Annotated in this window: 51 protein-coding genes; 22 read left to right on the forward strand and 29 right to left on the reverse strand. The window is 41.0% G+C overall.

Annotated elements, in window-relative coordinates; all coding sequences use genetic code 11:
- The first annotated feature begins 239 nt into the window (after positions 1-239).
- Together BV375_RS22805 and BV375_RS22810 are read left to right on the forward strand one after the other, a co-directional pair.
- The gene (locus tag BV375_RS22805) at positions 240-1,328 is read left to right on the forward strand and encodes an aldose epimerase family protein (RefSeq protein WP_086764578.1); all 1,089 of its coding nucleotides are present in this window, start codon (positions 240-242) and stop codon (positions 1,326-1,328) included.
- Between the two features lie 12 nt (positions 1,329-1,340).
- A complete protein-coding gene (locus BV375_RS22810) occupies positions 1,341-2,387 on the forward strand; it encodes a Gfo/Idh/MocA family oxidoreductase (RefSeq protein WP_086764581.1) in 1,047 nt (348 codons plus the stop codon).
- Between the two features lie 133 nt (positions 2,388-2,520).
- On the opposite strand, the gene BV375_RS38805 is transcribed toward BV375_RS22810, so the two are convergent.
- Entirely contained in the window at positions 2,521-4,317 is a 1,797-nt protein-coding gene (locus BV375_RS38805) for a hypothetical protein (protein WP_166507507.1), read from the reverse strand.
- Positions 4,318-6,194: 1,877 nt separating this feature from the next.
- Positions 6,195-7,217, reverse strand: coding sequence for an aromatic ring-hydroxylating dioxygenase subunit alpha (locus tag BV375_RS22825; protein ID WP_086764589.1), 1,023 nt, complete (start codon positions 7,215-7,217; stop codon positions 6,195-6,197).
- 626 nt (positions 7,218-7,843) lie between these two features.
- Between BV375_RS22825 and surE the strand changes: the two genes are divergently transcribed.
- From surE to BV375_RS38280, 3 genes are all read left to right on the forward strand, one after another.
- Entirely contained in the window at positions 7,844-16,696 is an 8,853-nt protein-coding gene (surE, locus tag BV375_RS37740) for a 5'/3'-nucleotidase SurE (protein ID WP_208099170.1), read from the forward strand.
- 723 nt (positions 16,697-17,419) lie between these two features.
- A complete protein-coding gene (locus BV375_RS38275) occupies positions 17,420-22,180 on the forward strand; it encodes an esterase-like activity of phytase family protein (protein WP_086764592.1) in 4,761 nt (1,586 codons plus the stop codon).
- Positions 22,181-22,827: 647 nt separating this feature from the next.
- Positions 22,828-27,165 carry an alkaline phosphatase D family protein gene (locus tag BV375_RS38280; protein WP_243714017.1) on the forward strand — a complete coding sequence of 1,446 codons (4,338 nt, stop codon included), beginning with the start codon at positions 22,828-22,830 and terminating at the stop codon, positions 27,163-27,165.
- A gap of 975 nt (positions 27,166-28,140) precedes the next feature.
- Here the strand turns inward: BV375_RS38280 and BV375_RS22860 are convergent.
- The 7 genes from BV375_RS22860 to BV375_RS22890 form a co-directional block, all read right to left on the reverse strand.
- Positions 28,141-29,406, reverse strand: a complete 1,266-nt coding sequence (locus tag BV375_RS22860) for a glycosyltransferase family 4 protein (protein ID WP_086764596.1) — start codon at positions 29,404-29,406, stop codon at positions 28,141-28,143.
- Between the two features lie 169 nt (positions 29,407-29,575).
- Complete coding sequence (locus tag BV375_RS22865; RefSeq protein WP_086764599.1) at positions 29,576-30,835, reverse strand: glycosyltransferase family 2 protein; 1,260 nt, start codon at positions 30,833-30,835, stop codon at positions 29,576-29,578.
- Between the two features lie 155 nt (positions 30,836-30,990).
- Positions 30,991-32,220 (reverse strand): glycosyltransferase family 2 protein, encoded by a 1,230-nt coding sequence (locus tag BV375_RS22870; protein WP_086764601.1) that lies wholly within the window; start codon positions 32,218-32,220, stop codon positions 30,991-30,993.
- Positions 32,221-32,284: 64 nt separating this feature from the next.
- Positions 32,285-32,758 carry a DUF2141 domain-containing protein gene (locus BV375_RS22875; protein ID WP_086764603.1) on the reverse strand — a complete coding sequence of 158 codons (474 nt, stop codon included), beginning with the start codon at positions 32,756-32,758 and terminating at the stop codon, positions 32,285-32,287.
- Positions 32,759-33,151: 393 nt separating this feature from the next.
- Positions 33,152-34,156: an NAD(P)-dependent oxidoreductase gene (locus BV375_RS22880; RefSeq protein WP_086764605.1), complete on the reverse strand. Its 1,005-nt coding sequence runs from the start codon at positions 34,154-34,156 to the stop codon at positions 33,152-33,154.
- A 113-nt stretch (positions 34,157-34,269) separates the two neighbouring features.
- Positions 34,270-35,448: an ABC transporter permease DevC gene (gene devC / locus BV375_RS22885; protein WP_086764608.1), complete on the reverse strand. Its 1,179-nt coding sequence runs from the start codon at positions 35,446-35,448 to the stop codon at positions 34,270-34,272.
- Positions 35,449-35,650: 202 nt separating this feature from the next.
- Positions 35,651-36,850 carry an ABC exporter membrane fusion protein gene (locus BV375_RS22890; protein WP_086764610.1) on the reverse strand — a complete coding sequence of 400 codons (1,200 nt, stop codon included), beginning with the start codon at positions 36,848-36,850 and terminating at the stop codon, positions 35,651-35,653.
- Positions 36,851-37,781: 931 nt separating this feature from the next.
- Here BV375_RS22890 and BV375_RS22895 point away from each other — a divergent pair.
- The gene (locus BV375_RS22895) at positions 37,782-39,089 is read left to right on the forward strand and encodes a ParB N-terminal domain-containing protein (protein WP_086764613.1); all 1,308 of its coding nucleotides are present in this window, start codon (positions 37,782-37,784) and stop codon (positions 39,087-39,089) included.
- Positions 39,090-39,145: 56 nt separating this feature from the next.
- Here the strand turns inward: BV375_RS22895 and BV375_RS22900 are convergent, their stop codons facing one another.
- Together BV375_RS22900 and BV375_RS22905 are read right to left on the reverse strand one after the other, a co-directional pair.
- Positions 39,146-39,658, reverse strand: coding sequence for a DUF559 domain-containing protein (locus BV375_RS22900; protein WP_243714018.1), 513 nt, complete (start codon positions 39,656-39,658; stop codon positions 39,146-39,148).
- Positions 39,659-39,736: 78 nt separating this feature from the next.
- Entirely contained in the window at positions 39,737-40,144 is a 408-nt protein-coding gene (locus tag BV375_RS22905; RefSeq protein WP_086764616.1) for a hypothetical protein, read from the reverse strand.
- An 811-nt stretch (positions 40,145-40,955) separates the two neighbouring features.
- Between BV375_RS22905 and BV375_RS22915 the strand changes: the two genes are divergently transcribed.
- On the forward strand, positions 40,956-44,705 hold the full coding sequence (locus tag BV375_RS22915; RefSeq protein ID WP_086764621.1) for a CHAT domain-containing protein: 3,750 nt from the start codon (positions 40,956-40,958) through the stop codon (positions 44,703-44,705).
- 194 nt (positions 44,706-44,899) lie between these two features.
- Here the strand turns inward: BV375_RS22915 and BV375_RS22920 are convergent, their stop codons facing one another.
- Positions 44,900-45,322, reverse strand: a complete 423-nt coding sequence (locus BV375_RS22920) for a hypothetical protein (RefSeq protein WP_086764624.1) — start codon at positions 45,320-45,322, stop codon at positions 44,900-44,902.
- 95 nt (positions 45,323-45,417) lie between these two features.
- On the opposite strand from BV375_RS22920, the gene BV375_RS37105 reads away from it, so the two are divergent.
- The 8 genes from BV375_RS37105 (at position 45,418) to BV375_RS22955 (ending at position 62,818) form a co-directional block, all read left to right on the forward strand.
- Positions 45,418-45,561, forward strand: coding sequence for a hypothetical protein (locus tag BV375_RS37105; RefSeq protein ID WP_166507508.1), 144 nt, complete (start codon positions 45,418-45,420; stop codon positions 45,559-45,561).
- A gap of 564 nt (positions 45,562-46,125) precedes the next feature.
- Entirely contained in the window at positions 46,126-46,404 is a 279-nt protein-coding gene (locus BV375_RS22925) for a hypothetical protein (RefSeq protein ID WP_086690647.1), read from the forward strand.
- 238 nt (positions 46,405-46,642) lie between these two features.
- Positions 46,643-52,108: a type I polyketide synthase gene (locus tag BV375_RS22930; RefSeq protein WP_086764626.1), complete on the forward strand. Its 5,466-nt coding sequence runs from the start codon at positions 46,643-46,645 to the stop codon at positions 52,106-52,108.
- A 278-nt stretch (positions 52,109-52,386) separates the two neighbouring features.
- Positions 52,387-54,120, forward strand: coding sequence for an SDR family NAD(P)-dependent oxidoreductase (locus BV375_RS22935; protein ID WP_086764628.1), 1,734 nt, complete (start codon positions 52,387-52,389; stop codon positions 54,118-54,120).
- Between the two features lie 253 nt (positions 54,121-54,373).
- Positions 54,374-55,735, forward strand: coding sequence for a polyketide synthase (locus BV375_RS22940; RefSeq protein ID WP_086764630.1), 1,362 nt, complete (start codon positions 54,374-54,376; stop codon positions 55,733-55,735).
- Positions 55,736-56,031: 296 nt separating this feature from the next.
- Positions 56,032-59,400 (forward strand): type I polyketide synthase, encoded by a 3,369-nt coding sequence (locus tag BV375_RS22945; protein WP_086764633.1) that lies wholly within the window; start codon positions 56,032-56,034, stop codon positions 59,398-59,400.
- A gap of 236 nt (positions 59,401-59,636) precedes the next feature.
- Positions 59,637-61,307: a PfaD family polyunsaturated fatty acid/polyketide biosynthesis protein gene (locus BV375_RS22950; RefSeq protein ID WP_086764636.1), complete on the forward strand. Its 1,671-nt coding sequence runs from the start codon at positions 59,637-59,639 to the stop codon at positions 61,305-61,307.
- A 2-nt stretch (positions 61,308-61,309) separates the two neighbouring features.
- A complete protein-coding gene (locus BV375_RS22955) occupies positions 61,310-62,818 on the forward strand; it encodes a thioester reductase domain-containing protein (protein WP_086764638.1) in 1,509 nt (502 codons plus the stop codon).
- A gap of 102 nt (positions 62,819-62,920) precedes the next feature.
- On the opposite strand, the gene BV375_RS22960 is transcribed toward BV375_RS22955, so the two are convergent.
- Positions 62,921-63,613, reverse strand: a complete 693-nt coding sequence (locus tag BV375_RS22960) for a CatA-like O-acetyltransferase (RefSeq protein ID WP_086764641.1) — start codon at positions 63,611-63,613, stop codon at positions 62,921-62,923.
- A 73-nt stretch (positions 63,614-63,686) separates the two neighbouring features.
- On the opposite strand from BV375_RS22960, the gene BV375_RS22965 reads away from it, so the two are divergent.
- Together BV375_RS22965 and BV375_RS22970 are read left to right on the forward strand one after the other, a co-directional pair.
- Positions 63,687-63,929: a hypothetical protein gene (locus tag BV375_RS22965; RefSeq protein WP_086764643.1), complete on the forward strand. Its 243-nt coding sequence runs from the start codon at positions 63,687-63,689 to the stop codon at positions 63,927-63,929.
- A 242-nt stretch (positions 63,930-64,171) separates the two neighbouring features.
- Positions 64,172-64,963 (forward strand): hypothetical protein, encoded by a 792-nt coding sequence (locus BV375_RS22970; protein ID WP_086764646.1) that lies wholly within the window; start codon positions 64,172-64,174, stop codon positions 64,961-64,963.
- A 41-nt stretch (positions 64,964-65,004) separates the two neighbouring features.
- On the opposite strand, the gene hetI is transcribed toward BV375_RS22970, so the two are convergent.
- Both hetI and BV375_RS22980 read right to left on the reverse strand, forming a co-directional pair.
- Positions 65,005-65,724 carry a 4'-phosphopantetheinyl transferase HetI gene (gene hetI / locus BV375_RS22975; RefSeq protein WP_086764648.1) on the reverse strand — a complete coding sequence of 240 codons (720 nt, stop codon included), beginning with the start codon at positions 65,722-65,724 and terminating at the stop codon, positions 65,005-65,007.
- Positions 65,725-65,769: 45 nt separating this feature from the next.
- The gene (locus BV375_RS22980; RefSeq protein WP_086764651.1) at positions 65,770-66,834 is read right to left on the reverse strand and encodes an alpha/beta fold hydrolase; all 1,065 of its coding nucleotides are present in this window, start codon (positions 66,832-66,834) and stop codon (positions 65,770-65,772) included.
- Between the two features lie 154 nt (positions 66,835-66,988).
- Here BV375_RS22980 and BV375_RS22985 point away from each other — a divergent pair, with 154 nt between their 5' ends.
- Entirely contained in the window at positions 66,989-67,732 is a 744-nt protein-coding gene (locus BV375_RS22985) for a response regulator transcription factor (protein ID WP_086686302.1), read from the forward strand.
- A gap of 368 nt (positions 67,733-68,100) precedes the next feature.
- Here the strand turns inward: BV375_RS22985 and BV375_RS22990 are convergent, their stop codons facing one another.
- The gene (locus BV375_RS22990) at positions 68,101-69,348 is read right to left on the reverse strand and encodes a bifunctional sterol desaturase/short chain dehydrogenase (RefSeq protein ID WP_086764654.1); all 1,248 of its coding nucleotides are present in this window, start codon (positions 69,346-69,348) and stop codon (positions 68,101-68,103) included.
- Between the two features lie 257 nt (positions 69,349-69,605).
- Positions 69,606-71,612 (reverse strand): pentapeptide repeat-containing protein, encoded by a 2,007-nt coding sequence (locus tag BV375_RS22995; RefSeq protein WP_086764656.1) that lies wholly within the window; start codon positions 71,610-71,612, stop codon positions 69,606-69,608.
- A 78-nt stretch (positions 71,613-71,690) separates the two neighbouring features.
- Between BV375_RS22995 and BV375_RS23000 the strand changes: the two genes are divergently transcribed.
- Positions 71,691-74,993: a LamG-like jellyroll fold domain-containing protein gene (locus BV375_RS23000; protein ID WP_086764659.1), complete on the forward strand. Its 3,303-nt coding sequence runs from the start codon at positions 71,691-71,693 to the stop codon at positions 74,991-74,993.
- 59 nt (positions 74,994-75,052) lie between these two features.
- On the opposite strand, the gene BV375_RS23005 is transcribed toward BV375_RS23000, so the two are convergent.
- Entirely contained in the window at positions 75,053-75,262 is a 210-nt protein-coding gene (locus BV375_RS23005) for a hypothetical protein (protein ID WP_086764662.1), read from the reverse strand.
- A 194-nt stretch (positions 75,263-75,456) separates the two neighbouring features.
- Here BV375_RS23005 and BV375_RS23010 point away from each other — a divergent pair, with 194 nt between their 5' ends.
- Positions 75,457-76,350, forward strand: coding sequence for a hypothetical protein (locus tag BV375_RS23010; protein WP_086764664.1), 894 nt, complete (start codon positions 75,457-75,459; stop codon positions 76,348-76,350).
- Positions 76,351-76,432: 82 nt separating this feature from the next.
- Here the strand turns inward: BV375_RS23010 and BV375_RS23015 are convergent, their stop codons facing one another.
- Positions 76,433-76,741 carry an antibiotic biosynthesis monooxygenase family protein gene (locus BV375_RS23015; protein WP_086764667.1) on the reverse strand — a complete coding sequence of 103 codons (309 nt, stop codon included), beginning with the start codon at positions 76,739-76,741 and terminating at the stop codon, positions 76,433-76,435.
- Between the two features lie 59 nt (positions 76,742-76,800).
- The gene (locus tag BV375_RS23020; RefSeq protein WP_086764669.1) at positions 76,801-77,814 is read right to left on the reverse strand and encodes an NAD(P)-dependent alcohol dehydrogenase; all 1,014 of its coding nucleotides are present in this window, start codon (positions 77,812-77,814) and stop codon (positions 76,801-76,803) included.
- A 93-nt stretch (positions 77,815-77,907) separates the two neighbouring features.
- Between BV375_RS23020 and BV375_RS23025 the strand changes: the two genes are divergently transcribed.
- The gene (locus BV375_RS23025; protein ID WP_086764672.1) at positions 77,908-78,111 is read left to right on the forward strand and encodes a hypothetical protein; all 204 of its coding nucleotides are present in this window, start codon (positions 77,908-77,910) and stop codon (positions 78,109-78,111) included.
- Positions 78,112-78,220: 109 nt separating this feature from the next.
- Here BV375_RS23025 and BV375_RS23030 read toward each other — a convergent pair whose 3' ends face one another.
- From BV375_RS23030 to BV375_RS23050, 5 genes are all read right to left on the reverse strand, one after another.
- A complete protein-coding gene (locus tag BV375_RS23030) occupies positions 78,221-79,162 on the reverse strand; it encodes a GNAT family N-acetyltransferase (RefSeq protein ID WP_086764675.1) in 942 nt (313 codons plus the stop codon).
- Positions 79,159-81,804, reverse strand: coding sequence for an MASE1 domain-containing protein (locus BV375_RS23035; protein WP_086764678.1), 2,646 nt, complete (start codon positions 81,802-81,804; stop codon positions 79,159-79,161). The genes BV375_RS23030 and BV375_RS23035 overlap by 4 nt, the downstream gene beginning before the upstream one ends.
- 447 nt (positions 81,805-82,251) lie before the next feature.
- Positions 82,252-83,184: a GUN4 domain-containing protein gene (locus tag BV375_RS23040; RefSeq protein WP_086764681.1), complete on the reverse strand. Its 933-nt coding sequence runs from the start codon at positions 83,182-83,184 to the stop codon at positions 82,252-82,254.
- Between the two features lie 63 nt (positions 83,185-83,247).
- Positions 83,248-83,886 (reverse strand): hypothetical protein, encoded by a 639-nt coding sequence (locus tag BV375_RS23045; protein WP_086764684.1) that lies wholly within the window; start codon positions 83,884-83,886, stop codon positions 83,248-83,250.
- Between the two features lie 18 nt (positions 83,887-83,904).
- Positions 83,905-84,792: a hypothetical protein gene (locus BV375_RS23050; RefSeq protein ID WP_086764687.1), complete on the reverse strand. Its 888-nt coding sequence runs from the start codon at positions 84,790-84,792 to the stop codon at positions 83,905-83,907.
- A 244-nt stretch (positions 84,793-85,036) separates the two neighbouring features.
- Here BV375_RS23050 and BV375_RS23055 point away from each other — a divergent pair, with 244 nt between their 5' ends.
- Positions 85,037-85,945 (forward strand): hypothetical protein, encoded by a 909-nt coding sequence (locus tag BV375_RS23055; protein ID WP_086764689.1) that lies wholly within the window; start codon positions 85,037-85,039, stop codon positions 85,943-85,945.
- Positions 85,946-86,029: 84 nt separating this feature from the next.
- On the opposite strand, the gene ychF is transcribed toward BV375_RS23055, so the two are convergent.
- From ychF to BV375_RS23075, 4 genes are all read right to left on the reverse strand, one after another.
- A complete protein-coding gene (ychF, locus tag BV375_RS23060; protein WP_086764692.1) occupies positions 86,030-87,121 on the reverse strand; it encodes a redox-regulated ATPase YchF in 1,092 nt (363 codons plus the stop codon).
- 43 nt (positions 87,122-87,164) lie between these two features.
- On the reverse strand, positions 87,165-87,386 hold the full coding sequence (locus BV375_RS23065; protein ID WP_086764695.1) for a hypothetical protein: 222 nt from the start codon (positions 87,384-87,386) through the stop codon (positions 87,165-87,167).
- 454 nt (positions 87,387-87,840) lie between these two features.
- On the reverse strand, positions 87,841-89,079 hold the full coding sequence (gene glp / locus BV375_RS23070; protein ID WP_086764698.1) for a gephyrin-like molybdotransferase Glp: 1,239 nt from the start codon (positions 89,077-89,079) through the stop codon (positions 87,841-87,843).
- Positions 89,080-89,107: 28 nt separating this feature from the next.
- Positions 89,108-89,353 carry a hypothetical protein gene (locus BV375_RS23075; protein WP_086764701.1) on the reverse strand — a complete coding sequence of 82 codons (246 nt, stop codon included), beginning with the start codon at positions 89,351-89,353 and terminating at the stop codon, positions 89,108-89,110.
- Positions 89,354-90,244 lie beyond the last annotated feature (891 nt).

Here is a 90,244-nt window from a genome sequence, read left to right on the forward strand (position 1 = left end):
TTCGTTTGGTTCTTTATTAGAGAAACCAAAGGTATGGAGTTAGAAGATATGTAATTGACATCTATCTAGAGCCAGATTGCAAAAATTTTAGGGCAGATGCAGATTTAAATTCCAGGCTTTATATTAGGTAGGGAAAATTAGCTGCATCCGCTTTCCCCGGGCACAACTTTTCGACCTTTGATAATCAATAAAATTTTTAGATTAAATTTTCTCAGTTAAGCAAAACCAGGGATAAAACAATGTCTACAGCAGAAAATATTTCATATCAGAACCAACCAGAAAACACTAATCAAAAAATCAGCGCGATCAAAGAAAATTTTGGTGAAGTAGATAATTTACCTATCTATCTGTTTACATTTACCAATAGAAAAGGCGAGCAGGTAAAAATTACAAATTATGGAGGTATCGTTACCGCATGGAATGCGGCTGATAAAAATGGTAACCAATCAAGTATAGTAATAGGCTATAAAAATTTAGATACTTACTTAGCACAACCACCATATTTCGGTGCTTTAATTGGTCGCTTTGCTAATCGTATTGCCAAAGGAAAATTTCAGATTGAAGGTCAAACCTATTCGTTAGCTGTCAACAATGGCGAAAATCATCTGCACGGGGGTAACAAAGGCTTTGACAAAGTAGTTTGGGATGCAGAAATCATCAATAATGATCTACCGACATTATTATTAAGTTATCTCAGCAAAGATGGGGAAGAGGGTTATCCTGGCAATCTTAAAGTAACAGTTCGTTATACATTTACAGACGATAATGAACTAAAAATTGAATATAATGCCGAAACAGACAAACCTACTCCGATTAACTTAACAAATCATTCTTATTTTAACTTAACAGGTGATGTTAGTAATTCGATTTTAAATCATACTCTGATGATTGATGCGGATAATTACACGCCTATTGATAGTAATATGATTCCAACTGGGGAAATAAAATCAGTCACAGGTACTGCTTTTGATTTTAAAAAAGCTGAAAAAATTGGTGCAAGAATCAATGAGGTTGGTGGGTTCGACCATAATTATGTGTTGAATAAAAAAGATAGTTTTGAAACACCAATAGCAATATTAAATGACGAGCTAAGTGGCAGAAAATTGGAAGTATTTACAGATCAGCCAGGAATGCAGTTTTATTCAGGTAATATGCTGAATGGCACATTTAAAACAGATGCAGGTAAAGCAATTGAACAACATACAGCGCTATGTTTAGAAACACAGCATTTTCCGAATTCACCCAATGAGCCTGGATTCCCATCTGTGATACTACATCCTGGAGAGAAATATCACACAATAACCAAATACAAACTTTCGCTTCGGTAAATTAGTAATAAGATGGAAATTATTAATACGGCTCTTTGTGCTTATGGATTATCCGGGATGATATTTCATGCGCCGTTCATTGATTTGCATACCGGATTTCATTTAGCAGGGTCTTGGGAAAGAAGCAAAAAGTTGATACAGGAACATTATCCTGGGGTAAAAAGTTATCCTTCTTTAGAAGCATTGCTAGCAGATGATGCAGTAGACTTGGTAGTAGTAAACACACCAACTTCTACCCATTACGATTACACTAAACAGGCTTTACTTGCTCTTAAGCATGTAGTAGTCGAAAAAGCATTCACCACAACAGTAAAAGAAGCTGAAGAACTCAAAAAACTAGCGCAAAAAACACAAAAGAAATTATCTGTATATCAAAACCGTAGATGGGATAGTGATTTTCAAACAGTAAAACAAGTTATAAACGAAGGGTTGCTAGGAGACATTGTGGAAGCAGAATTTCATTTTGAAAGATACAAACCCACAATCAGCCCTAAACAACACTTAGAAGTTCCGAATGCGGGGTCAGGGATAATTAAAGATTTAGGACCGCATTTAATAGACCAAGCTTTGCACTTATTTGGGATGCCTGATGCTGTGTTTGCAGATATGCGAATAATCAGGGCAGCATCGCAGATAGATGATTATTTTGAATCGATATTATATTACGACAAACTGCGCGTAAAATTAAAAACGAGTTTCCTGGTACGTGAGCCTGTACCGTCTTTCATCATACATGGCACCAAGGGTTCTTTTATTAAAAGCAGGGCTGATGCACAAGAAGAAAAATTACGAGCAGGTATGAAGCCTAACACATCTGACTGGTACACAGAACCCGAAAATCAGTATGGCTTGCTTCATACAGAAAAAGATGGAAAAGTTATTCGAGAAAAAGTAAAAAGCTTACAGGGTAGTTATTTAGGCTACTACGATGCTTTATACAAATCAATTGTTGATAATCAACCAATTGCTGTTACTGCCGAAGACGGAATTAATGTGATGCGTATTATAGAAGCGGCTATTAAAAGCAGCAATGAGCAAAAAGTAATAACACTAAAATAAGTGGTTAGGTAAAATTAAAGTTACGGCTGAAGATAAGGAAACAGGGAACAGCAGAGAGCATGTGTAAGAGTAGCTGTAATGCTAATGGAGCATAGCTTAGAGTCTTTATCATTGCCATTCCCTGATAACATCCCTACTTATTATTAATCCTAGCCCAGTGGATCTGAGGAGATTCAACTGAAGCACCAGATTCAATGTTAGAAAGCGGAATGATCACCTCGTTTTTCTTAGGTACTTGAACTCTCGTCCCAGGTGGCAACAAGTTACCATTGACGATGCTTTCTTTGCCGAGAGTTGTTCCTTTTGTGGCGTAACCTGTTGCCAGGGATGGCAAAATACTATTCTCTTGTCTGACGACTTCCTTAACAAGCATTAACTCGGCAGGAGAAACCTCTCGTGGTTTTCCAACAAAAGGCTGGGATAAGTCGCTATCCACCACACCAAGAAGGTGGTTCTGGTAATTGAAGGCATACCCAACCTTCTGTACTGAAGAAAGAGCCATTCCTTTTTCCTTTGCAATTCTTTTCGCTTCCTCCTCAAGGTTAAAAGTCTTGTCTTGTTCCTCAGCCTGAAGAAGCTTACGAATCTCTTCAAACGCTTTTTTGGGTTCTCGGTCGGCTGCAAGCTGTTGGGCTTTTTCAAAAGCTTTAGGAGATATAGACTTTCGTACAAAGAGGATCTTGTCAGGCATACTCTCTACCTCAACAGCATCAACAACTAACTGTTCTACAACCTGCCTTTTCTCGCCTATCCAACGTTCAGATTGGAGGCGAAATGTTTCAGGGTTTGCATTAGGGGGAGTTAGTCCAGTCTTTCTAATCTCGTCAGCATATGGATTAGCCCCAATGAGAGTCACAACGTATTTAGTGACTTTTACGACGTTAGAGGAGGCGCTAGTCCGTCTCATTCCACAAGAAGTTCCAAAAAAGTCAAAATTAAAGATCCCTCTTAAACCCCATTCCGAGTCTTGGTTAGATCCAACTGTATAATCTCCTGCAAAGCTAACACCAGATGCACAAGATAGAGCTAGAGACATTCCCCCCGAAATTCTTGCTGCTTGACCCTGCGCCGACTTTGCGAAAGAGTACAAGCGCTGAGCCGCCTCTGCCTGAGCAAACACAGAGACTTTTTCTCCAACGGGACGCTGAAGCCCTCCAATGATTCCTAAGTTTCCAAAGGCAGTCTGAGAAATATCGTCTCCTCCGGTATTTCCAATACCGAAGATGTTGCTATAAACCCCGATATAGCTGTTGTTACGAATAGACTCACCAGGTGCGTTTAATACAACTCCAGTGGTCACACCTCCCACTCCAATTGCACTAGATGGAGCAGCAGGGTTGTATGTAGCCTGTCCAAAGAGGAAGGTATTTTTAGACAAACGATGGCTGACAGTACCTTCTACTCCGGCACTGGGGAAAGTACCACCTCCGGCAAAAACAGAACCAGAAACGTTCGTATGACCTACTTCTACCCTTCTCGCTCCACTAAGCGGTATGGAAATAGGAATGAGATTTCCAACGTTTTTCTCCTTCTTTTCCGGTTGTGTTTGAGGATTGGGATTGGATTGAGGGTTTGGTTGGGGTTGTGGATTAAGTTGTGGATTAGGTTGCGGATTGGGTTGTAGATTATGTTCTGGATTGGGCTGCGGATTGGGTTGTAGATTATGTTCTGGATTGGGTCGGGGATTATGTTCTGGATTGGGCTGCGGATTAGGTCGGGGATTATGTTCTGGATTGGGTTTATGTTCTAGATTGGGTTGCGGATTGGCTTTTGGATTGGGTTGTGGATTATGTTCTGGATTGGGCTGCGGATTAGGTCGGGGATTATGTTCTGGATTGGATTTGGGTAAACACGGTTCTTGTGCCAGTGCAGATTGCGTCAGCAAGAGTAACAACAGATGAGATACTGCAAAAGAAACCTTATAAATCATTTGATTTCCTCCTCACTTGTATAGGTTTCAAACTCTCTTTTCTCTTGGAATAGAGAGCAACTAAGCATCGGAAACAATCGCACAACCTAATGCCGATCGCTCATCACGACAAAAATATAGTTAGATATCTCAAGAGAGCAAATTAGGGGCAAGTTTCCTCTTGCAAGTGGCAATATATGCATTAATGATGTATCCCAAAATTACAAAATTTGAAAAATCTTTGTTTTTGTCTCTTAACTGCTATTAAATATGCCAAGTTATGATTAGCAATTTAATTGAAGACATAGAAGAAGTCTTGAAAGCTGTTGTAAAGGCTGTACTATAAATTTTTGGCCAAGCCTATTTATCAGTTAACGAGAGATGTGAACTATTTTGACTAGAGGTTTTTTCAGATTCCATCTCAAAGTTGAGACCCTTACTCAAAACAACCATCTTTATCAAACAACAAAGTAAGATTTGTGATTAGCTTTAGGAATCCGATAAGATTTTGAGCAAATTAAGCACCATCTTTACCAAAAGAGGTGTTTTAAGATATTTATTGGTGATAAAAAGGCAAAATAAAGCATTGATTGCAGATCATTACTAATCTTTGCAATTTCAATGATTTTATACTGTAAAAATCAACGCTCCAATTTTTAATTTCACAATTCCACCCATTGTCATAATTACCTCACAATATGTAGATGCATTTACCCTAATTCTCTTCTGGAGACTCGAAATCATCAGATAACTTCTGTACCTGATGGCATATTTCTATAGCCTGTGTTACAAGCTTCTATAAAAGCTTATACTTCAGACTGCATTAGCATTTTTATTAATTAAAGGCAAAATCAGCTATAACCTTTGCAAAATAAGAGTTTTAGCAAACAAATCTTGATTTCGACTATTTTGTTAGCAAATAAATGCTCAAAACCTTTCTCTGTCTTCGTTTAAAAAAATAAATTTTACTTTTATTCGCTCACAGTGACCAAAGCTGTTTAAATACTGCGAATGTTGTGTATTTTGTAGGATGCACTCAAAAACAAAATTCATATTTGTTAGTAGAAATGCTGTATAGATATCCTTGTACCATATATTATCTAGCTTTTGGATAAATTAAACACATATTCATCTGGCATACACGGAATTGACAGAATAATAAATATATGCATTGTAATTATAACTGAGAAAGATAAAGTTAGTTTAGGAGACGTTAATCCAGGACAAAAATATATTACAACTGCTAATATTTCTTACTTGACAACCGAAGCCAGGGTCTTGAATAAGTAATTATGTAAAATTAATTACATTGCCATTTGTAGATTGTTAAATAAATTTTTTTAGAATTCCTAGATTATTCCAGCTTTGATAAACCTCTATTTAAATCCATTGATACTTCATAAAGTGCCAGAATACTTCAAAGAAATTTAGTTGAGAAATGCAAATTTAATAACCTGTAATTCTGGTTGGATGGGGAATGATATGGAATGAGTTTTAAAAAATAATTTGCGTCAATTGGTTATAAAACTTACCTCAAGGTTTTACGCAAAAGGTAATCAGTCACGTCTTATGTGAGATCGCTCCCGCAATAAGTTAGGTCAAATCACTTCTTTTCCATAACTGAAGTAACATTTGCTAATGATTTGAAAACCCAAGGATTTATACAGTGCGATCGCTCCAATATTCTCATCATCTACCCAGAGTCTTACCCTTGGGTATGTGTGCAATAATTACCCAGGACAAATGCATCTAAATATTGACGAACCATAAAAGTGAAATTAACCAAATTAAAAATTTGGTGGGGGTCTTAAACCCTTGTTCCCTACGGTCATGGGCAGAGATCAAGAATCAGAAGGAAATTCTGCCTTATGCCTCCTACCTTCTGCCTTTCTTGATAATTAAACCCAAAATGATACCTTGACTGACTGGTTTGGTAGCGATCGCGGATCTTCTCCACGAGCAATAGCGCCTCGAATTGACTCGACAAATACATGAATGGTGTCAGCAGGAGTATTAGAAAATTCTGTGCCGTATTTAGCGATCGCCTCACCCTGAATGCCCAAAATTTTAATGTCCTGGCGAATAATATGTTGAGCCGTCCACCGCACAAACGGACGTGCTAGCTTGTTCCAAATACCGTAGTTGTAGGTGACATCGGTGTAGACTAAAGTTGAATTATCGGTTTCGGGGATAGATTGACTGGTAATGAACAAATGGCGATTGCGTCCCATTTGATATTCCACAGAGGTAATATTGGGCAGATAAAAGCGATCGCTATGTTTAATCTCTGCACCCTCTCGATTAAGGAAACGGCTGTACCATCCTAAATTGCTGGTTTCGTTGCGATACTCTACTAAAACTGAACCATTCCAACGTTCTACAGTCATCTCTAACTTTTGATGGCGAGAGTTACGGAATATGCCAGGATGCACAAAAGCGGTGTGGGGAATATCAATAAAGTTCTCCGCACAATTGGTAACATTGTTAGCAAAACGGTTAATTACCCGCACCGTCTCCCACCCTGGTTGTCCATAATGGGGCATAGAAAATGGTTCAAACTCTTCGCTGGGTGTGTCTGCTAACCGCACATATATATAACCATCCTGTTCTTTGGTGGCGTAACCCTTGGCTCGACGCTGCTGAGTAGGCTTGAAATCATCTCCTTCAGCAGGAACAGCAATAACGTTACCACCCCGATCGTATACCCAACCATGATAAGGACATTGCAAAGCACCGCCACAGACTTTACCTGCGGACAAACGGCTACTGCGGTGCAAACAGCGATCGCGCAACGCTACAGGTTGTCCATTCTCGCTACGAAATATTGCCAACCACTCGCCTAAAACAGTTCGCGCCAGTACTGTGTTAGGTCGTAATTGCTCGCTGGGTGCGACAATATACCAAAAATCAGTAAATTGCATTGTCGATAGTAGGGATTTTGAAGGGCGATCGCTTTGAAAGAGCGATCGCCATTGTTTGTCAGTACTCAATTAAATTATTACTTCACTATTAGTAGTATCAAACCATACCTATATAAAACTATTCATCCCTTCATTCAGCAATACCCGAATTTGTAATACTTTGTACCTAGACTAGAGATGTTGTAAAAGTCAGATTATACTCACCATGCAGGATGGCTGCAATGAACGAGTTAGCACCGCAAGGTCTGGATAGCGGCAAAGTAATTACTTCTCTCTTCAGCAGCTCCAACAATTTTATTGTTTTTTTTAACCGTTTGCTATCTATTTCTTAACGTTATCAAGATAACTTGGTTAACTGAATGAATATCAATTAATAATCATAATTCTGTAGGGTGGGCAATACCTACCCTCCGAAGTCTTAATAAATAATTGAGGATTAATAAATATATATAAATAACATAGAAATTCAATTACTTATTTAACAAAAATAATTATTTTAATAATCCTTAAACATGAGATTTATTCCTAAATTAAAATTTAATTTTATAAATGCTTATTATTGAAAATTTATCTTTTTAAAGAATCGCGCTTATTCTCTAAAGCACAATTTACCTCAAAGCTAATTTATGCCAACTACCAACACAATCCGCTTTTCCCAATTCAATGCTTCCCTGAATCGCAATGCTGATGGTCAGTTAATTACTGATTTATCCACACCTAATAATGCTCAGGTGAAAGCTGTTGCAGAAATCATCCAGCGCAACAATCCTGATATATTATTAGTCAATGAGTTCGACTACGTGCAGGAAAATCCTTTACAAGCAGTTCAATTACTTCAGCAAAATTATCTTGCGGTTAGCCAAAATGGTGCAACTCCTGTTAACTATCCCTACTTTTATATTGCTCCAAGTAATACAGGAATCGCTTCTGGGTTTGACTTAAATAATGACGGTAAAGTTGTAACGACCCCAGGCGCACCAACATACGGCGATGATGCTTTTGGATTTGGCAATTTCCCTGGTCAATATGGGATGTTGCTGCTTTCCAAGTATCCTATTGATACTGCCAATATCCGCACCTTCCAAAATTTCCTATGGAAGGATATGCCCGATTCTTTACTTTCTACTATCTCAACACCAAATTCTAATACTCCTTGGTATTCCCCAGAAGAACAAAACACTTTACGCCTTTCTTCTAAGAGTCATTGGGATGTACCGATTAAAGTTAACGGCGAGACAATTCACGTCCTTGTGAGTCATCCCACACCACCAACTTTTGATGGAACCGAAGATCGCAACGGTAAGCGCAATCATGATGAGATTCGCTTTTGGGCAGATTACATCACCCCTGGTAAAGGCGATTACATCTATGATGATGCGGGAAAAAAGGGCGGGATTGCTTCTGGTTCAAGCTTTGTGATCATGGGTGACCAAAATGCTGACCCTGTAGATGGTGATAGCTTTGACAATGCAATTCGCCAACTATTACAGAACCCTGGCATCAATACTAATGTCATCCCCACCAGTCCTGGCGCACCGCAACAATCAGCTCTACAGGGTGGTGCAAACGTTAACCAAAAAGGGAATGCTAATTTTGATACCGCAGATTTTGCTGATAGTGCTCCTGGTAATCTGCGGACTGACTATGTACTACCCTCAGCAGATTTGAGTATTAGCAATTCCGCAGTGTTCTGGCCTGCAAACTCTGACCCAAACTTTCCATTAGTAGGTACTTATAACGCCAGCCTTCCTGGTGGTTTCCCCAGTTCCGACCATCGTTTAGTATATGCAGATGTGGTAGTGGGGCCAACAACAGCAGGGAAAACGATTCCCGATGTAGAATTTTTGGGGCAAACTATATTACCTACAGGCTTTATTCCCTCAGGTGCGGCGGGAACGGTAAATGGCGTACAAACCGCTTTGGGTGGGTTGTCTGGTGTCGCCTATGATGCAGCTAAAAACCAGTTCTACACTATTTCTGACGATCGCTCTCAATTTGCTCCCGCCCGCTTTTATACTTTTACTACTGACCCTGCGAAAATTGCCACAACTGGGGCGACTTTTACCAATGTTACGCCGCTAAAAGATGCTAACGGCAATTTCTTCGCTATCAACAGTCTCGATCCAGAAGGCATTGCTTTAACTAACAATGGCACAGTTTTCATCTCCTCAGAGGGTGAGGTGAATCCAGGTGTAGGTAGGGTGACCAATCCGTTCATTAAAGAATTTTCCCTCACTACGGGGCAGGAAGTTCGCACTTTATCTGTCCCTAAAAAGTTTTTACCAGTTGTTCAGGACACTAACGCTAACAGTGTTGTAGATACAGGCGATACTCAAACCGCAGGCGTTTACAATAATTTGGCGTTTGAAAGCCTCACCATCACACCTGACCAAAAAACCCTATTCACTGCCACAGAAAACGCTTTATTTCAAGATGGCCCGAAGGTTTCGACTACAATCGGTAGCCGTTCCCGGATTTTGCAATACAACTTGGAAACTGGACAACCAGAAAAAGAATATCTTTACATTACAGATGCATCTGTCACCCCAAATCCAGCTACAGGCGCTACTGATAACGGCTTGGTGGATTTATTAGCAATAGATAATCGCGGTACATTACTGGCGTTGGAACGTTCTTTTGCACAGGGTGTAGGGAACACGATTAAAATCTACGAAATTTCTCTACAAGGTGCAACCGATATTAGCAGTATCGACTCACTCAGCAGTTTAAATGCACTTCAACTAGCTGCGATCGCACCAGTCCAAAAGCGTCTACTGTTGAATTTAAATGACCTAAATCTGCCAACAGACCCCAATCATCCGATTACTGGTACAGATAACATTGAAGGTATAGCCTACGGGCCAAAATTAGCTGATGGTCGTCAATCGATTGTTTTGGTGAGTGACAACAACTTTGGTGCAACTCAATATACGCAAATTTTAACTTTGGATGCAGATTTAGTCACTACCGCAGCGCCAAGAGTTGAAACCCGTCCTGATTTGTTTGACGATAAGACATTACCGACAGACCAGCGTGCTGATGCTGATGACCCAGCTATCTATATTAACGCCAACAACGCTGCTGATAGCTTAGTTCTGACCTCAGTGAAAAATGCCGGACTGCGGGTGTATGACTTGTCTGGTAAACTGTTGCAGGAAGTCAATCCTGGCGGTATTCGCTATAACAACATTGACCTGCAATATGGTTTTAAATTAGGCGGTCAAACAATAGATATTGCTGTAGCGAGCGATCGCGGTAACGATAAACTAGCAATATTCAAAATTAACCCCAATCCCAGTACTCCCGGTAAATATCTCGAAAATATTACCGATAGCAGTCTTGGTACTATTTTCCAAGCTGCACCCTTTCTTGCTCCCTATTCCTCATCTTCTCGCAGTTCCTACGGACTAGCTTTATATCGTAGTCCCATCACCAATGACTACTACGTCTTTACCAGTCGCCGGGAAACTGGAGATATCGCACAGTTCAAGCTGATTGACAAAGGTAATGGCAAAATAGGTGCTGAACGGGTACGAGAATTTACCATTCCTTCCCCTACAGATCCTGAACGTTCAGCTCAAACAGAGGGAATGGTTGTAGACCAGGAAACTGGATTTCTCTACATTGGCCAAGAAGATGTCGGTATTTGGAAATTTCCAGCAGAACCCGACGGCGGTACAACTGGCAAGTTAATTGATAAAGTTAAAGGCTTGGGTGGTAGTCACCTCATTGATGATGTCGAAGGATTGACTATCTACTACGGTAAAAACGGCACAGGCTATCTGTTAGCATCCAGCCAAGGTGATAATACTTTTGTTGCTTACACCCGTGAAGGAAACAATGATTATTTAGGTAACTTTGCGGTTGGTAGTAATGGGGGAATTGATAGCGTACAAGAATCAGATGGTGCGGATGTTGTTAACGTACCTCTAGGCCCTAACTTCCCCAACGGTTTATTTGTCACCCAAGATGGTTCTAATGAACCAGCCAAAATAGTTAGCGATGGCGATGAAGCAGAGAATATCAACTCTAACTTTAAGTTAGTACCTTGGGAAAATATTGCTAACGCCTTTCCCACTCCTTTAAATATTGACACCACTAGTTACAATCCGCGTAATCCTGTTGCGCAACCCAAACTGACTATATATGATTTTGAAGACCTACCAAAGTTAGGCACAACTTCCAAAGGCGAAGATATTTTCTTGGGTGGATTTTCTGGGTTATATTTCCAAGGAATTGCACCTAATGGTAATCTCAGATTTGTCACCCACACAGACAGAGGCCCCAATGGCGAACCTGTTGGTGCAAATAGACCATTTTATTTACCCGACTTCCAACCAGAAATCGTTAATTTTGAACTCAACCGCACTACAGGCAAAATTACAATTACCAAGAGAACAGGTTTATTCCGCCAAGATGGTAAAACTCCATTAACCGGACTACCAAATTTACAAGCTGGGGCGAATGGTACAGCATATACAGATGAAATTGGCGTTGATTTAGACAATAAACCTCTAGCTAACGATCCTTTAGGTGCAGATTTAGAGGGAATTGTAGTTGCTGAAAATGGTGATTACTGGATGGTGGATGAGTACCGTCCTGCAATTTACCATTTTGATACTAAGGGTAAATTAATTGATCGGTTTATCCCCAAAGGAACTGCAACTGCACCTAATCCAGATCAAAGCGCGGGTACTTTTGGTATTGAATTATTACCAGAAGTTTACGCCCAACGCCGCAACAACCGAGGTTTTGAGGCTGTGGCTTTAGAAGGTTCTAAACTCTACGCCTTTATTCAAAGCCCAATTGATAACCCTGATGTCGCTAATGATGGAACTTCTAAAGCGTCTCGTAATCTCAGAATTTTAGAGTTTGATATCAACAGTAAACAGGTAATAGGCGAGTACTTATATCTTCTCGAAGGTCTACCTGGAACTGACAAAATTGGTGATGCAGTTTCCCTAGGTAATGGCAAATTTACAGTTGTAGAACGAGATGATAATGGTACATCTGCTGGTAACAAATTAATCTACCAAATTAATTTAGCAGGGGCTACAAACATCCATAATTCTGCTAACTTTAGCTTGCCAGATGGTAAAACCATTGAACAACTTACTCCGGCTGAGTTAGCATCTGCCAAAATTACCCCTGTCAGCAAAAGCCTAATAGCTAATGCTGCACAGTTGGGTTACACCGGGGTAGAAAAATTGGAGGGTTTAGCATTAGTTGCGCCCAACACTCTGGCTTTAATTAATGACAACGATTTCAATGTTACTGGTAAGACCCCTGCTGAAAGATTGGGAATTTTGGAATTACCAAATAACATAGCAGTTACTAAAGCGAAAACATCCCTGAATATTCTCTTAGTCAATGATGATGGCTATCAGGCGAAAGGGATAAATGTTCTCTACAACAAATTAGTTGCGGCGGGTCATAAAGTAACATTAATTGCACCAAAGCAACAACAAAGTGGTCAAGGTACAGCCCTGGATACCGATAAATTTGGCAAATCCTTGGAGGTTGTCAACTATGAACCAAATAAATGGTATGTCGATGGCAAACCAGTTGTTACCACTTGGGCGGGAATCGATTACATCTTAAAAGATAACCCCCCAGATTTAGTCATCTCTGGGATTAACGAAGGTGAAAATCTCGGTTTAGAAGGAATCATTTCCGGGACTCTCAGTGCAGCAGTTTCGGCATTAAATCGCGGTGTGCCTACGATCGCAGTTAGTGCGGGTATTAACTCAGCCGAACGTAGTACAGGTTACCCTAGTACTGATAAAGCCTATGATGTTGGTGCTAATTACGTTGTTGATTTAATTTCCCAATTACAAGCAAAACAAGGTAATAATTCAACCTTATTACCAAAAGGTATTGGTTTAAACGTCAATATCCCCGCAACTGACAAAATTCAAGGTATAGCCTTTACAGAGTTTGATAGTGTAGGTAGTTTTGATTTCAAATTTGGGGAATTACCGCCTAACTTTGGCACAGGTCAAGGTATACTTTATACTCAAAATTCTTTACCTGCTGGGACAACACCCAAACCATTCTCAGAAGGCGAACAATTCTTAGCAGGGAGGGTGACGGTAACTCCATTTGATGGCGATTGGGGTACAATTCCAGACCAACGCCAAGCACTGAGTTCTCGCCTTAACTTAGAAGTCCCAGCTTTAACTGATGCCATCAAGCCTGCTAGCAAGCCGTTAAATATTTTGCTGGTAAATGATGATGGTTATCAAGCAAAAGGTATTGATGTTATCTACAAGGCTTTAACTGCTGCTGGTCATAACGTCATCTTAGTCGCACCCAAAGACCAGCAAAGTGGGAAAGGTACTTCCATCAACACCAACAAAATTTTTCAGAATACCGAAGTTGCAGAATTTGATACCAACAAAAATAAATGGTATGTCGATGGCACTCCAGTTGTCACTACCTGGGCTGGACTTGATTACATCTTCCCCAACAAAGAGAAGATTGCTAAACCTGATTTGGTGATCTCCGGCATTAACGAAGGTGAAAATATCGGTTTAGATGCCATTTCTTCTGGTACACTCAGCGCGGCGGTAACAGCATTACAAAATGGGATTCCCGCGATCGCAGTTAGTGCAGGGCTAGACTTAGCTGGGTTACAAACAGGCGACAAATCCAGCACAGAAAAAGCCTATGAAATCGGTGCTAGGTTGGTTGTTGATGCGATTAACCAACTCCAAGCCACTCAAGGTAGTAATGCAGATTTACTGCCGAAAGGGGTTGGTTTAAATATAAATATCCCTGCTTATAATCCCGATATTGCCAAATTCAGCACAATTACGGGGGTTGCATTTACCAAATTTGACCAAGCTAGCAGCCTGGGTTTAAAGGTTTCTGAGATTCAGCCTGGCGTTCCTGGTTTAACTTTAGGTGCATCAACCAATACAGGCACAGGGGATTTAGAATCGGAAGGTGGTAGATTCTTAGCACGCAATATTACAATTACACCAATTGATGGCAATTGGAGTGCAACCGCAACCAGCCGTCAACAGGTCGCCAACGCCGCCGGAGAAATTCCCGTGAATGCGATCGCAAGTGGTGACACTACCCAAAACTCTACAGTTCTCTGGGCGCGGAGTATCTTTCCTGGGGAAGTTAAATTTGAATATTCCACCGATGCTAACTTTAATGCGATCGCTGGGACAAAAACCATCAGCGTTACGAATATCAACCAGCCTGTGAAAGTTGAAGTTGCTGGTTTGCAAGCGGGAACGCAGTATTACTACAAAGTCACAGATGCAGCTGGTGCAACCGCAATAGGTAAGTTTAGTACTGCTGCAACAATTGGGACAAAAGCAGGTTTAACATTCGGTATCTCTGGTGACTGGCGGGGAGAATTAGCCCCTTATCCAGCTATTAGCAATGCAGATGATGCCAACCTGAAATTCTTCTTTGAATTTGGCGATACCATCTATGCAGACTACCCCTCACCCGGACTGAGAAACCCAGATGGCACAGAAAAAGCCCAAGCTAAAACCCTAGAAGATTACCGCGCTAAACAAGCAGAAGTCTACAGCGATCGCTATGGCAAAAATACCTGGCAAGATTTACGGGCTTCAACTTCTATCTTGGCAACAATTGATGACCATGAGGTAGTCAACGACTTCCAAGGCGGTGAGAATTTAGCAACCGCCTCCGCCGCAGATAAAGCTTTATACGGTGCGACTTCCGGCTTAGTCAACGACTCGCCTCTATACGAAAATGGTCTGCAAGCCTTCCAAGAATACAACCCCATCCGCGACCAATTCTACGGTCAAACAGCTGATGCTCGCACCGAAGGAGAACGCAAACTTTACCGCTATAATACTTACGGCAGTGATGCTGCCACCTTCGTTCTTGATGCGCGTTCCTTCCGAGATCCAGAATTACCAGCTATTACCAACCCCAACGCTCCGGCGCAAGTTGCTGACTATCTTGGAAAATCTTTTAAAAGCGACCGTACTTTATTAGGAAAACAACAACTAGAGGATCTCAAACATGACCTCTTGCAAGCTAAGAACGATGGCATCACCTGGAAGTTTATCATGGTGCCAGAGCCTATTCAGAATTTAGGGGTGCTGGCAGCGAGCGATCGCTTTGAGGGTTACGCCGCCGAACGCACTGAAATTCTCAAGTTTATCAATAATAACAACATCAGCAATGTTGTCTTTGTAACTGCCGATATTCACGGTACAGTAGTCAACAACCTCACCTACCAATTAGCGCCAGGCCAACCACAAATTGCTACCAGTGCCTTTGAAATCAGTACAGGTTCCGTTGCTTTTGATGCACCGTTTGGCCCTACAGTAGCGGACTTTCTCACCCCTGCACAAAAGACATTCTACAATTCCCTACCTGTAGTTAATGATGCCGATAGCCTACCCAACGACAAAGACGATTTCATCAAGCAGGCTATAGACGCTGGTTTAACTCCTCTCGGTTATGACCCTGTGGGTTTGAATAACAATCTCCCCCAAGCCCACGGCTTAATCAACGCCAAGCTATTACAAGGAGATTACGTCGCCACCCAAACCTACGGCTGGACTGAGTTTAATATAGACGCCCAAACTCAGAAGCTAACTGTCACCACATACGGGATTGAACCATATACCCGTGAGGAATTAGAAGCTAATTCCAGTGCAGTTACTAGCCGTCAACCAAAAATTGTCAGCCAATTTGAAGTAGATCCTGCTAAAAAACCAGATATCCAATTTGGTTCTGGAAACAGCGATACCATCAATCTCCAGCCCAGTCAAACTATATTCACAGGTAACGGTGCAGATATTATCGAGGCTACTACAGGAAATACCATCGTGACGGGTAACGGTGATGACACGGTGTTTGCAGGTAGTGACTCTTCTGTATCAACAGGCGACGGTAACGATCAAGTCTTTGTTGGTGCTAATGGCCCTGCTAAAAATACTAATGTGGATGGTGGCGCAGATAACGATGAACTCACCATAGTAGAAGCTAGTGGTAGCAATAATCTATTTGGGGGTGCTGGTTCCGACAATCTTCAGGTAGTTGAAGGTTCTGGTCAATTCCTCTTTGGTGGTTCAGGTAACGACACTCTCACCAGTAACGGAAAGAATAACCGACTTTATGGTGGTTCCGGAGATGACAAACTCTTTGCTAATACCAATGACACCCTAGTTGGTGGTGATGGCGATGATGTGTTATTTGCTGGTCAAGAAGGTGCTAACCGCTTGACTGGTGGTGCTGGTGCTGACCAATTTTGGATTGCTAATGGTGGTCTCCCCACGACTAAGAACATTGTCACTGACTTTACCTCAGGAATTGATGTAATTGGACTTGGCGGTATTGGAGTAACTAAGTTCAGTGACTTAAGTTTATTGCAACAGGGCGATGATACTTTAGTGAAAACTGGAAATGTAGAGTTAGCTTCATTACTGAGAATTACCGCAAATATATTGACGGCTAATAACTTCACCTTCATAGGCTAAAGTTAGTTACACCTGACAGCGATTTTCCGCTGTTATTTCAACAATGAAATGTTTAGTTAAGGTGTACTGATTATTTTAAGGCGAGGGAGGGAGTATCTCTCGCCTTAAATAGTGTTTCTCTTTCTAAAAAATCTACCTTGAGAAATATTTTTAAATTACTAAAAATAGCTATGCATTTTTAGTAATTTATTGCTTCTTCCTAAATACTTATTTGGTAGAGTCAAACTTTGTTTTTGCAGTCATGGCAATTCAGGGCGGTTTTTCTGACTGGTTCTTCAAAGGTTTAATCTTTTGTTCTATTCACGTTATTTTTTTCTTAACCTTGGTATGAAATTATAGAAAATATTATTTAAAGTTAGTTATTTAGTAGATTTTAACTATTTGTTTTATCTAACTTATTTCTTTCTTAACCTTGGAATGAAAAGCTGATTGATGCTAGTTTAGTCCTCTCATATTGCTACAGCAATCCTAAATTATTAGTGAAAATTAATAATTCTGTAGAGCGGGCATTGCCCACCCTACTAAAAAACTTTCACTGAAATGATCTTCTAGTGAAATCACAATTATGGTGATGCTTGATAGTTAACGGTTCAGCATAAATAAGTTTATAACTAAATTCCATCCTTGAACCTAAAACTATTAGTTTTGCCCTCACTATATTAGTTTTTGATTCCACTAGAGCTAAGACTAGCTAAACAGTTAAACACACGGAGATTCTCTTTCATGGCTAAGAACGTCATCATTATGATTGGGGATGGTATGGGCTGGGAAATGGCTCGTGCTGCATCCATATATAAAGAGATTCAAAATGGTAAGACAGGCGCTAATCTAAGTGATTTCTATACACAGGGTAAGGGTCAAGGACTGAACTTTCAAACGCTCCAAGGCTACGGTTTAGTAACCACTTATGGCACAACGATCGCCGATAGCAAAGGAGTGTTTAATACTGGTAACTCAGCTCTTGACGCTACTAATCCCATCACCGGAGAAAGCCCAGTTCGTCCTGGTTTCAAATTTGATCCAACTTTTAACCCAGGTAATACCCCAACAGGTGGTGCAAAAGTTAGTGATGGTGCTGTTGGTAATTTAGTAGGTTATGACCCTGCTAGAGGTGGTGTTAATCCTTGGACTCCCGGTAGTGACCCAGAATATATTAAATACAGCTATCCTGACTCTGCAAACACTGCTACAACTCTCTACACTGGGGTCAAGAGCTACAACAACGCTATTGGCGTTGATATTTTTGAAGATCCTCTCGAATCGATTTTAAAAACTGCGAACAGTGTTGGTAAATCAACCGGTTTAGTGACTTCAGTTCCCATTGATCATGCTACACCTGGGGCTGCTGCTGCTAATGTTAACCGTCGCAGCAAGTATGATGGCGACTATCCTGCATTAGATAACATCCTGCAACAGGAACTCCGGGTCTATCAACCAACAGTATTACTTGGTGGTGGTCATCCACTTTCTGCGCCTGGAGACATACTGCCAACAGGGGTTGAGCCAAATACGAGCAATGAATATATTGGTAAGGATACTTACAAAGAACTTAGCACTAAACCAACTGATAACCGCTACGATTACACCTTTTTAGAACGAGGTCAGGATGCGGCTAAGAAACTAGCTGAAACTGCGGCGAAACTCGATCCAGAAAAAGGCGATCGCCTCTTCGGTCTCTACGGTGCTCGTGGTCAAAATGGTAACTTGCCTGTAAGTTCTGCTAACGGCGACTACAGCACCACCGGTTTAGATATGTTCAGCGTTTTCGCTAACCAAGGTGTTGACGCAAAAGTGGATACCAAGCGTCCGCTACTTCCAGGGGAGACGGATGCATCTTTTATTGCCAAAGAGGTTAACGAAAACCCCACCCTTAACGATCTAACAAACGCTGCATTAAGTGTGTTAGGTAAAGACCCCGACGGTTTCTGGTTAATGGTTGAGGGTGGCGATATTGATTGGTCAGCCCATGATGACAACATGGACAACCTCATCGGCACCACATTAGACTTCGACAAAGCAGTCGGCTCAACAATTGACTGGATTGACAAAAATGGTGGTTGGGAAAACAATCTCCTCATCGTTACTGCCGACCACGATCACTACTTAACTCTCAACGGTGACTTTCCCACTTTAGTCCAAAATAAAGGTGCTGAAGCGTTAACCAACCTGGATACTCCAGGCGAAGTTGGACATTACTGGGGGTCTGATCCTAATGTCAAGTATGGTTGGGGAAGCCACGCCAACCGTCCAGTACCCGTTTACTACCAAGGTGCTGGTTCAGAAGTGCTAAATAGCTTGACAGGTAAAGGCTATGAAGCCTACGGTTATCAGATACCTGGAATTGCGGGTTTAAACGATCAAACCCACATTTACCAGACCATGTTTGCTTCAATAGTGCCCAAAGTTGAGTTAGTCGGTTTTGCTTCTCTCCCAGCGGATACCTATAGTGATGGGCCGGCTTCTGGTAGCAAAATTTCTGCAAATGGTAGAACAGGGCCTTTTCCTGGACAGCCAGTACAAGGCTTTAGCGGCGTACAATTCGCTAACAGTAACTCTTTCTACTTTCTGTCAGACAATGGCTATGGTGCTAAAGACAACAGTGCAGATTTTCTGCTGCGTATCCAACGTTTAGACCCGAATTTTAAGGGAGCAGAAAATGGTGATGGTAGTGTTAAGTTTTTAGACTACATCCAACTATCTGATCCAGATAAAAAGGTTCCTTTCAAAATTGTGAATGAAGGAACTACAGAAAGAGCGCTGACTGGTGCAGACTTTGATGTTGAGTCATTTGTCCTTGATAAAGACGGTAGTATCTGGGTTGGCGATGAATTTGGCCCCTATCTATTACATTTTGATAGCAGTGGTAAGTTATTAGAAGCTCCCATTGCAACACCCGACGAATTCAAGACTTTAGATGGCAAAGCACCGAAAGTAATTGGTCATAGAGGTGCAAGTGGCTATCGCCCAGAACATACGCTTGAGTCTTATAAGCAAGCTATCGAGAAAGGTGCAGACTTTATTGAGCCTGACTTAGTAGTTACTAAAGATGGTGTGTTGATTGCTCGCCACGAACCTGCTTTGGCGATTTTGAACGCTGATGGTACTGTCAATTTCAGCAATACAACCACAGATGTTTACAAACATCCAGAGTTTGCCGATCGCAAGAAAACTGTAAGTTTGGATGGAACTCAAATTACAGGTTGGTTTGCTGAAGACTTCACCTTAGCTGAAATCAAGACTCTAAGAGCAGAAGAGCGTTTGCCTTTCCGCGACCACTCCTTTGACGATCAATTACAGATTCCTACCCTGAAGGAAATCATTGATCTAGTCAAGGATGTGGAAGCGAAGACAGGTAAAAAGATTGGTATCTACCCTGAAACTAAGCATCCAACTTACTTTCAGCAAGAAGCTACTTATGTAGGAACCACCGAGAAAATTAACAGAAATATCAGTCAGCTGTTAATCGATACGCTAAAAGCAAATAACTTCACTGACCCCAGCCGCATCTTCATCCAGTCCTTTGAAGTAGGTAACCTTAAACAGTTGCATGATGACATCATGCCTAAGGCAGGAGTAGATATTCCCCTTGTGCAACTTCTAGATGCAAGTGATACCGATATCAACGGTAAGATTATTGAGAGTCAGCCTTACGACTTGAAGGTTAGCGGTGATAAACGCACCTATGGCGATTTGCGAACTCCAGAAGGCTTGGCGGAAATTGCCAAATATGCTGATGGTATTGGCCCCTGGAAACGAATGATTGTCAGCGTCAAGGGTACTGATGCGAATGGCGATGGCAAGGCAGATGATGTCAATGGTGATGGAGCAGTTAATGATGCTGACAAGACATTATTGCCTCCCAGTACCTTAGTTCAAGATGCTCACAAAGCAGGTTTGCAGGTTCACCCCTACACCTTCCGTAAGGAAGATCAGTATTTAGCAGCAGATTACAAAGGTAGTTTAAATGCTGAGATTCAGCAATTCTATCAATTAGGCGTAGATGCACTATTCACAGACTTCCCAGATATCGGGGATAAAGTGCGGGATCAACTCAGCGATCCTCAGTACAATATAGTGCGATCGCCACAAAATCCTGATGTGCTGCCTGGAAATGCCTTTGCTAATTTGGGTAGTTCCAAAGGTTTTGAAGGTGGCGCAATCAACGCCAGCAAAACTAAGCTCTATATGCTGTTAGAGGGAACAGTTCAGGGCGATCCGGCTGGTGCTTTGCGGATTAACGAATTTGATATTGCTAGCCGCAAATACACAGGTAAAGAGCTTTATTACAGATTGGATAATCCGACCAATTCAATTGGTGACTTAACAGTCATTAATGATAATGAGTACCTAGTTATTGAACGGGATAATGGTCAGGGAGCTTCTGCTAAATTCAAGCGGATTTATAAAGTAGACCTGTCTAAAACCGATGCCAATGGTTATGTAGAAAAACAAGAAGTTGCCGACTTGTTAAATATCCAAGACCCCAACGATCTAAATGGGGATGGTAAGAAAACCTTTGACTTCCCATTCCAAACTATTGAAGATGTGTTGGTTGTTGACAAAAATACCATTTTGGTAGCTAACGACAACAACTATCCTTTCTCCACAGGTCGTCCAGGGAGCGATCCTCAAAATCCCAAAATCGACAACAACGAAATTCTGTTGCTGAAGTTGGAGAAGCCTCTTAACCTTGCTCCTGGTGTAGGTCAGCCCTCAGCGCTAGATATCAATTTTGGTTCTGCCAATAGCGATGATGTTACTCCCAAGCCTGGACAATTTTCAATCACAGGTGATGGAGCAGATAATATCGAAGCTACCAATGGTATTTTAATTAACGCTGGGGGTGGTAATGACACGGTACAGGTAGGAAGTAACTCTTCTGTGCTTGGTGGTGATGGTGATGATAATATCGTCGTTGGTCAAAACGGCCCTGCCAGCGGTACTGGTGTTGACGGTGGTAATGGTAAAGATACCCTCGTTGTGGCTGAAGCCAGCGGTCGCAATAATCTGTTTGGCGGGGCTGGTGCTGACACTCTGGTAGTTATCGAGGGTTCAGGACAATTACAATTCGGCGGTTCCGGTAACGATACCATCACTAGTGGCGGTAGCAATAACCGTCTTTATGGCGGTTCTGGAGATGACATACTCAACTCCAACACTAAAGATTCCCTATTTGGTGGTGATGGCGATGATGTGCTGTTTGCTGGTCAAGGAGGTAGTAACCGCCTGACTGGTGGCGCTGGTGCTGACTCTTTCTGGATTGCCAATGCTAGTCTGCCAACTAGCAAGAACATTATCACCGACTTTACCCCAGGAATTGACGCGATCGGTATTGGCGGTATTAGTGGAGTGACTAAGTTCAGTGACCTGACGCTTTTGCAACAGGGCAATGATACTTTGGTAAAAGCTGCAAATACAGAGTTAGCTTCATTGTTGGGAATTACATCAACTACCATCACGGCAAATAATTTCGTTTTTGCATAGTGCGGTAATTTTCACTAAAGCTATTTGCAGCTTAAATTCAACAATCAAAGTTAGATAGAATCTGTTTAAGTTGTACTAATTTTTCTCATTGAGGGAGTTCTACTCCCTCTCTTTTTTTATCTATATATTAACTGCATCTTAATGTTTAAGATACAGGGGCTAATAGCAAATTCACGCCTCTATCTTAGAGCGGATTTCCTCTATTTTAATTTGTCTTCTTCAGAGTCTGAGACTCTTGCCTCACAGGAAGATTCAGATTTATAACCTTAACTTGCTTATAACCTTTCTTAAACTTTGAAAGATTATCCTTTTATGTGTTTACTAAAATTACAGCATTTTAATTATCTACAGCAATTAGTTGTGGATGTATAGCATTTTGTCGCCTAATACTACTTTTCTGTACCAAAAAAACAATTTGAAATGGAGATAGGCAATTAATAACAAAGTCCTATGAAGGTGTTTTTCTAAAACTCAAAAAAGCAAACAGATATCTGAATGTACAAAATAGTCATTTATATCTTGCTTTTTTTTCTATGTGAATGAAGTTACATAAACAGTAAATTTGCTACGACACCTCAATAAGACTATATGTTAGCGACCTTATCTCCCTATTAATTGCCAAACTAAATACTTAAGGAGTAGCAGGCATGGCTGATACAAACAGCAACGGTAGAAATGTCATTATTTTTGTTGCGGATGGATTGCGAAACGGTTCTGTAAATCCAATTGATACTCCAACTTTATATAGCATCCGTCAGCAAGGGGTTAATTTTACCAATAGTCATTCACTGTTTCCTACTTTTACAACCCCGAATGCTTCTGCGATCGCAACTGGACATTATCTTGGTGATACAGGTGATTTCAGTAACACCGTTTACACTGGCTTTCCTACTCCTAACGCTAATGGCAGTGTCACTCCATTTATTGAAAATGATGCGGTTCTAGGCGATATTGACGAAAAGTTTCCTGGTAACAACTTCCTTGATGAAGAGTCGCTGCTTGCTTATGCACGGGCACAGGGCTTTAATACAGCCGCAATTGGGAAGTTAGGGCCAGTTGCAATCCAAGATGTCACCCAAGTTAACCGCGAAGGTGGAACTGCGGGAACTATTCCCACGCCAGAGACCGTTATTATTGACGATCGCACTGGCGCAGCAGCTAGCACAACCACAGGTTCACCTCAAGCTGTCCCACTCGATCCTGATATCGTTGCGCGTTTGACTGCGGCTGGCTTACCAACAACGACTCCTGGTAGAGGGGCAAATGGCAGTTCTGGTAATAACACAACTCCTGGAACTACAGTTGCGAATGTCGATCAGCAAAAGTTTTTTATAGATGCTACTACCAAAGCAGTTCTACCCAAGTTTCAGGAAGATGGTAAACCATTTGCCTTGGTTTATTGGTCTAGAGATCCTGATGGTAGCCAACACAATCAAGGTGATAGCTTAAATAGCTTAACGCCAGGTATCAATGGCCCAACTTCCAAAGCTGGAGTCAAGAATGCTGATGATAACTTAAAGCAACTACTTGATTACCTCAAGAGTACAGGCTTAGACAAAACTACAGATATCTTTATCACCTCCGATCACGGTTTTTCTACCATCAGCAGACAACTTATTGATAACCAAGGCACAAAGACCAATAGTTATGCTGCTACTCAAACCTACTCTGATGTCAACTCAGGATTTCTACCAGTTGGCTTTGTGGCGATTGATTTAGCTCATGATTTAGGTCTACCTTTATACGATCCTGATAACAATACAATCACTCCTCTAAACATCAAGGACATTGAGTATGGGGCTGTTGATGCTACAAAAGGTCAACATCCCAAGTCTGGAAATGGCGTGATTGGTGGTACAGGTAAGGTCATAAATGGCCAGCTTGACCCAAGCACGAAGGTAATTGTAGCTGCTAATGGTGGCTCGGACTTGATCTATCTACCTAATGGTGATGCAGCGACAGCAAAGCAAGTAGTTGATTTACTCTCTCAGAAAGACTATATCAGCGGAATTTTTGTAGACGATGCTTATGGAAAGATTCCAGGTGCATTACCACTGAGCACTATTGGTCTGAAAGGTGATGCTCAAACACCGACTCCAGCTATAGTAATTAATTTCAAAACCTTCAGTACAGACCCCAATAATCCCAACAATCCGCAAGCAGAAGTAGAGATTGCAGATACAGCTTTGCAGGAAGGACAGGGGATGCATGGGAGCTTTGGTCGCGGTGATACCTTTAATAACATGGAGGCTATTGGCCCTGACTTCAAAGCGGGTTATGTGGACTCTGCGCCTGTGAGTAATGCTGATGTCGCACCCACACTTGCCAAAATTCTAGGGTTGAATATTCCTAGTAATGGTGATTTGAAAGGTCGAGCAGCTACCGAGGCATTAGTAGGCGGGCCTGATACAGTTGCCTATACTAAAGGAACTTTAACTTCTGAAGCTGCGGCCAACGGTCAAGCAACAATTCTCAATTATCAAACTGTAGGCGATACTAAATACTTTACAGCCGCAGGATTTGGCGATCGCACTGTCGGACTAAATGCAAAACCAGCTTTTTCTGGTGTCGCCGCAGGTGATGCGACTGCAAATAGTGCCATTCTTTGGACTCGTACCTTTGATGCCACAACTAATCAAGGTATCAGTACTAACCTGAAACTCGAAGTTTCAACCGATCCCAACTTTACTACTTTCCTTTCCTATGCTGGAACCACCAACCCTAACCGCGATTACACGCTGAAGGTTGATGCTACTGGTTTAAAGAGTGGAACTCGCTACTACTATCGCTTTGAAGCAACACCAGGTGATTTTAGTGCAGTTGGGACTTTCAAAACAGCGCCAGATCCAACTGCTCAGGTTCCTGTGCGATTTGGTTTTAGTGGAGATGCTGATGGTCTGATGCGACCTTATATATCTACCCAAAACTTCCCGCAATTGAATTTAGACTACTTTGTGTTCTTGGGAGACACAATTTATGAGACTGCAAGTAATGGATCTCCCGCCGCTGCCGATGCTGTTGCTAACCCGACCCAGGCTTTAGCCGATTACCATCGCAAATATCTGGAGAACATTCAACCAGTTTCCAAAGGTGGCTTTGCTAGTTTGGAAACAATGTTTACTTCTCAAGGCAACTATACAGTCATAGATAACCACGAACTAGGAAATAAACAGCTGATCAATGGTGGCGCGCCCAGTGTTTTAGCTAGTACTTCCGGTAATGGTTCCAACAATTCAGCTTACGACGCGAATACAACTGGTACGTTTATTAATGACACTACCGGATTTAAAATCCTAGAACAAGCTTATTCTGATTACGAGCCAATTCGGGAAAAAATTATCTCTGCTCCCAACGATCCGCGTACAGATGGTACTCAGCAGCTTTACCTTGCTCAACAGTGGGGTAAGAATGTTATTTATGTGAACACAGACACTCGCTCTTACCGCGATGTTCGTCTGAAACAAGCCGATGGTACGACAGATGATACTGGTTCTCGTGCGGATAATCCCAACCGCACCTTACTAGGAGCCACTCAACTGACTTGGCTGAAGCAAACTCTTCTGGACGCTCAGAAAAATGGCACAACCTGGAAGTTTGTGAGCGTATCTGACCCCATCGATCAAATTGGTGCGATCGGGTCTGGTGCGGATGGTGGTAAGTCATGGATTGGCGGCTATCGTGCGGAACGCAATGACTTGCTCAAGTTTATTGCTGATAATGGCATTAAGAATGTGGTCTTTCTGGCCACTGATGACCATCAAAATCGGATCAACGAGTTAACCTACTTGGATAATATCAACGATCCTACTAGTGTTAAGGTTCTGCCCAATGCTTTATCAATCGTTGATGGGCCTTTAGGTGCGACTGGCCCCGATGTCATTACCGACCACAGTTTCAGCAATATTAAATCTCTGGCTGATACCTTGGCGGCAACTCAAATAGCAGCTAAAGTAAACCCCATCGGCTTAGATCCTAATTTCCCTGGACTCAAAAATGTTGTGCGTGAAGGCGATCCAAATGCCGATACTTTACGACAACCAATTGATTTCTATTCACCTGATACCTTTAACTACACCACTTTTGATATTTCTGCTGATGGCAAAACATTGAATGTGAATGTGCAAGGAATTAATTCTTATGCAAAAAATACATTCCCAGAGCCATCAGCAGCAAATCCTGTGCGATCGCTTCTCAGCTTTAGTCTTGATGCTGCACTACCACCAGATATTCAATTTGGTTCTAGCAACAGCGATAATGTTACCCCTAAGACAGGACAAATTCTGTTTACAGGTGATGGCGCAGATACGGTAGATTCAACCAACAGCAACACCATTATTACCGGAAACGGCGATGATACCGTATTTGCAGGCAGTAACTCTACTGTATACAGTGGTGACGGTAATGACCAAGTGTTTGTTGGCGTCAATGGACCTGCTAACAATACCACTGTTGATGGTGGTACAGGTAATGATCAAATCACCGTAGTGGAAGCCAAGGGTAGTAATAGCCTGTTTGGGTCTGCTGGTTCTGATAGCCTGCAAGTAGTTGAAGGTTCAGGTCAATTACTCTTCGGCGGTTCTGGCAACGATACCATCACCAGTAACGGCAACAATAACCGTCTCTATGGTGGTTCTGGGGATGACAAACTCTTCTCCAATGTCAATGACTCCCTATTTGGTGGTGACGGTGATGATGTGCTGTTCGCTGGTAACAAGGGTGGTAACCGCCTAACTGGTGGCGCTGGTGCTGACTCTTTCTGGATTGCCAATGCTAGCCTCCCAGCTAGCAAGAATATTGTCACCGACTTTACCCCAGGAATTGACGCGATCGGCATTGGCGGTATTACTGGAGTTACTAAGTTCAGCGACTTAACGCTGTTACAACAGGGCAATGATACTTTGGTGAAAGCTGCAAATACAGAGTTAGCTTCATTGCTAGGAATTACATCAACTACGCTCACAGCAAATAACTTTGCTTTTGCATAGTGCGGTGATTTTCACTAAAGCTATTTACAGCTTAAATTCAACAATCAAAGTTAGATAGAATCTGTTTAGGCTGTACTAGTTTTTCTCATTGAGGGAGTATGACTCCCTCTCTTTTTTATCTATTATTAACCGAATCTTAAGGTTAAAAAAAGCTAGTAGATTTATGACTCTTTCCTATACGGATTTTTTTGTATTTACAACCTTTATTAAATTTTGAAAAATTATCCTTTTATGTGTAGAAATCCGTTTTGATTCCTGAAATTATTTGTGTAGGGAGAGAACAGGGAACAGTGAAGAAGAAATAAAAGTGTACTGAGTTTTTTCAAAAATCAAATATGAGTTCTATATTTACTAAAATTACAATGATTTTAAGGTTCTTCAGTACCTAGTATGCTAAATTTCCGTGAAAACATATCAAAAAGCTTGGTATATATGGGAAATCATGCTTATTTGTCAGATTATTTCTTAATATTGCCTCTTTCCCCTGTTCCCCGTTCCCTGTTCCCTGTTCTCTCTTAAAGACTATGAATTTAGCATAACAAGTACGGTAGAGCCGATTTTATTTGCCCACATTAACGCTCTTCCGTCACTTTGGGCAGAGAAAATAAATGTAGGTTGGGGAGCTACTCACGTGGGCGGGTTTCCCGACTTGAGTGAAGTGGCGTTTGAACGCAGTGAAACCCAACTAGATCAAGGTTTAAGGATGTTGGGTTTCGTTCCTCAACCCAACCTACGCCTAAATTTATAAAAGTCCGGCATAATAAGGGTTGTAGATTTTTATCTCACGAGAGTGATTAAAGAGCGTTAATAAGTAAGTTGTGGATGTAAAGTATTTTGTCGCCAAATACCACTTTTCTTTAGCAAAAAAATTTAAATCTGAAATACAGATAAGTAGTGCTTATTCTGTTTTATTATGAGAAAACACGCAGGGTAGGGATTGCCCACTATAACCCGGATACAGTGGGCAGTGCTACCCTACTTAAGTTTCACCTTTTGCTTTTTTGGTAAAGCAACTAGTTGATAGAGTTTTTCTTCAAACTTTTCCATACAGGCTGACCAATCAAATTCTAATATTGAGGGGCGAGCTTGCTGGGTCATCTCGGCTTTGAGTTCGGGATTTTTCAAAATAGCAATGACTTTTTGCGCTAAATCTGCTGGGTTATTGGGTTCAGCGAGGAAGCCGTTGATTCCAGAAACAACCTGTTCTGGATTTCCGCCAGCGTTGGCTGCGACGACGGGGGTTCCAGATGCTAGAGCTTCCATATTGGTAGTACAGAAGTTTTCAGTTACAGAAGGATTCACAAATATGTCTGCTCGAGCAAACCAACCCAAAAGTTCTGTTCCGTGAGACTCGCCCCACACAGTAATACCAGATCCATACTTTTGGGCACACTGACGGATTTCTTGATCCACGGGACCGCTACCAACAATCACCAGATGGACATGAGGAATTTTGGCAGCAATGATCGGAAATGCATCAATTAGTTGAGTGACATTTTTTTCTGCGGTGATGCGTCCGACAAACAGAAGCGTTGGCCGATGGTCGTTAGGAATGGGATTATAGATAATGTTTTGAGGATGAAATTTTTCGCAATCGATGCCTTGATAAGGAACGTATTCACTGCGTTGACATTTCAGAATATTGTACTTAGCAAGCAGTTCCTGCGACGGAAATAAATTGAAGTTATAAGCATCACTAACCTGCTTAACTATCAAGGGAAGAATTGGACGCAGCAAGCTAAAGAGGAAATTTCCTAGATAATATTTGATATAGGCGATGATATCTGTATGGAACACTGAGATGATTGGAGTACCTGTTTGCTTGGCATATTTAACTCCTACAGGGCGGCCGTAACCTTGCAAGAAAGCTGAGTAAGCTCCTCTCATTTGGGCTGATTCTTCGACAACAATTATGTCGGGTTGGAAGTTTGAGAGTAACTTAGTATCGCTCCAATGTCTGTAATTTAATGGTTGAGGCAGAGATTTGTAGAAAATCAGCGGCTGTGTGGGAAATGCATAGGAAGAAAAGTTGGGAAAAGTTTGTAACTCTTCTAATCCTGGCATGGGACGATTGCCGACTTGTTTAGGATATTTATCGTTAATTTCTGGATGAATGAGAAAAACCTCATGTCCTTGTTCTAATAACCAACGAACTCGCTGGTGGACTGCGACTGAAACCCCTGTTAGGAAAGGAGCGTACAATCCGGTTAACAGAGCTATCCGCAGAGGTTGGTTTTTCATGGTTAAAGGAAATATTTCATGAAAGGGCTGGTTTTAGGATTTACGCAGCGAGATTTCATGACTTTTCCTGAAGAGGTGTCTCACGCAGAGACGCAGAGAGAAATTGCGGTGCGGGGGTTCCCCCCATTGAGCAAACTTCGGTGGGCGCAGAGAGAAGAGATTAGAGAGATTAAAGCGAGAGTTTGCGATCGCTTGGTTGATCTAAGATTTGGTAAGGGCGGTAGTCCATGAGTTGCAGGTTCCAAGGCCCTTTAACTTCATAGGTGACTCCACGCCACTTAACTGTTGGCATCCACAGAGATCGTAGCATTGCTAAACCATAAACCCACTGTGTAAAGGGAAGCCCCATGAACAGTTTGATGATTGTGGCAGATGATAATTTAGTTTCTGGTTCACCATGACGGCGAAGTAGTTGCTGTATTTCTTTTTCTAAGATCAGTAAAAGCAAGAGCAGTGCTAGCATATAGCCGCTATAGCAACTAAAGCAGAAGACAGCGGTATGCCATTGTTTGGTGAATAAAGCTGCTAAAAATAACAGCGCGATCGCAGTCGGGATGAATATGGTTAAAATTGTGTCACCAACTACAGCCAGCCACCAAGGATGATACAGTCGAGAAGCTAGTAATTGCCGTTGGAGCCAGTATCTTAAGCTAGGTAAATCTGATTCTTCCCGATTCAGCACAATTAAGGAAGGTACAAATTTAACCCGGAACTTATTTTTACCCATGACGCTACGGATCATGGTATCTTCGCCAAAAGCTTTACTCCACTTATCCAAAAGTCCTGTTTGATGCAGCACTTGGGTTTTCACAGCTAGAGTTCCACCCCAAGGAATCCCATAAAAATACATCTGCACAACTGCGGATGCGTTCCAAATGTACCGTACTAAAGAACCGCAATATTTGCCTGTAGGTAAGTACCAACGGTTACCTGTTGTCGCGCCAATTTGGGGATTGGCTAGTGGACTGACTAATTCACGCAGCCAATTAGAATGAACAACTGTATCAGCATCTACTAGAGCAACGACTTGATAGGAATCGTCTAACTCTGACACTGCTTGCACCAGGGAACTGCATTTCAGGCTACAATTTTTGCGGATGAACCTCAAAGGGCTAATTTCAACGTTAGTGGCTCCTAGCTCTTGGATGGTATCATGAGCAATTTTCCATGCCGGATCTTCCTGGCGATCGACAATCAGCTTTAAATCATACTGAGGATAGTTCTGATTTAATAAAGCACGCAAACAGTTAGGCAGAAAGGGATCGGCACCCCTCAAGCAAAGAACGATCGCAGTTTTGGGTAACTTGTCATCTGGTAGTAATCTGCCCTGGTGAAAATGCAGATTCCATACAAAGATAAGAATTAACAAGACTTGAATGGCCAGCCAGCCCAGCAAAACCTGAGAAAGCAACACCGCCCAATCGTTCATGCTTCATCACCTATAAAATTCCATGAAAGTGCCGGTTTTGATTTAGGATTTACGCAGCAAAGATTTCATGAAAATCTTTAGGAGTCACTTGTCATTGGGTATGTAGAAGAAATGGAGGAGAAAACTCCCATACTCCCCACACCCCCCACACCCCCTCATCCCCCTTGATAAGGTTTATACTCTTCTAACCTGATCTTCCAAGGGCCGGAAATTCGATAGCTGATACCACGCCACTTAAGCGTAGACATTCCCAGAGATGACAACAGCCCTAACCCATATAGCCATTGAGTTAGGGGAATTCCAATCAGCAGTTTGATGATTGTGGTAAATGAAATTCGGGACACTGGTTGATTGCGATCGCAAGTTATTTGCTGTACTCCATGCTCTAAAATCAGCATCAGCCAAAGTAATCCCACGGTATAGCTGCTATAACACCCCAATAAGAGCGCGAAATTATCCCATTGCGAAGTGAACAATGCCCATAGCAAACACATTAAAACTAAAGTCGGCTGCAATATGCTGGAGAGAGTATCGCCAATAATAGCTGATGGTTGGGGATGATAAAATCGAGAACAGGTTAATTGACGCTCAATCTGGTCTCTTAAGCTTGGTAAATCGCATTCTTCACGATTCACCATTAATAAGGAAGGTATAAACTTCACCCGCAACTTATATTTGCGCAAAACGCTACGGATCATGATGTCTTCGCAAAGGGCTTGACTCCACTTATAAAGGAGTCCGGTTTGGTGAATGACTTCGGTTTTGATAGCCAAACTCCCACCCCAAGGTATCCCGAACAGATACATCTGTATAGCTAAGGATACATTACTGATATAAGGTACTAAAGACCACCAATGTTTACCTCTAGGTAAATACCAACGGCTACCAGTTGCTGCTCCCACTTTGGGATGGGCTAGGGGCTTAACTAGTTCTCGCAGCCAATTACGATGAACTACAGTATGGCTATCTACCAGAGCAACTATTTTGTAGGAATCATCTAATTCTGAGACAGCTTGCACTAAGGAACTGCACTTGAGACTACAATTCTTGCGTATATTTCGCAGATAGCTAATCTCAACATTGGTTGCGCCTAGGTCTTGGATTGTGTCAATGGCAATGTTCCAAGCTGGATCTTCTTGATGATCTACAACAACCTTTAATTCATATTGGGAGTAATTTTGTTGCAACAGCGCCTGTAAGCATTGCCTCAGATAGGGATCAGCTCCGCGCAGACAAAGTATAATCGCAGTTTTAGGCAACTGGTCATCTGGTAACAAGTTTTTCTGGCTTGAATGCAGAGACAATAAAAACACCAGGGTTAAACATACCTGAATTGCCAGCCAACTTAGCAACGAGTTACACAAAAATTTTACCAAATCTGGCATTAATTTTAGAGTCTCCAAAAGAAGCATTACCCTGTAACCAGTGACCAGTTAAGAGTTAACTGATTTAGGGATCGAGGGAATATTTTACGGTGATGTTGATAGTGGTATTTTTATTCACTGCAAAACTAGCATCACGAAATTTGGGTGTACCAGTTTGTATAGATACAGTGGGATTTTGGGAGATACCAAAACCCTCTGTGGGAATTCCGAAAAAGTCGCGATTAAGTTTGCGATCGCCATTTTGATCGTCCACTATGGCAACAGCATAATTGCCAGGTTTTAAACCAACAAACTGGTGTTTTAAACTCCTACCTGTAATTTTCTTGCAAGTACTTTGCAATACATTAGAAGTATTTAAAGGAAATCCTTTCTCTTTATCTTGAGAGTAAACTCCTATACAAATTTCACCCTTCTGACTACGGATACCATTCACTACAACAGTTAGAGTTTCAGCAGGTGCAGCATTTACAATTTGAATGGAGCTTATGCTTGTTAAGGTAGCAATAACCAAAGCAGAGATTTTAGATAGCTTCAACATTATTTAGTAGTCTCCTACAAATACTAACTGGATGAATAATTAATCGCCGATAACAGTAGGGTGGGCATTGCCTAGGGTGTTGACTCTGTAACTTTTTAGGAGTGGAAAAATCATGCAAAATATGTGTTGTCATTGCGTAAAGCCTACGGCATAGCTTCGCTTAGCGCGTAGCGTCTCGCAGAGAGGAGGAACGACGAAGCAATCCCAGTATCTTTGCGATTGCTACTCTTCGAGAACGCTTTCAGCGAACGCTTCGCTCGCAATGACTAAAGGAAGACTTTGCAGTAGACAGAAAAGTTGCATGAACCAAAAATGGGAAAATTCTATCAAAGTGAACAGCCCAGGCAATGCCCACCATATCCGGATTTTGCTGGGCATTGCCCTACCTTTAGACTATTTCATCAAGTTTTGAATATCCGTTTTTTCCAGCCATTTCTGTATAAGCTGAAATCCTTTCTCTAGCCCAATTTTAGGTTGATAATTTAATAAACTTTGAGCTTTGCTAATAGAACAAGCGTAGGGACGAGTCATAAAATCTATAGACTCTGGCAGAATATCAGCTTTTTTGCGAAATAGCTTTTGTCCTTGAACACGGAGTTTGAGAAATAGTTTGATTTCATCTTTTCCGAGAGACATAGGTGCAGGTGAACCGGATATCTCTGCTAAACGCGTAAAATACTCTTTCCAAGAAGTTTGTTCACCATCAGTAATATTAAATATTTCTCCATAGCTTTCTTTTTCGATAGCTAGAAAAATACCATCAATCAAGTTATCTACATATACATGATTGATTACGCCGTGTTCATCACTAGCATAAGCAAATAATTTTTGGCGCATAAAATGAACCGGACGGACTATCCAAGGGATACATCCGGGGCCGTAGACATCGCCTGCTCGAATGACAATAATGCCAAAATCTGGAGGATTATTTAGTGGTAGTAATGCAACTTCGGCTTCAATTTTGCTTTGGCAGTAGGGGTTCTTTTCTTCAGCAAGTGGCTCAGATTCTGTGACGCGATCGCTATAATCAAAACCATAAACCAATACACTAGAAAGATGCACAAAGGTTTTGACACCAGCATTTTTGGCAGCTTTTGCTATATTGATGGTTCCGTCAACATTAATCTCACGAAAATCTTTGAGTGCGCCAGCTTCTTGCGCAAGTTGAGCAGTATGTATAACGATGTCTACTCCCTCACAAGCTTTTTGAGCGGTCTTAGCATCGTTAATATTGCCAACAATTACCTCAACGCCTAGACTTTGCGCTTTTTTATCCTGAACAGTAGAACTTTGCAGCCCTCGGACTTTCATTCCCTTTGCTATGGCTAACTCAGCCGCACGCCAGCCGATAAATTCGTCAATTCCGGTGATCAGGAGAGTTTTGTTTTCCAGGTTCATAAAGCAGAGATAATTGATTAAAGGGAAAAAACTTAATTCTTTACTTTGTGTCTTTGTGGTAAATAAATTATTTTTAAAACACAGAGGCACTAAGACACAGAGAAGAATAAGGGTTAGAAAATATCAGCCGGGTCTGCGGAACGCAGTTTATTGATAGCGAGTGACCCAGAAGTTAAACACATTAAAATTGCTGAAACTAAGACCAGTAAGGCATTATTAAGGGTCATCATAATTGGCAGCTTAGTGGCTTTCATGGCAAAATCGTATAGCAGCACGGATAAAATAAATCCGGGTATAAAACTTAAAATTGCCAATAATAAAGCTTGTTGAAAAACCACATTTAATAAGTATTTATTTGCATAACCCATTGCTTTTAATGTTGCATAAGCAACAAATTGAGTAGCAATGTTACTGTAGAGAATTTGATAAACAATTACTACACCTACAACAGCAGCCATTGTCAACATCAGGTTAAGAATAAAACCAATTGGTGTTCTGACAGCCCAATATTGTTTTTCAAAATCAATAAAACCCTGATATGTAAAAATTTGGACATCATTAGGTAATGTGGCTTGTAAATTTTTTAAAACCTTGTTTGCATCTGTGCCAGGTTTTAAGGTAACTACGCCCACATCTATCATTTCTGCTGGACGAGTATTGGGATTTATCCGCAGAAAAGTTGAGTCACTAACAATTAAATTACCATCTACACCAAAGGAAGGCCCCAAGCTGAATAAGCCTCCTACTCTGACGCGATAACCAATTAAAGAATTAAAGGGAAATATTTCAACTGTCTGTTCAGTGTTACCTTGATCGTATCTTTCCGCAATCGGCCCAAATTCTGGACGTGAATCCCGGTCAAAAAGCATCATATCCGGAATTTTGAGTTTGTCTAAATTCTCCTCAACTTCTGGGATATTTAAAACAGATCTTCCGGGATCAAACCCAATAACATAGATTGAGTATTTCTCACTATTTACCGGGTTTTTCAACTTGGCAAATTGCAAATACATGGGGCTAACTGACTCGACACCATCAAACCCCAAAGCTTGATATAAACGAGTTCGCGAAAAACTTTGATTTGAGGTCAAAGACTTGTATTGAGAACTGACTAAAAACAAATCTCCTCGCAGACTTTGATGGACTGCGGTAGCACTAGAATAGAGTGCGTCTTGAAAGCCTAGCTGAATAAACATCAGCAGCACAATAAAAGCAATCCCCGCTACAGCTACCAGAAAACGAACTTTTTGCTGGACTAGCTGTAGCCATGCTAAAGGAATTTTAAAATTCATGAATTTAGTTAACAGGTGTTATTTGTTTTTTTGTCATTTGTTCTTTGTCATTTGTCCTTTGTTCTTTATCATTTGTCCTTTGTCCAATGACCAATGACTCATGACTCATGACCAATGACTCATGACCAATGACTAATGACTAATGACCAATGACCAGTGACCAATGACTAATGACCAGTGACCAATGACCAATGACTCATGACTAAATATGAATAGCAACATCCACTTGTAAATTGGTGAGTCGCGACACCCGCGCACTATCAGTGGGATTGTCTATGCAGATTTTTACCTCGACAATTTTGCGATCGGTATCCGATCCAGGATTGAGGCTGAAGATACTTTGCTTGCCAACTTGCCAACCAACTTCTTCTACGGTTCCTTGCAATTTTCCGACAATTGCTGGGCTGGTAATGGTCACTTTTTGACCTTTACGCACTTTTTGAATATCGGTTTGGTAGACTTCTGCAACTACATACATTTGAGATATTTTACCTATCTCAGCAAACCCAGAAGTAGCAATTACTTCGCCGGTTTTAGCGTGAATTTTCAAAATTGTGCCATCAATAGGAGATTTAATGTATGTTAAATCTTGGTCGGCTTTTGCTTGTTTAATAGCCGTTGTAGCACTTCTGACTTGAGTTTGTGCTAACTCAACATCTAAAGGACGCACTTCGCTAACACTGTTGAGTTGCGATTTTGCTTGTTTAATCTGGCTTTGAAGGGTATCTTGAGTACGCTTGAGGGTAGCTTGGGCTTCTAGTAACTGCTGTTGTGCAGTTTTGAGTTGCAGCGCCTTGCTATCTCCAACAGAAGCTGCGATCGCACCTTGTTTGTATAATTGCTGATAGCGATCGTTCTCGGTTTTAGCATTTTCTACCTGAGCCTGGAGACGAACGATTGTTGCTTCTTGGGCTGCAACGTCTCCTTTTAATTGCGACTGTAAACTCGCGATCGTTGCTTTTTGAGCATCGATATCTCCGGTTTTAGCCCCAGATTTTACCTGGGCTAGCTGGGCTTTAGCAACTTGCAATTTATCTAAAGCTTGTTGCAGGGCTGTTGTAGAGCGATTGTAATCTTCTAGGTAAGCTAAAACCTGCCCAGCTTGTACCTTGTCTCCTTCCTTAATCAAGAGTTTTTCAACTCGTACACCATTAATTGAATGAGGTGCAGACAAGTAAGTAATCTCACCTTCAGGCTGTAAACGTCCTAAAGCGGTGATCGCAACTTTAACAGGAGCAGCCTTTGGCGGATTAGTTGGGCGACTCTGAATATTAGAGCGAAACAATGTAGATAAAGCGTAAAAAGATGCTAACCCAGTAGCGAAGATGACAGAAACTCCTAAAACTATTTGCCACCGCTGTACGGGCTTTGAGAATAACTGGCTTTCCTTGTTTACTGCCATATTTCCATTCCAATTGTGCTATGCCAAGAGATAATCTAAACGGTTATATCAGTTGATTAAAGTGAACTTATCCCAACTTTTTTGATTTGCAGAAATGAGATGAGTTTCAATACGGTTCGGTTAACGTTTTAGTATTTTGAGATCCTCCTAACACCCCTTAAAAAGGGAGGCTTATAATTCTCTTTTACCCCTTTTTAAGGGGGTCGCCGCAGGCGGGGGGATCTTAACCAAACCGTATTGGGATGAGTTTAATTAGTTGTTTAGGAATCCTAAATCATTTATGAAAAACCTGATGTAGTGTAGGATGGGCGGTGCCCACTCTACATATATTTCAAAAATCAACCAGGATTCCTGTATGTGAATTTTTTTACGCTTTTGTAGCCAAGACAAATTACTAGTTAGGTAGCTAAGTTTAGCTTAGCTCTATTCTTAAACATCCTGAGTTTTATCCACTACAACTATCAAATTATGTAGCTTAATACTGGGTTAGCGCTGGCAATATAATCAAGATTTCAAATAACCTAGCGCTGATAAAATAATGTGGAAAAACTAGGATAAAGCTTTGTTCAAGTATTGCAAAAACCTTTTAGCTTGTCAACCATCTACGCTGGATAAGTTTTCCTTGAATGACCATAATATCTCTGATAAAATGATGAGGAAATAGTTAAAACAGACTAAGTAAATTTCCTCATTCACTTTTCAAATATTATGTTTAATCAACTGACTTTGCTATTATCAGCGAATTATTGTTAGTTCAGTTGTGTACCATAAGACATTCTCATTAAATTGAGTCTTGGGAACTAGGAAGATGAGCAGGGTAAGGGGACAAGGTAGGTAAATAAGAAATGCTCAATGCCCCATAACGAAGAAATTAGCTGTATCTTAATGCTATTGTTAGTGTTTTAACTGGCTGCACTGAAGAACAGTAGTTATGCCTATTGTGCCCATAGACCAAATTTTGATTGGTTGTAACCGCCGTCCTCTTAAAGGTGAGAAAGTTGATGAACTGAAGGAATCAATCAAGGCTAATGGTCTATTGAACCCGATTACAGTAGATCAAAAGCTGAATTTGATTGCCGGACTGCATCGTTTGACAGCTTGTAAGCTCTTAGGGTTAGATGCTATTGAGTGCAATATTGTTACCTACCAATATGCCGAGCAAGCGCGTTTGGCAGAAATTGATGAGAATTTGATCCGCAATGAGCTTGAACCCTTAGAGCGCTCAGAACTGTGGTTAGAGCGAGATCAAATTCTAGAACACATGGGATTGCGGGCGAAAGCAGGAGATAACCAACATACTTATAAAGGTGGTGAAATGATTTCACCACCTAAAAGAACTTTGGAGTTAGCCAAAGAAGCTGGCTATTCTGAACGGACTTTTCAGCATGGTAAGCAGATTGCCAAAGGCATTCACCCTGATGTAAAACAAATGATTAAGGGGACTGCGATCGCCCAAAGTCCTACAGCATTAATTAAGATAGCTAGAGCTGGTAATGAAGAACGCGCTGTAGCAGAAGCAGCACAACAGGCTTGGGAATTAGCTCAGGCGCAAGGAGATGTACAAGAAGCCGAACGGCAAGCTAAACTTTTGGCTGAGGTGAGGAATAAGCAAAAAGAGTTACAGACTTTAGCATATAACAGTGCTGTAGCTGAGAAAGAAGCAAAGTTACTGCCCAAGAAAAGCCAGTGTCAGCCATCCCACCCAGCGACAAAGGTAAAAGTAGGTGAGGAATGGATGCTGGGACGGCATTTAGTGTATTGTGGCGATACAGCACAGCCAGAATTTATGAACTTGCTACCTTCGGATGCAGCTTTAGCGATCGCGACTGTTTCCGCAACGTGGAATCATAATTATTTGGTTGGGGAAGCGCGGGTTGTGGCAGTATTGCGATCGCAAGGGCAGATTTACGAATTTTATCAGCGTAGTCAAATGCCTTTTCAATATGAATTAGTGTTAGGGAATATCTATGTAGGGATTTTTTCTCATCATTCTCTATCCCAGCCACAGACCGCAATTAATGTTGAAGGTGTGGAAGGAATTGTCAATTACTTAATTAATTTATATACCAGTCCCAATAATTTTGTGATTGCACCGTTTATGGGGAATGGAGAAGTGTTGATTGCTTGCGAAAGGCTGGGGCGGATCTGTTTTATTGGCGACGATCGGCCGGAGTTAGTTAGCCGGGGAATTGGGCGATGGGAGAAGTGGACAGGAAAGCGATGTCAGAAGATAGGATGATAAAAGACGCAGAGTCTGGCATTGCTCAGTTCCCCTTCTCCCTGAGGGAGAAGGGGCTAGGGGATGAGGGCTTGAGCAATTTTCTGTAAAACTGACTCGATATCATTAAATATTTGCTCATTACTAAAGCGAATAACAGTAAATTGATGAGATAGCAACCAGTTTTCTCTAATATAATCTTCAGTTTGTTGACTTGCATGAATACTACCATCTACCTCGATAATTAGTAACTTTTCGTGACAATAAAAATCAACAATATATCTATCAATATTATGTTGTCTGCGAAATTTTTTATTTAATAAACGTCGATTTCTTAAACATTCCCACAATATTGTTTCTGCTGGTGTTTGTTGTTTTCTTAATTCGCGAGCGCGTTCTAATAATACATCGGGAATTTGTCGGTTGCTACCTGCTAATTCCGCAATTTCTGCCCTCACCCCTAGCCCCTCTCCCAGAGGGAGAGGGGGATAAGAGTTATTTTTATATTTTTGTTGATTCTCTTGTTCTTTTTCTTTTTCTTTACTCCCTCTCCCAGAGGGAGAGGGTAGGGGTGAGGGTTCATATTCCATAATAAAATAAACTCATCTCATCCTTAGCTTTTAGGAATAGAGGGTTTAACCCTTCGTGAATTGACAAACAGTCTCACTCTATTCGCTAAAAGTCCCAATTTTACTATTATTATCTGATGCTTGTTGTGCCACATTTTTCATGCGGCTCGACCTCATTTTGCGGACGCGATCGCTATCTCGAACACCACCTGCTGTTTCATATTGAGGGCTATCTGTGCCGTACTTAATAGCAATTAGCATTAGCATTTTTTGAGAAAGTTTATTCAAATTTTTCTCCATCTCTTCAACTTCAGCCAAAGAAGAATCAGCTAAAGATAAAGCGTTATTATGAATCTCAATTTTATTCCGTAACTGTTCCATTGACTCCATCAGTTTTTCCAGACTATAATCATCATCCAGTTTCAGATTTGGATCGACCAATTTTATCCCGGCTGCTCTTGACTCAACTTTTTCTAAAACGCTTGATTTACGTTTTTTGCGACTCATAAATTTGCCCTGTTAAAATACTTCTAAACATAGCTTGCCTTAATTAAATCGAAATCTGGTTCAGCATAAATAGCAATTTTTGAACGTACAATTTTCAGCTAATATTCAGTAATATTTCGGTATCTAATACCAATTCAAATAATGTTTGCGACACATCAATATATTCTAGAGGGCAAGAGGCAAAAACAAGAGGTAGGAAACATCAGGAAAGCCCCTAGTGAGTTGAGGATAGCCGCTATTGAGTTAAGGAAAGCCGCTAGTGAGTTGAGGATGGCCCCTAGTGAGTTGAGGATAGCCGCTATTGAGTTAAGGATAAGCCGCTATTGAGTTAAGAATAGCCGCTACTGAGTTGACAATAGCCACTATTGACTTAACGATAGTGGCTTCTGTTGTTGGCGAGTTTGCGATGCCTACGGCGGGCTTCGCCTACGCAAATGAATAAGTAGTTAAACATAATTAATTACACAATGTCATAAAGATTGTAGGGGCAAGGCAATGCCCATAGGTGTCAACTTAAGCTAAAAGCTATATAGGGCAGGCGTTGTACAAATACCTCGCGCCCTCATCCCCTAACCCCTTCTCCCCGAGGAGAAGGGGAATTGAATCTCTTGCTCCCCTCTCCCTGAGGGAGAGGGGCTGGGGGTGAGGGCAAAACCTTGCACAAGAGCGGGTTTCACGTTAAGTTGACACCAATGGGCACTGCCATGCCCTCTAGAATATAAGGAAACGCGATCGCCTGACATTTTTACGGAATTTAGGCTAAAAAGTTTGTATTATCTCACATAAGCTTCCACACCCCAAACCGCCCGCTATGGAATTAAATCTCCGCTTCCCAGAGAATCATCAAGTCATTGTAACATTTGATGGGCAAGACACTGAGAGGCTGGATTTTGCCTCACCGTTGAGTGCAGCAGACAGAGAAGAGATTCGCTGGTACTTAGAAACTTATGCGACACGTTACACAACGGATGTAGATGATACACGGGCAGAAGGGATAGCAAAAAAATTCCGGCAATGGGGCGAAGATTTATTTAATGCGGTTTTTCAACATCGGACTGCTCAACGGCTGTTTAATTATTTTCAAGAGCAAAATCAACCAGGACGCTTATTAACAATCAGCGCTAGTCATCCAGCAATTTTATCGCTGCCTTGGGAATTGTTACGCGACCCACAAGGTACTTATTTGTTTCACGAAAATCCCCGCATTTCGATTCGTCGCCGCTTGGCTGGTGCAGGGGGTGGACGCAGGCCGTTTAAAGTGCAAGTCAAAGACCGATTGCGGTTATTGTTTGTCGTCAGTCGTCCCAGTGATGCGGGATTTATTGACCCCCGTGGTGAAGCAATGGCAGTTTTGAACGCCATTCAACAAGCAGCAGCCGGACGGGTTGAGGTAGAGTTTTTGCGTCCAGCAACCTTGGATAATTTAGTAGCGCGGCTAGAAGACTCCCGCCAACCCCCTGTTGATATTGTGCATTTTGACGGTCATGGGGTATTTGATTTAGATGGGCGTTTCCAAGAACAGGCTAAACATAGCGACCCGGTGGGACTAACTAAAGGCGGGAACGAGAACGGCGGCAATATAGGTTATTTGTTATTTGAGGATAAAGAAGGGAAAAAAGCCCTGATTACTGCCGAAACCTTGGGTGATATGCTGAATCAGCAAAAAGTGGGGTTAATTGTTTTGTCTGCCTGTCAGTCGGCGGCGATGGGTGGCGAAGATGGAGAAGATGCAATGGGTAGTGTAGCCGCTAGGTTAACCCATGCAGGTATTCCCACAGTCTTGGCAATGACTCATTCGGTATTAGTGACAACTACCCAACAACTGTTTGCCAAGTTTTATCAGGGTTTAGTATCTGGTGCTGGTATGGGTGAAGCATTAGATAATGCGCGGCGAGACTTGTATCTCAACCAACAACGGGGAGAACGGCAACGGGGTGAGGAACGAGTACAGTTAAAATTACAAGATTGGTTTTTACCTGCCTTGTATCAAGCGGCTGGTGATACCCCATTATTGCAGCAGCAAGACTTGAACAACCAAGAAAGCGGCGAGACACGAAAATGGGGAAACTTGCCGGATTTACAAGAAGCTGGATTCTTCGGTCGTAGCCGGGAATTATGGCAGATAGAACGGTGGTTTGTGCAGGGAACGCGCCGCCTCACAGTATCGGGTTTTGGTGGACAGGGAAAAACCTATCTCGCCCAGGAAGCAGGACGCTGGTTACAGCGCACGGGGATGTTTGAGAAAGTTTGTTTTGTTGATTATGCTGCTTTTGGTGGTGTGGATGCTGTAGGCTGGGCAGTTAGCACCCTGGCGACAGTGTTAGAGGAGAGTTTAATTGATGGGGTGGCGGCAACTCAGGCGTTGCGTAAGCAAGCCACATTACTGATTTTAGATAACTTAGAAACCTTGCCAGCCGAAACCCTACGGGAACTGTTAACCGTGGCAAAACAGTGGTCTGAGGTTGGGGAATGTCGGGTATTACTCACCACTCGCACACCAGATTTTCACCCTCCCGATTATCCCACACAAGGCAGTCGCAAACATATCTCCTTATCTTTGCGAGGTTTGGGACAAGAAGATGCCCTAGCGTATTTCCAGAGTTTGATTAAACTGACGCTAGCACCCAAATTTGACCCACCTAAACGCGAAGTGTTGTTGGAATTATTTAAACTGGTGGATTTTCATCCCCTGTCGATTGGTTTGTTAGCAAAACAGTTGGAAAGTCGCCGTCCGGCAGAGTTGGGACAACGCTTAGAAGCGTTGATTGCTCAAACACCAGATAATCCCCTATTGGCATCATTGAATTTATCTTTAGAACGGTTGGATGCTGAAGCAATGCAGTTGTTGCCTCGTTTAGGCGTGTTTCAGGGTAGGGCGTTAGAACTTTACTTGCTGAAAATTACAGAAGTTTCTCAGTCACAGTGGCAAACTTTGCGCCCAGCATTAGAAGCCCTTGGTTTAATTCAAGTCCATGAGCCTTTTCTCAAATTTCACCCCACCTTAGCCCCTGCTTTGTGGCCGCGTTTATCCCTAGAAGCACAGACAGAACTGCTTGCCCGTTATCAAGGGTGGTATTATCAACTTTCTGACTATTTGTATTTTGAAAATAGCAAAAATCCTCATGCAGTTCGTACCATTGCTCAATGGGAATTACCGAATTTACTTTATGCAGTTGATGGGGCGTTGAATGCAGGTACAGAATGGGCAGTAGACTTTGTTGATAAGGTAAACTTTTTTCTTGGTATCTTTGGACTTAACCGCGATCACACTAGACTAAATCAACGGATTGCTCAATTGACTGGGGAAGTAAGTTCTAATACATGGTATATCAGCCGTACTAGTTCAGGCGAGCAATTATTCAACGCTGGTCGCTATCAACAAGCAGCGCAGGTGTTTAGTGAGATACTGGCAGAGTTGGGCGAGCAACCAAGTTATGAGCAATGTGCTACTTTTGCTAGGCTGGGACGGTGCTTGAGGTTCCAAACACAAACAGCACAAGCAGCAGAAATTTACCGTCAGGGGTTAGCAGTGGCGCAGCAGTTGGAACAGTCTGATTATGTCAATAACCTGATGGGAGCGTTGCAGACTGAATTGGCAGATGCGCTGACGGATATGGGAGATTATGGTGAGGCACGCATTGCTTATGAAGCAGGATTAGCTATTAACACAGAAGTTGGAAACTTTCGTGAGGCTGCGGTATCAAATGGGCAACTCGGAACTCTAGCCCTGCGGCAAGGCAACCTCCCAGAAGCAGAACAGCGTTACCGAGAAGTACTGACTACTTTCCAGCAACTCAACGAACCAGCAGCAGAAGCCACGGTTTGGCATCAACTGGGTATGGTGTACGAAGAAGGCAAGCAGTGGGACGCTGCGGAAGATGCCTACCGAACATCAGCACAAATTAAAGAATCTCTAGGAAATCTGGCAGATGCAGCAGATACTTGGCAACAATTAGGCAACCTCAATGACAGTGCTGGCAAACTGGGAGAGGCAGAGGCTTGGTATCGCAAGGCTTTGAAGCAATATCAACAATTAGAAAATCGAGCAAGTGCATCTCTAGTATTAAATAACCTCGCTTTCACACTACAAAACCAACCCCACCGCCTCAGCGAAGCCCGACAATTGGCAGAAGAAGCCTTAGCTATCAAGAAAACCTTAGACCCAGCTGCGGCTAAGATTTGGAGAATCCATAACATCTTGGCAGAGATTGCCGACAAGCAGGGCGACACCACCCAAGCTAAAGAATATCGTCGCCAAGCAAGGCAAGCAAAAGCGGCGTTTGCGGGGACACAGTATGAGTTGCGGAAATATGGGCAGTGGATTGCAAGGGTAGTAGCTGCTGTGGATAATGCACAAATCAGGGAACAGCTAGAAATTGAGATGGAGAATGCCGCAGAAGGTAGGCAAAATCTCTTTGCTGCCATTCGTCGCATCTTAGCCCGCGAGCGAGATGAGAATATACTGTGCGAGCAGTTAAATTTGGAAGATTCTATGATTATCTCCGCTATCCTGCGGGGTATTGCTGACCCTCAATCCCTTGCAGCGTTATTGGCAGAGTGACATTAATATTAATTCGTAATACTTCGACTTCGCTCAGTACAAGTTCGTAATTCGCAGTTCGCAATTACGAAAGTCTGACAGCATATTTACCCCCCTTAATCCCCCCTTGAAAAGGGGGGAAATAAGACAATCTAGTTCCCTCCCCTTTCCAAGGGGAGGGTTAGGGTGGGGTAATCCGAACACTAGCAGCGCCACTACGCAGAATAATCTTCACAAAAAGCTTTCAACCCAATGTGAATAATAATCACCGTCACCGCCACAACTAAAGGAGATAACACATCCCCCGAAAAACCCATCGTTACCAACACTGCACCCAAGCGTTCCACAGCATCCTTATTATCTAAATCACCCCATTTCTTCCACTGCTTATTCAGCATTCCCCCTTCTTGGCATAAATCACTTTTAGCAGCTCGTCCAAATTTCTGCAAAAAACTCCGAGAATTTTCTTGTGTAACTTGTGTAATTGCTGCGGTTTGTTTTACCAGCAATTTTTCATCTGATATTTTATCCTCTCCTTGTTTTTGCTCTGAATCTGGGGCAGAGCGCAGTTCTATTAACTGGCGGTCAATTTCAGCAGAGAGGGCAGTAATTTCTTCGGGGGTAAAGATGCTGTTCATTACTGAGCTTCAAGATAATTCTGTTAAGAATAATCATAGAGTAGTATATGTCATGCACGGCAAAACTGCTGTAGTTGGCGACACATCCAAAAGTGATGACGAGTTGCGAGGAGTCAGATCCCCGACTTCTTAGAGAAGTCGGGGATCTAGCAGCTGGTCTTTTAGGTAAACGAGAGAATGTTTGGCACAAAATTGCTGTTTATAATGCACTTTTAGCAAAATTAAGCTTTGCTTTATAAAACACTTATTTATTTCTTATGTTGATTTATCTTGAAAAAACACTAAAAAATTTTGGGGATTTATGATGTTATGCTGAAAAAAATACGGTTGCGGCTTCATGCAATCTTTGTACTAATTACAACGTAATCTATTTGGCTTATTCATTACGGTTATTATTGCAATTATTATTTAATCTGTTATCTAGCTAGTAAGCAAGCAAATATGAGGTTGCTAATTAAGGCGAAAAAAGATACTGATGCTTTTAGTTTAATTAAATCTTTTTGTCAGTAGCACTCAATTTTCTTTCTTAAATTACTTGAAATAAACAGAATTGTTTATTTAAGTTGTGCTAGTCTTTGTATTAATTCAAGTGTTTCAAAGCGGCAGGTAAATTAGTTGATTTCTGGTGAGTAGAAAAGAAAAAACTAAACCAAGCCGCATTGTTATCACCTTAAGAATGTTCGGAGATTATTTAAATAACTGCATTAATTCGGAGTAAATGTGAGGTTTTTTCTGTAACGAAATTGTCAACTTCTATCGGGCAAATTGCATAAAATACATTATCCTGGAAGCTGAAACTGGCTATGACATTTATCAAGATACAGAACGTTGTCATTAACACCAGCTATGTGGCTGCAATAAACTTAGATAGTCAAACTAGTTTGGGAGAAAAAAGCGTTTCTGTCTTAATAGCTACTCCTAAGTTTCCATTACTCCAGTGGGATACAGTTGCCCAAAATCTCTATCACTACGAATGGATGGAATTCACTGGTCAAGCTGCTAAAGCGCTCCACGATTATTTTACCAATTTCAACAACGTTATTGACCTGCTGCCACAATATCAAGAGTCGGGCGTTGTCTAGTATTTTTTCCAAATCACTACTCGTTATGCTCCTAAATTAGCTGATAACGCCAAAAGCGCCAATTAATCAAAGCTTAATTAGGGCAGTATGTGTCGTGCGGTGTTATTCCAAAAAAAGCATTTAGCTTTTGCAGATAGGGTAGCTACCTGCTTATTAAAACAGATAGCTTTCATTATTGCTAGGCACAGAAATTACTGTTGCTGCGCAATTCACAGTCCCCCAGATTAGTCTATGTCCTATGTCTGCTTATTCCATTGATACTGCCTTAGCGGATTTGGAAATCCAGATCAACAGTTGTGAAAAGGCTTTGATTAAGTTTATAGAGGAGAAAAAAGTGAAGTCAGACAAACCAATTTCCCTTAACAAGATTAACAGACAATTACAACAAAATCCTATAGCCATTGTTGGGATGGCGTCTCTATTTCCGAAAGCGCGAAATTTACGGGAATATTGGCGCAATATTGTTAATAAAATTGACTGTATTACTGATGTTCCTGATACACATTGGAGCGTTAAAGATTACTACGATCCAAACCCCAGAACACCTGAGGATAAAACCTACTGTAAAAGAGGTGGGTTTATTCCTGAGGTTGATTTTAACCCAATGGAATTTGGCATTCCTCCTAGCATTTTAGAAGTCACAGATGTATCGCAACTATTAAGTTTAGTCGTTGCGAAAGAAGCAATGGAAGATGCTGGCTATGGTGAAGCGCGTGAGTTTAGCCGGGAGACTGTTGGGGTAATCTTAGGCGTGGCGATGGCTAAGCAGCTAGGAATGCCACTTTCCGCCCGGTTAGAGTACCCTATTTGGGAAAAAGCGCTGAAAAGCAGTGGTTTATCTGATGAAGATACTCAAAAAATTGTTGAAAAAATTAAAAGCGCTTACGTCAAGTGGGATGAGAATGCATTCCCTGGAATGTTAGCCAACGTAGTTGCAGGTAGAATTGCCAACCGTCTGAATTTTGGCGGGATGAATTGTGTAGTTGACGCAGCTTGTGCTAGTTCCTTTGGCGCTTTGAAAATGGCGATTAGCGAACTAGTTGAGTATCGCAGCGACATGATGCTGACTGGTGGCGTTGATACCGACAACACCATTATGGCTTACATTTCCTTCAGCAAAACCCCGGCTGTTTCTCCCAGCGAGAATGTCAAACCTTTCGATGCTAAATCCGATGGGATGATGCTGGGTGAAGGTATCGGGATGATTGTCCTCAAGCGCTTGGAAGATGCGGAACGGGACAAAGATAAAATCTATGCAGTCATTAAAGGGATTGGTACTTCTAGCGATGGACGCTACAAGAGCATTTATGCTCCCCGCAAAGAAGGTCAAGTCAAAGCCTTAGAACGTGCTTACGAAGATGCAGGTATTTCTCCGGCTACTGTGGGTTTGATGGAAGCGCACGGCACAGGTACAATGGCTGGCGACCCCACAGAATTCGGCTCTTTAAGAGATTTCTTTAACGAACATGATTCCCAGAAACAGCACATTGCTCTTGGTAGTGTGAAGTCGCAAATTGGGCATACAAAAGCGGCTGCGGGTGCAGCAAGTTTAATTAAAACTGCTTTGGCACTACATCACAAGGTATTGCCACCCACAATTAACATTACCGAGCCAAACCCCAAACTCAACATTAAAAATTCCTCATTCTATTTAAATACAGAAACCAGACCTTGGATTCGGGCGGAAGGTGAAGCGCCAAGACGTGCGGGTGTGAGTTCCTTTGGCTTTGGCGGCACAAATTATCACGTGGTTTTGGAAGAATACGGTGCTGAACAAAATCAGCCTTACCGTTTACACAATGCACCTGCGGAAATTCTGCTGTTTGCTGGGACTTCTGCTCAACTTGTGAGCAAGTGTGAAGAAACTTTGGCTAAGTTGCAGTCAAAAGACGGCGAAAGACATTATGCAGAATTGATTCAAGAGTGTACATCTGGTGAAATTCCCCAAGCTGCGGCGAGAGTTGGGTTTGTTGCTGAGAATCTGCAAGAAGCTTGCAAGCTAATGCAAATTAGTCTGGACTGGCTAAAACACAAGGGTTCAGCAATCTCTTGGGAGCATCCCCAAGGAATTTACTTCCGTTCTGCTGGAATGAATTTAGGCGGTAAAGTAGTCGCGCTATTTTCTGGACAAGGTTCTCAGTACTTAGAGATGGGTCGGGAAGTGGTGATGAACTTCCCCGAAATGCGCCGTCTTTACAGCAAAATGGATAGCCTGTTGCTCAAAGATAATTTGCGGCCGTTATCAGAGATAGTGTTTCCTGCACCGACCTTTGAGGAAGCAGAAAAGAATGCTCAAGTCGCGGCTTTACAACGCACAGAATATGCTCAACCCGCAATTGGGGTATTGAGTGCTGGGTTGTATTCCATACTGCAACAAGCCGGTTTTAAATCAGATTTTGTCGCGGGACACAGCTTTGGTGAACTGACAGCTTTATGGGCTGCGGGTGTTTTGAGCGAGCAAGATTACTTATTTTTGGTCAAGGCTAGGGGTCAAGCAATGGCGGCTCCGGAAGACCCAGACCATGATGCGGGAAGTATGCTGGCTGTCAAAGAAAATATCGCCAAGGTAGAAGCTGTCATCAGACATTACCCTCAAGTTGCGATCGCTAATATTAATTCTCCTACACAAGTAGTCTTGGCAGGCCCCACCGCCGAAATCGCTAAAGTTCGCCAAGCATTGCATGACAAAGGCTATGCGGCTGTTTTACTACCTGTATCCGCAGCTTTCCACACACCTTTAATTGCTTTTGCACAGAAATCCTTTGCCATTGCAACTAAGTCTGTCAGCTTCCAAGCTCCGCAAATCCCAGTTTTTAGCAACGTTACTGGACAAAAGTATCCCCAAGAATCCCAATCAATTCAAAAAATCCTGGAAACTCACCTATCAAACTCGGTGTTGTTTAAGCAGGAAATTGAAAATATTTACGCTGCTGGTGGTTACTGCTTTGTAGAATTTGGCCCCCGGCGGATTCTGACTAACTTAGTCAAAGATATTTTAGGCGATCGCCCGCATCTTACGATTTCCTTGAACCCCAGCACTCAAAAGAATAGCGATCGCTCTTTACGAGAAGCGGCTGTACAGTTGCGTGTGGTTGGCTTATCTTTAAAAAATCTCGATCCTTATCAACTACAACCTGTGCTACCTGCACCGGAAAACGAGAAGAAAAAGGCGTTAACTGTAAAGTTAAACGGCATTAATTATGTGTCGGAAAAAACCAAAAACGCCTTTCCTCAAGCTTTGCAAAATGGTCATCAAGTTAAGTTAGCTGCTAGTTCAGAACCCACAGTTACCAGTACCCCAGAAGTCTCTGTACCTGCACCTACAGTTACAAGTATTCCCGAATTCTCTGCATCGTCACCTGCACCTGTGAACATAGAACCTGTAAATCCTATACCTGCACCCATCCAAAGTAACGGACATAAAAAAATTGCCACTGCTCCTACTCCAGTAGTCAACACCGTTACTTATGCTCCTGAACCAACGCCTCAAATGAATCCTGCGACCCTATTACAAATACCTGCCCAGGAATCAAAGATGCAAACACCAGAAAAACCTGTAAATTATCAACGAGTTCTAGAAAGTTTAGAATACCTCCTGTCACAGTTTCAAAACAATCAAAGCGAAAATTTACAAGTTCACGAGCATTATCTCAGTCATCAGATGGAATATGCCAAGACATTTTTCCAACTGATGCAACAACAAAACTCCTTGCTAGCTGAAGCTAAATCTTCACCAGAAACCGCCAAGCTCAAGCAAGTTGTCATGGAAAGCTTAGAACGGAGCATGATGCAGTTTCATTCCCAACAAGGTGAAACTTTACGCATTCATGAGCAATATCTCCAAGAGCAAATCGAATATACGAAAAACTTTTTCCAACTAATTCAGCAAGAGTACTCTCACCTAGTTTCAGGTGAAGAACTCACCCTACCCCAGGTAACACTACCCTTTGTCAGCGAACCTGTTACCGAAGCACCTGTTCCTCCTACCGTCCAAATTGTTGAAACTTTCACTGCACCTGTAGTTGAGCCTGTTGTAAAAAATGGCTCAACTCCCAAAATAGTTGAAACTCAACCTGAGCCTGTAGCTGAGATTCCGGCTCCTCCAGTTGTAGAAATTCCCCCTCAACCTGTAGTTGAGATTCCTGCACCTGTAGCCGAAACTGTCGCCTTCATCCCCGAACCCGCACCTGCACCTACACCTGTAACTGTATCCAGCACCATCGATTTATCTCAATTGGCTACTAACCTGTTAACCATCACCAGTGAAAAGACAGGCTATCCCATTGAAATGTTAGAGATGGACATGGACATGGAGGCAGATTTAGGGATTGACTCCATCAAACGGGTAGAAATCTTAGGCGGATTGCAAGAATTATACCCCGACCTACCCAAGCCAAACTTGGAAGAATTAGCAGAAAAACGTACAATCGGACAAGTTGTTGAGTATCTGCAAACCAACGCTACTGGAAATGTCTCCGTAGTTGTGCAGGGTACTTCAGTACAAGTAACAACGGAAATTCCTCAAGGAGTCACCGCAGTAACAACTGTAATTACTACTCCTGAGCCAGTCGCCCCAGTCACCGCAGTAACAACTGTAATTACTGCTCCTGAGCCAGTCGCCCCAGTCAGCGAAGTAGTCTCCTTCGTCCCCGAAGTAGAAACCACAACTACCACTGATTACGCAGACATCGGTCAAACTCTACTCAACATTACCAGTGAAAAAACAGGCTACCCAGTAGAGATGCTGGAACTGGAAATGGACATGGAAGCCGACTTAGGAATCGACTCCATTAAACGAGTAGAAATCCTGGGGGCGATGCAAGAAATGTACCCCGACTTACCCAAGCCAGACATCGAAGAACTCGGAGACCTCCGCACCATCGGTCAAATAGTTGATTATCTCCAGAAGCTGGCTGGAGGTGAAAAAAAAAAGTATCAGCTTGAGTTTGACGACGAGCCGATAATAGATGTAGAGCATAACGTTCAACGTCTACCCGCCAAACTCAAATACCTTCCCCACCCAGATTACTTAGACTTCAGCTTACCTGAGGGACACATTGGTTTAGTCACCGATGATGGTTCCCTCACCACCTCGGTGGTAGTACAATCCTTAATCGACAAAGGTTGGAAGGTCGTAGTTTTAAGTTTCCCCCAATCAATTGTTCCGCTACAAGCACTTTTACCCCCAAGCGTTACCCGCATCACCCTAGCCGATTTAAGCGAACAACTACTGCAAGATAAATTATCTGCGATCGCAAGTACCATCGGCAGCATTGGGGCCTTCATTCATATTCAGCCAGTATTCCAAGTCAGTCACACAAAGACACTTCCATATATTGAACAAGAAAAGGCGATCGTTAAACACGTCTTCTTCATGGCCAAACACCTGAAAAAATCTCTCAACGAAGCCGCACGTTACGGACGCAGTTGTTTTATTACAGTAGCTCGCTTAGATGGAGCCTTCGGGTTTGAGCATAACACTAACTTTGGAGTCATCGGAGCCGGTTTAGCTGGCTTAACCAAAACCATGAGATGGGAATGGCCTAAAGTATATTCGAGAGCGATCGATATTAGTCCTGCTCTAGATGCTCAACAATCAGCGCAACATATTATTGCTGAGTTGCACGACTCTAATCTTTATCTTAGTGAAGTTGGCTACGGTATTCAGGGAAGAGTTACCCTAATCACTTCATCTGATAAGTAAGGAAATAAGGGAGATAAGGAATAATAACACCTCATCTCCCTCTCTCTTAAACTCTTATTTCTCCGCGTCCTCTGTGTCCTCTGCGGTTCGTTTAAAAATCTTTTTTTCTCACGCAGAGACGCAGCGAAAAGTCGGAGCGCCGGCTTCCGGCGATCTGAACTTTTCAAGACAGAGGCGCAGAGAAGAGAAAACAAGAGAAGAAAGCATTTGTAATTATCTGCGTTTATCAGCGTACCCTGCGGGAAGCCCTTCGGTCTATATCGGCATTTAAAAATAAAATGACAACACAAACACCTATTCGTTCCTCATCAGTTTTTCTTGTTAGCGGTGGAGCTAAAGGTATCACCGCAGAATGCACCATTGAACTCGCCAAAAAACAACCTTGTAAATTCATCCTCTTAGGACGTTCCGAACTATTAGAAACCGAACCAGATTACGCTCAAAATTGTCTTGAAGAAGCTGCATTAAAAAAACGCATCATGGAAAATCTTCTCGCCCAAGGTGAGAAGCCCACACCCATGAGTGTACAAAAAATATATAACAAAATTCACTCCAGCCGCGACATCAAAAAAACCCTCGCAGCTATTCAACAAACAGGCGCTACCGCCGAATATTTGAGCGTAGATGTCACAGATACCCAAGCATTAAAAGAAAACCTAGCGGCTGTTGTTAACCGCATGGGGCCAATTACAGGCATCATACATGGTGCAGGAAACTTAGCTGATAAGCTAATTGAAAAGAAAACAGAACAGGATTTTGAAAAGGTTTACACTGCCAAAGTTCAAGGATTAGAAAACCTTTTAGACTGCGTTCCTGCTGAACAACTTCAGCATTTAGTTTTGTTCTCCTCCATAACAGGATTTTACGGTAATATCGGTCAGTCCGATTATGCGATCGCCAACGAAATCCTTAACAAGTCAGCGCATTTGATGAAACAGTACTACCCTAACTGTCATGTAGTAGCGATTAATTGGGGCGGCTGGGATAGTGGAATGGTAACACCAGAACTCAAAAAAGCGTTTGCAGAAAGGGGAATTGATATTATTCCTGTGGAAGTGGGGACAAAGATGTTAGTCAAAGAACTACATCCCAAGAATCATGAAACTACCCAATTGGTAATTGGTAGCCCTCTAATTCCACCACCTGCACCTCTAGATCCAGAACTAAAAACTTATCAAATTCGTCGCCGGATTGTAGTAGAAGCTAATCCTTTTTTAATGGATCATGTAATTGCTGGTTATCCAGTAGTTCCAGCTACCTGTGCGATGTCATGGATGATTAATGGTTGTGAAGAAGTTTATCCAGGTTATAGATATTTCAGTTGCAAAGATTTCAAAGTTTTGAAAGGAATTACCTTTAATGAATCTGTAGCCAGCGAGCATATTTTGCAACTGAAAGAAATTGCTAAATCTGACGGAGAGTTCATTGAATTTCAAACAACTATCTTTAGTAAAACTCCTGCTGGCAAAACTCATTATCACTTCACTTCTACTATCAAACTGGTGCGAAAATTACCTGATGCACCTATGTATGATGGCATAAATCTCACTGAGGATAATATCATTACCGCTACTGGTAAAGATTTTTATCAGAATGGCCCATCTACATTATTTCATGGCCCATGTTTTCAGAAAATTCAAAGAGTTATAAACATTAGCCCCGAAAAAATTACGACAGAATGCTTTTGGGAACAAATCACCGAACAACAACAAGGACAGTTTCCAATTCATTGGCATAATCCTTACGCAACTGATTTGAGTACACAACCTTTATGGATATGGTTAAGCCATTTTCATGAAGAAGTTTGTTTACCTGGACAGTTAACACATTCAGAACAGTATAGAGCAATACCAGTCAATGAAACTTTTTATGTCTCTTGTGATATTAAAGAGAAAAAAGGCACTGGTTTAACTGCCGATTTTATCCTTCACGATCGCGAAGGGAAATTATACTCACGTATCTTAGGAGCTAAGGCTGTTGTTGTGCCGATGAGTTTGCTACAACCTAAGTAATTGGTTTTGTGACAAAAATAGCATTTCCTTGATGTATTATAATCAATTTGAAATGCTATTGAACAATAAGATCCCCGACTTCTTAAAGAAGTCGGGGATCTGAAGCCAACTAAAAGCGTAAATCCTGTCATGTTCGGGGAATCTAATTGATGCGGTTTTATTTTTAATTAACCGCTAAGAGTGCCAAGGGGATAAGAGTGAGGAATAGAGATAATATCCCCTTTTATTTAATACCCCAACGAGGATATCAGCAGTGGAAAAAATAGCTATTATTGGATTATCATGCCTCTTTCCCGATGCCAATAATCCTGAACAGTTTTGGCAAAACCTTACAAATGAGAAAGATTCGACTTCAGCTACTACTATTGCAGATTTGGGTGTAGATCCCACAATATTTTACGAGCCAATTAAGGGACAACCGGAAAAAATATATTTTCTCCAAGGTGGATTTATTCGTAATTTTGAATTTGATGCCAGCGAATACAATCTACCTCCGGAGTTGGTTGACAGTTTGGATAATTCTTTTAAATGGTCGCTGTATGCGGCTAAACAGGCGATTCAGCACAGTGGTTATTGGGGAAATCAAAAAGTTCTCTCAAAATGTGGGGTAATTTTGGGGACTTTATCCTTACCCACGAAGATGTCTAATCAATTGTTTGCCCCAATTTACCAGCAAACGATTCAACCTGCGATCGCAGAACTTTTACAAGATGAAAATTTCCGGTTGGCTGCGTTACCAACAACAACCAAGGCTTCACCATATAATGCGATGATAACCGGCTTTCCAGCCGCGCTCGTCTCTCAAGCATTTTCTTTGTCCAGTAATCATTTTTGTATAGACGCTGCTTGTTCGTCATCATTTTATGCGATTAAAATGGCCTCGCATTACTTGCAAACACGCAAAGCTGATGTGATGTTAGCTGGGGCGATTAGTTGTGTAGATCCCCTGTTTTTACGAATGTTATTTTCTGGGATTCATGGTTATCCCGAAAATGGTATTAGCCGTCCTTTAGATAAGTCTTCTCGTGGCTTAATTACCTCCGATGGCATTGGGATGGTGATGCTGAAGCGCTACAGCGATGCTGTCAGAGATGGCGATAAAATTCTTGCCACAATTGCTGGTAATGGACTCTCTAATGATGGCAAAGGTAAGCATTTATTGAGTCCTAATTCCAAAGGACAAATTCTCGCTTTTGAACGAGCATATCATGAAGCGCAACTTAGCCCCAAAGACATTGATTATATGGAGTGCCATGCTACGGGGACATTATTAGGAGATACCACAGAATTTAGCTCTATAGAAACTTTTTTTGGTGAACATCAAGCATCGCCTTTGGTGGGTTCTACTAAAGCTAATGTGGGTCACTTATTAGTAGCGGCTGGTATGGTTGGCTTGGCTAAGGCGATTTGTAGCATGAATGCTGGTGTGATTCCAGCAACTATTAACGTGAGTGAACCGATTGGTTCTGAAAATAGTGTCATTTCTGACAAAAATATTGTGAGAACTGCGACGACATGGCCAAATAATTCGCCAGTTAAACGTGCAGCTTTAAGCGCTTTTGGTTTTGGCGGAACTAACTCGCATCTGATTCTGGAAAAGAAGCATGAAGTGTAAAGAAATCAGGAACATTTAAACGCCGATATAGACACGAAGTGGCTTCCCGCAGGCAAGAACTCTAGATTTTTTGTGAACATCTTCTCTCTTTCTTTTCTTCCTTCGTGTCCTTCGCGTACTTTGCGGTTCGTTGTGAATTTATTAAAAAACTAACCACAAAGACACGAAGGACACAAAGGTAAGAGTATTTAAGAGAGATTTAGCGTAAGTACTTTGAGATTGCTGTAACAAGCAAATAAATCTCTGAAAAATATTTCATACTTTATCCTTCAAACTTTAGTTAGCGTAATTAAACAATGTTTGAACAAGAAATACAATCATCTAAAATTGCCATTGTTGGCATGGATGCCTTTTTTGGTGAATGTAAAGATTTAGATGCTTTTGAACGTACTATTTATGACGGCAAACAGCATTTTATTCCCTTACCGTCTCAAAGATGGTATGGCATAGACGAGAAAGCAGATTTACTCAAAGAATACGGGTTACCAGATGGGAAAGCACCTCTGGGCGCATATATCCAAGATTTTGCCCTTGATACTTTAGCTTACAAAATTCCCCCCAATGAAGTAGAACAACTGAATCCGCAACAACTGTTACTGTTAACAGTGGCAGATGGTGCATTGAAGGATGCAGGAATTCAAGAAGGGGGAAATGTCGCTGTAATTATTGCGGCTGAAGCAGATTTGTCTGTTCACCAGCTACAGCAAAGATGGAATTTATCGTGGCAAATTAAAGATGGTTTAAATGCTGCGGAAATTGCTTTGCCTGCGGATAAAATTACTCAGTTGGAAACTATTGTTAAAGATAGTGTTCACCATCAAGTAGATATTGGTGAATACCTGAGTTACATCGCCAACATTATGGCGAGTCGGATTTCTGCGCTGTGGAATTTTACTGGCCCATCATTTACAATGACGGCGGTGGAAACCTCTGCTTTCAAAGCTTTGGAAGTAGCACAAATGCTACTCATGACTGGGGAAGTAGACGCTGTTGTCGTTGGTGCTGTCGATTTAGCTGGCGGGATAGAAAATGTCTTGCTGCGTAGCCAATGGGGAACGGTGAATACTGGCGCTAATACCTTAAGCTATGACCAAAATGCTAATGGCTGGACGGTTGGCGAAGGTGCAGGTGCAGTTGTTCTCAAGCGTTATGATACTGCCAAAGCTGCGGGCGATCGCATCTACGCGGTGATTGATGCTATCAGTATTGGTCAAGCTTCCTCTACTTCTGTAGATGCAGATACGATTAACCAAGTCTGCCAAACAGCTTTCCAAATGGCGGGAATTCAGCCGACAGCAGTTAACTATGTAGAAGTGGTTGCTAGTGGTTTTCCCCAGGAAGATGAAGCGGAAATTGCGGGGATGCTTCAGGCTTATCCCTCTGTAGGCGATGGTTTACATTGTGCGATTGGTAGTGTGAAGTCCAATATTGGGCACACCTATGTAGCATCGGGAATTGCTAGCTTAATTAAAACGGCTTTGTGTCTCTATCACAACTATATTCCTGCTACGCCCAACTGGTCTGGTGTGAAAACACCGCAAGTATGGCAAGGTAGTCCTTTCTTTGTGGCGACAGAATCTAGACCTTGGTTTCTCCATAAAGATAGTACCCACAGAATCGCCGCTATTAATGGTATGGGTTGTGATGGTACTTGTGCCCATGTCATCTTGTCGGATGAACCAGACCAAATCAATCACAGCAGCAAGTATCTACAGCAAAGGCCGTTTTATCTATTCCCTTTAGCAGCTGATGACCGTTCATCTGTACTAAATCTGTTAAATAACCTCCAACAAGAAATTGAGAATTCTGAGTCTCTATCTGATGCTGCTAGCCAAAACTTTGTCAAATTTCAGCAGCATTCTACAGCCAATTACACCCTAGCCATTACCGGACGCAACAAAAAGGAATTACTTAAAGAAATCGCCTCAGCGCAAAAAGGTGTAAATACCGCCTTTGAACGGGGTACTGATTGGCAAACACCTATAGGTAGTTATTTTACCGCCAAACCACTGGGTAAAGAGGGTTCAGTTGCATACGTTTATCCGGCGGCTGTCAATTCTTATGTGGGTATTGGTCGGACTCTCTTCCGGCTGTTCCCTAATCTGCAAAATGAACCCTTCGTTAAGAGTCTGTATAAACGAGTCTCAGATGTAGAGAAACTGGTTTTTCCCAGAAGCTTACATAAGTTATCTACCAGAGAACTAGAAACGCTAGAGAAGAAATTGCTGGATGATTCCCTAGCAATGTTTGAAGCGGAAATGTTTTTTACTAGGTTAATCACCACAGTAATCCGCGATCGCTTTCAAGTCAAACCCAAATATGTGTTTGGCTATAGCCTTGGTGAAACCAGCATGATGGTTGCCCAAGGCGTTTGGAGTGATTTCTTTGCTGGAAGTAACAGCTTTAACTCTTCAGCTTTATTTGGCGATCGCTTATCTGGCCCGAAAAACGCTGTGCGTGAGTACTGGAACTTACCACCAGCCTCCGATGCTTCAGACAATAACTTCTGGGCTAATTATGTACTCATGGCTACCCCAGACAAAGTAAGAGAATGTCTAAAAAATGAGAGTCGCGTTTATTTAACGCAGATTAATACACCAGAAGAAGTATTAATCGCCGGCGAACCAGCAGCTTGTCAGCGCGTGATTAAAGCCTTGGGCTGCAACTCCTTCCCTGCCCCCTTCGACCATGTAATCCATTGTGAAGCCATGCGATCGGAGTACACGGAGTTAGTAAAACTCAACACTTTACCAACTCAGGAGATTCCTGGAATTACTTTTTATTCTGCTGCTGGGTATAAACCCATCACAGTTAACAGTGAAGTAGTAGCCCATAGTATCGCCACCGGACTCAGCCAACAACTTGATTTTCCTCGCTTAGTTAACCGCGTTTACGCCGATGGAGTCAAAATTTTTATCGAAGCCGGTGCTGGTGGGGTCTGTTCTCGCTGGGTAGGTAAAATTCTTGAAGGAAAAGAACACATCACCGTTTCTCTGAATAGAAGAGGTATGGATGACCATACTTCTATAGTCAAAGCACTAGCTAAATTACTCAGCCATAAAGTTAAGTTAGATATCTCATCTCTTTACAACCTCACCCAAGAAACGGCAAATCACAGTAAACTAACCCAACGAAACATTACATTAGGCAGTAACTCAATTACTGCCACAATTTTGAGTGAAGAGAATCGCCAAATTTTCCAAAATCTAGTTAGCAACCCACAAAACAAATCCTCCACAGTTGATTATTTCAGAGTAAATCCTGTCATCAACTCCCTGAATATTCCAGTGGTAATTGCTACCAACAATAAACCAAGCAATGATATTTTACTGCCAACAAATCAACCAGAAGAAATCGCAGAGAAAAATATCATGGAACACGGTTTAGTCTCAACGGAACAATTACAATCCTTTGAGATAACTACCACTCCTCAACAAGCAACTCAGCCTAGTTTCCCTACACAAAATATAACTCGCAAACCTGTCCAAACTATCCGTATGCTCGATTTAAATAAGACTCAATATCAAAAGCTCAATGCTAACAATGCCAATTTGACCAAATCCCATACAGCCTTCTTACAATCTCGACAAGACTTTAGCAAGCAAATGAGCGAAATCATTCAATTGCAATTAGCTTGTGCCCAAAATTTACTCAATGAAGAATGAAGCCTGAAATTACTCTCTAATCTTTCTTCTCTCTGTGTTCTCTGCGCCTCTGTGGTTCGTTAAAAAATTCTCGCAACTCAGAACTCACGCAAAGGCGCATAAACACGAAGTCGTTTCCGTTGGCGCAGCCTCTCGTAGAGAAGGGTAGGGTAGGCGCAAAAGTAAGAGTTTTCTATGCCAATTCATCACCCTTAATACTTTATAAACCATTGCTTAGAAATCGAGGTATAACTAGCGTGACCACTGTAGATACGCCACTAAGTAAACACGAAAACGGACTAGGATTTACCTGCTATTCTTATGGACAAAATCTCATTTGGAAAGGTTCCCTAGATTGCATATCTTTTGATCAACAAGGCATAGTAGATAAATTTCTATCCTTAGAACAACCTTGTTATATCGTCAACGTGTCAGGGAAAATTGGTGTTACCAATGTAGGGTATTTATGCCCAGTTGATAGCACTGTAACTGCACCAGTAGAACTTTTAGCATCCATCCCACCAATTAAAATTCAACAATTAGGAGACCCTAGTTTTCTCTCCTTTTATGGAGTGAGATATGCCTATGCTACTGGTGCAATGGCTGGGGGTATTTCTTCCGAGGAAATGGTAATTGCACTCGGAAAAGAGAAAATTTTGAGTTCATTTGGTGCAGGCGGTTTAACTCCCGAAAGATTAGAAGCTGCTATCAACAAAATACAACAAGCCTTACCACAAGGCCCCTATGCTTTTAATTTAATTCACAGCCCCAATGAACCAATGGTTGAACGCCGGGCTGTAGATTTATTCCTCAAATATGGCGTGAAAGTAGTCGAAGCATCGGCATTTCTTGACTTAACTCCCAACATTGTTTATTACCGCGTTGCAGGATTAAGTTTGAATGCAGCTAATCAAATTGAAATCAAAAATAAAGTCATTGCCAAAATTTCTCGTAGAGAAGTAGCTACCAAATTCCTCCAACCACCACCACCCAGAATCCTTAAAGAACTGCTTGAACAAGGATTAATTACTGAGTTACAAGTAACCCTAGCAGCCCAAGTTCCAATGGCAGATGATATTACCGTCGAGGCTGATTCTGGCGGTCATACAGATAATCGTCCTCTGGTTTGTCTGTTACCTTCCATCATGGCTTTGAGAGATGAAATTCAGGAACAATATCATTACTCACAACCAATTAGAGTCGGAGTAGCAGGCGGAATTGCTACACCACAATCAGCTTTAGCTGCTTTTATGATGGGTGCAGCTTATGTAGTCACAGGTTCAATTAATCAATCTTGCGTTGAATCTGGTGCTTGCGAACATACTAAAAAATTACTTGCACAAGCTGAAATGGCTGATGTAATGATGGCTCCCGCCGCCGATATGTTTGAAATGGGAGTGAAATTACAAGTTCTCAAACGGGGTACAATGTTCCCGATGCGCGCGCAAAAATTGTATGAGTTATACCGGACTTATGACTCAATTGAAGACATTCCCCTAGCTGAAAGAGAGAAATTAGAAAAACAAGTTTTCCGTAAGACGATTGCTGAAGTTTGGGAAGGAACTGCTGCTTATTTATCCCAAAGAAATCCGGAAAAACTTGGCAAGGCAGTAAATAATCCCAAATTAAAAATGGCTGTGATTTTCCGCTGGTATTTAGGATTATCTTCCCGTTGGTCTAATACTGGCGAAAAAGGACGAGAAGTTGATTATCAAATTTGGTGCGGCCCGGCGATGGGTAGCTTCAATGACTGGGTGCGCGGTACTTATTTAGCTGAACCCCAAAACCGCAAAGTTGTTGATGTTGCTAATCACTTAATGACTGGTGCAGCATTTTTATATCGCATACAAAGTTTAAAATTTCAAGGTTTGCAAATTCCCGATTATTACAGTCAATATCGCCCAGCTAGTTCTACATTGGAGATGTAAAAATGAATTCAAAACATTCTTATAGTGCAGCAGATATTCAAGTATGGTTGGTGTCTAATTTGGCTGAATTGATAGGGGTAGAAACTGACGAAATAGATGTCCACGAACATTTGGAAAACTACGGTTTGGATTCAGCCCAAGCAATGATTCTCGTCAGCAAATTAGAGAAAATGCTGGGATTCCAACCGTCTCCTTTGCTGTTGTGGCATTACCCAAATATTGCTGCACTTTCTCAACGTTTAGCTGAAGATTTACCGGAAGAGTCAGCAATTCAAGACACAACTACTGCCTCTGTTAATACTCCTGTCCAGACTTTAGATTTAAACGCCGAGGTAGTTCTTGACCCCATCATTCGTCCTGACGCTTTACCTCCAGTCTCAATAACTGAGCCAAAACACATCTTTTTAACTGGTGGTACAGGCTATTTAGGAGCATTTATCATTCGGGAACTGCTACAGCAAACTAATGCAGATATCTACTGCTTAGTACGGGCGGCTAATCCTCAAGAAGGTAAGAGCAAATTAGTAAAGAATCTCGAAACTTACGCCATTTGGGACGAAAAATATCAATCAAGAATTGTCCCAGTTGTCGGTGATTTAGCTCTACCATTGTTGGGTATGGGTGCGGAACAGTTCCAAATTTTAGCTGCCAATATTGACACGATTTATCATAGTGGTGCTTTGCTGAACTATGTTTTTCCCTACTCAGCATTGAAAGCCGCTAATGTGTTGGGAACTCAAGAAGTATTGAGATTAGCTAGCCAAATCAAACTCAAGCCTGTACATTACGTTTCTAGTGTGGCGGTGTTTGAATCACCTGCTTATGCTGGCAAGGTGGTTAAAGAGCAAGATGACTTTAATCATTGGGAAGGTATTTTCCTCGGTTACTCCCAAACAAAATGGGTAGCGGAAAAGTTAGTTAAACTTGCGCGCGACAGAGGTTTACCTGTAACTATCCACAGACCACCATTAATTTCTGGAGATAGCGAGACAGGTATTTGTAACACCCATGACTTTATCAACTTGATGGTCAAAGGCTGCCTACAAATGGGATATTTCCCAGATGTGGAATATATGATGGATATGTCTCCTGTAGATTATGTTAGCAAAGCCATTGTTTATCTATCAATGCAGCCATCATCTATAGGTAAAGCATTCCATTTGCAACATCCCCAACCTGCACCATTGAGTACTTTAATTAAATGGGTGCAATCATTTGGTTATCCAGTTAAGGCGATTCCTTATGAACAATGGCAAGCAGAGTTGATCAATAATGTCTCTTCTGTAGACAATCCTTTATATACACTGCGACCATTTTTGTTAGAACGTTGGTCTGATGAACAATTAACAATTCCAGATTTGTATCTGCAAGCAAGAAGACCACACATTAGCTGTCAGGAAACTCTACAAGCACTCGCTGGTAGTTCTATTGTCTGCCCGCCAATCAGTTCGGAAATGTTTATGACCTATACTGCGTATTTGATTCAAACTGGTTTTTTGAATGTTGCGTAGTCGTTAATAGCCCAATACGGTTCAGTTAAGGGTCATTGTAGGTTGAGGCTTTGCGAAATCCAACAAACCCCGCACTTAGGTTGGGTTTCGTTCCTCTACTGATTAAAGTGTGGAATGTGGGTTAAATCTTTCTTTAAAATCTTGAATGAGTAAATCAAGCACAAAAGGATCGTTACAAGCATGATGCAATTTAGCAGCAAAAGGAATAAAAAGTTGATCATTTTGCCAATAGCGTTTACCAAAATAAAAATAGGGATGACCGATAATTTCGCTGCTTCGCCAATGTAAAGTTAATCCAGTAAATTGTAAATTGGGTAAATTACCTATAAAATAAGAAAGTAAAAATGTTTCTACTTTGGCTCTTTCACCTTTTCCGTTTCTTATTTGGTCTAATTTTTGTCGATATTGAATAATGAAATCTTGGTAACTTGTTTGGCTAACATTTTCTAACAACATTTCCGAGAAACGTTCTTGTCCTCCCACTGCTACTGGAATCATTACGGGAGGATTATCTAGAATAAACCACTGGTTTTTAATAAGTCGTAGATTAAAACAAAAATGATTTTTAAGACTTTGAACTAAATGCCAAGTTAAAAAACTAAAGAAGGTTGCTCCTTTTATGGGATTTGTTTGATACATTTTATAAGCATCAGTAACATCAAGTTGAATTGTTATATCAACACAAGGAACTTGAATGACATTTGGATCGGTAAAAAAATCTAAAGACCAATTTAGATAACCTTCTTTGGCTTTGTCATCTAATAATCTTGATTGATATTGATTGGGAATAATCATAAGTTGTATTGACCCTAAATAATCTCACAAACGGCAATAGTAGCTGTAGAATACCATCAGGAGAGTAAGAACTATGCAGACAACCAATACCAGCACAGTTAAAAATATTTTAGACTACTTACCTGAGCGTATTAGACAGGCAATAGAGGAATACTCCAAAGAAACTCAACTTCCTCCTGAATTGGTGATTAAGTTAGCGATCGCTCACTTTTTAGATGTAGACTCTGTAACTTTTAACGATTGTAGAATTGATTCACCAGGGGAACTGAGAGAACAGAATAAAATTCTTAAGATTCAGCTAGCAGCTAAGGAATAACGCCTTTACAGTAATTTAAATCACTGAAATTCTCTGTAAGTACTGGGTTTTTTAGGTAAATAAGGTACATAGATAGAGAAAAATGTTGTACCCTTTCGAGAATCTGCACCGGAAAATTGTGGATGCACTACCCCTACAACATAATGGTTAGGTGAAATAATTCTATTTATTGATAGGCGATCGCACATCTACATTGCAACTATTCTATAAGCTAAAAGTACATTCAGTTAGCTAACTCTTCCATGCAGCAGTCAACTCAAGGCGATAACCGTGATTTTTTCCGCCAGCTTTTAACCCTGGCTGCAATTATCGGCGCTTTCGTTGTCAACGTAGTATCTAACATTTTTCCCCTGAATGGACTCAGTATTGGGCAAATTTCCAATACTTTGTTCAAAAATGTTTTGATTATCCCTGCTAACTATGCATTTGCTATTTGGGGATTAATTTATCTCGGTTTGTTTGCTTTTGGAATTTACCAAGTTCTCCCCAGCCAGAAAGATGATTCAGATTTACGCAATACAGGATATCTCTTAATAATTGCCTCTATTGCTCAAAGTATTTGGGTATACCTCTTCCTCTCTCGGCTGTTTGCTCTTTCTGTTGTCGCAATGTTGTTGATTTTGCTACCGCTAATTAGTGTTTATTTGCGGTTGAATATTGGCAACAGGTCTGGATCTCGAAATAAAAAGTTGTTTATCCACGAGCCTATTAGTATTTATCTGAGTTGGATTAGCGTTGCAACTATTGTCAATGTAGCCTGTGCTTTATATTTCCAGGGTTGGAATGGTTGGGGTATTTCTGCTGAAGTGTGGACTGTGATTCTATTGTTGGTAGCAACTGCAATTGCTGTAGCCATTGTCATCCAGCGCCGAGATATTGCTTATGCGGGAGTAACAACGTGGGCAATTTTGGCGATCGCAATCAAGCACTGGAACAACCCAATACTGAGAAATGTGGCACTAGCTTTGGTAATTGCCCTGACCGTCATCGCCATCATTAAAAGTTCCCGTCCCCAAAACAATATTAATGAGTAGACAGAAATTTTCTTACCAATGCCCAATGCCTAATGCCCAATTTAATATTGCCAGCACTTCAAATCCCAACCAAAACCGCCTACAGCTACAGCAGCAACATAATTGTCGGCAGGTACTAGTTCTAGTAGGCTCCAGTCTTTAATCATCTTTAACTTAGCTGGTTCTGAAGGAGTTAGGGAGACTTCTATTTTCTCTAGCTGTGCTATTCCCTCGCCTGTGGCTTTTAAATAGGCTTCCTTACAAGTCCAATAGCGGAAAAATACTTCTGGTCTTTGCTCAGGAGGTAGCGATCGCACTAGATCGTATTCTCTCGGTAAAAAGAACCTTTGAGCCAGGGATTCCAAATCGGTTATCGGGCGGATGTATTCTAGGTCTATCCCAATTTGGCGATTTTTACTAACCGCGCACAGAGCTAAATCGTGGGAGTGAGATAAATTAAACGCTAATCCACTGTCGGCAAATTCATGCGCTAAGAATGGTTTGCCACGGGCTTCATAATCAAACTGCACCTCTTGCGGAGCAATAGCTAAATAACGACCCAATATAGCCCTTAGGCTACCACGACCAGCAATGAAACGTTGGCGATGCTCTTGAAAATAGAATCTTTGAGCACGAGCAGATTCATCGTCAGAGAGAGTTGCAGCCAAGTTTTCCAACGTTGGTTCTGGTTGGTCGAGGTGTATTCGCCAGATATGGACATCATTCGGCAACAAAGTTACATTTGTCGGCGCAGGGAGCCATAAATACTTAGGAGCAGTCATCAAGCTAGAACATTAAGTGTGTGGGAAATGAAGCCATTTTACTCTTTATTGTCCTGTTCGCTTTTGCTCAATCCACTGCAAGATCCGATTCCACGCCCACCAAGGGTCTGGGTCTTGGGCTTGGCGCTGACCTTCGCTACTATTCAAATAGCCAATATGTCCACCGTAACGGGTAAGTAGTAAATCTATCATAGGATTGCTAGCACTGGCAGCTTTCAATTCAGGGATGATGGCTGGGTGAAAAAATGGGTCATCGGCGGCATATATTATCAACGTGGGCTTTGAGAGATGGGGCAGTAATGGTAAAGCACTGCTAGCTTGGTAATACGCTTCTACAGTGGGAAAACCCAGCCTCTCAATTACCAGTTCCTTGTCGAAATTCCAAATACTGGTTGCTCGTTTGATTGCTTCTGGATCAATGCTACCGGGATGAGCATCATGTATCCGCCACGCTAGTTCTTTCAAATTCCGCGTTATCCCTGCCTCGAAATATTTGCCAAAGGGGTCTTTAACTAAATAAGATAGCGATCGCACAGAATCCAAGTTCGGACAAATTACTGCACCACCGCCAATGTCACTGGATTTGATTCCTAAATCCTCATCACCCCTAGTTAGCTCTACAGCAGCTTTTAGCCCCCACAGCGCCAACTGTCCCCCTAAAGAAAACCCCACAAACCAAAATTGCTTCGGACACCCCATTGATGCTGCTGCTGCGGCAAGGCGGACAAAATCTTCTCCTTCGTACAAACCATCGGATGTTAAAGTCGGTGACAACTCCGCTGTCTTACCGTGGGCACGCCAATCAAATAACACCACAGCATACCCTTGAGCATAGGCCTTACGTCCGAAGAGTCTCAAATTCCATTCCTGACCCAACTCTCCTGTAATACCATAGGTACCTATAATCGTACCGTGAGCTTTTTCTGGTATTGCCACCCAACAAAAAATTGGCACACCTTGCCCACCAATCAATACTGTTTTATGATAATGCGGTTCTGGATGTTGAATTGTACTTTCCCAATAACGGCTGCCCCACAAAGCGGTGAATATAGTCATTGCTACACCATTTTGTAATAAACGAGCCGGATTGTAGGGAGCGTGACACATCATATAAGAAATTTCGTGTACTTTAGGATAGATTTGCAAATCCTGTTATCTTAAGGTTTATGTTAGATTTAAAATCTTTTTTATAATCAATACAGCAATCTTTGTATCTACCAAAGGTTCTTATTTATCCTTAATAAGTAGTAATAATTTTTTAAGAATGCCGAGGATTCTTGTCATAGACGATGACCCAGCAATTTCAGAACTCGTTGCCGTCAACTTGGAAATGGCTGGCTACGATGTTAGTCAAGCGGAAGACGGGATTAAAGGTCAGGCGCTAGCTCTCCAGCTACAACCGGACTTGATCATGCTCGATTTGATGTTGCCGAGGGTAGATGGATTTACCGTCTGCCAACGCTTGCGTCGGGATGACCGCACAGCGGAGATTCCGGTGTTAATGCTGACGGCTTTAAGCCAAACACAAAATAAAGTGGAAGGCTTCAACGCCGGAGCAGACGACTATCTGACCAAACCCTTTGAAGTAGAAGAAATGCTGGCACGAGTGCGGGCACTATTGCGGCGCACTGACCGTATTCCTCAAGCGGCAAAGCATAGTGAGATTCTTAATTATGGACCATTGACCCTCGTTCCCGAAAGATTTGAGGCAATATGGTTCCATGAGACAGTAAAACTGACTCACTTGGAATTTGAGTTACTTCATTGCTTGCTCCAACGCCACGGACAGACAGTTTCTCCTAGCGAAATCCTGCGGGAAGTTTGGGGCTACGACCCAGATGATGACATTGAAACGATTCGAGTACATATTCGCCACCTGAGAACCAAACTCGAACCAGACCCCCGTCATCCCCGTTACATCAAGACAGTGTACGGTGCTGGATATTGTCTTGAGTTACCCAGCCTACCTCCATCCGCTGAAGGAGCCTCAACATCAGTTGTTGAGTGAAATCAGGGTAAACTCCTTTACCTCAGCCATAAATTGGCACTCTGTTCTGTACAACTTAGCGAGTGCCAATAAGGATGTTGTGTCTTAAATTGGTGTCAAATTAGCAAATACTGCTTGTAGTTAAGCTCTTCATTTGCTCAAACCTGACAATAACTCACAGTAAGTATTTCAACCTCTCTAGGCACTGAAATCCTTTGATACTTTGTGTGTAACTGACTTACTCTCTTCATCATCTAAGAAAGGCAGAGGGCATAAGGCAGAGGGCAGAAGGGAAGAATTTATTTTCCTTCTGCCAAAAGGGTCTCAAGCCCATAAATGCCCTATGACGCCAGTTGCCTCACCACGGCACTGGCTCGCCTATGCCAAATTCACTCACTTTTAGCTTTCTTACTAAAAATTCGATAGTAAAGCCACGTGCTGGTTTCTTTCACAGGAAAAAGCAGGTATGTTAAAGGATTGATCGTCACAATAATATTGCGGAAGTCTCGCCGTGCTAAAAATAGAATGGCACGAGCTACTTGCTGTGCTGACATGACTCCGTAAGGATTGAGTTGACTTTTAAACGGCCCAAGAATTAACTTGCGAATTATACAATCCCCATCTAAGCGCTTCAGCGTCACAATATCCCCTAGGGCGCGTTTGCTAAGTTCATAAAGGGGACTTAACGCTGGAGATACTTCCGCTTCAGAAGTGTTGACCCAGATTTCTTTCGTTGCTTTTGATTGTGGCCCTGTCACAGTTGTTATAAATATATCCATCAACCGCAACGCCGAAAAAGTATTTACTTCATAGGAGGAATTAATCGCCTCTGGTGTACGGCTAGTATAGACATTGATTCCGTGATTAAGAATCAAAATATCAACTTTCTCTAAACTATCTCTCAAATCTGCTTCCTTACCCAATTCCCAAGAAATTATTGCTACCTTATCTTGCGTCTGTAATTTTTCTGGATGAGTAGTTAATGCTACTACCTTAGCATTATGTTTGGTAAGTTCAGTAGCCAATGCTTGCCCTAAAGCACCTGACGCGCCAGTTAAAGCTACGGTCTTACCCTTAAGGGACAATCCTGTGCCTAATATGGTATCTACTAAGGGAAATACACCGCTGTAGTAAGCGTTGACATCATCAAAATGATGTCGCCAGTGATAAGACCGATTCACCCACCAAAGCGATGGAATGGTTTCCAATGGCCCGGGGAGGTGGTTGAAGTCTGTGTCAATTTTCCCTTGGAAATAGCGCAGAGACGCACCATACAAGAAGGTAAAAGCATAGGTTACTCCCAGCCAAAAACCTAATTGCTGGAGAAATAAAGCAATTACCATCAATATCACTACCAGTAGACTTGACTCTAAAATGTCATGATATAGCTGAGACTCTTGGTAAGTTTTCAGAGAAACTATCGATAAATCCCGGCGATATGCCATGTGGTGCTTGTTGTGCAATTTACCCAACCAACTCACCTGGTGACACAAGGCATGATATATATCTCTCAATACCTCAGCCAATAACAGCGAGAATAATCCCCAAATAGCAAACTGTAAGCAGGTATTTACTAAATCCCAATTAATTTGTAATTGGCCCTCAATCCCAGGCAAGCCAAGAGCTAATATATTCATCGTGATTTTGCTGTACTCGTTTTTTGTAACCATTCTTCATAATCTAATAAGAGTAGTTTAAGGTCGAGTTACAGAGCAAGCTAAAATCAAACTGCGTAAAAGTTTTTTCCCAAAGGCGATCGCTAATTGGCTGGACAGTGGGTGAAAATATCGGGCAATGCTCTATTGTGCTTTGAGGCGACACATTAGCGTCTCATATTTCAGAAAAAGTTGAGATGCCAAATAACAGCATATAATAGGCGATCGCACTGTGCAAATTAACTCAGTTGAGAGATTGCTGCTTGCATAGCTGTAGTTATTACACTTTTTGGCATGGTGCTAGTAATTTGCTGACCTTGTTGCAGCAAAAACTGTTTGAAAAAATGATCTTTATTGGCTTCAGTGAGAATCACTTGTTGAATTAGTTCAGCTTGCTGATTAGATGTAGTTGCGACACTCTGTCCTTGGAGTTGATTCAAAAGATTTTGAGCTTTTGCATTAACTGCATCTAAATTACCACCATTAGCTACAATGCTGCGAACTTGACCAGCTGCTTCATCGTAATCAATTTGCCCAGAACCAGCAAGGTTGGTAATGGTACTACCACTAATGAAAAAACTATTACCAAAAGGCTGCTTACTATAACCTTTCAAGGCTTCTGCCTGATCTGCGGCAATACCTAATAGCTTGTTAATTTGTTGTTCTTTGCTGGCAAGCAGATTCAGCATTTCGGGGTAAACACCATTGAGGCGCTGTTCAACAATTTCTTTGGGTGCGTTCTCATTATGAGTCACCTTAACAACCCACAAATCCCCACGTTTTTCAATACCCTTGAGTTCTAATCCTAGTCCATCATCTTCTATCTGTAGCTTTTGTAAAGTAAAGGCAAAAGCGCGCCAGTTGACTCCCTCTTTAAAAACTAGTTCAACAACATTACCAACTTCTTGATATAGTGATTCAAATTCTCTAGGTTCAAAATTCTGGCCTGCTAGGGGATAGCGATCGCTTACTTCTCCGTTATCATCCAATTTGCGATAAATATAGTCACATTCAACATTGGTAAAGTTAGTCTGGCTATTCACGCTCCAATCTTGAATACAAATTCCCGTTAAATTTGCACCAGTGAAATCGACACCTATGACTTGAGCCCGCACTAAAATACTTCCTCGCAAGTCAGCATTTTGCAAATCTGCGCCTGTTAAATCAGTATCTGTGAAATCCAAGTGGCGCAAATCTGCATTTTGCAGATAGGCCCCTCGCAAATTTAGTTCCCTCAAGTCCTTAGTTTCTGAATATCCATGAGTTAAAAGTTTTTGTACTTTGGGATTTTCTAAATCCATGTAGCGGCTATTAACTCTAGCCCTTTCAAGGCCAGTGACACCTTGGAAACAAGTGCGGTAGAGTTTTCTGGCTCGCAAATCAGTGTTAGCTAATTTAGCTCCTCTAAAATTAACTCCACTCAGGTCTAAGTTCTGGAAAGAAGTAGCACACCAAGAGCCAACAGCTAGTGTCCAGGAACGTAGAAGGTCAGGATACCGCCAAGGTACATCTTGGTAATAATTAACCCACCAGCTAGTTAGTGTGAGAATTAAAGTGAATAAAATTCCACTACAAATAGCAATTATAGTTAGGTTTAATTTTTCTATATCTGTTAATTGTGGCAAAATATTCTCAAGCCCAGTACCATTTTTTTGAGCAGCAAAGAATGCTATATCAGAGCCAAACTTTGCAGCCAAAGCGTTAATTAAAGCGCTAGAGAGTCTAGAAGTAATCCATACCCAGCGATGTCTAGGTAATAAAATATCAAATAAAGCCGCAGTGAAACGTATTACATAGAAGCAACTATTACATATTGCTAGCCCTACAATCATTAATCCTGAAGTTGCAAAAAAAAACTGTTCAGGCATTTCTAGTAGTCCCAATTTTGCCAGTATACTAGCTCCTGTCATAGCTATAAATACACCTATGATTGCTGATAGTACTCCTTTACTGAAACCCTGAGAAATCGTAGTCAAAATCCAGCTAACTAAAACGAAAATCATCAGTGAATACTCTAAACGGAGTTCAGTGTCTACGCTGATATATAAACTTGTAATTGCTCCCAAATAGCCTGATACAATACTTAAGAGAACGCAAATAAAATTTACTAAAAAGATTAAAATAATTTTAATCTGGGTAGTTTGGCCTGCTATTGCACCACTCATATCGGATTCTAGATTTTCTTGTACATACAATCGACCTTTGATTTTTTTTATTTGGAAGCTATGTTTATCAATATCTTGCATACCAATACCATTCAATTAGTTTGTATTAATATATACTATAAATATTAAATATCAATATTTTTAATCAAGAGAGCATATATGGAAATTAATTCTGATCTGCTAACTTCAGTTCCTAAAGGATATTGGATTAAGCAAGGTCTACCAGGAGGCTTTAAATTTCTATCGGGTATACCTGAAGAAAAAGATTTTTTAAGTAACCTTGACTTAGAAGATGAAAATAAAATTATTGAAATTGTTCAGGAAAGATTACGATTCCTCACTACTCAAAAGTCATCAGTTTCTTTAGGAGCGGATACTCGAGATATTTTACCAGTATCCTCTTTACAAGTGGGGATGAAGAGAAGTTTAGCCGTATGTCGCATTGCAAGATTTTTTCCAATCAACGATTTTAAAAAATTGATAGAAGAGATTGAGAATGAAATTTGGAAGCAAAATGATGATTATAATTTTAATCAGCCTGAGAAAATCAAAGAGATATTTTTAATTCCTGACTATATATTTAATGAAATTTTTTCAAATTATGAAGTAGAAAACTATGGCCCTTTAATTGGATTGGATTATTTAGAAAAGCTAAAAAATATTTCTGAAAACCAATTGTCTGTCCTGAACCCTATTCCTATAGGAACGGGCTTTCTAGTTGGGGTTTCTCATTTACTTACTAACAATCATGTTATTAGAGACAAGAAAATAGCTAGTCAGTGTGTTGCCCAATTTAACTACATTGAAGATACTTTAGGTGATACACAGCAAACTATAGATTATGAGCTTGATCCAGAAATTTTATTTGTCTATGAGCCGAGTTTAGATTACACTCTTGTACAACTGAAATCTAGTATGTTTACACGACAAGCTGGGTATTATTTTGATTGGATTCAATTAATAGAAAGTGAGCTAAATATTTTTCCTGGTTTAACAGAAGATATTAGAAATAAACTAGATAGCGAAGAAGATAAAAAGCTTTTACATGATTTAGATAAATACATAAATACTGGAGATAATATATTTATTGTTCACCATCCTAAAGGTAAACAAAAAAAGATTGATATCAGTAATAACAAAGTTATCGAAAATGGCTTATATAAAAATTTTCTCAGATATAAAGTAGATTCTGATTATGGTTCATCTGGCGGACTAATTGTTAACAGTAATTGGGAAGCAGTAGCATTACATCATGCTGCCGTACCTAAAGACTATAATCAAGAAAATGATTTAGAACATAAAGTTGAAATAGTTGCGCAACAAGGTATTAGAATTTGCCGAATTGTTGAAGATTTAAAGAAAAAGAGTTTTCGTTATAGAAAAGTCAGAAATTTTATCGAAGACTTTGTTATTACTTCGGAACAGTTAAATAATCCTCCTCTAGCATTTGCCATTGAATTGGATGGACTTAATGATTATGTGCTTTTAAAAAATTTTGTTGACTGTCAGTTTATTACTCAGCCCCAATTTATTAATGGATTTAGCATTGAGGCTTTAATGTGCCCTTACTCTAATGAAGTAGAAAGTACAATATTTAGTAAATTTTACCAAAACTTTTGCGATGATTGTATAGCAACGCTTGGTTATGATGCTTTACGAGTATATATAAACAAAGAAGGGAAAATAGTCTTTTCTCGAAAAATGTATACACTTCCAACTCTTCCGTTAGAAATACCTCAAGAAGAGAGTAAGCAACAAGAATTTATATTTAATCTGCAAAGTATTTTGAAGATATTGAGCTATAGTGTTGTTATTAATGGTGTGTATGATGATGACACTAAAAGAGAATTACAAAAATTTGTAAAAAATATAAAATATAATTTTGATATTCCAAAAGATATTAGTGAGATAAATCCTCAAATATTAAATTATTTAAATTCACAAATTACTTTTTTAGGTTTGTATGACCTTAACTATGATGCTCTTGAACAACTATCTTATGAAAATAAGGAGCTAAAAATCCCTGTTTCCGAAAATCCCAGTAAGGGTGAAATAGTCAAAGGTCTTCAGAAATTGTTAAAGAGTTTTGGCTTTTATAATTATCCACCTAATGGTGTGTATAACAAAGAAACTTGCAATGCTGTAAAGAAGTTTCAAGAAGCTTTTGGGCTTAAGCAAGATGGTGTTTGTGGACCACTGACTCAGAAAATGATAACTCTAATTCAATCTTATGAATATGAGACTGAAGAGGTAGTTAATTTTGGGGAATTTAATCAAATTACTATAACTTGCAAAAAAGAACATGAAGAATTAAAAATAGATATTCAAATTAACAGAAAATCTAGCAACTTACAGTTATGCCAAAAATCAACCAATCAAAATTTACAAAAAATTCAAGAAAAAATTAGAAATTCTGAAATAAATGTTGATATCACTCAAGGTAGTCCTGTAATCATTGGTGCTTACTCGAACAAAAATCTTGCCATTCCAGATTTTCCATGCAAAGGAAATTTATGGAGTTTCTTTAGAGGAGCTATTGCTAAAGTGCGTCTGTGGAATATAGCCTCTGATAAAAACTCATTGATTGGTGATTGGCAATTTGAAGAAGGTAAGAACGATAAGTTATATAGTCTCGTATCTCAAGATACTACTCAAGGTTCAACAATCTGTGGAAAGCCAAAATGGTTACGCCAATCTAACTTTCCTGCACCGCTATTACCATCTGCATTAAAGTTAGATGACAAAAACAGCTATGTAAATTGTGGATACGATCAGAGTTTAGATGTCATTGATGCTATTACTGTTGAAGCCTGGTTTAAACACAAGTTTGGTAATTGTTCTATTGTCAGCCTGGTTGATAGTGAAAAGAATGGCTACTCTCTATCCTGGTACAACGGAAAAATCCTTGTAGCATTGCAGCAGCATCGAAGTTCTAAAACAATCGTTTATACAAACGAGAATGCTCCACAGGATCAGGTATGGCATCATATCGCTTTTACTTGGGATCAAAAATCCCAGGAAATTTCAATTTACATCGACGGCAGAATACAGGACTGTGTAGTAGAAGGAGAATCTAAGACTATTATTTTTGCTGGGAAAGCCAAGAGTATTGGTTTGTTTACAGGGCCTTTGCCACAAGTTACAGAATCTCTCACCATTGGTTGCAAGTCAGAGAAAGAGATTTATTATAGTGTTGCGATCGCTGATGTCCGACTCTGGAAAGTAGCCCGTACTCAGGATGATATTAAAGCAAATATGTCTCAACGCTTATCTCTACGCTCAATACGTCAAGAGATAAATAGTAACGAAAAAATTTTGCTTGGTTATTGGCGACTGGATGACGACAAGGATGTACGTAATCTTGTCAACAACAAACCGGGTAGGATTATTGGAGAAGCAACCTGCTTTCCCTCGCCAGCAATCTCCCCTCCCCAAACAGCAGAAGTCGCACCAGAAAATTGAGATTTGTCCCCCTGCTCAATGGTAAAGTGGCGATCGCATCGCCACTGAAGTAGTCAAGTTTAGAGATTCACTATGCTTGTGGAAAAAGCTACCAAGGCCAAAGCCCCAAATCCCGATAGTTTTGGTGGCAGCAGCGCAGATTGAGTATACTCACAAGATGGAGCAGCCACAAAATCAACGCGATCGCTATTGTATGTCACCACACCCATCGCCAATGAACAGAAGTTACCAAAGTTACTAGAAGATAAAAATGTGGAGTTTGGAGCCATACCACGCGATCGCGACAGCGTTTTGGCTACCCCTGTCTGAATCCCTTCACCACTGATTTTTGATGCTCTTTCGGGCTTGATATTAAACCGTATTCAGGTTGGTGCAGGAGCAGATCTAACAGTAGGCAAAATTCGATCTCGCATTTATTCTGAAGGTAACGCTGGGGTTACATTTGAATCACTAATTAGGAAAGATGAAGCTGTTATTTACTGCATTCGCTATTACTTCAACTATCTTCTTAACTCAAGGTTGCGCGTCACAAATTAAATCAACTCAAAACTCAACCTCTGATTCTGCCATTGCTCAGGAAAATCCTCATGCTGGTCATCACAACCATTCCGGCACATCACAGACTCACGAGCATCATGGCGATCAATCAGCTTCAGAACCTGCTACTACTATTGCAAAGCTCACGGTTAAAGGAAAGATTGCTACCAACGCTCCTGTACCTTTAGTAATTGATGTCCAAGACAAAAATGGTAAAGCGATCGCTAATTTTGATAAATTTCAAGAACAATTAATGCATCTAATTATTGTTAGTGATGGACTGCAAACTTTCAATCATATCCATCCTACCTACAAAGGAAATGGACGCTTTGAAGTCCAAGCTAATTTTCCCCATCCAGGCAACTACACATTTTTCAGCGATTATAAACCAGCAGGGAAAGGCGAACAAGTTTCTCTATTAAAATTCCAGATTCCTGGTGAAGCTCCTAATACGCCCAAAATTGACTTTTCTACCACTAATACTTTTGGTAATACTCAGGCAAATCTCAAGTTTTCTCAATCTACGCTCAAAGCTGGGCAAGATGTCTACGTAATTTTTAGCTTACAAGATGCTGCTACTAAGCAACCAATTAATGATTTGCAGCCTTATTTAGGTGAAAGGGGACATTTAGTTATCGTCAAACGCACATCCCCATTAACAAGAGCAGATTATATTCATGCTCATGCGTTGAAAGATACCCCAGCCGGAGAGGTTCATTTTATAACTAGTTTCCCAAAACCAGGAGATTATAAACTCTGGGGACAGTTTAATCGTAATGGCAAAATTGTTACTGCTAATTTTTTGGTGAATGTGCAATAGTAATGCTCAAATTTCTTCTTGATTTCTAATAGTAGGCATTGCTGACCAAAACCCGGATATGGTGGGCAATGCGCCCACCCTACTAATTGTTGGAGACTTCTATAGAATTACTATTGCTGTAGACATGAGCGTCGTTGGCAACGATCGCATCATAGAATTCCTGATTGTGTAAATCTTTGAAACCCTGAGTTTCTCTCATAGCAGCAAGCTGTTCTGCACTTTCCCAATGAGCGATCGCAGTGACTTTAGTACCATCATCGCTCTTGAGTAATTTAGCTGAAATAAATCCTGGTTGATGTTTGACAACCTCCAGATAAACTTGCTGAATTTTTTGCAGAGCCTCTTCTTGCTTTTCAGGAAGAACGGTAAAAACATTGACCAAAATAATCATGATCTGACTAGGGAATAAAAATACTTTTAGAGACGCAGAATTCTCTATCTGTAAAACGCTCAATCAATCTCAATCACAACTTTACCAAAGTGAGCACCACCTTTGAGGTAATGGTATGCTGCTTTTGCTTCCGAAAATGGAAAAACTCGATCAATGACTGGCTGCAAATTATATTGTTGTATGGCTTGATTCATCGCCTCAAACATTTTCCGACTGCCCACATAAATGCCTTGAAGTGTTACGCTCTTGAAGAGTATTGGCATGGGGTCAATCACGCTTCCTCTGCCTGATAGCACACCAATCAAACTCACACGTCCTCCAACTCGGACTGCTTGTAAAGATTGGGGTAGAGTACCTGTACCACCTACTTCGACTACATGATCTACACCTGTGCGATTAGTCAGTTCGTAGACTTTCTTTTCCCAATCTGGCGTTAATTTATAATTAATCGTCTCGTCTGCACCTAAATCTTTAGCTCGTGCCAATTTCTCATCACTGCTGGAAGTAAGTATAATTCTAGCACCGTATAACTTGGCAAACAAAAGCGCAAAAGTAGATACTCCTCCTGTACCGAGCAATAATACACTGTTACCCTCAATAATATTGCCTTTACTCACCAGTGCGTGCCAAGCTGTGACTGCTGCACAAGGTAAAGTTGCACCTTGCACATAAGATAGATGGTCAGGTAATATTACTAACCCATCTTGGTGCAAAACAACATACTCAGCGAGCATTCCATCGATACCACCGCCTAAATCTGATTTCATCGACTCTCTAGTTAAAGAGCCAGCAATCCAGCCTTGGAAGAAAATACCAGCCACGCGATCGCCTACTTTCACCCGTGTAACACCTTCTCCCACAGCCACCACTTCCCCCGCACCATCAGACAGAGGAATTAGGGGATATTTTACTCCCGAACCGTAAGCTCCCTCAGCAACCAACAAGTCACGGTAATTTAGGGATGTGGCTCTGACTCGAATCAAAACTAGCCCATAATCAAGTTGAGGTTCAGGGCGATCGATTAATAATAGTGCATCAATTCCGCCATTACTTTGAAGTTCGTAAGCTTTCATAAAATTTCTCCTGGGCGAAAATAACAAAACTTTTTTGAAATATTTATAGTATTCACCAGAATTTTCTTCCCTGCTATTAAGTACGTTAATTTTTTGCAGGTCGATGCAATTCAATTACAAGTCGATGCAATTCGATTGCAGACCAATGCAACTCAATTACAAGTTGATGCAACTCTATTGCAGGTCGATGCAACTCTATTGCAGACCAATGCAACTCTATTGCAGGTTGATGCTGCTGAATATAAAGCGTCTAGTAGAGAGGAGGAACGAAGTTGGCGGAGCCTTCCCGTAGGGTAGCAATCGCAAAAACTATGGGATTATTGCGATTACTTTGCTCCGTTATCGCTGCGCTCGTAATGACAATTACAAATACATTGGTTGCACTCTTGTTGAAAATTAATCTTGCCTATCGCCAATCATCAAGTGCAAAAACATCTGGGCGATTATATCCTGGTTCATTCGGTCTATGCATTGCCACGCCAATGATTTCACTACGATAACCACGAGCGATCGTTCTGCGGTAAGCTTCGTCACGGCTAGTATTAACCCCAGCAACTAACTTTGACATTCCTTGGGTTACAGCTAAGTTTTCACATATATCTAATAACTGCTCAAAACGTTCCCCAGCATTAGTTCCTGATCGCACTGCTCCAAATTTGACAAAGCAAGTATTACTACCTGCTTCCGTACCTGCGCCATAGTGACAAACTGCAAATCCTGCCAAGCCGATATCATCCCAAAACAAAACTGTATCGCCCAGTGCTTGCTGTTGAACTGTCTGAATTTGCTTTGTTAAATCTAATCCTTCGTAAATGGTATCAGTGAGTTGGTAACTGGCTTTGAGAAATTCAGCACGTTCATCTTCATTTAATTGGGAGTATCTGATTCCTTGGGGTATCACCTGAAATGGCTGCACTGACTTTGCCATAATAGGAGTCAAAAAACGTAAATGGAAACCAAATTTTTGATAGAGTACGTGATGCTTGGGACTGGTAGCAAAAGTATATAGTCCAGCCAACCGAGTATGCCATTGTGTAAAACAAGCGATCGCAGGTTCTATGAGTTGTTGACCAACTTTTTGCTGCCAAAAATCAGGATGAACAGTTAACGGGCCAAAATACCCAAAACTTACCCAATTAGTTACTAAGTTAGAACCGATTAATTTTCCATCCACCTCAGCCGCAAATGCTGCATTTGGATCGGTGTGCCAACGATGCTGGATATATGCAGCATCTCCAGCAAACTGGGTTGGTTCTGGTAGCCCCACAAAAGTGCCAAAAGCCAACCGAAAAATGTGGTCAGCTTCTGCTAATTCATTCGCTTGTAATAAACGGATAGAAATGTTCATTTTGATGCTAAAACTTGTGCTGTTGCTTTTAATAATTCTTCCAAATCAATAGGTTTAGCTAAATGCATCTGAAACCCGGCTGCAAGTGCCTTTTTTTGGTTAACTTCTCCAGCATAAGCAGTCAGAGCGATCGCGGGAATTTCTCCTCCTTTTTCTGGTGGCATAGCTCGAATTAAACGTATGAACATATAGCCATCTATTCCTGGCATTCCAATATCACTTAATAGTAAATCGGGAGGGGATTTTGCTATGCTTTCTAAGCCTTCGCCTGCTGAATTTACCGCCGTTACAGATGCTCCTAAACCTTCGAGCATCATAGTCAATAATTCATCTGTATCGTTATCATCATCTACAACTAAAATACGTAGCCCTGCTAAATTAACAGAATTATTACAGTCCATACTATTTTGAATTATTTGTGGTGATTCGGCTATCAATGGTAATTTGACAGTAAATGTTGCCCCCATACCTTCTCCCTGGCTTTGGGCTTGTACAGTTCCACCATGCAGTTCTGTTAGATGACGCACAATAGCTAGTCCTAATCCCAAACCGCCAAATTGCCGATTACTTTTGCTGTCAGCTTGGCGGAAATATTCAAATACATGGGGCAGAAATTCTGCGCTAATTCCCTTGCCATGATCTTGAACTTGAATTAATGCATAAGAGTCTAGTCGTTCTAATCGCACTTCTATTTGCCCTCCTGATGGAGTAAATTTAACTGCGTTAGAAAGTAAGTTCCAAACTATTTGTTGAAGACGCGCTGCATCTCCTGAAACAAATCCTATTTGGCGATCAAATGAAGTTTTAATTTGAATATTTTTAGCTTCTAATGCTAAATGCATTGTCTCCAAAGCCGCTTCAATAACGTTAACTAAGTTGAGGGGCTGGATATTTAAGACGATTTTCCCTTGCTGAATGCGAGAGACATCTAACAAGTCTTCAATTAGTTGAATTTGTAACTTTGCATTGCGCTCTATAGTTTCGATTCCCTGAAGCAGCTTTTCTCCCTGAAATTTGTGGGACTTTAGTAACGTTGCCCAACCTAAAATCGGATTGAGTGGAGTACGCAATTCATGAGAAAGGACTGCGAGAAATTCATCCTTAAGTCGGTTTGCGGTTTCCGCTTCAGTACGTGCAGCTTGCTCTCGTGCTAGTAACTGTTCTCGCTCTACTTCTGCTTGCTTGCGCTCGGTGATGTTTCTAAAAAAGATGCCTAAACCATCTTCAGATGGGTAAGCATGAAGTTCAAACCACTTATTGTAAGGTTCGTAGAATGCCTCAAAGTGGACAGATACCTCTTCACTAAATGCTCGACGATATTGTCTCTCAAACTCTGTACCTTTACTAGCTGGCCACTGTTCCCAAAAATTTTTACCAATGAGTTCTTCTGGCTCTAAGTCTGTATTTTTTGCTGCTTGCCTATTTATATAAGTAATTTGCCAGTCTCGATTAATGGCAAAAAAAGCATCACTCATGCTTTCCAGAATATTAGCCAGACGTTGACGCAAAGCTTGCTCGCGATGGAGCAATTCATCTTTGTCACGATTAGATTCTTCAAGACGAGCATTGGTTTCTACAAGTGAATGATTAAGTTGAATGAGTTTTTCCGATAGTTCGGCACGAGCTTGATATTCTCCAAGCCTGACTCTTTCCACAGCTAGCGCTACTTGAATCTTGGCCCTTTCTGTAATTGCAGTTCCCACTAGCAAGCTAACAGCACACTGCACTAGTAAACTCAGCTTGTGAACGTGTAAAACTTCCGGTGGTACAGGAAAGCTGGGTAATAAGATAGCGTTAGGATAGGCCACTAAATAAAAGAATAGGGTCACTAGTACGCAGAAACTAGAGATTACCATCCCGCTAGTAATCCCAAAGCGACTTGCTGCCCACAAAACCGGAACAAAGCTCAAAAATGACAATTGTTGAAATCTAAAAGTTTTGTTGTTAGTTTCCGCAACTGTAAGAGCTGCGATCGCAACACAAAGTAGTAGTATGATGCTAATTTCTACAAAGAATTGACGAGACTGCTTGAAGGTGACAGCATTAAACGTAGAATCTGATGTATTTGAATTGCGTAACCAGCCCCAAGCTTGTAGGTAGGGAGTTAGTACCAGCAGAGCAGTAGGCGTAATTGCCATGACTCCAATAGCATTGCCCAACCACCAATGAGGAATATTTTGAGTCAGGCTATCAACTGGCATTTTCCCTACAGCTACCAAGGCGAAATTACCAACTACAGCTAAGGTAGCCGAGGCTGCTAAAGGTACGCTTAATGTAAAAATTGCAGCATCTCGGAAGCTATTAAATCTAAGTGAACCCTGCCAAAAACGACGGTAGAGCAACCAAGCAATTAAAGGTTCTATGCTATCGAGTAAACTAATTAGCTGCTCCCAACCATTCAACCCCCAAAACTGCGACATCAGTAAAGATGCGATCGCCGTTAGGACGATACCATAGGGGCCTAACCAAAAAGTTAGAGCGATCGCCACACCTGATGGCGGAAACCATAAGGATACCCCAGGCTGAATTCGGTAGATCAGGGCCATTTTATGAGCCAAAATTAAGGCTAATAACCCTACTAACGAAACAACAAGCCATCGTCGCATGGGTGCAATAGTATGAGAGCCTGGCACGCGTTGCATAATTGCAGAGTGATTTTAGATTAATAGGGAACTTTATGCTTCAATAAATGCAGTCGCAATGATTATAAATGGTTTTAACGCCTCCTCTGCTTTATGGCTATATAGAGTTTGATGTTGAAAATCTACCAGATTAAGATAATTATTTTTTATTAGATATTTTCTGTTTACAAACTTGCCCTGTAATTATTCAATAACTATGTGAGGATTTTGTGAGCAAAGTCGTTCATCTCAAAATACTTGCTTGCAAATGAGAGATGAATCCCAAATTACTAGGCATAGTACGTACTGTATTTGAAGAAGTTATAATTAATATTACTTAAAAATATAAGTTACTCAGGAACGTATAGTATTTGCCTGTGTTTCCCCAGAACAAAATCTGCGTTTAATCGTAGCCTTGCAATCAAACGGCGAATTCATCACTACAACAGCGCCGTATCTTATCTTTACTTAGTATCGTGATAAAAAACGTTTGAGTCTGTGTGGAATTTCCCCAGGATTACGATAACCTAAACCCAGTAACCTAACTGTATATGGAAGATGTCCTTCTGGAGCGTCAAGACTAAAAATAGCCTCTTCGTATCTACGCCATTCACTGTTGACAAGATTTACCAGCCAACCAACGCGATCGCCAAAGCGTTTAAAATCTTCTTTAGAATCTTGCCATATTTGTTTTTGAACACTAAAACCAAATTTGCTATCACTATATTTTATCCAAAGGTTGTTAATAATTCGCAAGTCATGGCGTTGCAATCGCTTAATTTCTCCATCGTCTAACCAACTTTCTTCTTCTCGTTCAGATATTCTCAGCATATAGATATAGGTTTCTTTATCCGCTTCCTGCCATTTATTTTCGGCTAACAAATCCCGCAATTTACTGTAGTTTATACCCGAAGTAGGAGATACAAGGGTTAATTCAGCTTCCAGTTGAGAAAATTGCGATCGCAAACTTGATAAAGATTCTAAAATATCCTTTTGTGAATCACTTTCAGGAAATGCTGGATTTTTTTGAAGATGCAATAATTGCGATAATTGTCCTTTAAGTTGTGCTAATTCTTCAATAATCTGAAAATTTATAGTTGATTCAGGTAGATTATCTTTAAAGTTTTGGATTCTAGTCTGAGCATCATTAGCAACTTTTTCAGCTTCTATTGCAGTTCTTTCAGCAGATTCAAGCTTTTCTTTGGTAAGTTGAACTTCGGATTTCAATGAATGTATTTCTGTTTGAAAATTCTGAATGCTTGATTCTAAAATTTGGATATTACTAGCTTTTATATTTTTTAACTCTTCTTGTAACTCCTCTTTTGCACGGCTGAGTTCTTCTATTGCTCTTTCGTAGTATCCTAATGGCGTTTTCCAGTCACCAACATCAATATTATTCATAAAAACCTTTCTTACTTTTTATATGACAAAATATAACTATGATAATGTTAGATAATTACAATATTAGGGTCTTAGCTTATCTGCTGCTCCAACTCTCACAGTATGATGCCATATATCACCACGTTGCCATACACAGTATGTATCGTATCTTCCATCCTTCATATAGTGAAATCTCATCCAATGTTGATCATCTCTTGCTTGTAATAATGATGCAGCTTTAACCCGAATATCGTCATGCCATGTATCATCAATTCTCCAAACTTGTAAACAATGATGATTGACACTATCAAGTTGACGAAATCTTATCCAATTTTTATCATCTTTCCCACGTAACATTAGGGCTTTATGAGCAACAATTGAACCATTTTTAATACCATCTTTGACAGAAGCAATTTCTGTAATAGCAGAGTCGGCGTACTTTTGTATTTTTATTAACGAATTTTCTATGACTTGTTTAGTATTTTTTAAGTCTGCTTTTGTAGTTTCTAGTTCTTGTTTAGTCGCTTTAAGTTCTGCTTGTGTAGCCTCTAGTTCTTGTTTAGTAGCTTTAAGTTCTGCTTTCAAATTTGCATAATCAGACTGAATTTCCCTAATATTCTGTAATTCTGCTTGTAATTCCTCCTGTGTGCGTCTTAATTCCTCTATCGCTGTTTCGTAATATCCTAAAGGCGTTTTCCAGTCTCTTGAATCAGTTTTATTCATAAAAAACCTATAATTAATTTATTTACTTGTCAAAAAGTTTTGTGAATGCTGAGGCTTTAATAAGGAATCTTCTGTATGAGCATAATCTCTCCTCGTTTTTCTCCAAAACTCACATAATAAACCATACTTTAGCCAGTCTTCAATAGCTCGTCTTTTCAATTCTGGGGATCTTTTAACTAAAGCAGCCATTCTCGCTGCATTTAGTTGAAGTTGTCCATAAGTTTTTAATACTTCATCTATTGAACTCTTCTCACTTAATTTGCTTAGTTCATAGCATTGATTTAATTCATAAAGCTCAACGTCAGATAGCATAGCACCAGACTTCATACCTATATTTAACCTCTGCCTACATTTATCAAAAGGGTTCGGTAGAGTATGAGCCGTATACTTTTTGAATTCATTCCGAATTGCTTCTATATTTCTCTCTATCATTATGTCTATGTTATCTAATAATTGATTTGCATCTTGAAAAAATTTGTCTTCTAAAATATTAATTTCATCAATAATATTTTGAAAACTTGCTTCTGTCTGACTCAAAGCTTTCATTACAGCCAAAGAAATTTGATTTATTCTATTTTCTACATAAGCATCAACTTCACCAACAGTCTCTCTTACATCTCTGAGAGCCGATTCACGTATTTCATCAATTTCTTGAAGATTTTTCTTAAGTTTCTGATCGGCATTATCTAGCAGAGACTCAATATCAGCTTTTACCTGAGTTTTTAATTGCTCAGTTTGTTTTATTCGTTGTTCAGCTATATAGTCTAGCTTGTCAGCTAAAGGGTTAACTTTTTTATCAAACAATTCGTTTATTTCTTTGCTGCTCAATTTCACAAAATCCCGTGAAACCTTCTTTGCTGAACGCTCTAACTTTTTAACAAAACCACCAAAAATCCATCCCAGCATTGTGCATCATTCCTGAAGTGATTGTTTACTGGTATACAGTCTCAAAAATAACATCCTTAAAAAAATGTGTCGAGTAGTTAGAAAGTTTTAAATAATTAAGTACAATTTCGGATGCTATTGATATATATGATTACTAAAAGTTACTTACTAATATGGCGCGATCGCTTGGATTTGATATGATTGAGCATCGGTTAATACTCTCTCTTACTGATACTCATTTATGCGCCTGTCAGCATTAATCAATATGCCGCGATTTTTAAAGTTAATTGTAAATATAGTAATCTTGGGAGCGTTGTTATTTTGCACCCAGCGAGTTTGGGCACAAGATTGGCGTCCAGTTCGAGGTGGTATCCCTTTTGGTATAAGTGGTATGGCTCTTGTTGAGCAACAAAGCAATTCCCTAAATTTTCTTATTGTCCATGACAATAAAAAACCTAATCAAGGTCGTCTAGCAATTATTCGTATCAAAGGTAAAAATCAACCTGAATATTTTGCATTGAACTGGCCAAGTAAGGCAGAACTACCAAATGATTTAGAGGCGTTAACATCTATTCCCGGAACTAACAATACTTCTTTTATAGCCTTAAGTAGTTCAGGAAAAGCGTATTATATTAAATTAGAGTCTGATAAAAAAACTATCTCAGTTATCAAAGAATTTAGTCTACCAGTATTTCCCCAAGGTAGTAATTTTGAGGCATTTTCCCTACAAGATATAGATGGTAAATTAGTTGCTGTTTGGGCGCATCGAGGTGAAGCAGAACAGCCAGCAACTCTTTATTGGGGATTGCTTGACCTGGCTAAATATCAAATCATTCTTACAAGTTCTACCAATCTAAAAGTACCATTTCCTACTGGTAATGTTCGTCATATTTCGGATATAAAAGTAGACCCGACGGGAGTTGTATTTATTAGTGCAGCCAGCGATCCTGGAGATGATGGACCCTTTCAATCAGCTGTATATATTGCTGGTTCTCTGGGATATCGTGGTAACAAAATAGTATTCAAGCAAAATCCTCAACTTGTACCGCTTTACCGTTCTGACTACCACAAAATTGAAGGGATAGAACTTGTTCCTGGCGCAGAAGGCGGTGTAATTGTTGCTACTGATGATGAAAATTTTGGTTCTTCTGTGTACATTGTCGGTGGAGAATGAAAAACCGCCGATGAATACAGATAAACGCCGATAAATCATCTGCGTTTATCGGCGTTTATCGGCGGTCAAATATTTACATTTCTACTACACATTAAATCGGAATAACATCACATCGCCTTCTTTGACAATATATTCTTTGCCTTCACTTCTCACTAATCCTTTTTCCTTCGCAGCATTCATTGAACCAGTCGCTACTAAATCATCATAAGCAACGGTTTCAGCGCGAATAAATCCCCGTTCAAAATCAGAGTGAATTACACCGGCTGCTTGCGGTGCAGACATTCCTGCGTGAATTGTCCAAGCGCGGGTTTCTTTAGGTCCACTGGTAAAATATGTCCGCAAGCCTAACAGGGTGTAAGTAGCACGAATCAAAGATTTTAAACCGCCTTCTTCTACACCTAAAGATGCAAGGAAATCAGCTTTATCTTCTTCTGGTAATTCCACCAGTTCGGCTTCTACTTGGGCGGAAACTATGACGACTTGAGCATTTTCGCTAGATGCTATTTGCCGCACTTTCTCGACAAAATCATTACCAGTTGCTAAGTCATCCTCAGAAACATTAGCAGCGTAAATAATTGGTTTATTTGTCAGCAGTCCTAACCCTTTAATAATCTCTGCTTCTTCTTCAGTTAAACTCACCTGTCGAACTGATTTACCTTCATTTAAAGCAGCAGCTAATTTTTCTAAAACTGTGACTTCAAATTGTGCATCTTTACTAGTACGTGCTTGTTTGCGGGTGCGGTCAATTCGGCGCTCAATTTGTGCTAAATCTGATAAACCAAGCTCTAAATTAATGATTTCAATATCTCGTGCTGGGTCAACAGAACCAGCGACGTGAATAATATCATCATTTTCAAAACAACGCACCACATGAACAATTGCATCTACTTCCCGGATGTGAGACAGAAATTGATTTCCTAGTCCCTCACCCTGGCTTGCACCTTTAACCAAACCGGCAATATCGACAAACTCAACACGTGCTGGGATAATTTGTGCTGAACCGGCAATGTTTGAGAGAACATTTAAGCGCTCATCTGGTACTGCGACAACGCCGACATTTGGTTCAATGGTGCAAAAAGGGAAGTTAGCTGCTTCGGCTTTGGCGTTAGCAACCACAGCATTAAATAAAGTAGATTTACCGACGTTGGGAAGTCCGACAATTCCGGCTCGTAGCATTTTAAATTTTAGATTTTGGCTTACCTTACATTACCAAGATAATTCAAACAGGTTCAGGAATTGTTTGGGGTATTGGTTCTGGAACTGTTTGCGGAATCGGCCCTGGTACAGGCTGGGGAATAGGCGCAGGTACGGGTTCGGGTACAGGCCCTGGTACAGGCTGGGGAATGCTTGGCCCTGGGATAGGTTCAGGACTGGGTAAAGGATTTGGCCCAGGATTGGGAATTTGAGGTTCTGGTATAGAAATAGCAGTAGGTTTAATCATGGAAAGTCTAAATTAAATTATTCGACCTTCCCAACCTAGATGACAACTTAAGCTGCTGACATCTTCCTAAATGGTCATTTGTCAATAGTCAATGGTCATTGGTTAGCACAAGTTTAATTATTTTAGCGAATGCGATCGCACTGCCAACTACGCTCAATTTTTCCATCCCCACAACAGATAAATCCTTGCTTTGCTGCCTACCCGCCAGAGAATCAATTCTCTGACTAATAGCTATACGGAAGTTTTTTAAGGTAAAGAAGCTGAAATCAGTGAATCTGAAATAAAAAGCTAATACGATTAGTGACAAGTTAAGGAAAAGCAGGATTTGTCAAGGGGAGAGGAAAAAGGGATAAATCAAGGGGTTGAGATATCAGATACAGCAGAATTCAATTGCCTGCAAAGAAAAGTCTGGGTCGAGGCTCTCTCAACCCTTGCAAACTTTTGTAGTCTATTTTTACAACAATGTTTGTAAAACTTGCACCTCTTCACCTGGAGAAATTAAAGTTTTCCCCACAGGAATAACAGCTAAGGCATCGGTTTGAGCTAGGTTAATTAAATTGCCAGAACTGTGACTACCAGCAGCTTTGTGAAACTCATAAATGCCATCAATTAACTGTAATTTACCCCAAACATAAGTTTCGCGCTTGCCATCCGATCGCAATTCTTGATGCGATCGCACTTTCACAAATGCTGTTTCCCAACCGTCAGCCAATCCAGAAAGTTTTTTAATTACTGGCTGCACAAATCGCAAAAAAGTCACCAACACAGCCGCCGGGTTTCCAGGTAAACCAAAGTAGAGTGCTGAGTTGTGAGTGGAAAAGGTAGCGACAGTCAGGGGTTTTCCTGGCCTCATAGCCACAGCACGGATATGAATTTTTGCTCCTAGTTTTTCTAGAATTTGGTCAACATAATCATAATCCCCTACGGAAACCCCACCAGAGGAGATAACTATATCCGCGTTGGCTATAGCGTAGGCGATCGTTTTCTCAAGATCTGCTGGCTCATCCTTAACAATGCCTAACATTAATGGTTCTGCACCACTCTGTTTTACCAAAGCAGCGATCGCATATCCATTGGAATCGACAATTTGCCCTGCTGCTAGAGGTTGATCAAGCGTTACTAACTCATCACCTGTAGAAAATATTGCTACACGGGGACGACGGTAAACACTAAGTTGGGAAGACTGGGCTGCTGCTAACACAGCAATTTCTGCGGCATTTAATTTAATTCCTGCTGGTAATAATTGTGCCCCAGCTTGGTAAAAAGATGCTTTGTGCCTGACAAATTCTTGTGGTTGTGGTGCAGCGAGGATATAGACGTGGTTTTCTTCTGGCCTTGTTCTCTCTTGCATGACTACAGTATCGGCACCCTTAGGCATCACTGCACCTGTAAAAATTCGTGCAGCTTGACCCTGTTGAATTGTAGACTGGGGCTGATATCCCGCAGGAATTTCCTCCACAATTTCCAAAACTGCTGGCTGTTCGATGCTACAGTGCTGCACATCTGAGTAACGCACTGCATAACCATCCATTGCCGAATTATCCCAATGGGGAAAGTCCAGTTTGCTGGTGACAGGTGTGGCGAGAATTCGACCATCAGCTGCTACTAAATCTACAACTTCTGTATCACCCTGGTTATTTAGTGGCTGCACTAAATTTAAAATAACTGCTTCTGTATCGCTGACTGATAACATAGCGATCGCCTGGTATTAAAGCTATTCTTTACATTGTCACACTAGCTATTTCCTTAGTGCAGCAAGCTTGCAGCAACCATCTATTAGATTGCTGATCTAGCGCTGGTAAGACACGAAAATTAAAAACATCCTGCCATACTTCCACCCCATGCTGGGCGATCAGGATTGTTTGCAGTTCTCTAAACTGCTGGTAATCACGGTCATTAATGGCACTTAACATGGGAATGATTGTGCTAACTGAGATCTGTGCAGCTTTTGTGCGGATAAATTTCATTTTCGGTAATCCTCTAAAATACAAATAATTTACATAAGTGATGATTTTCACCTACTACGTTCTTTGGCTTTTGGTAAGTATTTCACAGATCGATTCTGTATTAGTTGACCAGATCTCATTTGTAATTTTGGTCTTTGTGGTTGGTTTTCCTTAATCATGCTGTTTAACTGAGTTGCTTTTTTTCGTTTTTTGAACACCCAGGCAGGAGCTAACCGCTCACTTCAATATTAAGCATATTTGCAATATTTTATTCCGTATACCTAAATAAAAATACTTAATTAATCTGGATATTTTGAAAGAATACCCTAAAAATCTTACACCTCCTCTGCTCTAAGGCAGTGAGTGTAGTGGGTTCAGCACTGCTTTAAGATTGGCTTCAGCCTACTGCGACTTAGAGTTTGTAGATATAAGACGTGGAGCTGCTTATAGCAAAGGGTAGCTATATTGGTTCAGAAGGTAGAAGGAACCCACGTTTAAAAGTGTGGAATTGAAGTCAGACCGGAAGCGGAGCAGCTCCGGCTTTACGCTGTTTTTCTCGCGCCTCGCGTCTCGAAACACTTCTTTTTTTGACTGGGCTTTAGACCCAGAATTAAAGTTTTGATTGATATTCCCAGCCTTCTGCCGTCTGCTCTCGTCCCTCTACCTTTCTTTATAAAAATGTATTATTTAATACTATTTGTTAAATATATACTGTTGAAAACCAACTATTTCTTCTGGTGCCACATTTTTAGAACCAACAAACAGATATTCCTATAAAAGTTGGGTGGGGAAAGGATGTACAGAAGGGTAAACCCAACTGCACACTTACTAAATCAGTAAGTAAGTAGGCACGAAAAAACCAAACTATGTGAAGATAAGTAAATACGGAGAATGTATCTACCGAGGTAACAA

This window comes from Nostoc sp. 106C (assembly GCF_002154725.1).
In the GTDB taxonomy this organism is placed as follows: domain Bacteria; phylum Cyanobacteriota; class Cyanobacteriia; order Cyanobacteriales; family Nostocaceae; genus Aulosira.

Coding starts and splice junctions, on each gene's coding strand:
- BV375_RS22805 (WP_086764578.1), top strand. CDS start 240: ATGTCTACAGCAGAAAATATTTCATATCAGAACCAACCAGAAAACACT.
- BV375_RS22810 (WP_086764581.1), top strand. CDS start 1,341: ATGGAAATTATTAATACGGCTCTTTGTGCTTATGGATTATCCGGGATG.
- BV375_RS38805 (WP_166507507.1), bottom strand. CDS start 4,317: ATGATTTATAAGGTTTCTTTTGCAGTATCTCATCTGTTGTTACTCTTG.
- BV375_RS22825 (WP_086764589.1), bottom strand. CDS start 7,217: ATGCAATTTACTGATTTTTGGTATATTGTCGCACCCAGCGAGCAATTA.
- surE (WP_208099170.1), top strand. CDS start 7,844: ATGCCAACTACCAACACAATCCGCTTTTCCCAATTCAATGCTTCCCTG.
- BV375_RS38275 (WP_086764592.1), top strand. CDS start 17,420: ATGGCTAAGAACGTCATCATTATGATTGGGGATGGTATGGGCTGGGAA.
- BV375_RS38280 (WP_243714017.1), top strand. CDS start 22,828: ATGGCTGATACAAACAGCAACGGTAGAAATGTCATTATTTTTGTTGCG.
- BV375_RS22860 (WP_086764596.1), bottom strand. CDS start 29,406: ATGAAAAACCAACCTCTGCGGATAGCTCTGTTAACCGGATTGTACGCT.
- BV375_RS22865 (WP_086764599.1), bottom strand. CDS start 30,835: ATGAACGATTGGGCGGTGTTGCTTTCTCAGGTTTTGCTGGGCTGGCTG.
- BV375_RS22870 (WP_086764601.1), bottom strand. CDS start 32,220: ATGCCAGATTTGGTAAAATTTTTGTGTAACTCGTTGCTAAGTTGGCTG.
- BV375_RS22875 (WP_086764603.1), bottom strand. CDS start 32,758: ATGTTGAAGCTATCTAAAATCTCTGCTTTGGTTATTGCTACCTTAACA.
- BV375_RS22880 (WP_086764605.1), bottom strand. CDS start 34,156: ATGAACCTGGAAAACAAAACTCTCCTGATCACCGGAATTGACGAATTT.
- devC (WP_086764608.1), bottom strand. CDS start 35,448: ATGAATTTTAAAATTCCTTTAGCATGGCTACAGCTAGTCCAGCAAAAA.
- BV375_RS22890 (WP_086764610.1), bottom strand. CDS start 36,850: ATGGCAGTAAACAAGGAAAGCCAGTTATTCTCAAAGCCCGTACAGCGG.
- BV375_RS22895 (WP_086764613.1), top strand. CDS start 37,782: ATGCCTATTGTGCCCATAGACCAAATTTTGATTGGTTGTAACCGCCGT.
- BV375_RS22900 (WP_243714018.1), bottom strand. CDS start 39,658: ATGGAATATGAACCCTCACCCCTACCCTCTCCCTCTGGGAGAGGGAGT.
- BV375_RS22905 (WP_086764616.1), bottom strand. CDS start 40,144: ATGAGTCGCAAAAAACGTAAATCAAGCGTTTTAGAAAAAGTTGAGTCA.
- BV375_RS22915 (WP_086764621.1), top strand. CDS start 40,956: ATGGAATTAAATCTCCGCTTCCCAGAGAATCATCAAGTCATTGTAACA.
- BV375_RS22920 (WP_086764624.1), bottom strand. CDS start 45,322: ATGAACAGCATCTTTACCCCCGAAGAAATTACTGCCCTCTCTGCTGAA.
- BV375_RS37105 (WP_166507508.1), top strand. CDS start 45,418: ATGACGAGTTGCGAGGAGTCAGATCCCCGACTTCTTAGAGAAGTCGGG.
- BV375_RS22925 (WP_086690647.1), top strand. CDS start 46,126: ATGACATTTATCAAGATACAGAACGTTGTCATTAACACCAGCTATGTG.
- BV375_RS22930 (WP_086764626.1), top strand. CDS start 46,643: ATGTCTGCTTATTCCATTGATACTGCCTTAGCGGATTTGGAAATCCAG.
- BV375_RS22935 (WP_086764628.1), top strand. CDS start 52,387: ATGACAACACAAACACCTATTCGTTCCTCATCAGTTTTTCTTGTTAGC.
- BV375_RS22945 (WP_086764633.1), top strand. CDS start 56,032: ATGTTTGAACAAGAAATACAATCATCTAAAATTGCCATTGTTGGCATG.
- BV375_RS22955 (WP_086764638.1), top strand. CDS start 61,310: ATGAATTCAAAACATTCTTATAGTGCAGCAGATATTCAAGTATGGTTG.
- BV375_RS22960 (WP_086764641.1), bottom strand. CDS start 63,613: ATGATTATTCCCAATCAATATCAATCAAGATTATTAGATGACAAAGCC.
- BV375_RS22965 (WP_086764643.1), top strand. CDS start 63,687: ATGCAGACAACCAATACCAGCACAGTTAAAAATATTTTAGACTACTTA.
- BV375_RS22970 (WP_086764646.1), top strand. CDS start 64,172: ATGCAGCAGTCAACTCAAGGCGATAACCGTGATTTTTTCCGCCAGCTT.
- hetI (WP_086764648.1), bottom strand. CDS start 65,724: ATGACTGCTCCTAAGTATTTATGGCTCCCTGCGCCGACAAATGTAACT.
- BV375_RS22980 (WP_086764651.1), bottom strand. CDS start 66,834: ATGATGTGTCACGCTCCCTACAATCCGGCTCGTTTATTACAAAATGGT.
- BV375_RS22985 (WP_086686302.1), top strand. CDS start 66,989: ATGCCGAGGATTCTTGTCATAGACGATGACCCAGCAATTTCAGAACTC.
- BV375_RS22990 (WP_086764654.1), bottom strand. CDS start 69,348: ATGAATATATTAGCTCTTGGCTTGCCTGGGATTGAGGGCCAATTACAA.
- BV375_RS22995 (WP_086764656.1), bottom strand. CDS start 71,612: ATGCAAGATATTGATAAACATAGCTTCCAAATAAAAAAAATCAAAGGT.
- BV375_RS23000 (WP_086764659.1), top strand. CDS start 71,691: ATGGAAATTAATTCTGATCTGCTAACTTCAGTTCCTAAAGGATATTGG.
- BV375_RS23005 (WP_086764662.1), bottom strand. CDS start 75,262: ATGGCTCCAAACTCCACATTTTTATCTTCTAGTAACTTTGGTAACTTC.
- BV375_RS23010 (WP_086764664.1), top strand. CDS start 75,457: ATGAAGCTGTTATTTACTGCATTCGCTATTACTTCAACTATCTTCTTA.
- BV375_RS23015 (WP_086764667.1), bottom strand. CDS start 76,741: ATGATTATTTTGGTCAATGTTTTTACCGTTCTTCCTGAAAAGCAAGAA.
- BV375_RS23020 (WP_086764669.1), bottom strand. CDS start 77,814: ATGAAAGCTTACGAACTTCAAAGTAATGGCGGAATTGATGCACTATTA.
- BV375_RS23030 (WP_086764675.1), bottom strand. CDS start 79,162: ATGAACATTTCTATCCGTTTATTACAAGCGAATGAATTAGCAGAAGCT.
- BV375_RS23035 (WP_086764678.1), bottom strand. CDS start 81,804: ATGCAACGCGTGCCAGGCTCTCATACTATTGCACCCATGCGACGATGG.
- BV375_RS23040 (WP_086764681.1), bottom strand. CDS start 83,184: ATGAATAATATTGATGTTGGTGACTGGAAAACGCCATTAGGATACTAC.
- BV375_RS23045 (WP_086764684.1), bottom strand. CDS start 83,886: ATGAATAAAACTGATTCAAGAGACTGGAAAACGCCTTTAGGATATTAC.
- BV375_RS23050 (WP_086764687.1), bottom strand. CDS start 84,792: ATGCTGGGATGGATTTTTGGTGGTTTTGTTAAAAAGTTAGAGCGTTCA.
- BV375_RS23055 (WP_086764689.1), top strand. CDS start 85,037: ATGCCGCGATTTTTAAAGTTAATTGTAAATATAGTAATCTTGGGAGCG.
- ychF (WP_086764692.1), bottom strand. CDS start 87,121: ATGCTACGAGCCGGAATTGTCGGACTTCCCAACGTCGGTAAATCTACT.
- BV375_RS23065 (WP_086764695.1), bottom strand. CDS start 87,386: ATGATTAAACCTACTGCTATTTCTATACCAGAACCTCAAATTCCCAAT.
- glp (WP_086764698.1), bottom strand. CDS start 89,079: ATGTTATCAGTCAGCGATACAGAAGCAGTTATTTTAAATTTAGTGCAG.
- BV375_RS23075 (WP_086764701.1), bottom strand. CDS start 89,353: ATGAAATTTATCCGCACAAAAGCTGCACAGATCTCAGTTAGCACAATC.